The organism is Brevundimonas sp. GW821-FHT09G01, assembly GCF_059416065.1.
This window is the reverse complement of record NZ_JBWKOL010000003.1, coordinates 107,498-219,040: the sequence shown is the minus strand read 5'-3', so window position 1 is coordinate 219,040 and position 111,543 is coordinate 107,498. Positions and strand designations below refer to the sequence as shown.

The 111,543-nt window shown below is 70.1% G+C and carries 104 protein-coding genes, 1 tRNA gene and 1 riboswitch (2 of these 106 only partly in view); of the genes, 59 read left to right on the top strand and 46 right to left on the bottom strand.

The genetic code is table 11. The annotated features are described in order from the left end of the window. Nucleotides 1-457: the 3' portion of an endonuclease III gene (gene nth / locus AC07NB_RS08485; RefSeq protein ID WP_494570445.1), read on the top strand. 284 nt of this gene lie to the left of the window's left edge; the window shows 457 of its 741 coding nt (coding positions 285-741); its start codon lies beyond the left edge, outside the window; it ends in the stop codon at nt 455-457. Nucleotides 458-572: 115 nt separating this feature from the next. Here nth and AC07NB_RS08480 read toward each other — a convergent pair whose 3' ends face one another. Further along, entirely contained in the window at nt 573-1,448 is an 876-nt protein-coding gene (locus AC07NB_RS08480; RefSeq protein ID WP_494570446.1) for an ATP-grasp domain-containing protein, read from the bottom strand. A gap of 77 nt (nt 1,449-1,525) precedes the next feature. On the opposite strand from AC07NB_RS08480, the gene AC07NB_RS08475 reads away from it, so the two are divergent. After that, entirely contained in the window at nt 1,526-2,542 is a 1,017-nt protein-coding gene (locus tag AC07NB_RS08475) for an adenosine kinase (RefSeq protein WP_494570447.1), read from the top strand. A gap of 125 nt (nt 2,543-2,667) precedes the next feature. Here AC07NB_RS08475 and AC07NB_RS08470 read toward each other — a convergent pair whose 3' ends face one another. The 3 genes from AC07NB_RS08470 to AC07NB_RS08460 are packed head-to-tail and all read right to left on the bottom strand — an operon-like array spanning nt 2,668 to nt 4,010. Beyond that, a complete protein-coding gene (locus AC07NB_RS08470) occupies nt 2,668-3,234 on the bottom strand; it encodes a Smr/MutS family protein (RefSeq protein ID WP_291836942.1) in 567 nt (188 codons plus the stop codon). Then, nucleotides 3,231-3,479, bottom strand: a complete 249-nt coding sequence (locus tag AC07NB_RS08465) for a helix-turn-helix domain-containing protein (protein WP_494570448.1) — start codon at nt 3,477-3,479, stop codon at nt 3,231-3,233. Before AC07NB_RS08465 ends, AC07NB_RS08470 begins: the two co-directional genes overlap by 4 nt. Nucleotides 3,480-3,503: 24 nt before the next feature. Next, the gene (locus AC07NB_RS08460; RefSeq protein WP_291836939.1) at nt 3,504-4,010 is read right to left on the bottom strand and encodes a DUF2975 domain-containing protein; all 507 of its coding nucleotides are present in this window, start codon (nt 4,008-4,010) and stop codon (nt 3,504-3,506) included. Between the two features lie 538 nt (nt 4,011-4,548). Here AC07NB_RS08460 and rdgB point away from each other — a divergent pair. From rdgB to AC07NB_RS08410, 10 genes are all read left to right on the top strand, one after another. Then, nucleotides 4,549-5,148 (top strand): RdgB/HAM1 family non-canonical purine NTP pyrophosphatase, encoded by a 600-nt coding sequence (gene rdgB, locus AC07NB_RS08455; protein WP_494570449.1) that lies wholly within the window; start codon nt 4,549-4,551, stop codon nt 5,146-5,148. Nucleotides 5,149-5,313: 165 nt separating this feature from the next. Further along, nucleotides 5,314-6,468: a radical SAM family heme chaperone HemW gene (hemW, locus tag AC07NB_RS08450; RefSeq protein ID WP_291836935.1), complete on the top strand. Its 1,155-nt coding sequence runs from the start codon at nt 5,314-5,316 to the stop codon at nt 6,466-6,468. Nucleotides 6,469-6,715: 247 nt separating this feature from the next. Next, the gene (gene rsmI, locus AC07NB_RS08445; RefSeq protein ID WP_492311858.1) at nt 6,716-7,588 is read left to right on the top strand and encodes a 16S rRNA (cytidine(1402)-2'-O)-methyltransferase; all 873 of its coding nucleotides are present in this window, start codon (nt 6,716-6,718) and stop codon (nt 7,586-7,588) included. Further along, nucleotides 7,585-8,016 carry a YraN family protein gene (locus AC07NB_RS08440; protein ID WP_492311859.1) on the top strand — a complete coding sequence of 144 codons (432 nt, stop codon included), beginning with the start codon at nt 7,585-7,587 and terminating at the stop codon, nt 8,014-8,016. Before rsmI ends, AC07NB_RS08440 begins: the two co-directional genes overlap by 4 nt. Then, nucleotides 8,013-8,828, top strand: coding sequence for a SirB1 family protein (locus tag AC07NB_RS08435; protein WP_494570450.1), 816 nt, complete (start codon nt 8,013-8,015; stop codon nt 8,826-8,828). Before AC07NB_RS08440 ends, AC07NB_RS08435 begins: the two co-directional genes overlap by 4 nt. 217 nt (nt 8,829-9,045) lie before the next feature. Further along, nucleotides 9,046-9,990, top strand: a complete 945-nt coding sequence (gshB, locus tag AC07NB_RS08430; protein WP_494570451.1) for a glutathione synthase — start codon at nt 9,046-9,048, stop codon at nt 9,988-9,990. 26 nt (nt 9,991-10,016) lie between these two features. After that, nucleotides 10,017-10,709: a hypothetical protein gene (locus tag AC07NB_RS08425; RefSeq protein WP_494570452.1), complete on the top strand. Its 693-nt coding sequence runs from the start codon at nt 10,017-10,019 to the stop codon at nt 10,707-10,709. A 70-nt stretch (nt 10,710-10,779) separates the two neighbouring features. Beyond that, nucleotides 10,780-12,381, top strand: a complete 1,602-nt coding sequence (locus tag AC07NB_RS08420) for a YifB family Mg chelatase-like AAA ATPase (protein WP_494570453.1) — start codon at nt 10,780-10,782, stop codon at nt 12,379-12,381. Between the two features lie 44 nt (nt 12,382-12,425). After that, nucleotides 12,426-13,970 (top strand): response regulator, encoded by a 1,545-nt coding sequence (locus tag AC07NB_RS08415; protein ID WP_494570454.1) that lies wholly within the window; start codon nt 12,426-12,428, stop codon nt 13,968-13,970. A gap of 51 nt (nt 13,971-14,021) precedes the next feature. Beyond that, nucleotides 14,022-15,704, top strand: a complete 1,683-nt coding sequence (locus AC07NB_RS08410) for an AmpG family muropeptide MFS transporter (protein ID WP_494570455.1) — start codon at nt 14,022-14,024, stop codon at nt 15,702-15,704. Between the two features lie 22 nt (nt 15,705-15,726). Here AC07NB_RS08410 and AC07NB_RS08405 read toward each other — a convergent pair whose 3' ends face one another. Next, on the bottom strand, nt 15,727-18,006 hold the full coding sequence (locus tag AC07NB_RS08405) for an NADP-dependent malic enzyme (protein WP_291835136.1): 2,280 nt from the start codon (nt 18,004-18,006) through the stop codon (nt 15,727-15,729). Nucleotides 18,007-18,307: 301 nt separating this feature from the next. Between AC07NB_RS08405 and AC07NB_RS08400 the strand changes: the two genes are divergently transcribed. From AC07NB_RS08400 to AC07NB_RS08390, 3 genes are read left to right on the top strand one after another with little or no spacing between them, the layout of a single operon-like run. Beyond that, nucleotides 18,308-20,509 carry a TonB-dependent receptor gene (locus tag AC07NB_RS08400; protein WP_494570456.1) on the top strand — a complete coding sequence of 734 codons (2,202 nt, stop codon included), beginning with the start codon at nt 18,308-18,310 and terminating at the stop codon, nt 20,507-20,509. Next, entirely contained in the window at nt 20,419-21,618 is a 1,200-nt protein-coding gene (locus AC07NB_RS08395; RefSeq protein ID WP_494570457.1) for a PepSY-associated TM helix domain-containing protein, read from the top strand. The genes AC07NB_RS08400 and AC07NB_RS08395 overlap by 91 nt, the downstream gene beginning before the upstream one ends. Continuing rightward, nucleotides 21,615-21,800, top strand: coding sequence for a hypothetical protein (locus AC07NB_RS08390; RefSeq protein ID WP_291835126.1), 186 nt, complete (start codon nt 21,615-21,617; stop codon nt 21,798-21,800). Before AC07NB_RS08395 ends, AC07NB_RS08390 begins: the two co-directional genes overlap by 4 nt. Here AC07NB_RS08390 and lepB read toward each other — a convergent pair. Together lepB and dapF are read right to left on the bottom strand one after the other, a co-directional pair. Continuing rightward, nucleotides 21,797-22,408 carry a signal peptidase I gene (gene lepB, locus AC07NB_RS08385; RefSeq protein ID WP_494570458.1) on the bottom strand — a complete coding sequence of 204 codons (612 nt, stop codon included), beginning with the start codon at nt 22,406-22,408 and terminating at the stop codon, nt 21,797-21,799. The genes AC07NB_RS08390 and lepB overlap by 4 nt on opposite strands. Further along, nucleotides 22,405-23,238: a diaminopimelate epimerase gene (dapF, locus tag AC07NB_RS08380; protein WP_494570459.1), complete on the bottom strand. Its 834-nt coding sequence runs from the start codon at nt 23,236-23,238 to the stop codon at nt 22,405-22,407. Before dapF ends, lepB begins: the two co-directional genes overlap by 4 nt. 60 nt (nt 23,239-23,298) lie before the next feature. On the opposite strand from dapF, the gene AC07NB_RS08375 reads away from it, so the two are divergent. The 3 genes from AC07NB_RS08375 (at nt 23,299) to AC07NB_RS08365 (ending at nt 28,773) form a co-directional block, all read left to right on the top strand. Further along, entirely contained in the window at nt 23,299-24,138 is an 840-nt protein-coding gene (locus AC07NB_RS08375) for a potassium channel family protein (RefSeq protein ID WP_494570460.1), read from the top strand. 100 nt (nt 24,139-24,238) lie between these two features. Then, a complete protein-coding gene (locus AC07NB_RS08370) occupies nt 24,239-26,413 on the top strand; it encodes a prolyl oligopeptidase family serine peptidase (protein ID WP_494570461.1) in 2,175 nt (724 codons plus the stop codon). A gap of 149 nt (nt 26,414-26,562) precedes the next feature. Beyond that, the gene (locus tag AC07NB_RS08365) at nt 26,563-28,773 is read left to right on the top strand and encodes a prolyl oligopeptidase family serine peptidase (protein ID WP_494570462.1); all 2,211 of its coding nucleotides are present in this window, start codon (nt 26,563-26,565) and stop codon (nt 28,771-28,773) included. Nucleotides 28,774-28,971: 198 nt separating this feature from the next. Here the strand turns inward: AC07NB_RS08365 and AC07NB_RS08360 are convergent, their stop codons facing one another. The 3 genes from AC07NB_RS08360 to ftsY form a co-directional block, all read right to left on the bottom strand. Further along, nucleotides 28,972-29,577, bottom strand: coding sequence for a MarR family winged helix-turn-helix transcriptional regulator (locus AC07NB_RS08360; protein ID WP_291834685.1), 606 nt, complete (start codon nt 29,575-29,577; stop codon nt 28,972-28,974). Between the two features lie 77 nt (nt 29,578-29,654). Next, nucleotides 29,655-30,287, bottom strand: coding sequence for an inner membrane-spanning protein YciB (locus tag AC07NB_RS08355; RefSeq protein ID WP_291834682.1), 633 nt, complete (start codon nt 30,285-30,287; stop codon nt 29,655-29,657). 3 nt (nt 30,288-30,290) lie between these two features. Then, the gene (gene ftsY / locus AC07NB_RS08350) at nt 30,291-31,226 is read right to left on the bottom strand and encodes a signal recognition particle-docking protein FtsY (RefSeq protein ID WP_291834679.1); all 936 of its coding nucleotides are present in this window, start codon (nt 31,224-31,226) and stop codon (nt 30,291-30,293) included. Nucleotides 31,227-31,408: 182 nt separating this feature from the next. Here ftsY and AC07NB_RS08345 point away from each other — a divergent pair, with 182 nt between their 5' ends. Beyond that, nucleotides 31,409-33,445, top strand: coding sequence for an NAD(+) synthase (locus AC07NB_RS08345; RefSeq protein WP_494570463.1), 2,037 nt, complete (start codon nt 31,409-31,411; stop codon nt 33,443-33,445). Between the two features lie 6 nt (nt 33,446-33,451). Here the strand turns inward: AC07NB_RS08345 and AC07NB_RS08340 are convergent, their stop codons facing one another. Together AC07NB_RS08340 and AC07NB_RS08335 are read right to left on the bottom strand one after the other, a co-directional pair. Beyond that, nucleotides 33,452-34,327 (bottom strand): alpha/beta fold hydrolase, encoded by an 876-nt coding sequence (locus AC07NB_RS08340; RefSeq protein WP_494570464.1) that lies wholly within the window; start codon nt 34,325-34,327, stop codon nt 33,452-33,454. Nucleotides 34,328-34,413: 86 nt separating this feature from the next. Next, complete coding sequence (locus AC07NB_RS08335; protein ID WP_291834668.1) at nt 34,414-34,926, bottom strand: D-glycero-alpha-D-manno-heptose-1,7-bisphosphate 7-phosphatase; 513 nt, start codon at nt 34,924-34,926, stop codon at nt 34,414-34,416. A 164-nt stretch (nt 34,927-35,090) separates the two neighbouring features. On the opposite strand from AC07NB_RS08335, the gene AC07NB_RS08330 reads away from it, so the two are divergent. Then, entirely contained in the window at nt 35,091-36,251 is a 1,161-nt protein-coding gene (locus tag AC07NB_RS08330) for a DegT/DnrJ/EryC1/StrS family aminotransferase (protein ID WP_494570465.1), read from the top strand. Between the two features lie 4 nt (nt 36,252-36,255). Beyond that, complete coding sequence (locus tag AC07NB_RS08325) at nt 36,256-37,191, top strand: Gfo/Idh/MocA family protein (protein ID WP_291834662.1); 936 nt, start codon at nt 36,256-36,258, stop codon at nt 37,189-37,191. Nucleotides 37,192-37,195: 4 nt separating this feature from the next. On the opposite strand, the gene AC07NB_RS08320 is transcribed toward AC07NB_RS08325, so the two are convergent. The 3 genes from AC07NB_RS08320 to AC07NB_RS08310 form a co-directional block, all read right to left on the bottom strand. After that, the gene (locus tag AC07NB_RS08320) at nt 37,196-38,893 is read right to left on the bottom strand and encodes an MHYT domain-containing protein (RefSeq protein WP_494570466.1); all 1,698 of its coding nucleotides are present in this window, start codon (nt 38,891-38,893) and stop codon (nt 37,196-37,198) included. Nucleotides 38,894-38,962: 69 nt separating this feature from the next. Further along, nucleotides 38,963-39,418 (bottom strand): MaoC family dehydratase, encoded by a 456-nt coding sequence (locus AC07NB_RS08315; protein ID WP_291834656.1) that lies wholly within the window; start codon nt 39,416-39,418, stop codon nt 38,963-38,965. A gap of 56 nt (nt 39,419-39,474) precedes the next feature. Then, on the bottom strand, nt 39,475-40,464 hold the full coding sequence (locus AC07NB_RS08310; RefSeq protein ID WP_494570467.1) for a threonine ammonia-lyase: 990 nt from the start codon (nt 40,462-40,464) through the stop codon (nt 39,475-39,477). Between the two features lie 134 nt (nt 40,465-40,598). Here AC07NB_RS08310 and glpK point away from each other — a divergent pair, with 134 nt between their 5' ends. Together glpK and AC07NB_RS08300 are read left to right on the top strand one after the other, a co-directional pair. Further along, nucleotides 40,599-42,128, top strand: a complete 1,530-nt coding sequence (gene glpK / locus AC07NB_RS08305; RefSeq protein WP_494570468.1) for a glycerol kinase GlpK — start codon at nt 40,599-40,601, stop codon at nt 42,126-42,128. Next, the gene (locus tag AC07NB_RS08300) at nt 42,125-43,201 is read left to right on the top strand and encodes a phosphotransferase family protein (protein WP_494570469.1); all 1,077 of its coding nucleotides are present in this window, start codon (nt 42,125-42,127) and stop codon (nt 43,199-43,201) included. Before glpK ends, AC07NB_RS08300 begins: the two co-directional genes overlap by 4 nt. On the opposite strand, the gene AC07NB_RS08295 is transcribed toward AC07NB_RS08300, so the two are convergent. From AC07NB_RS08295 to ccmC, 7 genes are all read right to left on the bottom strand, one after another. Further along, entirely contained in the window at nt 43,198-44,913 is a 1,716-nt protein-coding gene (locus tag AC07NB_RS08295; RefSeq protein WP_494570470.1) for a CHAT domain-containing protein, read from the bottom strand. The two genes, AC07NB_RS08300 and AC07NB_RS08295, sit on opposite strands and share 4 nt — an antisense overlap. Continuing rightward, nucleotides 44,913-45,560 (bottom strand): hypothetical protein, encoded by a 648-nt coding sequence (locus AC07NB_RS08290; protein WP_291839982.1) that lies wholly within the window; start codon nt 45,558-45,560, stop codon nt 44,913-44,915. Before AC07NB_RS08290 ends, AC07NB_RS08295 begins: the two co-directional genes overlap by 1 nt. Nucleotides 45,561-45,695: 135 nt before the next feature. Beyond that, complete coding sequence (locus AC07NB_RS08285; protein WP_492340511.1) at nt 45,696-46,445, bottom strand: DUF1223 domain-containing protein; 750 nt, start codon at nt 46,443-46,445, stop codon at nt 45,696-45,698. Between the two features lie 83 nt (nt 46,446-46,528). Further along, nucleotides 46,529-46,786, bottom strand: a complete 258-nt coding sequence (locus AC07NB_RS08280; protein ID WP_291839988.1) for a hypothetical protein — start codon at nt 46,784-46,786, stop codon at nt 46,529-46,531. A 68-nt stretch (nt 46,787-46,854) separates the two neighbouring features. Beyond that, the gene (locus AC07NB_RS08275) at nt 46,855-47,421 is read right to left on the bottom strand and encodes a DsbE family thiol:disulfide interchange protein (RefSeq protein ID WP_291839991.1); all 567 of its coding nucleotides are present in this window, start codon (nt 47,419-47,421) and stop codon (nt 46,855-46,857) included. Beyond that, nucleotides 47,418-47,612 (bottom strand): heme exporter protein CcmD, encoded by a 195-nt coding sequence (gene ccmD / locus AC07NB_RS08270; protein WP_494570471.1) that lies wholly within the window; start codon nt 47,610-47,612, stop codon nt 47,418-47,420. Before ccmD ends, AC07NB_RS08275 begins: the two co-directional genes overlap by 4 nt. Continuing rightward, nucleotides 47,612-48,334, bottom strand: a complete 723-nt coding sequence (gene ccmC, locus AC07NB_RS08265) for a heme ABC transporter permease CcmC (RefSeq protein ID WP_494570472.1) — start codon at nt 48,332-48,334, stop codon at nt 47,612-47,614. Before ccmC ends, ccmD begins: the two co-directional genes overlap by 1 nt. 93 nt (nt 48,335-48,427) lie before the next feature. Here ccmC and AC07NB_RS08260 point away from each other — a divergent pair, with 93 nt between their 5' ends. The 3 genes from AC07NB_RS08260 to AC07NB_RS08250 all read left to right on the top strand — a co-directional run bounded on the left by AC07NB_RS08260 (nt 48,428) and on the right by AC07NB_RS08250 (nt 51,819). After that, nucleotides 48,428-48,652, top strand: coding sequence for an alkylphosphonate utilization protein (locus AC07NB_RS08260; protein WP_269220031.1), 225 nt, complete (start codon nt 48,428-48,430; stop codon nt 48,650-48,652). Between the two features lie 75 nt (nt 48,653-48,727). Further along, complete coding sequence (locus AC07NB_RS08255) at nt 48,728-50,245, top strand: S41 family peptidase (protein ID WP_494570473.1); 1,518 nt, start codon at nt 48,728-48,730, stop codon at nt 50,243-50,245. Nucleotides 50,246-50,331: 86 nt separating this feature from the next. Next, complete coding sequence (locus AC07NB_RS08250) at nt 50,332-51,819, top strand: S41 family peptidase (RefSeq protein WP_494570474.1); 1,488 nt, start codon at nt 50,332-50,334, stop codon at nt 51,817-51,819. A gap of 12 nt (nt 51,820-51,831) precedes the next feature. Here AC07NB_RS08250 and ccmB read toward each other — a convergent pair whose 3' ends face one another. Next, nucleotides 51,832-52,497, bottom strand: a complete 666-nt coding sequence (gene ccmB / locus AC07NB_RS08245) for a heme exporter protein CcmB (RefSeq protein ID WP_492340512.1) — start codon at nt 52,495-52,497, stop codon at nt 51,832-51,834. Then, nucleotides 52,494-53,102, bottom strand: a complete 609-nt coding sequence (ccmA, locus tag AC07NB_RS08240) for a heme ABC exporter ATP-binding protein CcmA (protein ID WP_494570644.1) — start codon at nt 53,100-53,102, stop codon at nt 52,494-52,496. Before ccmA ends, ccmB begins: the two co-directional genes overlap by 4 nt. 192 nt (nt 53,103-53,294) lie before the next feature. On the opposite strand from ccmA, the gene acnA reads away from it, so the two are divergent. Beyond that, entirely contained in the window at nt 53,295-56,024 is a 2,730-nt protein-coding gene (gene acnA, locus AC07NB_RS08235; protein ID WP_494570475.1) for an aconitate hydratase AcnA, read from the top strand. A gap of 78 nt (nt 56,025-56,102) precedes the next feature. Here acnA and AC07NB_RS08230 read toward each other — a convergent pair whose 3' ends face one another. After that, the gene (locus AC07NB_RS08230; protein ID WP_494570476.1) at nt 56,103-56,861 is read right to left on the bottom strand and encodes a LytTR family DNA-binding domain-containing protein; all 759 of its coding nucleotides are present in this window, start codon (nt 56,859-56,861) and stop codon (nt 56,103-56,105) included. Between the two features lie 145 nt (nt 56,862-57,006). On the opposite strand from AC07NB_RS08230, the gene AC07NB_RS08225 reads away from it, so the two are divergent. Continuing rightward, nucleotides 57,007-57,957 carry an alpha/beta hydrolase family protein gene (locus AC07NB_RS08225; protein WP_494570477.1) on the top strand — a complete coding sequence of 317 codons (951 nt, stop codon included), beginning with the start codon at nt 57,007-57,009 and terminating at the stop codon, nt 57,955-57,957. Nucleotides 57,958-58,187: 230 nt separating this feature from the next. On the opposite strand, the gene AC07NB_RS08220 is transcribed toward AC07NB_RS08225, so the two are convergent. Then, on the bottom strand, nt 58,188-59,057 hold the full coding sequence (locus AC07NB_RS08220) for an isoaspartyl peptidase/L-asparaginase family protein (RefSeq protein WP_494570478.1): 870 nt from the start codon (nt 59,055-59,057) through the stop codon (nt 58,188-58,190). Nucleotides 59,058-59,161: 104 nt separating this feature from the next. On the opposite strand from AC07NB_RS08220, the gene AC07NB_RS08215 reads away from it, so the two are divergent. Both AC07NB_RS08215 and AC07NB_RS08210 read left to right on the top strand, forming a co-directional pair. Continuing rightward, nucleotides 59,162-60,163 (top strand): NADPH:quinone oxidoreductase family protein, encoded by a 1,002-nt coding sequence (locus tag AC07NB_RS08215; RefSeq protein ID WP_494570479.1) that lies wholly within the window; start codon nt 59,162-59,164, stop codon nt 60,161-60,163. Nucleotide 60,164: 1 nt separating this feature from the next. Beyond that, nucleotides 60,165-60,887 (top strand): 2OG-Fe(II) oxygenase, encoded by a 723-nt coding sequence (locus tag AC07NB_RS08210; RefSeq protein ID WP_494570480.1) that lies wholly within the window; start codon nt 60,165-60,167, stop codon nt 60,885-60,887. Here AC07NB_RS08210 and AC07NB_RS08205 read toward each other — a convergent pair. Continuing rightward, on the bottom strand, nt 60,884-61,279 hold the full coding sequence (locus tag AC07NB_RS08205; RefSeq protein WP_494570481.1) for a YkvA family protein: 396 nt from the start codon (nt 61,277-61,279) through the stop codon (nt 60,884-60,886). The genes AC07NB_RS08210 and AC07NB_RS08205 overlap by 4 nt on opposite strands. A 57-nt stretch (nt 61,280-61,336) precedes the next feature. Between AC07NB_RS08205 and AC07NB_RS08200 the strand changes: the two genes are divergently transcribed. The 3 genes from AC07NB_RS08200 (at nt 61,337) to AC07NB_RS08190 (ending at nt 63,004) form a co-directional block, all read left to right on the top strand. Next, a complete protein-coding gene (locus tag AC07NB_RS08200; RefSeq protein WP_291832737.1) occupies nt 61,337-62,119 on the top strand; it encodes an SDR family oxidoreductase in 783 nt (260 codons plus the stop codon). Between the two features lie 87 nt (nt 62,120-62,206). Next, nucleotides 62,207-62,281: transfer RNA gene (locus AC07NB_RS08195), tRNA-Gly, on the top strand. A 285-nt stretch (nt 62,282-62,566) separates the two neighbouring features. Then, a complete protein-coding gene (locus AC07NB_RS08190) occupies nt 62,567-63,004 on the top strand; it encodes a hypothetical protein (RefSeq protein ID WP_291832739.1) in 438 nt (145 codons plus the stop codon). Between the two features lie 9 nt (nt 63,005-63,013). Here AC07NB_RS08190 and AC07NB_RS08185 read toward each other — a convergent pair whose 3' ends face one another. Further along, nucleotides 63,014-63,820, bottom strand: coding sequence for an SDR family NAD(P)-dependent oxidoreductase (locus AC07NB_RS08185; protein ID WP_291832740.1), 807 nt, complete (start codon nt 63,818-63,820; stop codon nt 63,014-63,016). 7 nt (nt 63,821-63,827) lie between these two features. Then, a complete protein-coding gene (locus tag AC07NB_RS08180) occupies nt 63,828-64,298 on the bottom strand; it encodes an Rrf2 family transcriptional regulator (RefSeq protein WP_291832742.1) in 471 nt (156 codons plus the stop codon). A 159-nt stretch (nt 64,299-64,457) separates the two neighbouring features. On the opposite strand from AC07NB_RS08180, the gene AC07NB_RS08175 reads away from it, so the two are divergent. Next, nucleotides 64,458-66,446 (top strand): potassium transporter Kup, encoded by a 1,989-nt coding sequence (locus tag AC07NB_RS08175; protein ID WP_291832744.1) that lies wholly within the window; start codon nt 64,458-64,460, stop codon nt 66,444-66,446. Nucleotides 66,447-66,490: 44 nt separating this feature from the next. Continuing rightward, nucleotides 66,491-67,828 carry an RsmB/NOP family class I SAM-dependent RNA methyltransferase gene (locus AC07NB_RS08170; protein ID WP_494572574.1) on the top strand — a complete coding sequence of 446 codons (1,338 nt, stop codon included), beginning with the start codon at nt 66,491-66,493 and terminating at the stop codon, nt 67,826-67,828. Here the strand turns inward: AC07NB_RS08170 and AC07NB_RS08165 are convergent. The 5 genes from AC07NB_RS08165 to mutS all read right to left on the bottom strand — a co-directional run bounded on the left by AC07NB_RS08165 (nt 67,825) and on the right by mutS (nt 76,775). Then, complete coding sequence (locus AC07NB_RS08165; RefSeq protein WP_494570483.1) at nt 67,825-68,502, bottom strand: GNAT family N-acetyltransferase; 678 nt, start codon at nt 68,500-68,502, stop codon at nt 67,825-67,827. The genes AC07NB_RS08170 and AC07NB_RS08165 overlap by 4 nt on opposite strands. Nucleotides 68,503-68,568: 66 nt before the next feature. After that, nucleotides 68,569-69,618, bottom strand: a complete 1,050-nt coding sequence (gene trpS, locus AC07NB_RS08160; protein ID WP_494570484.1) for a tryptophan--tRNA ligase — start codon at nt 69,616-69,618, stop codon at nt 68,569-68,571. 143 nt (nt 69,619-69,761) lie between these two features. Beyond that, nucleotides 69,762-71,357 carry a murein biosynthesis integral membrane protein MurJ gene (murJ, locus tag AC07NB_RS08155; protein ID WP_494570485.1) on the bottom strand — a complete coding sequence of 532 codons (1,596 nt, stop codon included), beginning with the start codon at nt 71,355-71,357 and terminating at the stop codon, nt 69,762-69,764. Between the two features lie 31 nt (nt 71,358-71,388). Continuing rightward, entirely contained in the window at nt 71,389-74,067 is a 2,679-nt protein-coding gene (gene glnD / locus AC07NB_RS08150) for a [protein-PII] uridylyltransferase (RefSeq protein ID WP_494570486.1), read from the bottom strand. Beyond that, nucleotides 74,064-76,775, bottom strand: coding sequence for a DNA mismatch repair protein MutS (gene mutS, locus AC07NB_RS08145; RefSeq protein ID WP_494570487.1), 2,712 nt, complete (start codon nt 76,773-76,775; stop codon nt 74,064-74,066). Before mutS ends, glnD begins: the two co-directional genes overlap by 4 nt. 99 nt (nt 76,776-76,874) lie before the next feature. After that, nucleotides 76,875-77,016: riboswitch (cobalamin riboswitch) on the top strand. A gap of 164 nt (nt 77,017-77,180) precedes the next feature. On the opposite strand from mutS, the gene AC07NB_RS08140 reads away from it, so the two are divergent. Further along, nucleotides 77,181-79,016 (top strand): TonB-dependent receptor plug domain-containing protein, encoded by a 1,836-nt coding sequence (locus AC07NB_RS08140; protein ID WP_494570488.1) that lies wholly within the window; start codon nt 77,181-77,183, stop codon nt 79,014-79,016. Here the strand turns inward: AC07NB_RS08140 and AC07NB_RS08135 are convergent. Further along, nucleotides 79,000-79,896, bottom strand: a complete 897-nt coding sequence (locus tag AC07NB_RS08135; protein WP_492311898.1) for an aldo/keto reductase — start codon at nt 79,894-79,896, stop codon at nt 79,000-79,002. The genes AC07NB_RS08140 and AC07NB_RS08135 overlap by 17 nt on opposite strands. Nucleotides 79,897-80,229: 333 nt before the next feature. On the opposite strand from AC07NB_RS08135, the gene AC07NB_RS08130 reads away from it, so the two are divergent. Then, nucleotides 80,230-81,462 carry an argininosuccinate synthase gene (locus AC07NB_RS08130; RefSeq protein ID WP_291832762.1) on the top strand — a complete coding sequence of 411 codons (1,233 nt, stop codon included), beginning with the start codon at nt 80,230-80,232 and terminating at the stop codon, nt 81,460-81,462. Here AC07NB_RS08130 and AC07NB_RS08125 read toward each other — a convergent pair. Then, nucleotides 81,459-82,739, bottom strand: coding sequence for a PQQ-dependent sugar dehydrogenase (locus AC07NB_RS08125; protein ID WP_494570489.1), 1,281 nt, complete (start codon nt 82,737-82,739; stop codon nt 81,459-81,461). The two genes, AC07NB_RS08130 and AC07NB_RS08125, sit on opposite strands and share 4 nt — an antisense overlap. A 177-nt stretch (nt 82,740-82,916) precedes the next feature. On the opposite strand from AC07NB_RS08125, the gene AC07NB_RS08120 reads away from it, so the two are divergent. The 4 genes from AC07NB_RS08120 to AC07NB_RS08105 all read left to right on the top strand — a co-directional run bounded on the left by AC07NB_RS08120 (nt 82,917) and on the right by AC07NB_RS08105 (nt 85,366). Further along, nucleotides 82,917-83,378, top strand: a complete 462-nt coding sequence (locus AC07NB_RS08120) for a translation initiation factor IF-2 (RefSeq protein WP_291832767.1) — start codon at nt 82,917-82,919, stop codon at nt 83,376-83,378. Between the two features lie 80 nt (nt 83,379-83,458). Then, a complete protein-coding gene (locus tag AC07NB_RS08115; RefSeq protein ID WP_494570490.1) occupies nt 83,459-84,055 on the top strand; it encodes a hypothetical protein in 597 nt (198 codons plus the stop codon). A gap of 44 nt (nt 84,056-84,099) precedes the next feature. Then, the gene (locus AC07NB_RS08110) at nt 84,100-84,732 is read left to right on the top strand and encodes a LysE family translocator (RefSeq protein WP_291832771.1); all 633 of its coding nucleotides are present in this window, start codon (nt 84,100-84,102) and stop codon (nt 84,730-84,732) included. Nucleotides 84,733-84,814: 82 nt separating this feature from the next. After that, complete coding sequence (locus AC07NB_RS08105) at nt 84,815-85,366, top strand: CC0125/CC1285 family lipoprotein (RefSeq protein WP_291832773.1); 552 nt, start codon at nt 84,815-84,817, stop codon at nt 85,364-85,366. 62 nt (nt 85,367-85,428) lie between these two features. On the opposite strand, the gene AC07NB_RS08100 is transcribed toward AC07NB_RS08105, so the two are convergent. Further along, the gene (locus AC07NB_RS08100) at nt 85,429-86,169 is read right to left on the bottom strand and encodes a DUF6065 family protein (RefSeq protein WP_494570491.1); all 741 of its coding nucleotides are present in this window, start codon (nt 86,167-86,169) and stop codon (nt 85,429-85,431) included. A gap of 50 nt (nt 86,170-86,219) precedes the next feature. Here AC07NB_RS08100 and AC07NB_RS08095 point away from each other — a divergent pair, with 50 nt between their 5' ends. The 5 genes from AC07NB_RS08095 to AC07NB_RS08075 all read left to right on the top strand — a co-directional run bounded on the left by AC07NB_RS08095 (nt 86,220) and on the right by AC07NB_RS08075 (nt 90,786). Beyond that, on the top strand, nt 86,220-86,750 hold the full coding sequence (locus tag AC07NB_RS08095) for a prolyl-tRNA synthetase associated domain-containing protein (RefSeq protein ID WP_494570492.1): 531 nt from the start codon (nt 86,220-86,222) through the stop codon (nt 86,748-86,750). Between the two features lie 78 nt (nt 86,751-86,828). Continuing rightward, nucleotides 86,829-88,433: a bifunctional phosphoribosylaminoimidazolecarboxamide formyltransferase/IMP cyclohydrolase gene (gene purH, locus AC07NB_RS08090; RefSeq protein ID WP_494570493.1), complete on the top strand. Its 1,605-nt coding sequence runs from the start codon at nt 86,829-86,831 to the stop codon at nt 88,431-88,433. Between the two features lie 174 nt (nt 88,434-88,607). After that, nucleotides 88,608-89,360: a dienelactone hydrolase family protein gene (locus tag AC07NB_RS08085; RefSeq protein WP_494570494.1), complete on the top strand. Its 753-nt coding sequence runs from the start codon at nt 88,608-88,610 to the stop codon at nt 89,358-89,360. 66 nt (nt 89,361-89,426) lie between these two features. Next, complete coding sequence (locus AC07NB_RS08080) at nt 89,427-89,891, top strand: Rrf2 family transcriptional regulator (RefSeq protein ID WP_494570495.1); 465 nt, start codon at nt 89,427-89,429, stop codon at nt 89,889-89,891. Next, nucleotides 89,869-90,786 carry an NAD(P)/FAD-dependent oxidoreductase gene (locus tag AC07NB_RS08075; RefSeq protein WP_494570496.1) on the top strand — a complete coding sequence of 306 codons (918 nt, stop codon included), beginning with the start codon at nt 89,869-89,871 and terminating at the stop codon, nt 90,784-90,786. The genes AC07NB_RS08080 and AC07NB_RS08075 overlap by 23 nt, the downstream gene beginning before the upstream one ends. Here the strand turns inward: AC07NB_RS08075 and AC07NB_RS08070 are convergent. Beyond that, the gene (locus AC07NB_RS08070; protein ID WP_291838307.1) at nt 90,783-91,250 is read right to left on the bottom strand and encodes an OsmC family protein; all 468 of its coding nucleotides are present in this window, start codon (nt 91,248-91,250) and stop codon (nt 90,783-90,785) included. The two genes, AC07NB_RS08075 and AC07NB_RS08070, sit on opposite strands and share 4 nt — an antisense overlap. 101 nt (nt 91,251-91,351) lie before the next feature. Here AC07NB_RS08070 and rpe point away from each other — a divergent pair, with 101 nt between their 5' ends. The 5 genes from rpe (at nt 91,352) to AC07NB_RS08045 (ending at nt 95,773) form a co-directional block, all read left to right on the top strand. Beyond that, nucleotides 91,352-92,011 (top strand): ribulose-phosphate 3-epimerase, encoded by a 660-nt coding sequence (gene rpe / locus AC07NB_RS08065; RefSeq protein ID WP_494570497.1) that lies wholly within the window; start codon nt 91,352-91,354, stop codon nt 92,009-92,011. Beyond that, the gene (locus AC07NB_RS08060) at nt 92,008-93,813 is read left to right on the top strand and encodes a heparinase II/III family protein (RefSeq protein WP_494570498.1); all 1,806 of its coding nucleotides are present in this window, start codon (nt 92,008-92,010) and stop codon (nt 93,811-93,813) included. The genes rpe and AC07NB_RS08060 overlap by 4 nt, the downstream gene beginning before the upstream one ends. A gap of 92 nt (nt 93,814-93,905) precedes the next feature. Beyond that, a complete protein-coding gene (gene trxA, locus AC07NB_RS08055) occupies nt 93,906-94,814 on the top strand; it encodes a thioredoxin (RefSeq protein ID WP_492311906.1) in 909 nt (302 codons plus the stop codon). Between the two features lie 13 nt (nt 94,815-94,827). After that, a complete protein-coding gene (locus AC07NB_RS08050) occupies nt 94,828-95,487 on the top strand; it encodes an LON peptidase substrate-binding domain-containing protein (protein ID WP_492311907.1) in 660 nt (219 codons plus the stop codon). A 91-nt stretch (nt 95,488-95,578) separates the two neighbouring features. Further along, nucleotides 95,579-95,773 (top strand): Trm112 family protein, encoded by a 195-nt coding sequence (locus AC07NB_RS08045; protein ID WP_492311908.1) that lies wholly within the window; start codon nt 95,579-95,581, stop codon nt 95,771-95,773. A 3-nt stretch (nt 95,774-95,776) separates the two neighbouring features. Here AC07NB_RS08045 and AC07NB_RS08040 read toward each other — a convergent pair whose 3' ends face one another. Further along, nucleotides 95,777-96,037, bottom strand: coding sequence for a hypothetical protein (locus AC07NB_RS08040; protein WP_494570499.1), 261 nt, complete (start codon nt 96,035-96,037; stop codon nt 95,777-95,779). Beyond that, nucleotides 96,034-97,287: a UbiH/UbiF/VisC/COQ6 family ubiquinone biosynthesis hydroxylase gene (locus AC07NB_RS08035; protein WP_494570645.1), complete on the bottom strand. Its 1,254-nt coding sequence runs from the start codon at nt 97,285-97,287 to the stop codon at nt 96,034-96,036. Before AC07NB_RS08035 ends, AC07NB_RS08040 begins: the two co-directional genes overlap by 4 nt. Nucleotides 97,288-97,444: 157 nt before the next feature. On the opposite strand from AC07NB_RS08035, the gene AC07NB_RS08030 reads away from it, so the two are divergent. Further along, entirely contained in the window at nt 97,445-99,859 is a 2,415-nt protein-coding gene (locus AC07NB_RS08030; protein ID WP_492311910.1) for an FtsK/SpoIIIE family DNA translocase, read from the top strand. Between the two features lie 6 nt (nt 99,860-99,865). Here the strand turns inward: AC07NB_RS08030 and AC07NB_RS08025 are convergent, their stop codons facing one another. After that, nucleotides 99,866-100,495, bottom strand: a complete 630-nt coding sequence (locus AC07NB_RS08025; RefSeq protein ID WP_494570500.1) for a GNAT family N-acetyltransferase — start codon at nt 100,493-100,495, stop codon at nt 99,866-99,868. Nucleotides 100,496-100,692: 197 nt separating this feature from the next. Between AC07NB_RS08025 and AC07NB_RS08020 the strand changes: the two genes are divergently transcribed. From AC07NB_RS08020 to xth, 3 genes are all read left to right on the top strand, one after another. Next, nucleotides 100,693-101,325, top strand: coding sequence for a LolA family protein (locus tag AC07NB_RS08020; RefSeq protein WP_291840245.1), 633 nt, complete (start codon nt 100,693-100,695; stop codon nt 101,323-101,325). Nucleotides 101,326-101,580: 255 nt separating this feature from the next. Then, nucleotides 101,581-102,528 (top strand): hypothetical protein, encoded by a 948-nt coding sequence (locus AC07NB_RS08015; RefSeq protein WP_494570501.1) that lies wholly within the window; start codon nt 101,581-101,583, stop codon nt 102,526-102,528. Nucleotides 102,529-102,532: 4 nt separating this feature from the next. After that, entirely contained in the window at nt 102,533-103,327 is a 795-nt protein-coding gene (xth, locus tag AC07NB_RS08010; RefSeq protein WP_492311912.1) for an exodeoxyribonuclease III, read from the top strand. Here the strand turns inward: xth and AC07NB_RS08005 are convergent. Then, nucleotides 103,324-104,229 (bottom strand): LysR family transcriptional regulator, encoded by a 906-nt coding sequence (locus AC07NB_RS08005; protein ID WP_494570502.1) that lies wholly within the window; start codon nt 104,227-104,229, stop codon nt 103,324-103,326. The two genes, xth and AC07NB_RS08005, sit on opposite strands and share 4 nt — an antisense overlap. A 75-nt stretch (nt 104,230-104,304) precedes the next feature. On the opposite strand from AC07NB_RS08005, the gene AC07NB_RS08000 reads away from it, so the two are divergent. Then, complete coding sequence (locus tag AC07NB_RS08000) at nt 104,305-105,489, top strand: MFS transporter (RefSeq protein ID WP_494570503.1); 1,185 nt, start codon at nt 104,305-104,307, stop codon at nt 105,487-105,489. 11 nt (nt 105,490-105,500) lie between these two features. Then, complete coding sequence (locus AC07NB_RS07995) at nt 105,501-106,535, top strand: aldo/keto reductase (RefSeq protein WP_291834759.1); 1,035 nt, start codon at nt 105,501-105,503, stop codon at nt 106,533-106,535. Here AC07NB_RS07995 and AC07NB_RS07990 read toward each other — a convergent pair. Next, nucleotides 106,532-108,064, bottom strand: a complete 1,533-nt coding sequence (locus AC07NB_RS07990) for an MFS transporter (RefSeq protein WP_494570504.1) — start codon at nt 108,062-108,064, stop codon at nt 106,532-106,534. The genes AC07NB_RS07995 and AC07NB_RS07990 overlap by 4 nt on opposite strands. Before the next feature lie 93 nt (nt 108,065-108,157). Here AC07NB_RS07990 and AC07NB_RS07985 point away from each other — a divergent pair, with 93 nt between their 5' ends. Next, nucleotides 108,158-109,048: a LysR family transcriptional regulator gene (locus AC07NB_RS07985; RefSeq protein WP_494570505.1), complete on the top strand. Its 891-nt coding sequence runs from the start codon at nt 108,158-108,160 to the stop codon at nt 109,046-109,048. A 63-nt stretch (nt 109,049-109,111) separates the two neighbouring features. Here the strand turns inward: AC07NB_RS07985 and AC07NB_RS07980 are convergent, their stop codons facing one another. After that, entirely contained in the window at nt 109,112-109,798 is a 687-nt protein-coding gene (locus AC07NB_RS07980) for a response regulator transcription factor (RefSeq protein ID WP_291834768.1), read from the bottom strand. A 63-nt stretch (nt 109,799-109,861) separates the two neighbouring features. Then, on the bottom strand, nt 109,862-110,563 hold the full coding sequence (locus AC07NB_RS07975; RefSeq protein WP_494570506.1) for a YggS family pyridoxal phosphate-dependent enzyme: 702 nt from the start codon (nt 110,561-110,563) through the stop codon (nt 109,862-109,864). Between AC07NB_RS07975 and AC07NB_RS07970 the strand changes: the two genes are divergently transcribed. Next, nucleotides 110,562-111,218 carry a thiamine phosphate synthase gene (locus AC07NB_RS07970; protein WP_494570507.1) on the top strand — a complete coding sequence of 219 codons (657 nt, stop codon included), beginning with the start codon at nt 110,562-110,564 and terminating at the stop codon, nt 111,216-111,218. The genes AC07NB_RS07975 and AC07NB_RS07970 overlap by 2 nt on opposite strands. Here AC07NB_RS07970 and AC07NB_RS07965 read toward each other — a convergent pair. Then, nucleotides 111,215-111,543: the 3' portion of an NtrZ family periplasmic regulatory protein gene (locus AC07NB_RS07965; protein ID WP_291834778.1), read on the bottom strand. It continues 67 nt past the right edge of the window; the window shows 329 of its 396 coding nt (coding positions 68-396); its start codon lies beyond the right edge, outside the window; the stop codon is at nt 111,215-111,217. The genes AC07NB_RS07970 and AC07NB_RS07965 overlap by 4 nt on opposite strands.

The following is a 111,543-nucleotide window of genomic DNA, read 5'->3' as shown; positions in this document are numbered from 1 at the left end:
GGCGCTCGGGGAAGAGGGTCTGATCCCCTACATCTCCTCGATCGGCCTCTATCGAGGGAAGGCGCGCAACGTCATCGCGCTCAGCCGCATCGTGCTGGAACAGCACGGCGGCGAGATCCCGCTGACCCGCGAGGCGCTGCAGGCCCTGCCCGGCGTCGGGCGCAAGACGGCCAGCGTGGTGCTGAATGAAATGGGCGTCGAACCGGCCATCGCCGTGGACACCCACGTCTTTCGCGTCTCCCATCGTCTGGGGTTGGCCAACGCCGGCACGCCCGACAAGGTCGAGGCCCAGCTGCACCGCATCGTGCCCGAAGAGTGGCTGCCCAAGGCCCACCACTGGCTGATCCTGCACGGCCGCTACACCTGCACGGCGCGCCGGCCGAAATGCAGCGCCTGCGTGATCAGCGACCTGTGCCCGAGCCGGGCGGGGCTGCAGGCGCTGGGCGAGGCGGCTTGAACAGGTGGCGAGTGGCTAGTGGCTGGTATTCGCGGATCTCGGTGGCGGCGGAAGGGCGGCGCTCACGGCGCCGTCGCACTCTGGTGGCCAGCCACTAGCCACTAGCCACTAGCCACTAGCCACTAATCACTTTCCGCACCGCCGCCGCGAAGTTCGCGCCACCGTCCGGCGCGCTGCCCAGATAGAAGTCCGGCTCGATCAGCTCGGCCTCCATCAGCAACCATTGACCGTCCGGCCCGGGAGCCATGTCGATGCGGGCGTAGAGCAGATCCTCGCCGATGGCGGCCAGCGTCGCCTCGGCCAGCGCGAGCGCGCCCTGCGGCGGCTCCGGCAGGGCGATGTACTGTCCGCCGAACTGCACCTGGATGCGGAAGTCGCCGTTCACCGGTCGCTTGTTGACCACGTGGCTCAGCTTGCCGCCGAAGAACAGCAGGCTGGTCTCGCCCTCCGTCTCGATCGACGGCAGATAGGGCTGGATCATCGCCGGCCCCTCGGGCGCGCCCCGCATCGTCTCCCCCCGCGCCAGCCGCAGCGTCTTCCACGCCCCGCCCGAGACGCGCGGCTTGACCACCACCACATCGGTCCCGAAGCGGTCGAAGGCGGCGTCCACGTCGCCTTGCGTCACGCCCTCGACCCAGACGGTGTCCGGCATGGCCACGCCCTTGTCGGCCAGGCGCCCCAGATAGCTCTTGTCCGAGTTCCAGCCGATCACCGCCGCCGGATTGCGCATCGTCACCCCCGCGGCCTCCCAGGTCCGGCAGGCCTGCATCCAGCGTGCGTGGTCGCGGTGATAGCCCCACACGATCAGCGGCAGCACCAGCGGATAACCGGTCAGGCCCGAGGCGTCCGCGATGTAGTCGGTCCACGGCGTCGGCTCGACCGCGACCTCCGCCGCCGCCAGCGCCTGGGACAGCCGTTCCAGCACGCCCGGCCACTGCCCGGCGTATGAGGGATCGGCGGGATCGGGGGTCAGGACGGCGATACGGGTCATGCCGCGCTCATAGCCGTGAAAGTCGTCGCCGTCATGGACCGCTGGCCAATCGGCGTCGTGAGCGCTATGGCGCGCCCATGACCCAGAACCCCACCTATGACGTCATCGCCGTCGGCAACGCCATCGTCGACGTCCTGGCCCCCTGCGAGCCCGCCTTCCTGGACGCCCAGGGCCTGATCGTCGGCTCGATGCAGCTGGTCGATGCGAACCAGAGCGCGGCCCTCTACGCCGCCATGGCCGCGGGGGTCGAGGCCTCGGGCGGCTCGGCGGGCAACACCGTCGCGGGCGTCGGCAGCTTCGGCGGCCGGGCGGCCTATATCGGCAAGGTCGCCGACGACCAGCTGGGCGGGGTCTTCACCCATGACATCCAGGCCGTGGGCGTCCATTTCGAGACCCCGCCGCTGCAAGACGGCGCCGCGACCGGCCACGCCACCGGCGTGTGCATGATCAACGTCACCGCCGACGGCCAGCGCACCATGTGCACCTTCCTGGGCGCCGCCAATCAGCTGACGGTCGCCGACATCGACGCGGACCTGATCGGCGCCTCGGCCATCGTCTATCTGGAAGGCTATCTGTTCGACCCGGCCCCGGCCCGCGCCGCCTTCGAGGCCGCCGCCGCCGCCGCCCACGCCGCGGGCCGCAAGGTCGCCATCACCCTGTCGGACAGCTTCGTCGTGCACCGGTGGCGCGCGGAGCTGCTGGCCTTCATCGAGGCCTCGGCCGACATCGTCCTGGCCAATGAGGCCGAGCTGGCCGCCCTGTTCGAGACCGACGACTTCGACGCCGCCGCCGAACGCCTGGCGTCAATGGTTGACGTGGCCGCCGTCACGCGCGGCGCCGAGGGCTCGGTGGTGATCTCGGGCGACCAGCGCGTCGCCGTCGCCGCCTTCCCGGTCGACAAGGTGGTCGACACCACCGGCGCCGGCGACCAGTACGCCGCCGGCCTGCTGCTGGGCCTCGCCCGCGGCCTGTCGCTGGAGGACGCCGGCAAGCTCGGCTCCCTCGCCGCCTCCGAAGTCATCGCCCACTGGGGCCCGCGTCCGATGACGTCGCTGGAGACGCTGGCTAGGGAAGCTGGGCTCGTTCTGAGCTGACGGAGCCTCGCTGGTGATTAGTGGGTCGATGCGTTCTCGCTCGGAGGCCGCCATGGAACCGCCGTTTCAACCCCCACCCACTAACCACTAACCACTAATCACTTTCCGGCACGCTGCCCGCCGCCTCATCCCCGCCGGATCGTCACATACAGCGCCCCGTCGCCGCCGTGATGGCGCGCGGCTGGCGCGAAACCGGACACCACCGTGCGCAGTCCCGGGGCCTGCAGCCATTCATGCACCGAGGCGCGGATGACGCCGGTCCCGCCGCGGCGGCCCTGCCCGGTCACCACCAGCACCGCGCGATAGCCCCGCGCCTGCGCCCCGATCAGGAAGGCGGTCAGGGCGTCCTGGGCCTGGAACCGGCCATAGCCGTGCAGGTCGATCTTGGCCTCGATCGGATCGCGCTCGCGCGACAGCCGGCGCTGGCGGCGAGGCTCCAGCTCTTCGGGCAGGCCCCGACCGCGTGAGGCGGACGGGGGCGCGACAGGCGCGGCGGCGCCGGGCTTCGGCGGCTTGACGAATTTCGGCGGCGACTTGGCGGGGGTCTTCGGATGGGGCGCGGCGGGCGGATCGGCCTCCACCGCGCCGGGCGTGACGCGCAGCGCCTTCTTGGCGACCTTCTCCTTCACCGAGCCGGAAACCCGGGCCCAGATGCGGCGGTCCTCGGGGCTCAGGTCGGCCCGGCGGCTCATGAGGTCCCGTCGGCGTCCTCGTCGGCGCCCAGGTCCTGCGGACCCGGCGACCAGGCCAGCAGGTCGCCCGGCTGGCAGTTCAGCTCGCGGCACAGGGCGTCCAGGGTCGTGAAGCGGATGGCCCGCGCCTTGCCGGTCTTCAGGATCGACAGATTGGCCAGGGTCACGCCCACGCGATCGGCGAGCTCGGTCAGCGACATGCGCCGTTCGACGAGGATGCGATCAAGCTGGACGCGGATGGCCATGGGGACTGCTCTAACTCAACAGGATCAGATCGTCAGGTCGGATTCGCGGCGCAGGCGGGCGCCTTCGCGGAACACTTCGGCCAGCACGAACACGACCAGAACGGAGAAGGCGGGGGTGACCAGGTCGAACAGGCTCGGCGGCTCCAGCGCGCCGCGCACCAGGCGCGACACCAGGGTCTGGCCCACCCAGGCGCCCCCGGTCACGGTGGCCAGGGTCAGGCCGATCTGCTTCAGGCGGCTGACGTTGGCGGGCTGGAAGGGATCCCCGATGCGCAGGGTGTGCACGATCACCTTCAGGTGGCGCAGGATCAGGGCGAAGCCGCCCAGATAGCCGACGAAGGCGCCCAGGCCGAACAGCAGATAGGCGCGCGGCACGGGCACGCGCGTGCCTTCATCGCCGGTGGTGGCGGTCAGACCCATCGGGCCCATCGGCACGAAGGCCACGAAGATGAAGGCGAGGACGGCGGCCAGGGTGGCCAGGGCCAGGGCCCAGAAGGCGGCGCGCAGCGCAACGCCCAGAAGTCTTGTCATCGATCCGGCGCGAAGGCCCGGCAGGGCGGGGGCGCGGACGGAAGGCAGGCGAAACCCGAGTGATGACGGCTTCGGGAAACGCATGGATCGGCCTTTCTCAGACCGGATGTCGGGGCGCGATCGCCGCGCGGGGTCCGGTGAACCCACGCGCGGGCTTATTATTCGCGTTTGTCATGCGGATCGTCAAAGCTCCCGACCGGGGTCGATCAGAAGAACTGGACGAGGGTCGCAACGAAGGCCGTCGGCATGGCGGCGAGCAGGAAGGCGTTCAGGACGCCGTGGCCGACCTTTTCGATGAAGTAGGAAGCGTTCATGGTGTTCATAGTCGTTCTCCGTCAGTCCTGAGTGAGGGATGTTTTCACCCCTCTTTCGTTGATCCGCTGGATCGATCTTGCCGGGGAAGGCCTTGACCGGGGAACGTTGCGGCGTCCGTTCTTGAGATAATAGATAGGCCGTGCCCCGGGGTAAGTCATGTTACATATCGTTTAACGATATTAAACTTGTGCAATGAATCATTACAGCGTCGCTTGAGGTCAAAATGTTGAAACTTGTCAAAGGGATGCGCATTCTCGCGGCGACCCACAACCCGGGCAAGGTTCCCGAGATCGAGGCGCTTCTCGGCGGACATTACGAGGTGGTCACCGCCGGCGGCCTGAATCTGCCCGAACCGGACGAGACCGAGAGCACTTTCGTCGGCAACGCCCTGCTCAAGGCGCGTCACGCGGCGGATCTGTCGGGCGAGGTCTCGCTGGCCGACGACTCCGGCCTGTCGGTCGCGGCGCTGGACGGGGCGCCGGGCATCTTTTCCGCCCGTTGGGTCGGACCGGACAAGGATTTCGCCTTCGCCATGCGCCGCGTGGAAGAAAGGCTCGAGGAAATCCGTTCCGACGACAGGCGCGCCTGGTTCACCTCGGCCCTCGCGGTCGCCTGGCCCAACGGCCCCGCCGTGGTGGTCGAGGGCCAGGTCCACGGCCTGCTGACCTTCCCCCCGCGCGGCGACCGCGGCTTCGGCTACGACCCCATCTTCATCCCCGAGGGCCAGACCCAGACCTTCGGCGAGCTGGACCCGGCGCTGAAGGACAGCCTCAGCCACCGCGCGCGGGCGTTCGAGAAGCTGAAGGCGGCTCTGATCGACTGATACGGCGTCTCCCTCCCCTTCTGGGGAGGGTGGCCGAGCGAAGCGAGGTCGGGTGGGGAGCCGTCGCACTGACGGACCACCCCGCCATCCCCACCCTGTCGTCGCTTGCGCGCCGACGTCCCTCCCCGCTTCGGGGGAGGGAGATGAATAGTGTAGACCCCGTCCATGCCCCCCCACCCCGGCAATGACGTCGCCCTCTACGTCCACTGGCCCTACTGCGCCCGGATCTGTCCCTATTGCGACTTCAACGTCGTACGTGACCGCGGCCGGACGGAGGAGCAGGCCGCCCTCGCCGACGCCATCGTCTCCGACCTTGAGGCCCAGGCGGCCCTGACCGGTCCGCGCCGCCTCGCCTCCATCTTCTTCGGCGGCGGCACGCCCTCGCTGATGGATCCCGACGACGTCGCCCGGGTCATCGCCCGGGCGCAGACCCTGTTCGAACCGCGCGGCCCCATCGAGATCACGCTGGAGGCCAATCCCACCGACGCGGAGGCCGGCCGCTTCGCCGCCCTGGCCGACGCCGGGATCAACCGCCTGTCCATGGGGGTGCAGGCCCTGGACGACGCGGCCCTGACGATGCTGGGCCGCAATCATTCCGCCGCCGAGGCCCGCCGCGCCGTGGCCCTGGCCGCCCGCGCCTTCCCGCGCCTGTCCATCGACCTGATCTACGCCCGCCCCGGCCAGACCATCGGCGGCTGGCGCGCGGAACTGACCGAGGCCCTGGACCTCGGCTTCGAGCACGTCTCGCCCTACCAGCTGACCATCGAGCCCGCGACCGCCTTCGGCCGCGCCTTCGCCCGGGGGACCCTGGTCCCGCCCGACGAGGACCTGGCCGCCGAACTCTATGAGACCACGCAAGGCCTGCTCGAGGCCGCGGGCTTCGACGCCTATGAGGTCTCCAACCACGCCCGGGGCGAGGCGGCCCGCTCGGCCCACAACCTCCATGTCTGGCGCGGCGGCGACTATGTCGGCGTCGGCCCCGGCGCCCACGGCCGCCTGACCCTGGACGGCGTCCGCACCGCCACCGTCGCCCATCGCGGCCTCGCCGACTACATCGCTGGGGTCGCCTCGGCCTCGCCCTGGAGCGAGCGCGACGGCCAGTCCCCCGTCGAGGCCGCCGAGGAGCGCATCCTGCTGGGCCTGCGCACTGTCGAGGGCGTCGCCCTGACGGACCTGGAGGCGCTGGACCTGACGCCGGAGACCGGCCGCTTCGCCGACCTGCTCGCCGACGGCTTCCTCGTTCGCCAGGGCGACCGCATCGCCGCCACCGCCACCGGCCGGCCTCTGCTGGATGCCGTGCTGAAGGCGCTGCTGACCTGATCGCTCCTGCGTCCGTTTCTGGCGTACCGCCCCGGTAGACTGGCCTCTCCGGTCCTTGAAAATCAAACAGCGACGCTCGAGTTGAACCCCGAGCGCGATACTCCGCCTCAGGCGAATTTGTGCACGATGTGCACTCCATTTTTTCCGAGTGCGCTTTTCGCTCCCGGCCGTATCGGAAGTTTCGGCATGATGGGGTTTCGGCATTTTTCCCCTGACAGGGCCAGGCCTGTCAGGCACGGTCCCGCCGATGCCTGATCCGTCCGTCTTCCCGCCGACCGCCCCGCCTCCGCGCACTGTCGCGCCCGGCCTCTATCTGGTGGCGACGCCGATCGGGAACCTGCGCGACATGACTCTGCGGGCGCTCGACGTGCTGGCCGCCGCCGATCTGGTGCTGGCCGAGGACACCCGCGTCACCGCCAAGCTGCTGTCGGCCTATGGACTGAAGGCGAAGCTGGAGCGCTGCGACGACCACGCCTCGGAGCGCGCCGCCGAACTGGCCGTCGAACGGCTCAGGGACGGCGCCGTCGTCGCCCTGGTCTCGGACGCCGGCACCCCGCTGATCTCGGACCCCGGCTTTGTCGTCGCCCGCGCCGTCCTGGCCGAGGGCCTGCCGGTGCATCCGATCCCCGGCGCCTCCAGCCTGCTGGCCGCCCTGTGCATCGCCGGCCTGCCCGCCGACCGCGTCCTGTTCGCCGGCTTCCTGCCGCCCAAGTCGGGCGCCCGCCGCACCGCGCTGGAGGAGGTCCGCACCGGCCGCCAGACGCTGGTCTTCTTCGAGAGCGGACCCCGCCTCGCCGACAGCCTGGCCGACATGGCCGCCGTGCTCGGACCCCGCCCCGCCGCCGTCGCCCGCGAGCTGACCAAGCTGTACGAAGAATGCGTGCGCGGGACCCTGGCCGACCTGGCCGTCGACCCCCGCTGCCAGTCGCCCAAGGGCGAGATCGTCATTGTCGTAGGTCCCGGCGAGGCCGAGGTCGCCTCCGAGGCCGACGCCGACGCCGCCCTGAAGGAGGCCATGACCCGGCTGCCGCCCGGCGAAGCCGCCGCCGAGGTGTCCAGGGCGCTGAACCTGCCCCGCAAGCCGCTCTACAAGCGGGCGCTGGAGCTTCAGGGCCGGTGACCGCGAAACGACCCTCGGTCCGCCTCAAGGCGCCGAAGGTCGTCAGGGCTCCGCGCGGCTGGCGCGTCAGCCTGGGCCGACTGTCCCACCGGCTGGGCCATCGCTCCGAATGGCTGGCGGCGGCCCTGCTGATGCTCAAGGGCTATCAGATCCTCGGCTTCCGGCTGAAGACCCGCGCCGGAGAGATAGACCTCCTGGCTCGCCGCGGCCGCACCCTGGCCGTGGTCGAGGTCAAGCGCCGATCAACCATGGATCAGGCGCTGGCCGCCCTCGGACCGGACCAGTACGCCCGCCTGCTCGCCGCCGGACGGGCGGTGTTGCGCCAAAGACCCAGCTTGGCCGGGCATCTGTTGCGGATCGATATTGTGGCGCTGGCCCCCCGCCGCTTTCCGCGCCATCGTCGGGACGTGAACCGGGGGCGGGCATGACACGCGACGAGGCCGAACAGGGGCTGACGGAAGCCGGCTTGGCCGATGACGACGACTTCCCCTTGCTGGAAGCGGCCATCGCCTGCGCCATCCATGACTATCCCTTCCGCGAGGCCGAGCCGGTCCGGCTGCTGGCCGCCCACGCCGCCGAACGCCTGTCCGAGCGTCTGCCCAGCGAGGGACCGGAGGACGCCCTGGCCGAGACCTTGGCCGGCGACCTTCGACTGAACGGCGACCTGATCAACTATGATCACGTCGGCAACACCGACATCATCGACGTGGCGGAGCGCCGCCGGGGCTTGTCCGCCGCGCTGGCCGTCTTCTACCTCGACGCCGCCCGCCGCGCCGGGATCAAGGCCCAGGGCGTCGACTTCCCCGGCCACTTCCTGCTGCGGATCGAGACGCCGGAAGGGCCGGTGGCGCTGGACCCCTTCAGCCAGGGCCGGCTGGTCCTGCCGTCCGAGCTGACCCGGCGCGCGCTTCGAGCCGGACTGACCCCCCATGTCGCCGACCGCCTCGACGTGCTGATGGCTCCAGTCAGCGACCGCCAGGCCCTGATCCGGCTGCAGAACCTGCTCTTCATCCGCGCCATCAAGGTTCAGGACTATGAGAGCGCCGAGCGCTCGGCCCTGCGCCGCGCCCTGCTGGATCCCGAGGACCACCGCCCGTGGCTCGACGTCGCCGCCGCCCGCGAGAAGCAGGGCGCGCTGGCCGGAGCGCTGGAGGCCCTGTCCCACGCCCGCACCCTGGACGATCCCGGCGAAGTCCGCCGCCGCATGTCGGTGGACCGGGTGCGGCTGCAGCTGAACTGACGAGCTCGCCGGGTGGGGAGCAGAGCCCAGCTAGTGATTGGTGGTTAGTGATGAGTGGTTCGATGCGTCCTCGGTCCGGGGATCGTCCTGGAACCGGCGGTTCAGCCGCCACCCCCTAATCACTAACCACCAATCACTTCCCCGCTCCGGCCCCAAAGGGTTGCGCCCAGCCTCGCGGCCACCCATTAGCCAAGCTGCCCAACCGGAAGGACAGCTCATGCTGAAGGTCGCGATCCAGATGGACCCCATCGAAGGGGTCAACATTGAGTCGGACACCACCTGGCTGCAGGCCATGGAGGCCCAGGACCGGGGCTATCCGGTCTGGGTCTATGACTTCCGCACCCTGGCGCTGGAGGACGGCGTCCTGTTCTGCCGCGCCCGCCCGGTGACCCTGAAGCAGGTGGTCGGCGATCATGTGGCGTTCGGCGACGAGGTGAAGCTGGACCTGTCCAAGGACGTCGACGTCATCCTGATGCGCCAGGATCCGCCGTTCGACATGGCCTATGTCACCGCCACCTATCTTCTGGAGACGGTGCACCCCAAGACCCTGGTCGTGAACGATCCGGCCGAGGTGCGCTCCGCGCCCGAGAAGCTGCTGGTCACCCACTTCCCCGGCCTGACCCCGCCGACCCTGATCAGCTCGGATCCCGTCGCCCTCGTCGATTTCCACGAGCGGCACGGCGACGTGGTGCTGAAGCCGCTGCACGGCGCGGCGGGTTCGGGCGTGGTCAAGCTGAAGGCCGGCGACCCCAACCTCGAGGCCCTGATCGAGATCCACGCCACCGGCAGCCGCGATCCGCTGGTGATCCAGAAATTCATCCCCGCCGTCTCCAAGGGCGACAAGCGCATCATCCTGATCGACGGCGAGCCCGTCGGCGCCATCAACCGCATCCCGGCCAAGGATCAGGTCCGCTCCAACCTGCGCGTCGGCGGCACGGCGGCCCCGGTCGAGCTGACCCCGCGCGACCTGGAGATCTGCAAGGCCATCGGCCCCACGCTGAAGGCGCGCGGCCTGATCTTCGTCGGCATCGACGTGATCGGCGACTATCTGACCGAGATCAACGTCACCTCCCCCACCGGCGCCCAGCAGCTGCTGCGCTTCACCGGGATCAATGCGGCGGCCCTGATGTGGGACGCCATCGAGAAGAAGCGCGGGGCCTGAGCCTTGCCGTTGGGAAGCTCCAGTTCATGAAGTCCGTCGCCGTCGCCGCCCTGCTGTTCGCCGTCCTTCCCGTCGTTCCGGCCGAGGCGCAGGACACAGCGCCCCAGGGCCCGCGCCGCCCCTCGGTGGAGGCCCTGCGCTCGATCATCGTCACGCAGGAGCCCGAGGTCCGGGTCGCGGCCGTGGATCAAGACCGCATCACCGCCCGCCGCATCGACATCGTCGGCGAGGACGGCGTGATACGCATGACCCTCGCCGCCGACACCCCGGCCCCGATCATCGACGGCATCCAGTATCGGCGCGCCTTCGGGGTCGCGGGCCTGATACTCTATGACGAGAACGGCAGCGAACGCGGCGGTTTCGGCGTCGCCGACGTGGACGGCGGATTGGCCGTTCTGGCTCTCGACCATCCGGCCATGGACGCCATCGGCTGGCGGGTGTCGCCCGACGGCTCCGTCAACTTCACCATCAATCAGGCCCCGCCCCTGATCCGCGAACCGGCGCTGGACAACCGTCTCGTCCCGGGCGTCCAGACCTCGACACGGATTCGACTGAGCGTGGCCGCGGACGGCGCTCCCTCCGTCGCCCTCGCCGACAAGGACGACCGCACCCGGGTCCGCATGACGGTCACGCCGGAAGGCTATGGAGCCATCGAATTCCTGAACGCGGAAGGCGAGGTCATTCACACGCTCGCCCCTGAGGCGGATCTGCGCCGCTGACGGCATAACGCCGCTCTTGCAAAGGTTGTCAGTTCGTGTTTCGTTCTTTCCCGGATAGCGGGAGGAAACGATGCACGCCAGCGTCGTCACGGTGGCTTTCGAAGGCGTCGACGCCCGGCGGGTCGATGTGCAGGTGTCGCAGCTGCATTCGGGGAACGAGGGCAGCTTCACCCTCGTCGGCCTCGCCGACAAGGCGGTGGCCGAGAGCCGGGAAAGGGTGCGGGGCGCCTTCGCGGGCATCGGGCTGGCCCTGCCGTCCATGCGGATCATCGCCAATCTCGCGCCGGCGGACCTGCGCAAGGAAGGCAATCATTTCGACCTGCCCATAGCCCTGGCCCTGCTGGCCTCGATGGGGGTCGTCCCGCCCGACGCCCTGTCCGGCTGGGCCGCCATCGGCGAGCTGGGGCTGGACGGGCGGATCGCGCCGGTGGGCGGGACCCTGCCCGCCGCGGTCGCCGCCGACGCCCTGGGGCTGGGCCTGATCTGTCCGGAGGCCAACGGGCCGGAAGCCGCCTGGGCGGGCGATGTGGCGGTGCTGGCCCCGCGCTCGCTGATCGCCCTGGTCAACCACTTCAAGGGAACCCAGGTGCTGCGCCGGCCCGAGCCGGGGGCGATGCGGTCAGGCGACCGCATCCCCGACCTGCGCGAGGTCAAGGGGCAGGAAAGCGCCAAGCGGGCGTTGGAGATCGCCGCGGCGGGAGGCCACAACCTGCTCTTCGTCGGCCCGCCGGGCTCGGGCAAGTCGATGATGGCGGCGCGCCTGCCCGGCCTGTTGCCGCCGCTGACGCCCAAGGAACTGCTGGAGACCTCGATGGTCTGGTCGGTGGCCGGGCTTATCGAGCGCGGCGCCCTGACCCGCGACCGGCCGTTCCGGGCTCCGCACCATTCGGCCTCCATGGCCGCCCTGACCGGCGGCGGCCTGCGGGCCAAGCCGGGCGAGGCGTCTCTGGCCCACAACGGGGTCCTCTTCCTGGATGAACTGCCGGAATACAGCGCCCAGGCGCTCGACTCCCTGCGGCAACCGCTGGAGACGGGCGAGATCGTGGTCGCCCGCGCCAACGCCCACGTCCGCTACCCGGCGCGGTTCCAGCTGATCGCGGCCATGAACCCCTGCCGTTGCGGGATGGGCGGGGCCGGGCGCGGGGCCTGCGGCAAGGCCCCGCGCTGCCAGCGCGACTACCGCAACCGCATCTCCGGCCCGATGTTCGACCGCATCGACCTGACGGTGGAGACGCCGCCGGTGACCGCATCGGACATGGCCCTGCCGCCGCCCGCCGAAGGCACGGCCGAGGCCGCGGCCCGGGTGCTGACCGCCCGTCTGATGCAGGCGGACAGGCTGCGCGCCGCCGGGATCGATCCCGAGACGGCGCAGGATCAGGCCGTCAACGCCCGCGCCTCGGGCGAGACGCTGGACCGCTTCGCCACCCCCGATGAGCCAGGCCGGGCCCTGCTGATGAAGGCGGGGGAAGTCGGCGGTCTGACAGCGCGCGGCTGGACCCGGACGCTCCGGCTGGCCCGCACCATCGCCGACCTGGACGGCTGCGACGGCGTGTTGCGCCGCCATGTGGCCGAAGCCCTGATCTATCGCCGCAACACCACCGAGGCCGAAGGCGCCTTCGAGGCCCGCCGCGCCGAGACCCCGACCCCGTTCGCGCCGACCGCCGCGTGGTGATGTCTTAACGTCTTCAGGGCAGGCTGTGCTTGAGGGAGACAGGCATGGCGCGGCGACGGACGGACAAGGCGACGACGGCGACAGCTCCGCAGGCGGCGGGCGGGGCGTCGGCGGAACAGCAGTTCCTGCGCCTCATGAGCCACGAGATGCGCACGCCCCTGAACGGCGTGATCGGCATGCTGGGCCTGCTGTCCCGCACCCGGCTGGACGGCGCCCAGCGCGCCTACGCCGAGGCCGCGCGGTCGTCCGCCGAACACCTGCTGGGCCTGGTCAACGACCTGCTGGACTACGCCCGGCTGGAGGCCGGCAAGCTGGAGTTCGACGCCGCCCCGGTCGATCTGGAATCCCTGGTGCGCGGCGTCGCCGAACTGCTGAGCCCCCGCGCCCACGAGCGCGGCCTCGAGATCGCCTGGTCGGTCGCCGCCGACGCCCCCGACGTCCTGGCCGACGAGGGCCGGCTGCGTCAGGTGCTGTTCAACCTGGCCGGCAACGCCGTCAAATTCACTGCCCAGGGCGGGGTCCGCATCGCCGTGGAGCGCGCCGGCGGGACCGCCGGCAAGCCGCGCCTGGCCTTCATCATCGACGACACCGGCCCGGGCGTCCCGGCCGAGGCGCGCGAGCGCATCTTCGAGGAATTCGGCCACGTCGACGCCACCGACGCCAGCCGCTTCGGCGGCGCCGGCCTCGGCCTGGCCGTGGTGCGCAAACTGGCGGCCGCCATGGACGGCTCGGTCTCGGTCAGCGACCGGCCCGACGGCCCCGGCGCCCGCTTCCACTTCGAGGCCGCCTTCGACGCCGCGCCCGACGCCGAGCGCGGTCGCCCGCTGGCCGGACAGGTGGTCAGCGTCATCAGCCCCGATCCTTTCGTGCGGCGCACCGCCGTGGCCCAGATCGAGGCCTCGGGCGGGGCGGTCGTGGACGGCGCGTCCGTCGTCCTCATCGACCACGCGGCGCGCGAAAGCGCCCACGGCCTGGCCGTCCGCCCCGCCGACAGCCGCGCCGTGGTCCTGCTCAAGCCGTCCGAGCGCGACCTCATCGCCCGTTACCGGTCCGCCGGCTTCCACGGCTATCTGATCAAGCCGCTGCGCCGCGCCTCGCTGGCCGAGCGGGTGCTGGCCGCCGCCGGCAGCCAGACCGCCCGCCTGCCCGGCCCTCCGCCCGCCCCTCTTGCCGACGACGACCGCGTCCTGCCCGGCCGTTTCTCGGGCACGCGGGTCCTGCTGGTCGAGGACAATCCCGTCGGCGCCCTGCTGGCCTCGACCCTGCTCAAGCGCGAGGGCTGCGCCGTCGAGACCGCCGCCAGCGGCGACGAGGCGCTGGAGGCCATGAAGCGGGCCCGCTACGACCTGGTCTTCATGGACATGCGCATGCCCGGCATGGACGGTCCGACCGCCGCCCGCGAGCTGCGCGCCCGCGGCGACCGGACCCCCATCGTCGCCCTGACCGCCAACGCCTTCGCCGAGGACCGCAAGGCCTGCCTCGAGGCGGGGATGAACGACCATCTGGTCAAGCCGCTGGAGCTGGAGTCGCTGCGCTCCGCCCTCAGCCGCTGGACGAACCGCGAAGTCCGCGCCAAGGTCGCCGTCTGATTTGACGACGCCGTAATTCGCAAGAGTTGGGGGGCGTCCGGAGACGCGCCCATGACCGACAGCACCACGCCCGCCAGCGAGGTCGCCGCCCTTCAGCCCGCCCCGAAAGGGCTGGGCGTCCTGAAGGCCGCCTTCCGCGAACGCCGGACGCTGGCCATGCTGTTGCTGGGCTTCTCCGCCGGCCTGCCCTTCGCCATGCTGATCGGCACCCTGAACGCCTGGCTGACCGAGGAGAAGATTCCGGTCGCGACCATCGGCATCCTGAGCTGGATCGGCCTGTTCGGCGCCTTCCGCTTCCTCTGGTCCCCCGCCGTCAGCTGGACCCCGCCCGTCCTCGGCAAACGGCTCGGCCGCCGGCGCAGCTGGCTGATCGTCCTGCAGATCGTCATCGCCGCGGCGCTGGGGCTGGTCGCCCTGTCCCATCCGGGCACCGGCGTGCTGGGCCCGCTGGCCCTGGGCGCGGCCCTGGGCGCCTTCGCCTTCGCCACCCAGGACATCGTCATCGACGCCTGGCGGATCGAGGTCGCGGACGAGAAGACGCCGATCGACCTGCTTTCGACCATCTATCAGCTGGGTTATCGCACCGCCGCCCTGGTCGGCGGCGCCGGCGCCCTGCTGCTGGCGACCATCCTCGGCTGGCCCGGCGTCTTCGCCGTCGGCGCTCTGCTGATGGGGGTGGGAATCATCGGCACCCTGATCGCTCCGGAGCCGGAAGCGACCTCCCGGGCGGCCGTGGCGCGCGAGCGGATCGGGTCGCCGCGCCTGCGACTGGCCGTCCTTGTCGCCACGCTGGCGGCCTGGGCGTGGGCCGCCTTCATGCTGGTCAACTTCATGATCACCGCCCTGACCACCTCGCCGGCGCCCAGCGCGGGCGAGTTCACCGCCGATTGGGGCCCGTGGATCGTCGCGGCCACCGTCATCCTGCCCGCCGGCCTGGCCGGCCTGATCGTCTGGAAAGGTCGGGCGGCGACCGAAGCGGAGGCGGTCGCCCTGCCGCGTCTGGCCGATACGCTTTACGACGCCATCCTGGCCCCGCTGGTCGAGCTGATGGGGCGGCTGGGCTGGGGCGCGGTGATCGTGTTGGGGCTGATCCTGACCTACCGGATCACCGACGGGGTCTGGGGTCCGTTCGCCTTTCCCTTCTACATGGGCGACACCGGCGGGGCGCTGGGCCACACCAAGGCCGAGGTGGCGCTGGCGTCCAAGACCTTCGGCGTCGTCATGACCATCGTCGGCATCGCCTTGGGGGGATGGGCGCTGCTGGTCATCGGCCGGATGTGGAGCCTGTTGATCGGCGCGATCCTCAGCGCCGCGACCAATCTCCTGATGATGGATCTGGCGCTGGGCGCGCCGGTGATCGACTCCTTCATGCGAACGACGGGCCTCTACGGCCTGTTCGGCGCCTTCCATATCGGCGAGCCCCTGTCGCGGCTGATGCTGGCCATCTCCGGCGAGAACATCGCCGGCGGTTTCGCGGGCGCGGCCTTCGTGGCCTATCTGTCCGCCCTGTCGAACAAGATGTTCGGCGCGGTCCAGTTCGCGGTCTTCATCTCGCTGGCCCTGCTGATCGGCACCCTGGGCCGCGGCGCCCTGGGCGAGCTGATCGACGCCGAGGGCTATGCGCCGATGTTCGCCATCGCCGCCTGGCTGGGCCTGCTGGCGGTGGTGTTCTGCATCGCCGAGTGGGTGCGCGGCGCCCTTGAACGCCGCAAGCTGGCCGCCGCCCAGGTCTGAAAGCCCGGGCGGCCGTCAGGCCCTACTCCTCGCCTTCGGCGCCTTCTTCGTAGGCGGCGAAGGTCGCGGCGGTGATGATCTCGCTGACCGAGGCCCCCAGCGACACGATCTGCACCGACTTCTCCAGACCGACCAGCAGCGGGCCGATCACGGTCGCGCCGCCCAGGGACTGGACCAGCCGCGTCGAGATGGCGGCTGAATGAATGGCCGGCATGACCAGGACGTTGGCGTGGCCGGTCAGGCGCATGAACGGGTAGCGCCCGCGCAGTTCCGGATCCAGCGCCAGCTCCGGCGGCATCTCGCCTTCGTATTCGAAGTCCACGCCCTTGCTGTCGAGGATGCGGATCGCCTCGCGCACCTTCTCGCCGCGATCGCCGGGAGGGTTGCCGAAGGTCGAGTAGCTGAGGAAGGCCACGCGCGGAGTCTTGCCCAGCTTGCGCACGGTGGCGGCCGCCTGGATGGCGATCTCGGCCAGTTCCTCGGCGTTGGGCAGTTCGTGGATCGAGGTGTCGGCGACGAACAGGGTGCGGCCCTTGGCCAGCAGGATCGACAGGCCGATCATCCGCTCCTTCACGTCCAGGACGCGGCGGACCTCCTTGAGCACCATGTTGAAGTTGCGGGTCACGCCGGTGACCATGGCGTCGGCCTGACCGCGCGCGATCATGGTCGCGCCGAAGTAGTTGCGGTCCTGGTTGATCATCCGCTGCACGTCGCGGCGCAGATAACCCCGGCGCTGCAGCTTGGCGTACAGCCAGTCGGTGTACTCCTCGTTCTGGTGGCTGATCCGGGCGTTGATGATCTCGATGCCCATCTCGTCGAAGTTCAGACCGGCCTCGGCGGCGTTCTTGCGGATCAGCTCCTCGCGGCCCAGCAGGATCGGCGTGCCCAGCTCGGCCTGCTTGAAGCCCCAGGCGGCGCGGATCACGGCGGTTTCCTCGCCCTCGGCGAACACGACCCGCTTGTTCGGGGCCGCGCGCACCGCGCCCGAGATGTTCTGCATCAGGGCGGCCGACGGATCGAGGCGCTGGCGCAGGGAGACGCGGTAGGCGTCCATGTCCTCGATCGGCTGGCGGGCCACGCCGGTGTCCATGGCGGCCTGGGCCACGAACGGCGGGATGAACCAAATCAGGCGCGGGTCGAACGGCGACGGGATGATGTAGTCCGGGCCGAACTTCAGCTTGCGCCCGCGATAGGCGGCGGCGACCTCGTCCGGCACGTCCTCGCGGGCCAGGGCGGCCAGGGCCTCGGCGCAGGCGACCTTCATCTCGTGGTTCACGCGGCGGGCGCGCACGTCCAGCGCCCCGCGGAAGATGTAGGGGAAGCCCAGCACGTTGTTGACCTGGTTCGGATAGTCCGACCGGCCGGTGGCGATGATGGCGTCCGAGCGCACCGAGCGCACGTCTTCCGGCGTGATCTCTGGGTCCGGATTGGCCATGGCGAAGATGATCGGATTGGGCGCCATCGAGGCCACCATCTCCTTGGTGATGGCGCCCTTGGCGGCCAGGCCCAGCACCACGTCGGCGCCGACCATGGCCTCTTCCAGCGTACGGTGCGGCGTGTCGGTGGCGTGCGCCGCCTTCCACTGGTCGATGTTGGGGCGGCCCCGGTAGACGACGCCGTCGCGGTCCAGGATCACGGTGTTCTCGGCCCGGACGCCCGCCGCCTTCATCAGGCCGATGGACGACAGGCCCGCGGCGCCGGCGCCGACCAGAACGACCTTCAGGTCTTCCAGCTTCTTGCCGGCGATGTGGGCCGCGTTGATCAGGCCGGCGGTCGAGATGATGGCCGTGCCGTGCTGGTCGTCATGGAAGACCGGGATATCCAGCAGGTCCTGCAGCTGGCTTTCGATCTCGAAGCATTCAGGGGACTTGATGTCCTCCAGATTGATGCCGCCCCAGGTGTCGCCGATGTTCTTGACGACGGTGATGAACTCGTCCGGATCGGTGGTCTTCACCTCGATGTCGAAGCTGTCGACGTCGGCGAAGCGTTTGAACAGGACGGCCTTGCCCTCCATCACCGGCTTGGACGCCATATGGCCGAGGTTGCCGAGGCCCAGGATGGCCGTGCCGTTCGAGATGACGGCGACCAGATTGCCCTTGGAGGTGTAGTCGTAGGCCTTGTCGACATCGGCGGCGATGGCCAGGACCGGCACCGCCACGCCCGGCGAGTAGGCCAGCGACAGGTCGCGCTGGGTCGCCATGGGCTTGATCGGGGCCATCGAGATCTTGCCCGGAGCGGGGAAGCGGTGGAAGTCCAGCGCGTCCTGGTCGGAGAAGGTCTGCTTGTCTGTCAGGTCGGGCATGGCTCTCGGCGTTTCCGGTCGCGCCTTCGCGCGTGTTCAGTTCGACCCTGTTCCTAGTGCGCGGGGCCGGAAGGGACAACCGCTGACGCGAGGGAAGCCGCGTCCCGGCGGCGCGGGGTTTGAACGCCGGGATAAGCCGAGACTGTCCGGAAAATGTGACAGCGGGCGGCGCGTTTTGAGCGGATTTCCGCCGACCTGGCCCCCTGCGGCGAAAGGCCCGCCCGCCAGATCGGTTGTCAGGGCGGAGGGCGGCTGTTACTGCGAGCCGTTCTCAATATCAGCCCTCCCCCAAGGCGATCCCGTGACTCTCCGCTCCATCCTGCTGCTCTCCACCACCGTCGCCGGACTGGCCGCGGCCCCCGTCTTCGCGCAGGAGGCCCAGACCACCGAGCTGGGTGAGGTCGTCGTGACCGGCTCGCAGGTCCGGCAGGCCCCGCCCTATGCCGGCGGCCAGGTCGCCACCGGCGGGCGCGTGGGCATGTTCGGCTCGCAGGACGTGATGGACACGCCCTTCGCCGTGACCAGCTACACCGAGCGACTGGCCCGCGACCAGCAGGCCCGCAGCGTCGGCGACGTGCTGCAGAACGACCCGGCGGTGCGCGTCACCAAGGGCTTCGGCAATTTCCAGGAGCTGTACGTCATCCGCGGCTTCCCCGTGTACTCGGACGACATGACCTGGAACGGCCTGTACGGCATCCTGCCGCGCCAGTTCGTGGCCTCCGAGTTCATTGAGCGGGTCGAGGTCTTCCATGGCGCCACGGCCTTCCTGAACGGCGCCGCACCCGGCGGCAGCGGCGTCGGCGGCGCCTTCAACCTGACGCCCAAGCGCGCCGGCGACACGCCGCTGAACCGCCTGACCCTGGGCTGGGACGGCGGCGACGCCCTCTACGCCGCCGGCGACTTCTCGCGCCGCTTCGGCGCCGACAAGGCGTGGGGCGCCCGCCTGAACGTCGCGGCCCGCGACGGCGAGAGCACGGTCGATGGCGAGAACCGCGAGCTTCAGGTGCTGGGCCTCGGCCTCGACCGCCGCGGCGACCGCGCCCGCTTCTCGGCCGACCTCGGCTGGCAGAACCACCACATCGACGCTCCGCGCCCGACGGTCACCCCGCTCGGCGCCATCCCGACGCCGCCCTCGGCGGACGGCAATTTCGCCCAGCCCTGGACCTACACCGACGAGGAACAGCTGTTCGGCGTCGCCCGCGGCGAGTTCGACCTGACCGACGACGTCACCGTCTGGGCGGCCTTCGGCGGCCGCAGCGGCAAGGAGGACAACGTCCTGGCCAATCCGAGCGCGGCCCCCGACGGCGCGCTGAGCGCCTACCGCTTCGACAATGTGCGCGAGGATGCCGTCTGGTCCGGCGACATCGGCGTCCGCGCCGACCTGACCACCGGACCGGTCGGACACCGCCTGGTGGCTTCGGCCTCGCAGGTGCAGCTGAAGTCGGCGAACGCCTACGCCTTCTCCAGCTTCGCCGGCTTCCCGAGCAACCTCTACAACCCCGTAGACGTCGCCCCGCCGGTCCCGAACTTCTTCGTCGGGGGCGACCTGTCCGACCCGCTGACGACCGAGCGGTCGATTACCTCCAGCATCGCGATCGCCGACCAGCTGTCCTTCCTCGACGGCCGCCTGCTGGCCACGGTCGGCGCCCGCTATCAGGAGGTCGAGACCCGGTCGTACGACTACAACACCGGCGCGCCGCTCTCGTCCTATGAAGGCGACGCGGTCACGCCGGCCTTCGCCGTGGTCTACAAGCCTTCGGACCGGATCTCGATCTACGCCAACTACGCCGAGGCCCTGATCCCCGGGAAGATCGCGCCCGCCACCGTCAACGCCGACATCCCCGGCGACACCCCGGACCTCGGCGTCGTGCCCGTTCCCGTCTTCAACCAGGGCGAGGCGCTCGATCCCTTCCGCGGCGAACAGATCGAGGCGGGCGTCAAATATGACGGCGGCGGCTTCGGCGCCTCGCTGAACGCCTTCCGCATCACCCTGCCGAACGAGTCGTTCGATCCCGTCACGCGGGTCTACAGCGCCGGCGGCGAGCAGCGGAACCAGGGCGTCGAGTTCGCCGTCTATGGCGAGCCGATCGAGGGACTTCGTCTGCTGGGCGGCCTGACGCTGATGGACGCCGAGGTCACCCGGTCCATCACCCCCGCGCTGGCGGGCAAGGCGGCCATCGGCGTGCCGGAGGCCCAGGCCAATCTGAACGTCGAATGGGACGTGGCGGCGGTTTCGGGCCTGACCCTCGAGGGCCGCGCCATCTACACCGGATCGCAGCCGGTCAGCGCCGACAACACCGTCGAGCTGGACTCGTGGACCCGCTTCGACGCCGGCGTGCGCTATGAGTTCGAGGCCGGCGAGCGTCCGCTGACCCTCCGCGCACGGGTCGAGAACCTGGCCGACGAGGACCAATGGGTCGCCGCCGGCGGCTATCCGGGCGCCAACTACCTGACGCTCGGCGCCCCGCGCACCTTCCGGGTGTCGATCTCGACGGACTTCTGAGCCGGATGAAGCCGGGCGCGATCAGGGCCTGGAGCTGGGTCCACAAGTGGTCGAGCCTGGTCTCGACCGCCTTCCTGCTGATGCTGTGCGTCACGGGGCTTCCGCTCGTCTTCACGCACGAGCTGGATCACGTCCTGCTGGGCCACGAGGTCGCCGCGCCCGCCCACCCGGGCACGGAGAAGCTGAACCTCGACCAGGTCCTGGACGTCGCCCTCGCCCGCAAGCCCGGCGAGGTTCCGGCCTTCATGAGCTTTGACGTGGAACGGCCGGTGGTGAACGTCACCAGCATCGATCCGAACGGTCCCGACGGAAAATACAGCTTCCAGCCGATCGACCAGTTCACCGGCGAGGCGGCTCCGCTGGTGGCGGGCCACCCGGTGATGGAGTTCATTCTGCAACTGCACACCGACATGTTCCTGGGGCTTGCGGGGATGCTGTTCCTCGGCGCCATGGGCCTGCTGCTGGTGGCGGCGCTGGTGTCCGGCGTGGTGCTCTACGCCCCCTTCATGCGCCGCCTGCCGTTCGGCACGGTGCGGGCGGGCAAGGCCGCGCGGACGCGCTGGCTCGACTATCACAACCTGCTGGGGGTGGTGACCGTGGCGTGGGTGCTGGTCGTCGGCGTCACGGGCGTGGTCAACACCTTGGCCGTGCCGATCATCGCCTACTGGAAGGATGACGCCCTGAAGACGCTGACCGCCGCCTATGACGCGCCCGTCAGCCTGACGGAGCGCAGCTCGCTGGACGCCGCCGTCGAGCGGGCCAGGCAGGCGTTGCCGGGCATGACCCTGCAGTTCGTGGCCTTCCCCGGCTCCACCTATTCGACCGAGAACCACTATGCGGTCTTCTTCCACGGCGACACGCCGCTGACCGAGCATCTGACGACGCCCGCCCTGATCGACGCGCGGACCGGCGAGCTGGCCGCGGTCGCGCCCGCGCCCTGGTATGTGAAGACCCTGTCCCTGTCGCAGCCGCTGCATTTCGGCGACTACGGCGGCCTGCCGCTGAAGATCCTGTGGGCCCTGCTCGACCTGGCGACCATCGTCATTCTGGGCAGCGGGCTTTACCTCTGGTGGGTCAAGCATCGGTCGGCGAGGCGGGACGCGAAATGAAGACCGGTCCGCTAGACCTGAAGGCCATCTTCGCCGTTCCGCTGGTCGTGGCCGTTCTGTCCCTGATCGGACTGGTCGGCGCGCTGCTGGGCGACGGCGTCTGGGACGGGATCGGCTGGATCGGTCTCGGCGCCGGCGTCGCCGTGACCGTCTGGGCGCTGATCGCCCGGCGGCATCGCTAGGGTCGGGTTCCGACCCGCGACGGCTCCTGCGAGCGCGCGACACGAACCACAACACCGCACAGGCGCGACGCGGCGGTCGGCCCCCCCACTCGGTCGTCCACGGCATTGTCGCGATTATCGCCCATCCCGAACCAGTGGCCTTCCGGGATCCGGATCTCCGGCATGTCGTCCAGGGGTTGATCGGGGCCGAGATCGAGGGTCAGCCAGCTTCGTCCCGAAGGCAGGGTCTCGCGCCACACGCTGAACGGCATGCCGTGCACGCTCGAATGCTCCCCGAATGGCTGGGCTGTTCCGGACTGCGCGGCCTCCCGCGGGACGGGATGACCGTCGATGTACAGCACGCCCCCGTGCATCCGCACCGTCTGACCCGGCCCGGCGACGATCCTGCGAACCCACGGCGCGCCGTCATGATCGACGATCACGACATCGCCTGGCGTCGGCGTGGTCGCGCCACATTCACCACGCGGCCGGTCGGCGACGACCACATCGCCTTCTTGCAAGCCGGGCTGCATCGAGCTTGAGGACACAGTGTACGGATGCTGGCCCGGCTGGACCCAGACGGGGCCCGACTGCTGCACCGTCAACGCCAGAAGCAGGGCGCCGATCACAGGCTGAGCAGCCCCGTCCGCTCGACCTCGATCGGCCCCGTCATGAAGACGTGGTCCGAGGCCTCGTCCCAGTCGATCATCAGGCGGCCGCCGTCGACGTCCACCGTGGCGTGACGCCCGGTGACGCCGCGACGGGCCGAGGCGACCAGGGCCGCGCAGGCGCCGGTGCCGCAGGCCTTGGTCAGGCCCGCGCCGCGCTCCCATACCCGCAGGCGGATGTGATCGGGCGACAGGGCGTGGACGAAGCCGACATTGACCCCCTCCGGGAACAACGGGTGATGCTCCACCAGCGAGCCGGAGCCGCGCACGAAGCCGTCGTTCGGCGCGTGGTCCATGAAGAAGACCACGTGCGGATTGCCCATCGAGACCGCGCCCGGCGTGTGCAGGACCGGGTCATCGATCGGCCCGACCTGAAGCTCGATGCCGCGGGTGTCCATCTCTTCGGCCAGCGGCACCTGGGTCCAGTCCAGACGCGGCGCGCCCATGTCGACGGTCACCTGGCCGCCCGCCGCGCGGGTGGCGACGGTCAGCCCGCCGGCGGTGTCGATCACCACCCGGTCCTTGCCGGTGGACTCCATCAGCACCCAGCCCACGCAGCGCAGGGCGTTGCCGCAGGTCTCGACCATGCTCCCGTCGGCGTTCCACACGCGCATGAAGGCGTCGGCGTCGATCGAGGGTTCGATGGAGATCAGCTGGTCGCAGCCCTCGCCCGTCTCGCGGTCGGCGATGGCGCGCACCTGCTCGACCGTCGGCGTGAACGGCGTTTCCAGCGCATTGACGACGACGAAGTCGTTGCCGGCGCCGTTCATCTTGACGAAGGGACGGGTCATTTCAGCCTCCATATAGGGCCAGACTGGACCTGAGACGAGAGAACGGCGTTAAGCTGGGCCATGAGTCGCCAGTCGCCCGCCCGAAAGGCCGCCCGCAAGTCCGCCACAGCGGTCGAGCCGCCGCACGCGGAAGGCCTGCGCCTGCGGGCCCGGCTGCGCTACCTCTACCATGGGTCGTCGCCGCTGGCGGTGCGGTTCCGGCTGGCGGTCATCGTCATCGACTTCGCCATTATCGCCTTCTTCCTGGCCGCGCCGATCCTCCATGAAGCCGGGCTGGTCTTCTATGTGATCGACTATCTGATCGCCGCCATCCTGATCGTGGACCTCGCGGCCCGAGCGCTGGCCCATACGGACATCAAGGACTGGCTGAAGAAGCCGGCGACCTGGGTGGATCTGTTCGTGCTGGCGACCCTGCTGTTCCCCGCCTGGCTGTTCAACCTCGGCTTCCTGCGGCTGCTGCGGCTGTGGACCCTGCTGCATTCGGAATTCTTCTGGCGCACCATCGGGCACAAGTACGACGACACCCGGGTGGAGGAGATCACCAAGGCGGTCGCCTCGCTGCTGACCTTCATCTTCGTGGTCACGGGCTTCGTCTACGCGACCTTCCGGGGCACGCATCCGGGCATCACCGGTTATCTGGACGCCCTGTATTTCACCGTCGCCACCCTGACGACGACCGGCTTCGGCGACATCACCCTGCCGGGCAACTGGGGCCGGGTGCTGTCGATCGTGGTCATGCTGACCGGCATCACCCTGTTCCTGCGGCTGGCCCAGACCATCTTCCGCCCGCACAAGATCAGCCACGACTGCCCCACCTGCGGCCTGAAGAAGCACGACCCCGACGCCGTCCACTGCAAGGCCTGCGGCAAGGTCCTGTGCATTCCGGACGAAGGCGCGTGAGCTGCGCCTCATGACAAACCTGTAACGTTTGCGGCTTCGCCTTGTCGGAGGGGCGACGGCGGATAAGGTGCCGCCCGACATTTCCCGGGGGAGTACCCATATGATCCGTTCCGCCGCGCTCGCCGCGCTTCTCGCCACCTCCGCCCTTTCGAGCGCCGCCATGGCCCAGACCGCCGCCCCCGCCTCCGCCAACGCCCCGACCGGAGGGTTCGCCGCCTCGGATGCGACCGATCCCTATCTGTGGCTGGAAGAGGTCGAGGGCGAGCGGGCGATGGAATGGGTCCGCGCCCACAACGAACGGTCGCTCGGCGTCCTGCAGGGCGACCCCCGCTACGCCCAGCTTCACGACCAGGCGCTGGAGATCGTCCAGTCGCGCGACCGCATCCCGGGCGTCGGCTTCAACCACGACGGCACGCTGGACAATTTCTGGCAGGACGCATCGCACGTGCGCGGCGTCTGGCGCACCACGACCCTGGACAGCTACCGCACGGCCGAGCCGCGCTGGGAAACCATCCTGGACATCGACGCCCTGGCCGCGTCGGAGGGCAAGAACTGGGTCTACAAGGGCGTGACCTGCCTGCCGCCGCAAGAGACCCACTGCCTGGTCAGCCTGTCGGACGGCGGCAAGGACGCCGTCACGGTCCGTGAGTTCGACCGCCAGACGAAACAGTTCGTCGACGGCGGCTTCGTCCTGCCGGAGTCCAAGGGCGGCGCGACCTGGATCGACGCCGACACCCTGCTGATCTCGCGCGATTTCGGCGAAGGAACCCTGACCGATTCCGGCTATCCGCGCACCCTGCGCCTGCTGCGCCGCGGCCAGTCGCTCGATCAGGCCACGGTCGTGTTCGAGGGTCAGCAGACCGACGTCTCGGTCAGCGGCTACACCCTGCGCGACGCCGACGGCGTGGTGAAGGCGACCCTGATCAATCGGGGGATCAACTTCTATGAGGGCGAGACCTGGCGTCTGAACGCCGACGGCACCACGACCCAGCTGCAGCTGCCGGCCAAGTCCAGCATCAACGCCCTGGTCAAGGGTCAGCTGGTGGTCACCACCGATCAGGACTGGACCGCTCCGTCCGGCCAGCAGTTCCGCACCGGCGACGTCATCGCCTGGAACCTGGAGCAATGGCTGGCCAATCCGGCGACGCCCGCCCAGCTGGTCATCCGTCCGACCGACCGCGAAGCCATCGAGGGCATCTCCAGCACCCGCAACAAGCTGGTCGTGGCCCTGTACGAGAACGTGCGCGGCTCGGTCTATGTCTATGAGCCCAATCCGTCGGGCGAATGGGCGCGCACCCGCCTGGACCTGCCGCAGAACGTCACCGTCGGCGTCGGCTCGGCCTCGGACAGCGACGACAAGGTCTTCGTCAGCGTCGCCGGCTATCTGAACCCGTCCAGCCTGTACCTCGCCGACGCGGCCACGACCCAGGCCGCCGTGGTGAAGTCCCTGCCGGCCAAGTTCGACGCCACCGGCATGGTGGTCGAACAGTTCGAGGCCCGCAGCGCCGACGGGACCATGATCCCCTACTTCGTCGTCCATAAGGGCGACATGCCGATGGACGGCTCCAACCCGACGCTGCTGTACGGCTACGGCGGCTACCAGAACTCCTTGCTGCCCGGCTATTCGGCCACGGTCGGCAAGCTGTGGCTGGAGCGCGGCGGCGTCTATGTGGTCGCCAACACCCGCGGCGGCGGCGAGTTCGGTCCGCGCTGGCACCAGGCGGCCCTGCAGCAAAACCGCCAGCGCGCCCACGAGGACTTCCAGGCCGTGGCCCTGGACCTGGAGGCCCGCAACATCACCAGCCAGCCCCGCCTCGGCATCATGGGCGGCTCGCAGGGCGGCCTGTTCATGGGCGCCATGCTGACCCAGCGTCCGGACCTGATCAACGGCGCCGTCATCCAGGTGCCGCTGTTCGACATGCTGCGCTTCCACAAGCTGCTGGCCGGCGCCTCGTGGATCGCCGAATACGGCAATCCGGACATTCCGGAGCAGCGCGCCTGGATCGAGCAGTATTCGCCCTACCAGAACCTGCGGGCCGGCCAGCCCTATCCGGAGGTCTTCATCCACACCTCGACCAAGGACGACCGCGTCCACCCGGGTCACGCCCGCAAGGCGGCGGCGCGCCTGGAAGAGCTGGGCTATCCGGTGCTGTTCTATGAAAACACCGACGGCGGCCACGCGGCCGGCGCCAACCTGCGCGAGACGGCCCGCCGTCTGGCGCTGGAGTACACCTATCTGACTCGCCGCCTGATGGATTCGCCGGCGCAGGAATAGGACCTTTCACCCGCTCATCCCCGCCAAGGCGGGGACCCAGTGCTTTCGTCAAGACGCTGATGGGCGGGATTGCTGTTAGGGGCGGTCGGCCGGCGCCGGCCGCCCACGGATCTGGGTCCCCGCCTTCGCGGGGATGAGCGGAGTTGAAAATGCGCCACCTGCTTCTGTCCGCCGCCATCCCGGTGCTCATGCTCGCGATCACCCTTCCAGCCAACGCCCAGCAGGCCGCTGGCGAGGATGCGATCACGGTCCCCGCCAACCGGATCATCCCGCCCCACTACCCGGCCGACCTGACCCCCGCCGGAGTCCGCGCCGCCGACGACCATCTGGCGCTGGAGGAGGTCAACGGGACCCAGGCCATGGCCTTCGTCCGCGCCGAGAACGAACGGTCGCTGGCCGCCCTGACCGGCGACCCGCGCTATGAGACCTTCCGCCGGGAGGCCGAAGCCATCCTGACCGCCACCGACCGCATCCCCGCGCCCAGCTTCCTCGGCGACGGGATCGGCAATTTCTGGCAGGACGCCGCCAATCCCAAGGGCGTGTGGCGCCGCACCACCCTGGACAGCTACCGCGCGGCGGACACCCGCTGGGAGACCCTGATCGACCTGGACGCCCTGTCCCGCGCCGAGGGCAAGGACTGGGTCTGGAAGGGCGCCAGCTGCCTGGCCCCGGACGAGACCCGCTGCCTGATCAGCCTGTCGGACGGCGGCAAGGACGCCGTGGTCGTGCGCGAGTTCGACACCACGACCCGCCGCTTCGTGGACGGAGGGTTCGTCCTTCCCGAAGGCAAGCACCGGATCAGCTGGCTGGATCGCGACACGCTTCTGGTCGCCACCGACTTCGGGGCGGGGACGCTGACGGAGTCAGGCTATCCCTACATCATCAAGTCCCTGAAGCGCGGCCAGCCGCTGGACCAGGCGACCGAGGTCTACCGCGGCGACCCGTCGGACGGCGGCTATGGCGTCTCGGCTTCGGTCTACCGCGATAGTCGAGGCGCGGTGGAGGCCGTGATCATCTCGCGTCCGCTGGACACCTACAGGTCGGAGACGTGGCGGCTGATTGACGGTCGACCCGTGAAGCTGGCCCTGCCCGAACAGGTCTCGATCTATGGAACCCTGGGGCAGCGGCTGGTGCTGTCGAATGACGAGGCGTGGCGCTGGGGCGCCCGGACCATCACCCCCGGAACCCTGCTGGCGATTTCCATGGAGGAACTGGCGCGTGGCGCCGGCGGGCTCTATCCCGATACGGACCCGGAAACGATCTTCACGCCCACACCGCGCCAGTCGCTTCAGGACGTGGCGGTGATGGACGACCACGTCGTCGCCGTCATTTCCGACAACGTCGTCAGCCGGGTCAGGCGCTATCGGTTCGGCCAGAACAATCAGGCCGCCTGGTCGGGGAGCGATATCGCCGGACCGGAAAACAGCGCCATCGGATTGGGCGACAGTTCGAAGGCGTCGGGACGGGTCTTCGTCTCCGCTCAGGGGTTCCTGACGCCGCCCACGCTGGGCCTTCTGGCGGCCGACGCTGCGGCGCCGACCGAGCTGAAATCAGCCCCGGCCAAGTTCGACGCCTCGACCCACGTCACTGAACAGTTCGAGGCCACCTCGTCCGACGGGACCAAGATTCCCTATTTCGTCACCCGCCCGCGCAACCAGAACGGCCCGGCCCCGACCATCCTGTTCGGCTACGGTGGTTTCCAGGTCTCCTTCCCGCCCGCCTACAAGCCCGAGATGGGCAAGCTGTGGCTCGAGAACGGCGGCGTCTTCGTCCAGGCCAACATCCGCGGCGGCGGCGAGTTCGGACCGCAGTGGCACCAGGCCGTGCTGAACGAGAACCGCCAGCTGGCCTTCGACGACTTCGCCGCCGTGGCCCGCGATCTGGAGCAGCGGGGCATCACCTCACCGCGACGCCTGGGCATCTACGGCCGGTCGAACGGCGGGGTCCTCACCTCGGTGTCGATCACCCAGCACCCGGAACTGTTCAACGCGGCGGTGATCGAGAGCCCGCTGATCGACATGCTGCGCTATCACGAGCTGCCCGCCGGGGCCTCATGGATCGGCGAGTACGGCGACCCGCGCATTCCCGAGGAAGCCGCCTGGATCGCCCGCTATTCCGCCTATCAGCAGCTTCGTCCGGGCGCGCACTATCCGCGCGTCTACATCACGACCAACACCCGCGACGACCGCGTCCACCCGGGTCACGCGCGCAAGTTCGCGGCTCGTTTGGGCGATATGGGATACGACCATCTGTACTATGAGGAGACGGCGGGCGGTCACTCGAACGACGCCGACCCGGTCGCCAACGCCCGCCGCTGGGCCCGCCACTACGTCTACCTGTCGCAGCAGCTGATGGACTGAGGAGGCGGCCGCTCCATAGGCGATGGAGCCCACCGTCGTCCGTCTGCGCGGGGGAAGTGGTTAGTGATTAGTGGTTCGACGTTGCTGGCACGGTGCGTGAATTACGGGCGCCGGCGCTGACGCCGCCACCCACTAATCACTAACCACTAATCACTAGATAGGCTCTCTGCCCACCGCCCCAAGCACGGAGCCTGCCGCCTATGCCGGCTCCAGCACCTTGGTCTTCTTCGCCTTGGCCGGCTTTTCCGCCTTGGCGGGCTTGTCGGCCTTCTTGGCGGCCTTCTCGGCCTTCTTCATCTCGCGGGCGGCCTTCTTGGCGGCCTTGGCTTCAGCCTTGGCCTTCACCGGCGCGGCGTCGGCCTCGCCGGCCAGTTCGCCCAGCAGCTCCAGGAAGCCGTCGCGCTTGCCCTTGGGCAGCAGGGCCATGATCCGCTTGTCGGCGGCCTCGACCCGCGGACGGGCGGCCTCCAGCGCGGTCTCGCCGGCGGCCGACAGGCGCACGGCCTTGGCGCGGGCGTCGATGGCCGACTTCTCCCGATCCAGCAGGCCCTTGGTGGTCATGCGGGCGACCAGGTCGGCCAGGGTCGAGCGGTCGATGCCGGTGGCGCGGACCAGATCGGTCTGGGTCAGGCCGGCCTTGTGGCTGACCGCCTCCAGCACGGCGAACTGGCGCTGGGTCAGACCGTCCGGACCCGTCTCTTCGGCATAGATGTCGAGCGCCAGCTGCAGGGCGCGGTGAATCAGATGGCTCGGAGAGGCCGCGAGGGCTCCGCCGCGCTTGGGCTTGTTACCGGACTTGACCATGAACCGTATCCCCTCGGCTGCAGCGCTACAGGTAGCAGGCGCGTTTTACGGTTTGACGACGGACGATCCCGCGACGCCTACAGACCGGTATCGGGCGAGACCGGATCGGGTTCCGCATCGTCCTTGATCAGATGCTTCATGATGAAGAACACCTGCCAGATGCCGAAGGCGGCGGAGGCGATCCAGAGCCCGCCCCGGAAGGCCACCCAGGTATCGTCGCCCTGGGTGCGCCAGACGATCTCGTTCACGATGGCCACCGCCGCAAAATACAGGCCGTAGCGCAGGGTCAGCCCGCGCCAGCCGAGGTCCGTGATTTTGATCGCGTCGCCGAGCAGATATTTGAACGGATATTTCTTCAGTGGTAGCGACCCCAGCAGCACCACCGCCAGAAGGCCGTTCTGGATGGTCAGCTTGATCTTCAGCAGCGTCGGATCGTGGAAGACCAGGGTCAGTACGCCGAAGATCAGGGCGAAGCCGCCGGTGATGAGCGGCAGGGGAGCCAGACGCTTCTCGACCACATAGCCGACAATCAGGGCGAGGGCGGAGGCGCCCACCAGCACCCAGGTCGCCTGGACCAAGGCTTCCTGCCCGTCGAGGCCGCGTACGAAGCGATTGACAGCATAGGCGGCCATGAAGGCCAGCAGGGCGCCGAAATCGACGGCCTGACGGATGTTGGAGTTGCGGGCCGCGGCGGGGCTGCTCTCGGTCATGGTCTAGTCCTCGAGTCCCACCAGAGACCTTGAAAAGGCTCGCGCGTCAAAGGGTTGCAGATCATCGACGCCCTCGCCGACGCCGATCAGCTTGATCGGGGCGTCCGAGGCCTGCGCGACGGGCACCAGGACCCCGCCGCGCGCCGTGCCGTCCAGCTTGGTCATCACCACGCCGGAGACATAGGCCGTCCGCCCGAAGATCTTTTCCTGTTCCAGCGCATTGCGGCCGACCGTGGCGTCCAGCACCAGCAGGGTCTCATGCGGGGCGTCCGGATCGATCTTCTTCAGCACGCGAACGATCTTCAGCAGCTCGTCCATCAGGGCGGACTTGTTCTGCAGCCGCCCGGCCGTGTCGATCAGGACGACGTCAAAGCCTTCGGCCCGGGCGCGGGTATAGGCGTCGAAGGCCAGGCCGGCGGGATCGGCCCCGTCGCGGCGGCTTTCGAACGTGGCGCCGGCGCGGTCGGCCCAGACCTTCAGCTGCTCGCGGGCGGCGGCGCGGAAGGTGTCGCAGGCCACGATCATGACCTTGGCGCCCTGCCCGGTCAGGTCCGAGGCGATCTTGCCCAGCGTCGTGGTCTTGCCCGAACCGTTGACGCCGACGAACAGGGTGACGAAGGGCTTCTCGCCGCCCAACGGCTCATAGCGGGCCTGGTGGTTGATCAGTTCGGCGGCCACGGCCTCGGCCAGCGCCTCCTTGACCTCGCGCTCGTCGGCGCCCGCGCCGAAGCGCAGGTCGCGGAAGCGCTCGACGATCCGGTCGGTCGCCGCCGGGCCCAGATCGCTCTCCAGCAAATGTTCTTCCAGCTGCTCCAGCGCCTTGTCGCTGAGCGGCTCCTTCACGAAGGTGGCGACGACCTGTTCGGTCATCTGCTTCGAGGAACGGCTCAGGCCTTCGGTGAGCCGGGAGAACCAGCCTTTTTTCGGCGCGTCAGTCATGACTTGGCTTTAGCCGGACGGGGCTCGCACGTCACCACATACTCCGCTCATCCCGGCGAAAGCCGGGACCCAGTTCTTTGGCTACGCCGTTATACCCTGTATGAGCATAAGTGGCGGTCCAAGCCGTCGGTGGCATGGCTCTTACTGGGTCCCGGCTTTCGCCGGGATGAGCGGATAGATTGATGGCCCAAACTGACCCGTTCCACTCGCCCGCCACGCACGGCTTCGTCCGCGTCGCCGCCGCGACCCCGGTCGTGCATACCGCCGACCCTTCCGCCAACGCCGACGAACACATCGCCCTGATCAGGCAGGCGGGCGAACAGGGCGTCGACCTGATCGTCTTCCCGGAGCTGTCGCTGAGCGGCTACGCCATCGACGACCTGTTGATGCAGGCGGCGCTGCTGGATGAGGTGGAGCGGCAGATCGGACGGGTCGCCGAAGCGACGACGGGGACCGGCGTGGCCGCCGTCGTCGGCGCGCCGATCCGGCACGGCGACCGCCTCTACAACTGCGCCGTCGCCCTCGCGGACGGCGAGGTCCTCGGCGTCGTTCCGAAGACCTATCTGCCCAACTATCGGGAATATTACGAGAAGCGCTGGTTCTCGCCGGCCGACGACGCCCTGCCTGAACTGGGCGGGCGCTGGGGCGCCTTCGGGACACGGCTTCTGTTCGAGGCGGAGAACCGGCCGGGCTTCGTCTTCGGGATCGAGATCTGCGAGGACTACTGGGCGCCGCTTCCGCCCTCGACGCGGCAGGCCCTGGCCGGAGCCCGCATCCTGCTGAACCTGTCCGCCTCCAATGTCGTCATCGGCAAGTCCGACGACCGCGCCCTGCTGTGCGCCAGCCAGTCGGCCCGCGCCATGGCGGCCTATGTCTTCACCGCTTCAGGCTGGGGCGAGAGCACCACCGACCTGGCCTGGGACGGACAGGCGACGATCCATGAGCTGGGCGCGCGGCTGGCGGACGGTGAGCGGTTCGCCCTGGAAAGCCATCTGACAGTCGCCGATATCGATATCGACCGGATAGGGCTGGAGCGGCTGCGGACCGGCACCTTCGCCGACACCGCTCGCCGGGAGCTGGGCGACCACGACTTCGACCGCATCCTGTTCACCGCGCGTGAGGCGCCCCAGGTCGCCGACCTGATCCGCCCCCTCGACCGCTTCCCCTTCGTGCCGGACGATCCCGCCCGGCTGGATCAGGACTGCTACGAGGCGTTCAACATCCAGGTGCAGGGCCTGATGCGGCGGCTGAAGGCGACGGGATCCAGGACGCTGGTGATCGGCGTCTCGGGCGGGCTGGATTCGACCCAGGCGCTGCTGGTCGCCTGCCGGGCCTTCGACCGGCTGGGCCTGCCTCGCACCGGCATTCTCGCCTACACCATGCCGGGGTTCGCGACCTCGGAGGGGACGAAGTCCAACGCCTTGGCCCTAATGACCGCGCTGGGCGTGACGGCCGGGGAGATCGACATCCGCCCCGCCGCCGAGCGGATGCTGGCCGACATCGGCCATCCCTATGCGAAGGGCGAGGCGGTCTACGACATCACCTTCGAGAATGTGCAGGCCGGCCTACGGACCGACTATCTGTTCCGTCTCGCCAACCAGAACGGCGGACTGGTGCTGGGCACCGGCGACCTGTCGGAGCTGGCGCTGGGCTGGGCCACCTACGGCGTCGGCGACCACATGAGCCACTACAACGTCAACGGCGGCGTGGCGAAGACCCTGATCCGGCACCTGATCCGCTGGGTGGCGGCCAAGGAGCACGAGGGCGAGACCGCCCGCGTCCTGCACGCCATCCTGGACACCGAGATTTCGCCCGAACTGGTCCCGGCCAAGGACGGGAAGATTCAGTCCACGGAAGGGACCGTCGGCCCCTACGCCCTGAACGACTTCTTCCTGTTCTACATCACCCGCTTCGGCCTGAGCCCGTCGAAGGTCGCGTTCCTGGCCCATCAGGCCTGGAAGGACGCGTCCACCGGCCACTGGCCCGAAGGGACGCCCGAGGACGAGAAGGTCGAATACGACCTGCCGACCATCAAGGCCTGGCTGCGCAAATTCCTGCACCGCTTCTTCCAGACCAGCCAATTCAAGCGCTCGGCCGTGCCGAACGGACCGAAGGTCGTCACCGGCGGCTCGCTCAGCCCTCGCGGCGACTGGCGCGCGCCGTCTGACGCGACGGCGAAGGTGTGGATCGACGAGCTGGAAGCGAACGTGCCCGACTGAGGCCGCCTAGGGCACTTCGTTCAGGAACGGGAAGATCGCCGCCTTGGCCTCCGGCTCGTCCAGCATCGGCGCATGGCCGACCCCCGGGACTTCGACGAAATCCATCTTGGGGGCGCGCTTGCGCATCTTGGCGGCGATGCTCTCGCTGAGCAGGTCGGAGGTCTGCCCGCGCACCAGCAGCACCTGACGGCCCCGGGTCAGGCGGCCGAACATGGGCCACAGGTTGGGAACCAGCGCCTTGGCCCCCGCCGCCTTGATCGGGACGGAGATGTCCGGGTCGTAGTTCAGCACCGGCGCGCCCTCCGTCCCCTCGCGGAAGATGCGGCGGGCGAAGGCGTCCCAGTCGGCGTCCGTATAGTGCGGGAAGGCGACGGCGTTGATCCGCTTGGCGTATGCGGCGGCGTCGGCCCAGGTCGGGGTGTCGACCGGCTGGCCGGAATAGGCGGCGATGCGCATCAGCCCTTCCTTCGCCACCTCGGGGCCGATGTCGTTGATAATGGCCGCGGCGATGACCTTGGACCGGATGGCCGCCAGGGCCATGGTGATCAGCCCGCCCATGGAGGTGCCCAGGAAGACCGCGCGCTCGATGCCGGCCTGCCGCATCAGGGCCAGCACGTCCTGCGCATAGGTCGCCGGCTGATAGGTCATCGGATCGCGCGCCTCGTCCGACAGGCCGCGGCCGCGCACGTCGATGGCCAGCACCCGGCGGCCGCTCTGGGCGATCAGCGGGGCGATGACCTCGAAATCCTTCGAATTGCGGGTCAGCCCGTGGATGGCGATGACCGGCAGCTTGGCCTGCCCGCCCGAGGGGGCGTAGTCGCGGGCGTAGAGGCTGAGGTCATCGGCGCTGTTCCAGCGACGGTCGACATAGGGCTGGCTCATGCGGTCTCCGGGGTAGAGGCCTGATCGTATTTCATCGCCGCGCGAAATCCCACCGGTCGAACCCTGACGATCCCGTCACCGGCGCGTCAGTGGCCCAGGAGCTCGCGCACGAAGTCATCCAGATTGCCGCCCTCGAAGCGGAAGCCGGGGATGCCGGCGCGTCTGGCCGCCTCCATGTCGGTCGGCTGGTCGCCGATCATGAAGCTGCGCGCGGGATCGATGTGATGCTCGGCGATGGCGCGCAGGATCATCCCGGGGTTGGGCTTCCGGTCCGGATGGTCCGGGTGGATGTAGGCCTCGACCCGGCCCTCGGAATGATAGGGGCAGGCGTAGACCGCGCCGATGCGCCCGCCGCCCAGCGCCAGCCGCCGCACGATCAGGTCGTTGAAGGCGTGCATCTGCTGTTCGGTGAACAGGCCCCGCGCCACGCCCGACTGGTTGGTCACGATGACGCAGAGATAGCCCAGGCGATTGAGCCGCCGCACCGCTTCGGCCGCGCCGGGCATGATGCGCAGCTGGGATTCGAGATGGGGGTAGCCTGTGTCCTCGATCAGCACGCCGTCGCGGTCGAGAAACACAGCAGGATGGCCGGTCGACATGGCGACGGGGATAGGCGCCCGCGCGGTTCGTTGCAATCCCTCACCCGAAGTGACTCCATGCCGTTTGGCGCAAACTCGTCAGATTTGTTAGGGAGCGCCCACCCTGAACGGCGCGTTGAATCCGCGCCGCCCCGCCCGCGCGTCCGCGACCGGAGAATTCCCGCATGACCATCCCCTTCATCGACCTCCAGGCCCAGCGCCTGCGTCTGGCCGGAAAGATCGAGGCCGCCGTCCAGGAGGCCGTCGTCGGCGGCGCCTGGGTCATGGGCCCGCAGGTGCGCCAGTTCGAGGCCGACCTGGCCGCCTTCGGCCGGGCGAAGCATGCGCTGGGCTGCGCCAACGGCACCGACGCCCTGGCCCTGCCGCTGATGGCCTGGGGGATCGGGCGTGGGGACGCGGTCTTCGTGCCGTCGTTCACCTTCGCCGCCACCGCCGAGATCGTGCCGTGGTTCGACGCCGAGCCGGTCTTCATCGACGTGGACGCGACGACCTACAACATGGATCCCGGCCACCTCGAGGCGGCCATCGAGGCGACCCTCAAGGAAGGCCGGCTGACCCCGCGCGTGGTCATCGCCGTCGACCTGTTCGGCCAGCCCGCCGACTATCCGGCCATCAAGGCCATCTGCGACAAGCATGGCCTGAAGCTGATCTGCGACTCGGCCCAGGGCTTCGGCTGCACTCTCTCTGGCGAGCATCCGCTGAAGTGGGCCGACATCACCACCACCAGCTTCTTCCCGGCCAAGCCGCTGGGCTGCTACGGCGACGGCGGGGCGGTGCTGACCAATGACGACGAGCTGGCCCAGTTGATCGATTCGATCCGCGTGCACGGCAAGGCTGTGGCCATCGACCTGAAGGACCGCACCTTCGAGCACGATCCGAAATACCTGAACATGCGCATCGGCCTGAACAGCCGTCTGGACACCATCCAGGCCGCCGTCCTGATCGAGAAGCTGAAGGTGTTCGGCGAAGAGATCGAATGGCGCAACCGCATCGCCGCCCGCTACAACGAGGGCCTGCGCGCCCACGTCGCCGCCGTGCCGGACGTGCCCGCCGGCAACGTCTCCAACTGGGCCCAGTACACGATCGAGCACGACGACCGCGACGCCCTGGCCGCCCACCTGAAGGAACAGGGCGTGCCGACGGCGGTCTACTATCCGATCCCGCTGCACCTGCAGCCCGCCTATGACATGTACCCGCGGGGGCCGCAGGGCCTGCCGGTGACCGAACGCCTGAAGGACCGCGTCATAAGCCTGCCGATGCACGCCGACCTCGACGAGGCGACGCAGGATCGCATCATCGCCGCCGTAGCCGGCTTCAAGGGATAAGCGGATGACCGTTCAGACCACTCCGCTCAAGGCCGGCGTCGCCGGCGTCGGCGTCATGGGGCGCAACCATGCCCGCGTGCTGTCGGACATCCGCGACTTCAACCTGACGGCGGTGTTCGACCCGGATGAAGCCACCGCCTCGGGCGTCGCGGGCCTGTATGACGCCAGGGCCTTCACCTCGGCCGACGATTTCGTCGCCGCCGGTCTGGACGCCGCCGTGGTCGCCACGCCCAACCGGCACCATGCGGACCTTTCGGTCGCCCTGCTGGAGAAGGGCGTCCATGTGCTGGTCGAAAAGCCCATCGCCGCCACGGTCGCCGACGCCCAGCGCATGATTGACGCCGCCAAGGCCAACAGCCGGGTGCTGATGGTCGGCCAGGTCGAGCGCTTCAATCCGGCGGTCGACGCGGTCAAGCGCGCCATCGCCGATGAGGACGTCATTTCCATCCAGATCACCCGCGTCGGCCCGTTCCCGCCGCGCATGGGCGAGGTCGGCGTGGTCATCGACCTGGCGGTGCACGACATCGACATCATCCGCCACCTGACGGACTCCGAGATCGTCGAGGTCCAGCCGCAGCTGGCCCGCACCCGCGCCGAGCGTGAAGACACCGCCCTGCTGCAGTTCCGGCTGGAGAACGGGGTCATCGCCCACATCACCACCAACTGGGTCACGCCCTACAAGACCCGCACCCTGCAGGTGGCGACCAAGACCAAATTCGTCGTCGCCGACCTGATGACGCGCCAGGTGACCGAGTATTTCGGCCAGCAGCCGGACGGCAGCTATTCGACGCGCGGCGTCATGAGCTGGCCGAACGAGCCGCTGAAGAAGGAGCTGGAAGCCTTCGCCCACGCCATCCGCACCGGCGAGACGCCCGCGGTCACCGGCGAGGACGGCCTGCGCAATCTGGAAGTCGCCCTGCGCTGCCTCGGCGAGGGCTGACCGCTCAGGCCTCCAGCGGCGCGGACTCCCGAAGCAGGAGGTCGCGCCGTCCGGGAGTCGGGCGGAAGGTCAGGCGGGCCGTCAGACCGCTCGCCGCATAGTCCAGCTCGGCCGAGCCGCTCAGATCGCCCTTCAGGCTGGTGGCGATCAGGCGCGAGCCGAAGCCGACCCGCTCCGGCGAGGCGGCGATCCGGGGCCCATCTACTTCGGTCCAGTCCAGAACCACGATCCCGGCCTCGTCCGGCGCGGTCCAGGACACCGTCACGCAGCCGCCGGCGACGCTCAGCGCCCCGTGCTTGGTGGCGTTGGTGACCAGTTCGTGGATCACCATGCCCATGGCCAGCGCCTGCGGCGGCTCGAACAGCACCACGGGCCCCTGCAGCCGGAACTGTTCCGCCGAATAGGGCCGCAGCTCCTTGGCCAGCAGGTCCTGTAGCGTCGTCTGCTCCCACCCCGTCGCGGTCAGCAGGTTGTGCGTCTCGGACAGCGCCATCAGCCGCGCCTCGAACAGGGCGGAGAACTCCGCCACCGAGGTCGCCCGGCGCGCGGTCAGGGCCGCGATCGCCTGGATGGTCGCCAGGGTGTTCTTCACCCGGTGGTTCAGCTCGTTGATCAGCAGTTTCTGGCGGCGCTCGCTGGTCTCCAGCGCCTCGAAGGCGCGGCGGCGGTCGGTGCTGTCGTTGACCACTCCGGCCAGCTTCAGCGCCCGTCCCGAACGGGAGCGGATCAGGCTGCCCCTCGAGTGGACCCAGCGTCCGCTGCCGGCGATCGGATATTCCACGTCATAGTCCGCCTCGCCCGCCAGTGCGGCCTCCAGCGCCAGGTTACGGGCGGGACGCTGCTCCGCGTCCAGCCAGACCGGCTGGCCCACGTCGCCGGTCGCCTGGTCCGCGCCGAGCCCGACCAGTTCCCGCGCCCGGGGCGACAGGGCGAAGGTCCTGTCCCAGGGATTGACCTCCCAATAGCCGACCCCCGCCGCCGCCAGCACGGACAGCAGCCGGGCGCGCTCATCGGCCATGGAGGCGGCCAGGCCGATGAACAGGATCACCGCCGTGACCGCCGCCACGCTGACCGCGATGGCCAGCGGCGGCGCCCCGTCATGGTCGAGGCCGCCGCTCACCGGCTGGAGATGGAGCGCGGCCATGCCCGTGTAGTGCATGCCGACCACGGCCACGCCGAGGATGGCCGCCGCCGCCGCGCGCCAGCCCACCGAGGTCTCGCGCCGGCTGGCCCACAGGGCGGCCATCGAGGCGCCGATGGCGATGACGATGGAAATGATGACCAGCTCGATGCGCCAGCCGACCGTCGCGGTGGTCCGCATCGCCGCCATGCCGACGTAGTGCATCAGGGCGATGGCGCCGCCCATGACCGCGCCGGCGACCGGAATGCGGCCGACGCCCAGCCGGTCCTGCGAGGCCGCGAAGAAGGCCGCCGCCGTGCCCGCCACGGCCAGCAGGAAGGACAGGACCGTCAGGCCGGGATCGTACCGGACCGGCGCGCCCGGATCGAACCCCAGCATCGCGATGAAATGCATGGCCCAGATGCCGCCGCCCATGGCGACGGCGGCGGTCGCCAGCCACGGCGTCTGGTCCCGGCCTTCACGCCCCCGGATGCGCTGGAACAGGTCGAGCGCGGTCCAGGCCGCCAGAACCGCGACCGCATAGGACAGAAGCAGGAAGACGGCGCCGTGATCGTGGTGCAAGGGCGAAGTCCCGTAGAAAGGTCTCGAATCGCTGTTATCGACCGAGCAAGGCGGCGGCGTCCACTACACTCAACCTGCAAGCATCTGCATGCTCAACCATTCAGCGATCAGGGCGGGCTTCTCGCTCCCTTCGATCTCGACGGTCAGCTCATGCTTGATCAGCCACCGGCCGCCGCCCTTGTCCTCGGCGGACAACAGCTTGAACCGGCCGCGGATCTTCGAACCGGCGGGCACGGGAGCCAGGAAGCGCAGCTTGTCGAAGCCGTAGTTGACGCCCATGGCCACCCCGTCCAGCGGCTTGACGCAGTCATAGGACATGGCCGAGGCGAGGCTCAGGGTCAGGAAACCGTGAGCGATCGTGCCGCCGAAGGGCGTCTGTTTCGCCAGCTCCGGGTTCACATGGATGAACTGCCAGTCCTCGGTGGTGTCCGCGAAGGCGTCGATTTTCGCCTGATCGACCAGGAACCAGCGGGACAGCCCGACCTCGGTCCCGATGAGCGATTGCAGTTCTGACGGCTTGGGCATGCGATCCTCCGGTTTTCCGGCCACGCTACCGGCGTCCGTCTTCTCTCGAAACCCCCTTATTGGCCTTTGAAGCGGCCCTCGATGATCTCCGCGAACAGGGTCGGATCGACGTTGCCGCCGGACAGAACGACGGCGGTCGTCCGGTCCTTCGCCTCGGCCTTTCCGGCCAGCAGGGCGGCCAGGGACACCGCGCCGCCCGGTTCCACCACCAGTTTCAGGGCATGGAAGGCGTAGCGCACGGCCTCGGCCACCTCGGCGTCGGACACCGTCTCGACGCGGGCCAGCCGGCGGTTGATCGGGAAGGTCAGCTCGCCCGGCCGATCGGTCATCAGGGCGTCGCAGATCGTGCCCTTGGCCGGAGCATGGGTCAGGCGCTCGCCCGCCGCCATCGACAGCTGGGTGTCGTTGTAATCGCGCGGTTCGATCCCGATCACCGGAACCTGCGGCAGCAGGGCCGCCATCGACAGGTTGACGCCGGCGATCAGCCCGCCGCCCGAGGCGCCGCACAACAGCTGGTCGATCGTTGCGCCGAGGCCTTCCGCCTGCTCGACGATCTCCAGCCCGACGGTGCCCTGGCCCTCGATCACGAAGGGGTCGTCGAAGGGACGGACCAGAACGCTGCCGCGCGTCCGGGCGATCTCCTCGCCGATGTCCTCCCGGCTCTCGGTGTAGCGGTCGTAGAGGCGAACCTCGCCGCCGAAGCCGATGACGCCCGCCACCTTCACCTTGGGACTGTCGGCCGGCATGACGATGATGGCCGAGGTCCCCATCATCTTCGCCGCGCAGGCCACGGCCTGGGCGTGGTTGCCCGACGAATAGGCGACGACGCCGCGCTTCAGCTCGTCCGGCGTCAGGCGGCTGATGCGGTTCCAGGCGCCGCGGAATTTGAAGGCCCCCGCCTGCTGCAGGTTCTCGGCCTTCATCAGCACCCGGCCGCCCAGCCGTTCGTTCAGGGCGGGGCTTTCGATCAGCGGGGTGCGGACGGCGTGGCCGAGGAGCTGGCGGGCGGCGTCGCGGACGCCTTCGAAGGACGCGGTGTGGGTCATGGCTGGGGTTTAGCGCAGCTTGGTGACGAGTGACGAGTGGCGAGCGAAGCGGCGGACCGGAGCGCCCAGTCGTCCGCTGATCATGAGCAGGGCTCGTCCTTGCCTCGCCACTCGCCACTCGCCACTAATCACGCATGAAGAGCCTCATCCTCGCCATCGACCAGGGCACGACCTCCACCCGGGCCATCGCTTTCGAGCGCGCCTCGCCTCAAGCAGCGCAAGGCGCGGTAGGCGACAAACATGTCGGCGGCCTCAGGCCCGTGGCGGTCAGCCAGATCGAGCTGGAGCAGCATTTCCCCCGTCCGGGCTGGGTCGAGCATGACGCCGCCGAGATCTGGGCCGCGACCCTGCAGACCTGCCGCGAGGTGGTGCGCAAGGCGGGCGGCGTCGGGCGGTTCGCCGCCATCGGCATCACCAACCAGCGCGAGACCTCGGTGCTCTGGGACGCGGCCACCGGCGAGCCCCTGCACCGGGCCATCGTCTGGCAGGACCGGCGCACGGCGGCGGCCACCGGCGAACTGGCGGCCGCGGGCCACGAACCCGAGGTGCAGGCGGCCACCGGCCTGATCCTCGACCCCTATTTCTCCGCTTCGAAATTCGCCTGGCTGCTGGACGCCGTCCCGGGCGCGCGGGCGCGGGCCGAGGCGGGCGAGGTCAGGCTGGGCACGATCGAGACCTGGCTGATCTGGAAGCTGACGAACGGAGCCAGCCACGTCACCGACGCCACCAACGCCAGCCGCACCTCGCTGATGGACCTGCGCACGCGGGCCTGGCGGCCCGATCTGGCCGAACTGTTCAATGTGCCGATGGCGGCCCTGCCCGAGATTCGCGGCTGCGCCGATCACCTGGGCGACTCCGAGCCGTCCCTGCTGGGCGCGCCCCTGCCGATCCACGGCGCGGCGGGCGATCAGCAGGCCGCGCTTGTGGGACATGGCGCGCTGAAGGCTGGGGACGCCAAGATCACCTACGGCACCGGGGCTTTCCTGGTGGCCAACGTCGGCGCGGCGCCCATGACCTCGACCAGCCGACTGCTGGGGACCCTGGGCTATGAGGCGCAGGGCGTGGCGGCCTATGCGCTGGAGGGCTCCATCTTCTCGGCCGGATCGGCGATCCAGTGGCTGCGCGACGGGCTGAAGGTGATTTCGGAATCGCGCCAGTCCGAGGCCATGGCCCAAGGGCTGAAGGACAACGGCGGCGTCTATCTGGTTCCCGGCTTCACCGGTCTGGGCGCGCCGTGGTGGGAGCCCGAGGCGCGCGGAACCATCGTCGGCCTGACCCGCGACAGCGGCCCCGCCCACATGGTCCGGGCCGCGCTGGAATCGCTGGCCTACCAGACCCACGACCTGCTGGAGGCGCTGGAGAAGGACGGGGCCCCGAAGCTGTCGGTGCTGAAGGTCGACGGCGGGGTCACCGCCAACGCCTTCGCCATGCAGTTCGTGGCCGATATCTGCGATGTCACGGTGGAGAGACCCGCTTTTCAGGAGATGACGGCGCTGGGGGCGGCCAAGCTGGCGGCGCTGGGGTGTGGGCTGATCGACACGCTTGACGCAGCGCCCGCCGAGGCTCCGGCCGTCTGGCGTCCCCGCATGGCCGCCGATGAGCGCGAGCGGCTGCTGAAAGGCTGGCGCGGCGCCGTCAAGGCCGCCATCATCGCCGCGCAATGACCGACACCCAGACCGATCCCCAGTCGACCTTCTCCGGCACCCGTGAGGTGGACGCCCGATCCGCCCTGGACGAGGCCGCGCTGGACGCCTGGCTGACGGCCCATGTCGAGGGCTACGCCGGGCCGCTGACGGTGCGCCAGTTCAACGGCGGCCAGTCGAACCCGACCTATGAGCTGTCCACGCCGGGCCGGACCTACGTCCTGCGCCGCAAGCCGCCGGGCACGCTTCTGCCCAGCGCCCACGCCGTGGACCGCGAGTTCACCGTCATCTCGGGCCTGCACGCCCAGGGCTATCCGGTCGCGCGACCCTGGGCCCTGTGCACCGACGACGCCGTCATCGGCTCGATGTTCTACGTCATGGACAAGGTCGAGGGCCGGGTCCTGTGGGACCTCAAGCTTCCGGGCCTGGAGCCCGCCGAGCGCCGCGCCATCTATGACGCCCAGGTCGACGCCCTGGCCGCCCTGCACCGCTTCGACCCCGTGGCCATCGGCCTGGGCGACTACGGCAAGCCGGGCAATTATTTCGAGCGTCAGGTCGGGCGCTGGACCAAGCAGTACCGCGCCTCCGAGATCGATCCGATCCCGGCGATGGACCGGCTGATCGACTTCCTGCCCGCCACCCTGCCGCCGGAAGGGCCGGCGCGGATCGTCCACGGCGATTTCCGCCTCGACAACCTGATCCTCGCTCCGGACCGGGCGGAGGTGCGCGCCGTGCTGGACTGGGAGCTGTCGACCCTGGGCGATCCGATGGCCGACTTCTCCTACCTGCTGATCGCCTGGGCCATTCCGCAGTCGGTGCGCAACGGACTGGCCGGCGCCGATCTGGAGGCGCTGGGCATTCCGTCCGTCGATGAGGTGGTCGAGCGCTATGCGGCGCAGACGGGGGGCGAGCGGCCCCGGAACCTCGACTGGCTGTTCGCCTACAATCTGTTCCGGCTGGCGGCCATCTGCCAGGGCATCGCCGGGCGGGTCCGCGACGGCACCGCCGCCTCGCCGCAGGCGAAGAGCATGGCCGCCCAGGTGCCCTTCCTCGCGGAAGCGGCCTGGAGCTACGCGAAGAAGGCCGGCGCCTAGCCCGGCTCTCCCACCAGGGTGAAGGCCGCCCAATAGGCCGGATGCGACCAGCGGCGTTCGGCGCGGACAGCGCGCTGGCCCGCCTGCAGGGCCCGGGCGCGGACGCCGGGATCGCCCGCCGCATGGCTGTCCAGATCGGCGAAGGTGGCGGTGATCAGGGTGGTGGTGGCCGCGTCCGACACCTCCCAGTGCGAGACCATCACTGATCGCGCCCCCGCGTAGAAGAAGGCCCGCGCCAGGCCCGACAGCCCCTCCCCGCCCGGCCGCCCGTCGGAGGCGGCGGTGTTGCAGGCGGACAGGACCACGAACTCGGCGTTCAATCTCAACTGGGCGGCCTCGGAGGCGCTGAGATAGCCGTCGTCGGCCTCGGTCGCCTCTTCCGGCGGGGTCATGACCAGTCCCGGCTCGGCGGCGGCCGAGCCCGCCATCAGGCCGTGGGTCGAAAAGACCACGAAGCGCGCCCGCGACAGGGCGGCGAAATCGACCGCCCGCACCGCGTGCTCGGTCGCTTCCGCTCCGATGCGGACGATGGAGTCGGGATAGCGGGCCTTGAGCGTCTCCAGCTCCAGCCGCGAGCCGCGCAGATAGGGCAGGGCCTTCAGCCGGGCCACATCGGCCAGGCGGCCGTCCATCACCGTATCGGCGGCGGGCGCGCCGCGCGTCGGATCGACGGGGGCGCCGGTCAGCAGGGGCGCGCCGAAGGCGGCCAGCCGCAGGGGTGTGGCCGAGGCCGTCCGGCGCGGCGCGGCGGCGGTCGGCATGGCCGGGCAACCCGGGCTGCGCGCCGCCGGATCGGCGACCAGATAGCAGCGCAGGGCCCGCAGGCTCGACACCGCCGGCAGGCTGGCCAGGGCGTAGCGGTCGGCCAGCCAGGGCGTCGCCGCCAGCGCGTCCAGATCGGCGTCCTCGCCCCGGGGCGGCGCCGTGGTCAGCACCGACAGCGGCAGGGTCGACAGGGCGCCCGTGGTGACGGTGATCAGGGTGGTCTTGTCCTTGAACGTCTCCTCCACCGGCAGGATCAGCTCGGAATAGAGGCGATAGCTCTCGGACCGGTCGAAGGGCGCCGGCTGCCGGCCCGCGAACAGGGTCGGGTCCACGTCGTCGCCGCGCGGCGCGGCGGTGGCGCTGAGCGAGAGGCGCAACGTGTCGACCGCCGCCTTGAGCCGGGCCTCGTCCAGCGGCTCGGACCGGGTCCACGCCACCCGCTCGCGGGTCACGGCCCAGACATAGGTCGCCTCCGGATTGGCCAGCACCAGCAGCAGGCCCTCGTCGGGGCGCAGCAGCTGCTGGGTCTCGGCGATCGACAGGGCGCGCGGACTGGTCAATTCGGAATAGGCGGGGAAGCGCGCCTCGATATCGGCGTCGATGACCCCCAGCCGGCCGGTGGCCGCCTCCCAGTCCGACTGGGTGCGGGTGCGGACCGCGAGGTCGGCCGGGTCGGTGGAGGCGTAATGGCGCTCCAGCTCGCGCTCCAGCCGGTCGCGGCGGACGATCAGGTCCTCCCGCTCCTCGGCCAGCCGGCCCAGCGCGTCGTCGCCCTGGGCGAAGCGGGCGGACACGCGGGCCAGGGCGTCGGCGGCGTCCGAGGCGATGGCCCACTGGGCGGCCTCGAAGGCCTCGGCGCGCAGGGTCTCCGGCGTATCCGGATCGGCCGGCGCCGCGCCTGCCACGAGCAGCAGGCCGATCGCCGCCAGGGCCCCCGCCCAACGCATCAGTTGCTCAGCACCTGGATGCTGGTCCAGACATCGCCCCGGTTGGAGATGGCGACGCGCATCTTGCCCCCGGTGCGCGAGGAGACGGTGCAGACCGGATAGTGGTCGCCGAAGCCGTCGCGGCAGACCGTGGCTCCGCGCTGATCACGGATGGTCAGGTCGATGTCGGTGTCGCCGTCGCCGATGGCGGCGACCCGCAGCACCTCGCCCGCGCGGGCGTCGACCTCGAAGCCCCAGCTTTCCCGGGCCTGCAGCTGTTTGACGGTGAACACCGGCCCCGCGCCGAAGGGCGAGGAGCGAACACCACGCGTCATGGGCTCGCGCAGGCGGTCGATGGCGTCGATGATCGGCTGGTTGCCCGCCGACAGGGCCGCCGCCTCGTCCAGCAGGCGGCCGGGGGTCAGGATGGGCTCAGGCCCCTCGCCCTGACGGACGGGCACCTCGGACAGCAGCCGGGCGGCCATGATCAGGGCTCCGGCGTCGCCGCGTTCGCGGCCCCAGGCGGCCAGTTCGGCGGCGGTGACGGCCTGGGCGACCCCGCGGGCCTCGGGCGAAACGGCGGACTCGGGGTCAGGCGAAAACGCGGCCGCCCCCGCGGCCGCGGCCAGGACGGCGGCGACCGCCAGCCCCTTCAAGACAGGCTTCATGCCGACCATGCGCGGATCCCCCAATGCCGTCGCCCCAATCGCCAGGAACGACGTCTCGGGGCCGATCATGCACTGTGCGGGCGCACGAGAGAACAGGGTACTGATTGAAGCTGACGACGGGACCGGCGCCGGAGATCAGCGGCTCTCCAGAACGGCCCCGTTCAGGATGCGTCGGTCCGCGCGCGACTGGACCAGGACGGCCACGGCCTGGTCCGCCGACGGCGCGTCCGGCAGGGCGTAGAGGACCGGGCGGCCGGCCCAGGGGCCCAGCACCCGCACGGACCGGACCACGTTCACGTGCCGGACCTTCTGGCCGCGGTTGTCGCCCGAGGCGATCTCCACCGTCTGCGCACCCGGCGTGTAGAAGACGGCCACCACCTCGGCTCCACCTGACGGCGGACGGCCCGAGCCGACGCCGACACGGTCCCCGGTCTCGCGGAACTCGATCTGGGGCGGGAAGGTGCGGCGAAGCCCCTCCTCGTCGATGGCGGCCTGCAGCGCCTCGGCGGTGGCGGGGGCCTGGCGGCGGCCGTCGATCACCACCTGCGGCGTCGAGACGTTGCGCAGGCGCAGGGCGTGGCGATAGTCGCGCTGGCGCTGGGCGAACTCGGGGCGGGCGAAGGTGTCGGCCCAGCCCAGATAGTCCCAGTAGTCGACGGCGTAGGTCAGGACGATCACGCCCGGTTCGGCGGCCACGGCCTCGACATGGGTGTTGGCCTCGGGACAGCCGGCGCAGCCCTGGGCGGTGAACAGTTCGACCACGACCGGCTCGACCGGCGTCGCGCGATGGCGCACGCGCGTCGCCGACGGCTGGGCCGAAGAGGCCGCCGCAAGCAGCGCGGTCAGGGCGACCGCGACAGGAAGTGTCCACCCCCGAGTACGCATGCGGACACCTTAATCACGCCGGACCGGCCAGTGGCGGTCATTTTCGCGTGAGGGGCGCGTCAGATCCGTCCGCCGACCGGCCTTCAGACCCGGATATCGAGCAGGCTGCCGGGTCGGGTCGACCGCAGAGCGGCGTCGCCTTCGGCGGGCCGGGCCGCGACCGAGCGGACCGGGGTGTCGCGCACCGGGGCCGGTGCGACGGGCGCGGCGGCCTGGACGGCGGGAGCCGAGGCGTTCGACAGGGCCGCGTGGAAAAAGGCCGACCGCGAGGTCTGGACCGGAGACGGCGGCGTCTGCGACGGGAACAACGGCGACGGAACGGGCGGGCGAATCGCGCTCATGCCGACAGGGTTAATGAAATCCGTCGGAAATGGGTTAACGCCCGCCCCGCAAGGGTTCTAGCGGCCCCTCAGCGGCGGGTGGCGGTCGGCAGGGGGCGCGGCGGGGCCTGGATGGCGGCGACCAGACGCTCGATCTCGGCGTCCTCCAGCATCGGTCCGGAGAATTTCGCCACCACATTGCCCATGGCGTCGACCGCGAAGGTTTCGGGCGCGCCGGTGATGCCCAGATCCAGCCCGGCCCGGCCGTCCTGATCCATCAGGACCATCGAATAGGGATTGCCCAGTTCGTCGAGGAAGGCGCGGGTCTTGGCCGGATCATCCTTCCACGCCACCCCGACGACGGCGACGCCGCGCGCCTGCAGGGCCATCAGCTTGGGGTGCTCCGCGCGGCAGGGCGTGCACCAGCTGGCGAAGACGTTGATCAGCATCGGCTTGCCGACGCCGGCGGTCTTCAAATCCACATGGCCGGGTCCGGCCTGGGCGCCGGTCAGCATGGGCAGGACCGTCTCGGGCACAGGCTGGCCGACCAGAGCCTCGGGCTTGACCGAGGGATCGCGCTTCAGAGACCAGCCGATGAACAGGGCGGCCAGGGCGACCAGCACCACCAGCGGAACGACGGCGAACCAGCGGCTCATTTCGTTTGCCCTACCGCGCCTTGCGCGGCTTGAGGGCGGTCCGGATCGTTCTCCAGCCGCTTCAGCTGCGCCGACCAGCGGCGGGCCGCCAGCAGGGCGCGAGCGGCGAGCGCGGCCAGAACCACGGCGCTGATCCCCCAGGCGGGCCAGACGTAGGCGGCGTATTTGCCCATGTCGAAGTCGAGCATCATCAGGCCTCCAGAGCCTTGCGGGCGCGGATGGACAGCACCCGGCGGCGCACGATCTCGGTGCGGATGGCGGTGATCCAGACGGCGAGGAAGAAGACCAGATAGGCCCCCATCATGACCAGCAGCGGAGCCAGCATCCCCTCCGCCAGCGACGGCCCGTCGGAGCGGATCAGGGAGGCGGGCTGATGCAGGGTGTTCCACCAGTCGACCGAGAATTTCACGATCGGCAGGTTGATCAGGCCGACCAGGCCCAGCACGGCGGCGGCGCGCGCCGCCTTCACCTCGTCGTCGATCGAGGCCCGCAGCGCCATGTAGCCGATGTAGAACAGCAGCAGGATCAGTTCGCTCATCAGCCGCGCATCGCCCCAGACCCACCAGGCGCCCCACATCGGCTTGCCCCACAGGCTGCCCGTGACCAGCGCCAGAAGCGTATAGGCGGCTCCCGGCAGGGCGGCCGCGCGCGCCGCGGCGTCGGCCAGCGGGTGGCGGAACACCAGGGCGAAGAAGCTGGAGACGCCCAGCGCGCCGTAGATCATCAGTCCGACCGAAGCGGCGGGGACGTGTACGAACATGATCCGGACGGTGTCGCCCTGCTGGTAGTCCTCGGGGGCCGTGAAGGCGAGCCATGTCCCGACAATCAGCAGCACGACGGCGGCGCCCCACAGCACCGGGACGAGCGGGCGCGTGAAGCGGGCGAAGCGGTCGGGATTGGCGAGGCCGAACATGATCGGGGTCTTTAGTCGCCTATCGCGCGTCGCGCTACTTGAGGCGTTGCGGGAGCCGTGTGCTAGAGCGTCGCGCTCAGAAGAGGACCGATCATGACCGACGACGTGACCAAGGATTCCAACGGCAATATCCTCGCCGACGGCGACAGCGTGACCCTGATCAAGGACCTCAAGGTCAAGGGTTCGGGCGGGGTGACGCTGAAGCGCGGAACCCTGGTCAAGAACATCCGCCTGACCGGCGACGCCGACGAGATCGAGGCCAATGTCGAGAAGGTGCGCGGCCTCGTCCTGCGCACCGAGTTCGTCAAAAAGGCCTGAGCAACCTTACGAAGGCTTAAGTGGCGGCGCCCTGACGGCATGGCTACCCCTGGGAGCGAACCGAGGGGATGCTTCATGACCGCCACCGCCCGAACCCTGCTGACCGCCGCGGCGCTGGGCCTGATCGCCGTCGCGCCCGCCCACGCTCAGGAAGCGGCGGCCGCACCGTCCATGACCGCCGACCGCGACTGGTCCGCCGCCTTGGTGCAGGACGCCACGGCCCTGCACGACATCATCGCCGACAGCCATCCTGGGATGCACGATCCTCTCAACCCGGGCTTCCGCGCCAAGGTGGACGAGGGGCTGGCCCTGGCCTTGCGCCGTGCGCGGACGACGACCGACGCCGGCGGCTGGTGGTGGGCGTTGCGGGCCTATGTGGCCAGCTTCGACGACGGCCATGTGCAGATCGGCATGAAGGACGGCTCCTATGGCTTTCCGGCCCGCTGGCCGGGCTTCCTGACCGCCTATCGCGGCGCGAACCAGGTGGTGGCGGATCGTCTGGCGGACGACCCCGCCGCCCCGCCGCTGGACGCGCGCCTGATCGACTGCGACGGCGTGGGCGCAGACCGCCTGGCCGAGACGCGGGTCGGCGGCTTCCGCGGCCGCTGGTTCCTGCAGTCCCAGCACGCCCTGCTCGGCGACTGGGTGTTCCTGAACGCCTCCAACCCCTGGATCACCGAGATGCGCGAATGCCGCTTCGAAAGCGGCGGCCAGACCCGGTCCTATGCGCTGAACTGGCGGGCGATCGAGGCCGCCGACCTGTCCGCGCGCCGCAACCGGCTGAACCAGCGCTTTTCCCCCGAGTTCGGTTTGAAGACGATGGATGACGGCGGCCTGTGGCTGTCGATGCCCTCGTTCAACAGCGCGCCGGGCAGCAAGGCCTATGTCGCCCTGACCGCCCTGCTGGCCGAGGCGCAGGCGAAGCAGGAGGCGCTCAGGACGGCGCCCTGGGTCGTGCTGGACCTGCGCGGCAACGGCGGCGGCTCCTCGCACTGGAGCGACAACCTGGCGACGCTGATGTGGGGCGACGACTGGCGGCGCACCCATAGCCCGCCTTCCAGCGACGCCGTCGACTGGCGCGCCTCGGACGACAACATCGCCGAAATCGTCACGTTCATCGATCAGTTGAAGGCGGCCGGCGGCGACGCCGACGTGATCGCCTGGGGCGACAAGGCGATCACGGGCATGCGCGCCGCCCGGGCCGCCGGGCAGGTCTACTGGCGGGAAGCGGACGACGCGCCGGCAGAGGCTTCCGCGACCCCCGCCCAGGCGGGTGCGGCCCCGGTCAATCCGATGCGCGGCCGCGTCTTCGTCCTGACCGATTCCGGCTGCGGCTCGGCCTGTCTGGACGCGGTCGACATCTGGAAGGCGGCGGGCGCGGTCCAGATCGGCCGCGAGACCTCGGCGGACACCGTCTACATGGAGGTCCGCGACGCCGACCTGCCCAGCGGCCTGGCCGGCATCGGCGTGCCGATGAAGGTCTATCGTGGCCGGGCCCGCGGCAACAACGAACCGCAGCGCCCGACCTACGTCTACGACGGCGACATGAGCGACGACGCCGCCCTCGCCGCCTGGGTCAGATCGCTCGGCTAGGCGCGCTTGTGGCGCGCGCCGAACTCGGAAAGAACACGGGCGCCGGATTTCCGGCGCGCCTTCCGCGAGGAAGAGGGGGACATCCAATGAAGACCACGGCCGCCATCGTCACCGGCCTTTGGGCTGTCCTCGCCGCCCCCGCCCTGGCCCAGGAGACCGACCCCCAGGCGTGGATGGCGGAACCCCGCGACTGGTCCGCCACCCTGGTCCAGGATGCGACGGCGCTCCACGACATCGTCATCGACAGCCATCCGGGCGTCCACGACCATCTGAACCCCGCGTTCAGGGGCCGGGTCGACGCCGGCCTGGCGCTGGCGCTCGAACGCGCCAGGACCACGACCACGCCGGGCGGATGGTGGTGGGCGATGCGGTCCTACGTCGCCGGCTTCGATGACGGCCACGTGCAGATCGGCCTGAAGGCCGGCTCCCTGCCCATGCGCTGGCCGGGCTTCCTGACCACCTATCGCGGCGCGGATCAGATCGTGGCCGACCGGGACGAAAGCGATCCGGACGCCCCGCCCCTCGGCGCCCGCCTGATCGACTGCGACGGCGTGTCCGCCGACCGTCTGGCCGAAGAGCGCATCGGCGCCTTCCGCGGCCGCTGGTTCCTGCAGTCGCAGCGGGTCACCTTCGGCGACTGGCAGTTCCTGAGCGCCGCCAATCCGTGGGTCTCCGAGATGCGGAGCTGCCGCTTCGAGAGCGACGGCCAGACGCGCGCCTACGCCCTGAACTGGCGGTCCGCCGACGGCGTGGACCTGCCCGCCCGCCGGGCCCGGTTGTCGCAACGCGCCCACACCGCGATCGAAATGAAGACGCTGGCGGACGGCGGCTACTGGCTGTCCACGCCCAATTTCGACGGCGCACCGGACAGCGAGACGTTCCGCAACCTGACGGCCCTCATCGCCGAAGCCCAGGCGAAACAGGCCGACCTGCGTCAGGCCCCCTATGTCGTGCTGGATCTGCGCGGCAATGGCGGCGGCTCGTCCCGTTGGGGAAGCCGGCTCGCCGTGGCCCTGTGGGGCATCGACTGGGCGCGCGCCCACAACCTGGCGCCGATCGAGGCGATCGACTGGCGCGCTTCCGAGGCCAACCAGGCCCGGATGCAGGCCTATGCCGACGAAGCCCGGGCCGCCGGCCAGGACGCCAATGCGATCGCCGACTTCGAGTCCACCGCCACCGCGCTCGGAGCCGCCCGCGCCGCGGGTGAAGTCTACTGGCGCGAGGTCGGCAGTCCTCAACCGGCCCGGCCCACGGCCGAGCAGTTGGTCCGGGGCCCGGTCTTCCTGCTGACCGACCCGGGTTGCGCCTCGGCCTGTCTGGACACCGTGGACCTGTGGAAGGCCCTGGGCGCGATCCAGGTCGGCGCCGAGACCTCGGCCGACACCGTCTACATGGAGGTACGCGCCGCCGCCCTGCCGAGCGACCGGGCCGACGTCGCCATTCCGATGAAGGTCTGGCGCGGCCGGGCGCGGGGCAACAACGAGCCGCAGCGCCCGGTCCACGTCTATGCCGGCGACCTCAGCGACGACGCCGCCGTCCAGGCCTGGATCGCGGGTCTGGCGGCCCGAAACTAGCCCCGTCCAAAACTAGCCCTGGGCGTTGCGGATCGCCGCCGCGCCCGCGAAGGGCGTGATGAGCCCCGCGAACAGGACATAGGCGACCAGGAAGGCCAGCGCCGGGGCGGGCGACTGGCCGTTGGCGGCCCGTTCCAGCGCGCCCGCGCCGAACACCACCGGCGGGATGAACAGGGGCAGGACGACCACCGCGATCAGCAGGCCGCCGCGCCTGGATCCCAGGGCTAGGGCCGCGCCCAGCGCCCCGGTCAAAGCGAAGCCAAGGCCGCCGATCAGGGCCGCCAGCGCCGCCAGCGGCGCCAGTGACGGCGGCAGGCCCAGGGTGATGGCCGCCACCGGCGCGGTGACCGCCAGGGGCCAGCCGACCGCCAGCCATTGCGCCTTCGCCTTGGCGATGACCGCCAGTTCCAGAGGGACGGGACCGAGGGCGATCAGGTCCAGCGTCCCGTCCTCGAAATCGCGCTCGAACAGCCGCTCCAGCGACAGGATCGACGAGACCGCCAGCGCCACCCAGGCGACGCCGCCGGCCACGGGCTTCAGCCCCGCCGGATCGCCTCCGGCCGCCAACGGGACCAGCACGGTCAGGCACAGGAAGAAGCCGCAGGCCAGCAAGGGTCCGCCCCCGCCCGCCCAGGCCAGCGACAGCTCGCGCCGCCACAGGATCATCAGCGCCCTCATCGGCCCGCTCCGATGTCGAGCGTGCGATGGACGACCGGCAGCGGGTCGTGGACAGCGGCGATGATGGTCCCGCCCCGCTCCACATGGGCCTGCATCAGCAGACCCAGAGCCGCGCGCCAGCGGGCGTCCAGCGGGCTCAGCGGTTCGTCCAGCAGCCAGATCGGGCGCTGCACGGCGATCAGCCGCGCGAAGGCCAGGCGGCGGCGCTGGCCGGCCGACAGCTTGCGCACCTCCAGGTCCAGCAGGGGCTCCAGCGCCAGCACGTCGACCGCGGCCGCGACGCCGTCGGCCCCGGCGCCCAGCCATTGCGCCTGAAAGGCCAGCTCCTCTCGGGCCCGGCGCGCGCCCTTCAGCCCATCCAGATGGCCGAGCCAGTGCAGGTGCTTCGTCCGCGCCTCGGCCGGATCGACATCGGCGAAGGCGACGGTCCCGGCGTCCGGGCGCAGGAAGCCGGCCAGGGCGCGCAGCAGGCTGGTCTTGCCCGCGCCGTTGGCGCCGGTCAGGGCCAGGACCTCTCCGGACACGGCTGAAAACGACAGATCGCGGAACAGGACGCGCTCGCCGCGGGACAGGGTCAGGCCGTCGACGGCGATCATCAGGCACACCCCCAGTTGCGAACGTCTCTCAATACCCATGTCGCCGACATGGATTCATGGACGGACAACGGAACCCTCGCTATATGCGCGGTCGCCGCAGCAGGCGTTCGCCGCGCGCGTCGGGGACCTGTGCGCCCCGCCGTCAGCCGCGCGAGCGTGCAACCGGATTGTCGGGCGGCGTTGACCAGAGGAAGCCTCTCCATGCCGTCGAACGACAGCCTCAAGACCCGTCAGGACCTTTCCGTCGGGCGCAAGAAATACGCCTATTACAGCCTTCCCGCCGCCGAGGAAGCCGGTCTGGCCGGGATTTCCCGCCTGCCGCGCTCGATGAAGGTCCTTCTCGAGAACCTGCTGCGCAACGAGGACGGCGTCTCGGTCACCGAGGCCGACCTGCGCGCCGTCGCCGCCTGGATCGAGAACAAGGGCTCGGTCGAGCACGAGATCGCCTTCCGTCCGGCCCGCGTCCTGATGCAGGACTTCACCGGCGTTCCGGCCGTCGTCGACCTGGCCGCCATGCGCGACGCCATGAGCGCCCTCGGCGCCGACGCCACCAAGATCAACCCGTTGAACCCCGTCGACCTGGTCATCGACCACTCGGTGATGGTCGACCATTTCGGCACCGCCGGCGCCTTCAACCAGAACGTCGAGCGCGAGTATGAGCGCAACATCGAGCGCTACAACTTCCTGCGCTGGGGCTCGTCGGCCTTCAACAATTTCCGCGTCGTCCCCCCCGGCACCGGCATTTGCCACCAGGTAAACCTGGAGAACCTGGCCCAGACCGTCTGGACCCTGGAAGAGGGCAAGAAGACCGTCGCCTATCCCGACACCGTCGTCGGCACCGACAGCCACACCACCATGATCAACGGCCTGGCCGTCCTGGGCTGGGGCGTCGGCGGCATCGAGGCCGAGGCGGCCATGCTCGGCCAGCCGATCCCGATGCTGATCCCGGAAGTCATCGGCTTCCGCCTGACCGGCGCCATGACCGAGGGCACGACGGCCACCGACCTGGTGCTGACCGTCACCCAGATGCTGCGCAAGAAGGGCGTCGTCGGCAAGTTCGTCGAGTTCTTCGGTCCCGCCATCGCCGGCATGACCATCGAGGACCAGGCCACCATCGCCAACATGGCCCCGGAATACGGCGCCACCTGCGGCTTCTTCCCGGTGTCGCGCGCGACCATCGACTATCTGACCGCCACGGGCCGCGACAAGGCGCGCGTCGCCCTGGTCGAAGCCTACGCCAAGGCCCAGGGCCTGTGGATCGACGAAACCTCGGAAGACCCGGTCTTCACCGATGTGCTGGAACTGGACATTTCGACGGTCGTCCCGTCGCTGGCCGGCCCCAAGCGTCCGCAGGACAAGGTCGAGCTGACCACCGCCGCGCCCCAGTTCGAAACCGCCCTGGGTGAAGTCTTCAGCCGCCCGGCCGACGCCCCGCGCGTCAAGGTCGAGGGCGAGAAGTTCGACCTGGGCGACGGCGACGTCGTCATCGCCGCCATCACCAGCTGCACCAACACCTCCAACCCGTCGGTCCTGATCGCCGCCGGCCTGGTCGCCCAGAAGGCCAACAAGCTGGGCCTGAAGGTCAAGCCGTGGGTCAAGACCTCGCTGGCCCCCGGATCGCAGGTGGTCACCGACTATCTGACGGCCGCCGGCCTGCAGAAGGAGCTGGACGCCCTGGGCTTCAACCTGGTCGGCTACGGCTGCACCACCTGCATCGGCAACTCGGGTCCGCTGGCGGAGACCGTCTCCAAGGCGATCAACGACAACGGCCTGGTCGGCGTGTCGGTGCTCTCGGGCAACCGCAATTTCGAAGGCCGCGTGAACCCGGACGTCCAGGCCAACTACCTGGCCTCGCCGCCGCTGGTCGTCGCCTACGCCCTGGCCGGCTCGATGCGCATCGACATCACCAAGGATCCGATCGGCCAGGACAAGAAGGGCAAGGACGTCTTCCTGAAGGACGTCTGGCCGACCACCGCCGAGATCGCCGCGATCCAGAAGAAGTCGGTCACCCCGGCCATGTTCGCCAAGCGCTACGCCGACGTGTTCAAGGGCGACAAGCACTGGCAGGCCATCAAGGTCACCGGCGGCCAGACCTACGCCTGGGACGACAACTCGACCTACGTCGCCAACCCGCCGTATTTCGAAGGCCTGTCGATGGAGCCGACCCCGGTCACCGACATCGTCGAGGCCCGCGTGCTGGCCATCTTCGGCGACTCGATCACCACCGACCACATCAGCCCGGCCGGTTCGATCAAGAAGACCTCGCCCGCCGGCGCCTATCTGACCGGCCGCGGCGTCGACGCCCTGGACTTCAACAGCTACGGCGCCCGCCGCGGCCACCACGAAGTCATGATGCGCGGCACCTTCGCCAACATCCGTATCCGCAACAAGATCACGCCGGATATCGAAGGCGGCGTGACCAAGCATTTCCCGTCACAGGACACGATGTCTATCTATGACGCGGCCATGCGCTACCAGTCGGAAGGCCGTCCGCTGGTCGTCTTCGCCGGCAAGGAATACGGCACCGGCTCATCGCGTGACTGGGCCGCCAAGGGCACCCGCCTGCTGGGCGTCCGCGCCGTCATCGCCGAAAGCTACGAGCGCATCCACCGCTCCAACCTGGTCGGAATGGGCGTCGTGCCGCTGCAGTTCAAGCAGGACGGCTGGCAGAAGCTGAACCTGACCGGCGAGGAGATCGTCACGATCCGCGGCCTGTCGGACGTCAACATCGGCAAGCTGCGTCCGCGTCAGGACCTGTGGGTCGAGCTGTTCCGTCCGTCGGACGGCAAGATGGCCCGCTTCCCGGTCCGCTGCCGCATCGATAACCAGACCGAGCTGGACTACTTCAAGGCCGGCGGCGTCATGCCCTACGTGCTGCGCAACCTCGCCGGCGGCGCGACCCCGGCGCCGGAAGCCGTCGCGGCGGAATAGGCCTCGGCGACAGCTTGAAAAGACAACGGCCGCTGGAGCGATCCAGCGGCCGTTTTCTTGTCCGTCTTCAAGAACCGCTCAGTCGTCGAGCCAGCCCTGGGCGCGCAGTTCGCCCACCCTCGCCCGCGACACCGGTGCCTCCAGCCCGCCCGTCAGCCGTAGCCGCAGGTTCCGGCCGTCCTCGAGCACGCCCTTCACGGCGGAACGGGCGACCCACCACGAGCGATGGGTGCGCGCGCCCTCCACGCCCTGCAAACCGGCCATCGCCTGCGACAGCGACATCAGGACCAGGGTCGAGCCGCGCGGGGTGTGAACCCGGACGTAGTGGTCCTCCATCTGCAGGCACAGGACCTCCCGCCCCAGCGCGGGCGGCAGGCGGTCACGCGGGTCCGCCGATCCCGCGTTCGCCTCGCCGCCCCCGGGACGACGCTTCACCCACCACAGCAGCGCGGCCGTGGCGATCAGGCTGACCACCACGGACTGGGCGTACCACTCCAGTCGCGGCACCCGTCCGACCTCCGGCCACATGGCGCCGGCCAGCAGGCGGCTGAGGATCGCGGCGGGCAGCGCCAGAACCGCGATCACCGGCGGGACCCAGATCCAGGCGGAGATGCGCCGTCGCGCGGCGACGCCCGCGATCCACGGCACGGTCAGACCGAAGAAGGCCCAGCCGCCCCACAGGCTCAGCACCCAATAGGCCACCCGCCCCGGAAGCGGACCGTTGGAATAGCTGCCGAACGGCCCGATCACGCCCAGCAGCAGGCCGAGCGCCGTCGACACGGCGAACCCCGCCGCTGTCGAACCTGTCCCCCATCGTTTCAGCAGTCCCGAATCCATCGGCCGATCCTGACACAGCCTGATGGGATGCGCATTCGCGCCCGGTGGCCGGATCACGCGCCCGTTGGCCCGTTCACGCAATCGGCGTGGCGGGGCGGGTCCGCAGGCGAAAGAAGACGGCTCCCGCTTTTTCCGGAACCGCCTCATGTCCCTGACCGCCGTCCTCGCCGCCATCGCCCTCGCCGCCGCGCCGTCCGTGTCGCCGCCTCCGTCCGCGTCCGCGACACAGGCCGCCGCGCACGCTGACGCCGTCACCTTCACCCGCCGCACGATCCCCGACGGCGATGTCGTGGTCGAGGTCGGCGTCTGGCGCCCCGCCGAAGCTTCCGGGAACGCCCGCCTCCCGCTGGTGGTCATCTCGCACGGCAACGGCGGCGACTATCGCGGACATGACGACACCGCCCGCGCCCTGGCGGCCGCCGGCTTCATCGTCGCCTCCCTGACCCATACGGGCGACAACTGGCGCGACCAGAGCCGGGCCACCGACGTGGCCCTGCGGCCGCGCCAACTGTCCCTGCTGATCGAGGCCATGGTGCGGGAGCCGGATGTGGATCCGGACCGCATAGGCGCCTTCGGCTTTTCGGCGGGCGCCCTGACCGTCCTCACGGCGGCGGGCGCGGAGCCTGATCTGGCGCGCGTGGCGGCGCACTGTCAGAGCCATCCGGCCTTCTACGACTGCGCACTGATCGCCGCCCGGGGCATCCCGGCTTCGGGCTCGGACGCGGTCTGGACCCACAACCCCCGCATCAGGGCGGTCGTTGCCGCCGCGCCCGCGCTGGGCTTCACCCTGACGCCCGAGCGCCTGGCCGCCGTCACCCAGCCGGTGCAGCTGTGGCGGGGTGACAACGACCGCGTCCTGCCGTCGCCCTTCTATGTCGAGCCGGTGCGCGACGGCCTGCCCCGTCCGCCGGAGTTCCACACCGTTCCGGGCGCCGGTCATTTCGACTTCCTGCCGCCCTGCTCGGCGCAACTGGCGGCCAACGCCCCGATGATCTGCGCGCCCACCCCGGGCTTCGACCGGGCGGCCTTCCACGAGACCTTCAATCGCGAAATCGTCCGCTTCTTCCGCCAGGCGCTGGTCAGCGGAAACCCCTGACGTCCGACCAGCGCGCGCGGCCTCGCCGGGCACAGCTGAAGACGACAACGTCCCAGCGTGTCGCCCGTAGGGAAATTCCACGCATGCGACCGTATCTGACGGATCGCGACGCCATAATGCCGGCTATGACCCGGCCACACACAGCATCCGCACTGTGCGATTCTTCCACGTCATGGAAATCAGTGACTTACGCGGAAGTTTCGCACTGTTCGCACCCGCTTTTTCTGCGATCAGCGCCCGAACACCTCGACCCCGACCTCGCCCGCGGTCGTCAGCCAGGCCCGTTTCATGCCCTGGCTGTTGAACGGGGCGGCGATGGCGCCGTCGCGGTCCAGGGCGATCAGGCCCCCGTCCCCGCCCAGCGATCCGATGTCGTCGATCACGGCGCGCGCGGCCTCGCTCAACGATTGACCGGCGGCCACCCGCCACGCCGTCTGGGCGCAGGCGGCGACGCGGATGAAGTATTCGCCCTGGCCGGTGCCCGAGACGGCGACGTTTCCATCGGCCCAGGTCCCCGCCGCCGGGATCGGCGTGTCGCCGACCCGTCCGGGCATCTTGCCGAACACGCCCGCGGTCGAGGTCGCGGCGGCCAGCCGGCCCTCGGCGTCCAGCACGCAGCAGCCGACCGTGCCATGGCTCAAGGTTCCCGGCGGATGATTGTCCTCGCCCTGACCGGCGCGGGTGAACCAGGCCTCCTCGTCGGCGATGGGCTCCAGTCCCTGGTCCAAAGCGAACAGGGCCGCGCCCTCCCCGGCCAGCATGACGTGAGGCGTGCGGTCCATGACGGCGCGCGCGGCGATCACCGGATTGCGGAAGCCCTGCAGGGCGGCGACCGCGCCCGCCCGGCGGGTCGCGCCGTCCATGAGGCTGGCGTCCAGCTCATAGGCGCCGGCCAGGTTGGGCGAGGCGCCCCGCCCGGCGACGTACAGGCCGGAGTCCTCCAGCATCGTCACCGCCTCGACGGCGACGTCCAGCGCCGACGCCCCGGCGTCCAGGCGCGCCTTCATGGCCTCCACCACCTCGCGCATGTGCACGACCTCGCGGTCATAGTTGCGCTCGCGCCGGGCGCCCGCGCCGCCGTGGAGGATGAGGGCCGTCATTCGCTCTGTCTCCTGATCGCCTCTTTTCAACGGGCGTGGCGCTGCTTAGCGTCCCAATGACGCGAGCGCCACGGGCGAGCGCTCCCTCCTCCCAAGGATCAACAATGCGCGCAGTTCTCTCCAAGGCCCCCGGCGGCCCCGAAACCCTGGTGGTCGAGGAGGTCCTGGACCCCCGTCCGATGAAGGGCGAGGTCGTCATCGAGGTGAAGGCCATCGGCGTGAACTTCCCCGACACCCTGATCATCGAGGACAAATACCAGTTCAAGCCGCAGCGGCCCTTCTCGCCGGGCGGCGAGGTGGCCGGGATCGTCGAGGCCGTCGGCGAGGGCGTGAAGGGGATCTTCAAGGGCGATCGGGTCATCGCTGTGCCCGGCTGGGGCGGCATGGTCGAGCGGCTGGCCGTGCCCGCCGCCTCGGTGATCAAGATCCCCGACGGGATGGACTTCCAGACCGCCGCCGCCCTGGTGATGACCTACGGCACCTCCTACTACGCCCTGAAGGACCGGGCGCAGCTGAAGGCGGGCGAAAGCCTGCTGGTGCTGGGCGCTGCGGGCGGCGTCGGCGTCGCCGCGGTCGAACTGGGCAAGGCCATGGGCGCGCACGTCATCGCCGCCGCCTCGACCAACGACAAGGTCCAGTTCGCCCTGGAGGCCGGCGCCGACAACGGCCTGATCTATCCGTCGGGCAAGATGGACAAGGCGGCCCAGAAGCAGCTGTCGGGCGAGCTGAAGCTGGCCTCGGGCCGCGACGGTCCGGACGTGGTCTATGACGGCGTAGGCGGCGACTATTGCGAGCCGGCCCTGCGCGCCATGGACTGGAACGGCCGCTATCTGGTGGTCGGCTTCCCGGCGGGCATCCCGTCCCTGCCGCTGAACCTGACCCTGCTGAAGTCGGTGTCGGTGATCGGGGTGTTCTGGGGCGCGGCCGTGGCGCGCGATCCGGGCATCCACGCCGCCAACATGGCCGACCTGTTCCAGTTCTGGAGCGAGGGCAAGATCCGCCCGCGCATCAGCCGCACCTTCCCGCTGGAGCGCGCCCACGAGGCGATCCAGGCCCTGGGCGACCGCTCGGTCATGGGCAAGGTCGTCGTCACGATCGAGGACTGAGGTGGCCGATTTCGAGATCGGTCCGCATCTCGATCCGGCGCGGATCGGGCCGGTGTTCCAGCGCGCCGGGCGCCTGCACATGCCCGACTTCCTGGACGGCGCCGGCGCCGCGCGGCTGCATACGGCGCTGACGTCGTCCACCGCCTGGTCCCGGTCGCTCATGCTGGGCCGCAGGGCGTTCACCCTGCCGACGGCGGACTGGGACGCCCTGCCCGCGGACAACCGGGCGGAGCTGGAGGCGGGCATCCTCAGCGAGGCCCGCGCCGGATTCCAGTACGCCTTCGACACCTGGCCGGTGTCGGACGAGATCGAGGCCGGCCGGCGCAGCGGGCATCCGGCCGAGGCCTTCCATGACTTCCTCAACAGCCCGGTCTTCCTGGACTGGATCCGGGCGCTGACCGGCGACAGCCGCGCCGCCTATTGCGACGCCCAGTGCACCCGCTACCGGCCCGGCGACTATCTGAACCGGCACACCGATGCGGCCGAAGGGAAGCACCGGCTGTTCGCCTATGTGATGAACCTCACCCCCGGCTGGAGCGTCGACTGGGGCGGCCTGCTCCAGTTCATCGACCAAGACGGCCATGTCGCCGAGGCCTACACCCCGGCCTTCAACGCCCTGAACATCTTCAAGGTGCCGCAGCCGCACTCGGTCTCCCTGGTCACGCCCTTCGCCGGCGGCGACCGGCTGGCCGTCACCGGCTGGATCCGATCACAGCGCCCCTAGTCCTTGAGGCGCTCCAGCGCCTTCTCGGCCTGTTCGCGGTGGCGGCTCCTGACGTTGGCGCCGAGGGTGGCGATCAGGGCCGCGATCACCGCCGCGTCGTCGGTGAAGCCGATGCCCGCGAAGATGTCGGGAATGGCGTCGATGGGCAGGACGAAATAGGCCAGGGCTCCCATCATGATCCCCTTGGCGGCCAGCGGCGTCTCGGGATCGCGGGCGGCGTAGTAGACGCTGACCAGCTGGGCCGCGAACGGGATCCGGGCCGCCGTGCGCCGCAGCTTCGGCCAGAAGCCCTTCTGGACCCTGACCTCGTTGACCTCCAGCACCGAGGGCACGAGCGCCTTGGACGGGTCCAGCGCATCTTCAGGCGTCACAGGTTTGGCTTTGGCGGTCATGGCGGCTAAATCCCCCGCGACAGTACTCGGTTCACACAAGACATAGGGGCTCCGGCCATGAAACTCGACAGCAGCATCGCCGCAGTGGTCACCGGCGGGGCCTCGGGCCTGGGTGAGGGCACGGCCCGCGCCATCGCCGCCACGGGCGCCCGGGTCGCCCTGTTCGACCTGAACGAGGAGAAGGGCGAGGCCATCGCCGCCGAGATCGGCGGCGTCTTCTGCAAGGTCGACGTCACGGACGACGAGAGCGTCGCCGCCGCCTTCGCCAAGGCCCGCGCCGCCCACGGCCAGGAACGCCTGACCGTCAACTGCGCCGGCATCGCCACGGGCCAGAAGACCGTCAGCCGCAAGAAGGACACCGGCGAGATCCGCGCCCACGACATGGCCGGCTTCGAACGCACCGTCCGGGTCAACCTGTTCGGCACCTTCCGCGTCCTCAGCCAGTCTGCGGCGGGCATGGTGACGCTGGAGCCCATGGCCGACGGCGAGCGCGGCCTGATCGTCAACACCGCCTCGGTGGCGGCCCAGGATGGTCAGATCGGTCAGGCGGCCTATTCGGCGTCCAAGGGCGGCGTCTACGCCATGACGCTGCCGGTGGCCCGCGACCTGGCCCAGGAAGGCATCCGCTGCAACACCATCCTGCCCGGCATCATGTGGACGCCGATGATGGCCGGCATGGACCAGAAGATCCAGGACGCCCTGGCCGCCGCCATCCCCTTCCCCAGCCGCCTCGGCACGCCCGCCGACTACGCCTCCCTGGTGCTGGAGCTGGCCCGCAACGTCTACATCAACGGCGAGTGCATCCGCCTCGACGGCGCGATTCGTCTGGCTCCGCGCTAAATTCGCGAAAGGGGGCTTGCGAGGGTCCGCGAGGGTCCGCTATACGCCCCCTCCTCGACACGGGACGGCCTCGCCGTTCCACGGAGTGCGGGCGTAGCTCAGTGGTAGAGCACAACCTTGCCAAGGTTGGGGTCGAGAGTTCGAATCTCTTCGCCCGCTCCAGTCGTAGTTGGAAAAGGGCCGTCCTTCGGGGCGGCCCTTTCTGCGTCGGGGACTGAGGGTCGAACCCGAGCACCGCGCAGGTGCGCTCGCCGTCTCCGGACAGGCGTCCCGGCCTCTGGAGACACAGTCTCTTGTAGGGATTGGGCGAAGGCGGCCCTTGACCCGCTACCTGGCCCTTGGGACCATCGGAAAGACGCAGAGGCTCGGCAAACGCGAGAATTCCGCGCCGCCTGAGCGTGCAACCCAGGCCGAGAGTCCGGCGCCGGCTCAAGGCAGGAGGTCAGGATGTTCGGTTGGAACAAGAAGCTCAACGATGTGATGGAGCAGCTCAGGCCCGACCTGAGCCGGGACTCGCTCGGCGTCGGCCCCGACTTCCCTGGCGTCGCCCCGAACCCTCTGATGAGCAGTGAGGCGCGCAAGCGCAATGCGGAGCTGCGTACGGGCGTGCTCGCGCTCGGCGTTCTCGTCGACTGGCGGGAGGTCAACAGCAATCCGCGCGTCGTCCTGATGTTCGACGTGGATACCGCCGATGGCCTCTCGTTCCGCGGTATCGCGGACGAAGCGCTTACGATCACCGAACTCACCCGGCTCGCCCCAGGACAGACGCTGCCCGTGCGCTACCGGCCGGCCGTCATGGACCACTACGTCGCCCTTGCCCGGGATGCGGACCCCGCCGACGTGCAGCGGCTTTCCGACGAGATCGCGAGCCGCAGGCGGACCTGACCCGAAGCTTCAGATCCGTTTCAACCGCTTCGCGTGGCCGCCGACCATGTTCAGGGCGATGCGGTCGGGCAGGTGCTTGGCCAGGCTGGCCAGCACATTGTTCATGACGCCCGGGGTCACCTTGGGCCGGTTGGCCTCGACGGCGTCATAGCCGACGCGGGCGACGTGCTCGGCCGTCTGCCACATCCAGGCGGGATAGGCGGTCGAGACCTCGTCGCGGGTGCCGTTGACGTCGTGGAACTCGGTCAGGGTGTAGCCGGGGCACAGGGCGGTGACGTGCACGCCGGTATCGCGCAGTTCCAGATGCAGGCCCTGCGAGGCCTTGATCAGGAAGCTCTTGATCGGTCCGTACAGGGTGTCGCCGCCGGTGGCGGGCATCTGGCCCGCCAGCGAGGCCACATTGAGGATGCGGCCGTGGCTGCGGGCGACCATGTCGGGCGCGAACAGCCGGGCCAGCTCGATCGGCGCCGTCAGCATGACCCGGATCATCGCCGCATGGGCCGCCGGATCGGTATTGAGGAAACCGGCGGTGCGGCTGAAGCCCGCGTTGTTGACCAGCCCGTCAACCTCGATCCCGCGCAGGGCCAGGGCGTCGAACAGGCGGCGCGGCGCTTCGGGATCGGCGAGGTCTTCAGGAATCACCGTGACGGCCGAGCCGACGCGCCGCAGGTCCTCGGCGAGCGCCTGGAGGGGACCCTCGCGGCGCGCGGTCAGGACCAGGTCCCAGCCCTCGGCGGCGTAGACACGGGCCAGGGCCGCGCCGATACCGGCGGAGGCTCCGGTGATCAGGACGGTGCGGCGCCGGCCGGGGTTCACGCGCGGATCAGGCCGCGACGGGGCAGGACTTGTGCGGCGTGAAGGCCGCCAGCGAGGACGGGTTCTCGGCCAGCAGGTCGGCGATGGTGACCTTGGACAGGGCGTCGGCCGCGGCCAGTTCGGCGGCGGTCAGGGCCTTGGCCACCTGACGCGGAATATGCTCGCTGACCGGGCAGCCCTTGGCCCCCGCGGGCGGCGAGCCGATGTGGGCGCAGCCGTTCACGGCGGCGAGCACCTCGTTCAGCCGGATGTCCTCCGGACGGCGCAGCAGCCAGGCGCCGCCGGACGCGCCGGGGCGGGTGGCGATCAGGCCGGCCTTGGCCAGCAGGGCGGTCACCCGGCGTACGACGACGGGATTGGTCGGCACCGAAGCGGCCAGAACCGCGCTGGGCGCGGCGTCGGCGGCGGAATACGCGCCCTTGTGGGCCAGATAGGCCAGAGAGTGGGCGGCGACGGGAAAGCGTTGGCTGTCGGACATGGGTCCTCGTTTCAGACGTCAAGATAAGCGCTCGAAGGGCGTTTCACAAACCGGCGCCACCTTCGCAGATGCAGCACGATTGAATCGCTCTATGAAAGGGCCTAAAGGCTCGCGGCTCTTTTGATGGGGCCGCGTCTCGCGGAGCCCCGGAGGAACTTCATGGCCGGGGCCCCTCCCCAAGCTGAAGATGGCGAGAACCCCGCCAGCCAGCCGTCCGACACCGATACCGCCGCGTCCCAGACCCCGCCCTCGCCGGCGGAGGCGCACGGACTTGGCCACACGGTCGGCAAGGCGGGCAAGTTCGGCCTGATTATCGGCGCCATCGGCGTGGTCTTCGGCGATATCGGCACCAGCCCGCTCTACGCCCTGCGCGAGGCGATCGCCCATGCCCGCGACGGCGTCGGCGGCGACCTGGCCGTGATCGGCGTGGTCTCCCTGGCCTTCTGGGCGCTGATGGTGGTGGTGACGTTCAAATACGTCTTCTTCCTGATGCGCGCGGACAACAAGGGCGAGGGCGGCACCCTGGCCCTGATGGCCCTGGCCCAGCACGCCATCGGCCGACGCAGCGCCCTGATCTTCCTGCTCGGCGTTTGCGGCGCCGCCCTGTTCTACGGCGACGGCATCATCACCCCCGCCATCTCGGTGCTTTCCGCCATCGAAGGGGTCAAGGAGGCCCCCGGCATCGGCGGAGCCCTGGATCCCTTCATCGTGCCGGTCGCCGCCGGCATCCTGGTCGCCCTGTTCCTGCTGCAGGCCCGGGGCACGGCCGGCCTGGCCAAGTATTTCGGCCCGATCACCGCCGTCTGGTTCCTGAGCCTGGGCGTGCTGGGCCTGATCCACATCTTCGACGACGTCTCGATCCTGCGCGCCCTGTCGCCCCACTACGGGGTTCAGCTGCTGCTCAATGACGGCTTCCTGGGCTTCGTCATCCTGGGCAGCGTCTTCCTGGCGGTGACCGGCGCCGAGGCGCTGTATGCGGACATGGGCCATTTCGGCAAGGCGCCGATCCGCGCCGGCTGGCTGTATTTCGTCCTGCCCTGCCTGACGCTGAACTACCTCGGCCAGGGGGCGCTTATCCTCGCCCACCCCGGCGCCGCCGAAAACCCGTTCTGGAGCATGGTGCCGCAGGTCATCTACTGGCCGATGCTGGCGCTCGCCACGGCGGCCACGGTGATCGCCTCGCAGGCCGTCATCACCGGCGCCTTCTCGGTGACCCAACAGGCGGTCCAGCTGGGCCTGCTGCCCCGCATCCAGATCCTGAACACCTCGGAAAGCCAGGCGGGCCAGATCTTCGTGCCCGCGGTCAACAGCCTGCTGATGATCGGGGTCCTGGTGCTGCTGTTCGTGTTCCAGAGCTCGCACAACCTGACCGCCGCCTATGGCGTGGCGGTGACCGGAGTGATGCTGATCAACACCCTGATGGCGTGGTTCGTCATCACCAAGAAGTGGAACTGGCCGATCTGGGCCGTGCTGGGCTGCCTGATCCCGTTCGGCTTCATCGACAGCGTCTTCCTGACCTCCAACCTGCTGAAGATCCCGCAGGGGGCCTGGATGCCCCTGGTGCTGGGCGCGGCGCTGGTGCTGCTGATGTGGACCTGGGTGCGCGGCACCCAGATCCTGTCGGCCAAGACCCGCAAGGACAGCCTGCCGCTGCTCGACCTGATCGAGATGCTGCGCGCCCGTCCGCCGCACCGCGCCCCGGGCACGGCCATCTTCCTGACCAGCGATCCGGACATCGCCCCGGTCGCGCTGATGCACAATCTCAAGCACAACAAGGTGCTGCACGAGAAGAACGTCATCCTGACCGTGCGGACCACGGACCGGCCCCGCGTCGATCCGGCCAATCGGGTGTCGATCGAGCCGATCTCGGACGACTTCAAGAAGCTGGTCATCTCCTACGGCTTCATGGAGCAGCCCAATGTGCCCAAGGCGCTGGGCGTCTGCCGCAAACAGGGTCTGAAGTTCGACATCATGTCGACCAGCTTCTTCCTGGGCCGCCGCTCGGTCATCGCCTCGGCCACCGAGGGCATGCCCATGTGGCAGGACCGGCTGTTCATCTTCCTGATGCGCAACGCCGCAAACCCGACCGACTTCTTCCACATCCCGCCCGGCCGCGTGGTCGAGCTGGGCACACAGGTTTCCGTATGACCGGACGTGACACCGGCCGGAACTCGGCCTCCCGCGGGCGCCGCATGGCCGACAAGGCGCGCGGTCCGCGTCCGCCGCGGGTGGAAGCCCCGCGCGACGAGGCCGCCGATATCGGCGTCGAGGCCCGCCTGGCCGCCGGCGTGCTGCTGAACGCGGCGCTGGAAGGCCGGGGCGGTCTCGACTCCGCCCTGAACTTCCGTGAGGTCGCCTCGCTGGAAGGCCCCGACCGCGCCTTCGCCCGCGCCGTGGCCATGGCCGCCCTGCGCCGCCTGGGCGAGATCGACCAGATCCTCGACCGTCGCCTGCAGAAAGCGCCGCCGCTGGCGATCCGGACCATCCTGCGCGTCGCCCTGGCCCAGACCCTGGTGCTGGAGACCCCGGCCTTCGCCGCGGTGTCGACGGCGGTGAAGCTGGCCGAGCGCGATCCCAAGACCCGGCCCTACAAGAACCTGGTCAACGCCGTGCTGCGCGGCGTGGGCCGCGACGGCCCCGGCCTGACCACGGCCGAGAGCAATCTGCCCGAATGGCTGGCCGCCCGCTGGAAGGCGACCTGGGGCGAGGCCGGTCTGAACGCCCTGGCGCTGGCCGCGCGCGAGGAGCCGGCGACGGATCTCAGCGTCAAGCCGGACGCCGATCCCGCCGAGGTGGCCGCCCTCGTCGAAGGCGAAGCCCTGCCGGGCGGAACCGTCCGCACCGGCCGCCGCGGCGACGTGGCGAGCTGGCCGGGCTTCGAGGACGGGAGCTGGTGGGTGCAGGACGCCGCCGCCGCCGTCCCCGTCCGCTTGCTGGCCCCCAAGGCCCGGGAATCCATCATTGACCTGTGCGCCGCGCCGGGCGGCAAGACCCTGCAGCTGGCCGCCTCGGGCGCCTCGGTCGTAGCGCTGGACCGGTCGGAGACACGCCTGAAGCGCCTGCGCGCCAATCTGGAGCGCACCAAGCTGGAGGCCGAGATCGTGGTCACCCCGGCCGAGGACTGGGAGGACGACCGCGCCTTCGACGCCGTCCTGCTGGACGCGCCCTGCACGGCCACCGGCACCTTCCGCCGCAATCCCGAGGTCCTGCGCGCCACCAAGCCCGCCGAGGTCGCCAAGCTGGCCGACGTGCAGCACCGCCTGCTGGACGCCGCCGCTGAGCGGGTGAAGCCGGGCGGCCGCATGGTCTATTGCGTCTGCTCGCTGGAGCGCGAAGAGGGCGAGACCCAGATCATCGCCTTCCTGCGCCGCAACCCGGCCTTCCGGACCGTCCCCGCCGTCCCCGCCGAGGTAGGCGCGCCGGACGAGGCGCTGACGCCCGAGGGCTGGCTGCGCATCCTGCCGTCCATGTGGGCGGAAAAGGGCGGTCTGGACGGCTTCTTCGTCGCCCGGCTGGACCGCGTCGCCTAGGCCGAGGCCTCCATCACCACATAGCTGGGTTTGATCCGGGGCGTGAAACCCAGGGTCTCATAGAAGGCGATGGTCGCCGCGTGCCCGATCCGGGCGTGCAGGAAGACCGTGTCGCCCCGATCCAGGATACGTTGGCCCACCGCCCGCATCAGCGCTCCGGCGTAGCCGTGGCCGCGATGGTCGGGATGGGTGCAGACCCCGCTGACCTCGCTGAAGCCGTCCAGGCTCAGCCGCTCGCCGGCCATGGCCACCAGCGCCCCCTCGTGCCGGATGCCGATGAAGGGACCGAGCAGATGGGTCTTGGAGAAGAACGGCCCCGGCTGGGTCAGGGAGGCCAGGGCCAGCATCTCGGGTCCGTCCGCGTCGGTCAGGGCCTCGAAAGCGACCTCCCGGCCGCCGGCGCTGATGGCCGTCGCCGTCATCTGCAGACAGTCGATCCGGTCCACTTCCACGAGGCCTGGCGGCACGACCGGATCGGCCTCGAACAGGGCGACCCGGCCGGTTTCACGGGCCAGGGCGACCCAGTCGTCGGCCGTCGCGTCCGGCCCGGCGGCGGCGAACAGGGCGTAGGCCGGATCGAACCGCATCACCCCGCTCTCACGGATCGAGAGCGGCGCCTGACGGGTGGACAGGGCGTTCCAGACGGCGCGGTCGAGCGGATGGTTCGAGGACATGCCCCTACCTAGTCGCCCCGGCGACGTTCGCCAGACCCCACGGGACGCGGGGTCCGGAAATCGCCGTCACGCGCGCCAGAAACCGACGATCTTCTTGACCTCGTCCACCACCGGATCGGCGATGGCCGAAGCGCGTTCGGCGCCGTCCTTGAGGACCCGGTCGATCTCGGCCGTATCGGCCATCAGGCGACGCATCTCGGCGGTGACCGGGGCCATGGAGGCCACGGCCAGCTCGGCCAGGGCCGGCTTGAAGGCGCCGAAGCCCTTGCCACCCCATTCGCGCAGAACCTGCTCCCGGGTCTCGTCGGCCAGGGCGGCGTAGATGGTCACCAGGTTCTTGGCCTCGGCGCGGCCCTCCAGCCCCTCGACCGTTTCCGGCAGGGCGTCGGGGTCGGTCTTGGCCCGGCGGATCTTGGCCACGATGGTGTCGGCGTCATCGGTCAGGTTGATGCGCGAGGCGTCCGACGGGTCGGACTTCGACATCTTGGCCGCCCCGTCGCGCAGGCTCATCACCCGCGGCGCCGGACCCTGGGTCAGGGGCTCGGGCAGCGGGAAATAGCCCGGGACGCCGAAGTCGTTGTTGAACTTGGCGGCGATGTCGCGGGTCAGTTCCAGGTGCTGCTTCTGGTCCTCGCCGGTCGGCACCTCGGTGGCCTTGTAAAGCAGGATGTCGGCCGCCTGCAGCACCGGATAGGTGTACAGGCCGACGCTTGAGCGCTCCTTGTGCTTGCCCGACTTCTCCTTGAACTGGGTCATGCGGTCCAGCCAGCCGAGGCGGGCGACGCAGTTGAAAATCCAGGCCAGTTCGGAATGGGCGCGCACGGCCGACTGCGGGAAGATCACGGACTTCGACGGATCGAGGCCCGAGGCCAGATAGGCGGCGGCGATCTCGCGCGTCTGGGCGGTCAGCAGGGCCGGGTCCTGCCACACGGTGATGGCGTGCAGATCGGCCACGAACAGGAAGCAGGGCGCGCCCGTGTCCTGCAATTGTGTGAAGCGCTTCAGGGCGCCGAGGTAGTTGCCCAGGTGCAGGGCGCCGGAGGCCTGGATGCCGGACAGGATGCGGCGCGGGCCGTCATAGGCCGGAACGGTCTGGGCCTGAGTGGAATCGGTCATGGTCGGTACTCGGGAGGAAATCTGGATCAGGCGCGCGGCAGCGCGCGCGGGAAGGCGCCGGAGAAGATCAGCCGCGCCATCGGCGGACGGTGAAGGTCTGTCCTGAAATCGTCATTTCATCGCGCTTATCGTCTCGCTGGCGGTCAGTCCAGACCGGACGAGATGGAGGCTCCCGGCTCGCGGCGCAGCACCGCCTTCAGTTCGGACAGGCTGACAGCCCGGAAGGCGATCAGACAGACCCCGTAGACCACCGCGCCGAGGGCGCAGACGACCACCACGGCGACCTCCTTGGCGAGGAAGACGCGGCTCAGGATCTCATAGCCGATCCCCGCCGCCAGCAGGCCCGCCGCCATGACGGCGCTGGCCAGCAGCACCCGCGACAGGCGCGACAGGAAGGGAGTCGTCGCGCGCCACGCCTTCTCCCGGATCAGGGTCCCGCCCAGCAGGGCGACGTTGACCCAGGCCGACAGGCTGGTGGCGATCGCAAGCCCCAGCACGCCGTCGGCGCCCATGGACTGAAGCAGGAAGAACAGACCCGTGCCGACCACCACGGTGATCCCCACCGAGGTGACGGCGAAGATCATCGGCCGACGCGTGTCCTGGCGGGCGAAGAAGGGCGGGGTCAGGACCTTGGCCAGCACGAAGGCCGGCACGCCCCAGGCGAACTGGCGCAGCACATCGGCGGTGCGGGCCGCGTCGGCGCTGGTGAAGGCGCCGCGCGTCACGGTGGCGTCGATGATGAAGAAGGGGATGACGAACAGGGCCACGGCGGCCGGCAGGGTGAAGGCCATCGACAGGGTGATGCCGTCATCCAGGGTGCGGCGGCCGCCCTCGTGGTCTCCGGTGACGAAGGCCCGGGTCAGCCGGGGCACCAGCGCCAGGCCGATGGCCACGCCGACCAGGCCCAGCGGCAGCTGGTACAGACGGTCCGCGTTGTAGAGCACCGACCGGGCGCCCTCGTTCGAGCCGGTCAGGAACTGGCTGACGACCGAATTGATCTGCAGGGCGCCGCCCGCGAGGACGCCGGGAATGGCCAGGGCCAGGGTCTTCTTTACCCCGGCGGTCAGGCGCGGCCACGACAGCTTCAGCCGCACGCCGAGCCGGCGCACGCCCCACCACAGCAAACTCGCCTGAAGCACGCCCGAGACCGTGACCGCCGCGCTGACCGCCAGCAGGATGTTCGGCTGGCTCATCGGGATCAGGCTGGGCGCCAGAAGCGGCACGAGGGTGCACAGGTTCAGGAACACCGGCACCCCGGCGGACAGGGCGAACCGGCCGCTGGTGTTGAGCACGCCCGACAGCAGCGAGGCGATGGTCATGCAGGCCAGATAGGGCATGGTCAGCTGGGCGGCGGTGACGGCGGCCCACATGACCCCGGAATCGTCCTTCCAGGCCGACAGCAGCACCGGCATGATCCACGGCATCAGCACCTGCAGCAGGATGCAGAAGCCGGCGACGACGGCGAACATGAAGCTGAGCGCCTCGGAGGCCGTGACGGCGGCCGCCTCCTCGCCCTCGCGCTCGCGCACCCCGCCGTAGATCGGCACGAAGGCCTGGGCGAAGGCGCCCTCGGCGAACAGGCGCCGGAACATGTTGGGCAGCATCAACGCCGTGGTGAAGGCGTCCATCATCGGCCCCTGGCCGAAGCGGGCCGACAGGACCAGATCGCGGGCGAAGCCCAGAAGGCGGCTGCCCAGGGTCAGGGTCGCTTGCACCAGGGTGTTGCGGGCGAGGCTCATCGGGAACTCAAGGGCGGCGGGAGCTGCTGGATTAGCCTGCTTCAGGACGGGGCGATACGGGCCGTTTCCGGTCGAATTCGGAGACGTCGCGCAGGCTGGCGCGGACCGGCGCGGAAACCGAGCGGCCGTTGGCGTCGCGGCGGTCCAGCACGGCCTCGAGCTCGGCCCGCAGCTGCTCCAGCTTGGCGCCCGGCCTGGGACGTCCGCCCTTCGCGTCGGTGACGTAGAAGCTGTCTACCGCCCGCTCGCCGAAGCCGGCGATATGGGCCGAGCGGATCGACAGGCCGTGGTCGGTCAGCATGCGCGACAGTTCGGCCAGCAGGCCGGGACGGTCGGCGCCCGACAATTCGATCACCGCCGCGTCGGGGCTTTCGTCCAGATCGATCAGCACCACCGGCCGCACGTCGAAGGCGGCGCGGCGCGGATTGGGCTGCGGCTCGGGCGGAGGGGCGGACCGGTCGCCCCGGGCCGCGCTTTCCAGCGCCGCCACCAGCCGGGTCAGCCGGCGCGGCTCGGCCTGGCCATAGGGGGCGCCCGATCCGTCCTGCAGTTCGAACACATCCAGCGCCGTGCCGTCCTCGGCGGTGGCCACCCGGGCCCCGACCACGTCCGCCCCGCCCGCCGCCAGCGCCGCCGCCAGGTCGGCGAACAGACCCGGCCGGTCCTTGGCCGCCACGGCGACGCGCGCTGCGGCCAGGGGCTCGCTGCCCTCGTCGTTCTTGCGCTCGGCGACGATGCTCGCTGCCGCGCCCGAGGCTCCGGCGCGGGCGACCAGATCGGGGAAGTCGGCCAGCGGGTCGGCGCGGGTCACGTCCTCGCCCCGGAACACGCCCTCGGTGCGCTGATACAGGTCGCGCATCAGCTGGCCTTTCCAGCCGTTCCACACCCCCGGCCCCACGGCGCGGATGTCGGCCACGGTCAGCACCAGCAGGGTCCGCAGCCGTTCGGGATCGCCGACCAGCCCGGCGAAGGCTCGCACTGTCGCGGGATCGGACACGTCGCGCTTCTGGGCGTAGTCGCTGAGGGCCAGGTGATGGCGCACCAGCCAGACCACGAACTCGGTCCGGCGCGGGTCGATGCCCAGCCGGTCGCAGGCGCGCCGCGCGGCGATGGCGCCGTCCTCCAGCTGCCCCCGGTCCCCGCCCTTGCCGACGTCATGCAGCAGCATGGCCAGCATCAGGGCCTCGAAGTCGTCGATACGGTGGACGATCTCGGTGGCCGTCGGATGTTCGGCGCTCAGCTTGCCGCGCCAGATGTCGTTGATGATGCCGATGGCCTGCAGCGTGTGCTCGTCGACCGTATAGGCGTGGTACATGTTGAACTGGGTCTGGCCGACGATCCGCCCCCATTCGGGCAGGAAACGGCCCAGCAGGCCTGTCTCGTTCATCAGCGTCAGCACGCGATAGGGCCGCTGCCCCGTCAGGATGTCGAGGAAGGCGCGGGTCGCCTCGGCGTCGCGGCGCAGCGACGGCGTGACTAGCGACAGCGACCGCGTCACCGCCGAAAAGGCGTCGGGGTGCAGGTCCAGGTCATGCTCGTCGGCAGTGCGGAACAGGGTCAGCAGCTTGGTCGGGTCCTCAGCGAAGACCTCGGGCCCCGTCACCGACAGGCGGCCCGAGACTTCGACGAAGCCCTCGACGCCCAGATTGCGTTTCCGGCCCGGGATCAGCCGCGACAGGCTCATCGTCGGCTTCTGGTGGCGCGCCTCCAGCTTGGCCGACATGGCCCGGGTCAGGGCGCCCACGTCCCGCGCCACGATGAAGTAGCGGCGCATGAACCGTTCCACCGCCGGCTCGTCGCCCCGTCCTTGCCAGCCCATGCGGCGGGCCACCTCGGGCTGCAGGTCGAAGGTCAGCTTCTCCTCGGCCCGACCCGCCAGCAGGTGCAGATGCGCCCGGGTGCGCCACAGGAAGTCGAAGGACTCCTCGAACGTCCGGCGTTCCCGCGAGGTCAGCAGATCGTCCATGACCCGCGCACCCAGCGGGCTGTCCGGCGCCAGCGAACGGGCGATCCAGAACAGGGTGTTGAGGTCGCGCAGGCCGCCCTTGCCGTCCTTGACGTTGGGCTCGACCCGATAGCGCACCGCGCCGGTCTTCTGGTGGCGGACGTTCCGCTCCTCCAGCTTGGCGGCGATGAAGGGGCGGGGATCGGCCTTGGCCACGAAGGCCTGGAAGCGGGCGATGAAGTCGTCCGCCAGCTTCTCGTCCCCGGCCAGGGGGCGGGCCTCCAGCAGGGTGGTGCGGACCATCATGTCGGTTCGGGCCAGCGCCAGCGAGTCATCGACCGACCGCGCCGCCTGCCCGACCTTCACGCCCAGGTCCCACAGGACGTAGAGCATGAATTCGATCACCTGTTCGGTGCGCGGGATCGACTTCCACGGGCGCAGGAACAGCAGGTCTAGGTCCGAGAAGGGCGCCATCACGCCGCGTCCGTAGCCGCCCACGGCGATCAGGCTCAGCCGCTCAGCCTCGGTGGGATTGGGGGCCGGATAGAAGACATCGGTGGTGAAGCGCCACAGGGCGGTCAGCATGTCGTCGGCGGCGGCGGCGTAGAGCCGCGCCACCTCGACGCCCTCGCCCCCCGCCTCCAGCCGCCGGGCCGCCTTCGCCCGGCCCGCGTCCCAGCTCTCGCGCAGGATCGCCGCCACGGCCCGACGCACATCGGACGCCCCGGCCGTCTCCGCCAGCCGCGCGTCGAGGGTCTGGTTCACCGGCCTGCCGGCCCTTTGGCCAAACCCTTGAGGCGATACAGGGCCTCCAGCGCCTCGCGCGGGCTCAGCTCGTCGGGCTCGATGCCCTTCAGCGCGTCCTCGACCATCGAAGGCCGGGCCGGTTCGGGCGCGGCCGGCTCGGCCATGGCGAACAGGGGCAGGTCGGTGAGATTGGCGCCGGCGGTCTTCTCGCCTTCCAGCCGGTCCAGCACCTCGCGGGCGCGGGCGACGACCGGTCCCGGCACGCCGGCCAGCCTGGCCACCTGCACGCCGTAGGAGCGGTCGGCGGCGCCCGGCGCGGCCTCGTGCAGGAAGACCAGCTCGCCGTTCCACTCCTTGGCCCGCATGGACAGGTTGCAGACGTGGGCCAGCCGCGTCTCCAGCACCGCCAGCTCGTGATAGTGGGTGGCGAACAGGGTGCGGGCGCGGTTGCGGTCGTGCAGCGCCTCGGTCGTGGCCCAGGCGATGGCCAGGCCGTCGTAGGTGGCGGTGCCGCGGCCGATCTCGTCCAGCACCACGAAGCTGCGCTCGGTGGCCTGGGTCAGGATGGCGGCGGTCTCGACCATCTCCATCATGAAGGTGGACCGGCCGCGCGCCAGATCGTCGCCCGCTCCGACCCGGCTGAACAACCTGTCGACCACGCCCAGCCGCATCGATTTCGCGGGCACGAACGCCCCGGCCTGGGCCAGCACCACCAGGAGGGCGTTCTGGCGCAGGAAGGTCGATTTACCGGCCATGTTCGGCCCGGTGACGATCGACAGTCGGGCGCCGGCCGCGCCCGAACCGTCAAGCCGGCAGTCGTTTGGCGTATAGGGATCACCCGCCGCCTTGACCGCCGCCTCGACCACCGGGTGACGCCCGGCGGCGACCTCGAAGCAGAGGGTATCATCGACGTGCGGCCGCACCGCCCCGACCTCCTGCGCCCATTCCGCCAGGGCGGCGTGGGCGTCGAGCTCGGCGAGCGCTTCGGCCACGGCCTGGAGCGGCTGGGCCAGGGACTGGACCGTGCGCCGCCAGATCTCGAAAGTCTCGCCCTCGATGGCCAGCGACCGGTGGCCGGCCTGGCTGATCTTGGCGTCCAGCTCGGACAGTTCGACGGTGGTGAAGCGGACCTGGGTGGCCAGGGTCTGGCGATGGATGAAGGGGCTTTCGCCAGTGGGGCGCAGCAGGGGCTCGGCGGCCTTGGCGCTGGTCTCCAGGAAATAGCCCAGAACGGCGTTGTGCTTGATCTTGAAGGCCACGCCGGACTCCGCGACCGCGCGGGCCTCCAGATCGGCCACGACCCGGCGGCTGTCGTCGCGCAGGCGGCGCGCCTCGTCCAGCTCGGGGCGGAAGTCGGGGTTCACGAAGCCGCCGTCGCGCGCCAGATGCGGCGGCTCGGCGACCAGCCCCTCGGCCAGATCGACCAGCAGGCGGCCCAGGTCGGGCGTCAGGGTCAGGCGGTCGACGCAGGATGCGATGCGCGGCGGCGGCCCGGTCAGCGGATCGGCCACCGGCGGGAACAGGCCGGCGATGCCCTCGGCGATCGACAGGCCGTTGCGGATGCCGGCCAGATCGCGCGGCCCGCCCCGGCCCAGCACCAGCCGCGACACCGCGCGGGCCACGTCCGAAGAGGCCTTCAGCCCGTCGCGCAGATCGCGGCGCAGATCGCGGCGCTCCAGCAGCCATTCGACCGCATCGAGTCCATGGTTGATGGCGACGGGATCGCGCAGCGGACGCGCCACCCGCTCGGCCAGAGCCCGGGCGCCGCCCGAGGTCACGGTGCGGTCGATCGAGGCCAGCAGTGAACCGTCGCGCTCGCCGCGCTGGGTCCGGTCGATTTCAAGGCTGAGACGCGTCGCCGGATCGATGGCGAGGAAGCCGGTGTCGCCGGTGCGGCGCGGCGGGGTCAGGGCCGGGATCTTGCCGGCCTGGGTCGTCTCCAGATAGGCGGCGATCAGGCCCAGGGCCGAGACCTCCGCCTCCTCGAAGGCGCCGAAACTGTCCAGCGAGGCCACGCCGTACAGGCGCTCGACCCTGGCCTTGGCGCCGACCGGCTCGGCCAGCGCCTGCGGCAGGGCCTGGACCACGCCGCCGGACCCGTTCAGCGCATCCTTGGTCGCCTCGTCCGAGAACAGGCGATCGGGGACCAGCACTTCGGACGGCCGGAAGGACGACAGGGTCGCGCCCAGATCCTCCAGCGAGCAGGCCACCACATCCACCGCCCCGGCCGACAGCTCGACCACGGCCACGGCCGCCCGGCCCTTGCGCACCGCCACGGCGGCCAGCCGGTTGGCGCCGCGCGCGTCCAGCAGGCTGTCCTCGGTCAGGGTGCCCGGTGTGACCACCCGCACGACGCCGCGGTGCACCACCGCCTTGCCGCCGCGCTTCTTGGCCTCGGCCGGGTCTTCCAGCTGTTCGCAGATGGCCGCCTTGAAGCCCTGCCGGATCAGCCGCGCCAGATAGCCGTCCAGCGCATGCACCGGCACCCCGGCCATGGGGATGTCGTCGCCGTTGTGCTTGCCCCGCTTGGTCAGGGTGATGCCCAGCGCCGCGGCGGCGATCTCGGCGTCCTTGAAGAACAGCTCGTAGAAGTCGCCCATGCGGAAGAACAGGATGGCGTCCGGCTGTCCGGCCTTGGCCGTTAGATACTGCGCCATGAACGGCGTCGCGCCCTCCAGGGACGGGACGGCGTCGGCGTGCGGCGGGTGAGCGAGGGGAGCGTTCATGCGTGTCGTCAGGGTGACGGATCGGAGCAGCCGTCTCAAGCGCGATCCGCATTCCTTGCACAAGCGTCGCTGCACTGCGACAAGCCGCGTCGGCGGTTAAGGGAACACGGTGCGAAACCGTGGCTGTGCCCGCAACTGTAGGCGGCGAGATCGCTGTCCGCCCGGAGCTCGCTCCGGCGCCACTGGCCTTCGGGCCGGGAAGGCGAGGGCTTCGATTGTCGACCCGCAAGCCAGGAGACCTGGCCGCCACCGTCGCTCGCCGCTGTCCGGGACCAGGCAGAGGCGCGGGGACTTCCGTCGCAGCGACCCGATCTTGCGCCGTCCGGACCTTCGGGTTCGGCGGATCGGTTCGCTCACATGAGGCCTCTCGCGCGCATTCGCGGGGCCTGTACGGGGTTTTCGCTCATGAAGCGCTCCATTCTGCTTTCCACCGCGGCCATGGCCGCGGCCTTCGCCGGTCCCGCCTTCGCCCAGGAGGCGCAGGACGATTCCCTGCCCGAGATCGTGGTCACCGCCACCCGCATTCCCTCCATCGTCGCCGACACGCCCGGCGCCCGCGTGATCGACAGCCGGACCATCGAACAGCGGGGCGCCGTCTTCGCCGCCGACATCCTGTCCGACGTTCCCGGCCTGTCGGTGACCCGCTCAGGCGCCTTAGGCGGCGTCGCCCAGGTCCGCATGCGGGGCGCCACCCCCGGCAAGACCCTGGTCCTCGTGGACGGCGCGCCGGTCAACGACGCGGCCGAGCCCAACGGCGCCTATGATTTCTCGGGCTTCGACCTGGGCGACATCGAGCGCATCGAGGTCCTGTCCGGCCCGCAGTCCTCGCTGTGGGGTTCCGACGCCATCGGCGGCGTGATCGCCTTCACCACCAAGGAAATCGACGATGTTCGCGCCGAGGCCGAGGCCGGCAGCTTCGGCACTGTGCGCGGCCGCCTCGCCGGCGGCGTGGCCAATGAGACCTGGGCGCTGGGCGGCTATGTCTCGCGCTTCACCACCGACGGCGTCTCCGTCGCCGATGAGGCCAACGGCAATCCTGAGGCCGACGGCTTCGAAAACACCACCGTGGGCGTTCGCGGCCGCTACGCCGTCTCCCCGACGGTGAAGCTGGAGGGCTCGGCCCGCTGGTCGCGCAGCGAGGCCGACCTCGATAACGGCTTCCCGGTTTCAGACAACGCCGACCGTTCGGAATCCGAGCAATGGTCGGGCTTCACCCGCGCCGGCGTCGAAGCCTTCGGCCTGGACCATCAGTTCAGCGTCTCGGCCTCGAACATCGAGCGCGAGACCTTCAGCGCCTTCGGTTCGGTCTTTGAAGCCGACCGCCAGGCCTACCGCTGGCAGGCCAACGGCGAGACCGGCGCCGCCACCTACGCCTTCGGCGCCGAGCGCGAAGAGAGCGAAGGCAGCATCTCGACGGGCGCCAAGGTCGATCTGGGAACCACCTCGGTCTTCGGCACGGGCCGCTATCAGGTCACCGACGCCCTCAGCGTCACCGGCGGCCTGCGCTTCGACGACACTGACGACTTCGGCTCCAGGACCACCGGGCGCGTCTCGGCGGCGTGGGACTTCGGTTACGGCTTCACCCTGTCGGGCGCCTACGGCACGGGCTTCAAGGCTCCGTCGGTCAGCCAGGCGGTTTGCGACTTCTGCTTCTCGTCGATCCCCTTCCCGACCCTGCGTCCGGAAAAGGCCGAAGGCTATGAAGCGGCGATCGGCTGGCGATCGGCTGACGGCCGCATCGAAGGCCGGGCGACCGCCTACCACCTCTCGGTGGAGGACCAGATCACCTACTTCTTCGATCCGGCCACCTTCGACAGCTACTACATCAACCTGGCCGAGACGGCGACGGACGGGGTCGAGCTGGAAGGCCGGGCCCTGCTGGGCGGCGGCTTCGACCTGAGCCTGGCCTACGCCTGGACCGACGCAAAGGACGAGAGCAACGGCCGTGCGTTGGCGCGGGTGCCGGAACATGCGGGCTCGGCGACCCTGGGCTGGACCGGCGATCGCCTGTCGGGCGCCCTGACCGTGCGTGCCGAAGGCGACGAGCCTGACACCAACTCGGCCACGGCCGCGACGCGCGAAGGTTTCGTCACGGCGAACCTGAACGCGGCCTACGTTCTGACCGACAACGTCACCCTGACGGCCCGGGTCGAGAACCTGGCCGACAAGCACTACCAACAGGTGCTGGGATACGGCGAGCCGGGTCGCTCCGGCTACGTCGGGATCAGGCTGCGCTACTGATCCGCGCGCGAGGCCCGGCCGCTGCGGCGGCCGGGTGCTCGAGCTGAAGGCTCTGCCAGTCCAGCGCCGGCGCCGGCGCATGGGCGGCGGCCACCACGGCGCGCAGTTCGGCGGCCGAGGCGGCGCTGGCCACCACGGCGGCGACCTGCGGCAGACCCAGGGTGTAGGCCAGCGTCGCCTGCATCGGATCGACGCGGGCCTCGGCGAGACGGCGGCGGATGCGCGACAGCTGCGGCGCGTGATGCGCCATATCGGCCGGCAGGGCGTCGCCGCTCATGAACAGCAGTCCACCGGCGAACACCGACGACAGGTGGATGTCGGCGCCCAGCTCGGCGATCTCGTCCAGGGCGCCTGAGCGGTGGACCCGCTGATCCAGGAGGCTGCACGGCAGCTGGACCACGTCCGGCTGGAAGCGTCGGGCCAGCAGCGCCGGGCCGTCCTCGACGGTGGCGCAGAAGCCGATGCGGCGGAACAGGCCCCGATCCTTGAGCGACTGCATGCGGTCCCACAGGGCGCGGCCCTCGGCCCCGACCAGATCGGTGGCGTTCGACGCCAGCAGGGTGTCGCCGCGCGGCAGGCCCATCCGCTCCAGGGAGCGGCGGGCGCGGGCCTCGACCCGATCGACGCCCTCCTCGATGGAGACGGTGCGCACGGTGACCTTGAAGGGCGACGGGAAGGGCCAGGCCTGACCCAGCCAGCGCTCGCCATCGCCGTCCGGCTTGGACGCCACCACGGTGACGCCGGCGTCGGCGGCGGTCTGGAGCAGGAACCGCAGGGCCTCCTCGCGCGCGCCGGCGGGCGCGGGCATGGCGCGTTCAGGCTGGTGCACGACGGCGAGAGCCAGCTTTTCGACCGGAGACGGGGCGCGGTTCGGGATCACTGCCGGACCTTGCAGCGCGAAAGCTTAAGACCGCCCTTCCAGGACCTTGACCGAATCTTACCGAACGAACGCCGGTAGGGCCGCAAACCGGCCTTAATTCAAACCCTTGATCCCTATCGGTATGGCTTGCCCGCGCGCCGGGGCAGGCCGGAAATCCACAGGAAATTTCGCGAAAACCTCATTCAGGCGTGGCCTTTGAAAACCGCGCCGGAGCCGCCTCAACGTGAAAGCGGGGCCGCCGCCCCAATCCCGCCCTTGCATCGCGCGGCGTCTGGTCCTTTAAGCGCGCGCAAAGAGGAACGCCTCCCCGCGTTCGCCGAAGGATTCTGCCCCATGTCGTCGTCCTCCGCTCCCAAGAAAGTCGTGCTGGCCTATTCGGGCGGCCTGGATACCTCGATCATTCTGAAGTGGCTGCAGACCGAGTATAACGCCGAGGTCATCACCTTCACGGCGGACCTGGGCCAGGGCGAGGAACTGGGCCCGGCGCGCGAGAAGGCGCTGAAGCTGGGCATCAAGCCCGAGAACATCTTCATCGACGACCTGCGCGAGGAGTTCGTGCGCGACTTCGTCTTCCCGATGTTCCGCGCCAACACCGTCTATGAGGGCCAGTACCTGCTGGGCACCTCGATCGCGCGCCCGCTGATCGCCAAGCGCCAGATCGAGATCGCCAAGATGGTCGGCGCCGACGCCGTCTGTCACGGCGCCACCGGCAAGGGCAACGACCAGGTCCGCTTCGAGCTGGGCTACTACGCCCTGGATCCGGACATCCACGTCATCGCCCCCTGGCGCGAGTGGGAGTTCCGCAGCCGCGAGGCCCTGCTCGACTTCGCCGAGAAACACCAGATCCCGATCTCCAAGGACAAGCGCGGCGAAGCCCCGTTCTCGGTCGACGCCAACCTGCTGCACTCCTCGTCCGAGGGTAAGGTCCTGGAAGACCCGGCCGTCGAGGCGCCCGAGTTCGTGCACCAGCGCACCATCGCCCCGGAAGACGCGCCCGATAAGGCGACGATCTTCACCCTCGGCTTCGAGAAGGGCGACGCCGTCTCCATCGACGGCGTGGCCATGTCCCCGGCCACGATCCTGACCAAGCTGAACGAACTGGGTCACGACAACGGCGTCGGCCGCCTCGACCTGGTCGAGAACCGCTTCGTCGGCATGAAGTCGCGCGGTGTCTATGAGACCCCCGGCGGCACCATCCTGCTGGCCGCCCACCGCGGCATCGAGTCCATCACCCTGGATCGCGGCGCGATGCACCTGAAGGACGAGCTGGCGGTCAAATACGCCCACCTGATCTACAACGGGTTCTGGTTCTCGCCCGAGCGCGAGATGCTTCAGGCCGCGATCGACCACTCGCAGGCCAAGGTCACCGGCACGGTCCGGGTCAAGCTCTACAAGGGCAATGTCTCGATCATCGGCCGCGAAAGCCCCCTGAGCCTGTACGACCAGGACCTTGTGACCTTCGAGGAAGGCGTCCAGGCCTATGACCACCACGACGCCGAGGGCTTCATCAAGCTGAACGCCCTGCGCCTGCGCGTGCTGGGCAAGCGCGACAAGCGCCAGGGCTAGGGTCGAGCGATCCGGAGGATGGCCGCGTTGCGGTCGTCCGCGATCCAGATCGAGCCGTCGCGCGCCACCGCCAGACCGACCGGCGCCCCCATGGGATGACGGCCGGCCTGCGCGTTCCAGGCCGGCGTCAGCACCCGGCCCCGGGGCGCCGGCGCATCGGCCGGATAGGGCAGTGAGCCGCGCGGATAGATGGCGTAGCGGGCGCGCGCGTCTGTCAGGGGCGCGCCTTCCGCGTCGGTTTCGATCGCCACGATCCGCCCCGCCGCCCGCCGGTATCCGTGCCAGCTCATCAGCATCCGGCCCCGCAGCTCGGGGAACATCTCCCCGTCGTAATAGAGCATCGCCAAGGGCGCGGCGTGGGGCGGCAGCAGCGAGACGGGCGCGGTTCGCGACCCGCAGCGCGCCTGCCGCGCGGTCCAGCCCGGCATCGCCGTCGCCATGTCTGTGCAATAGGGCCAGCCGTGGTCGCCGCCCCGCCTCAGCCGGTTGATCTCGTCGAACGGCCGGTCCGGCGTCAGCAGGTCGACGGAGTTCTCGGCTTGGTAGATCGCGCCCGAGGCGTGCCTCGCCATCGCAACGGAGTTTCTCAGCCCGGTCGCCCAAGGCGTCCAGTCCGCGCTCCAGCGGCCGTCGCCGAGGTAGGCGTAGCGCCGCACCATGGCCTGGTCGTCGTCTTCGGCGCACAGGCCGCCGGCGTTCCGCCGCGGCGCGCCCCGGGCGTCCAGGCACCGATCGGACGGCGCGCCGACATTGACCAGAAGCGCGCCGTCGGCGTCGAAGATGAAACTCGACAGGGGGTGGCGGTTCTCGTGCAGCCGGTTGTCGGGCAGGCCCTCGACCACGGCGGTCGTACGATCGGGACGGGCGGGATCGAATGCGAATATCCGGCTCATCTCGGCGACGTAGAGACGTCCGTCCGGACCGCGCGCGATCGTGTGCGGCATGGACAGCTCCGCCAGAAGACGCGTCCATCGCGGTTGGCCCGAAGCCGTCGACAGCCGCCACAGCGCGCCACGCCCGGCGTCCCAGGTGCCGAGGTCTGCGACCAGCCAGTCACCGTCGTCGAGCTCGAACAGGGTCCGGGGCATGCGCGGTCCCACGGCGGCGCGCTGCCAGACGAGACCGAGACAATAGCCCTGCGCCATGCCGACGAGGGTCGCCGGCCGGCCTGCGCAGTCGCCCTGAACCGCATAGGCGCGCGTGGCTGACTGGCCGGCCACGGGCGGGGCCGCGACCACGGCGAACAGGGCGGACAGGATCAGGGCCGAACGGCGCATGGCCGACCCTAGACCATTTTTGCTTCAGGTCGGATCGACCTGAATCCAAAAAATGGTCCAGCATCAAACCGGAGCGGCTGAAGCTGAGCCGCGAAAGCCGTCTCGTCAGCGACACGGAAATGCGCCACGGTGGCTCGGACGGGCCGCCGCGGCCCCTTTAGTTTCGATGGAAGACCCATGTCCCTGCGCCTGATCCTGGCCGTCTCGACCGCCCTCATCACCACCCCCGTGCTGGCCCAGACCGCGCCGCCGGCCCCGCCCGCCGCCGCCGCGCCCGCCCCCTCGCCCGAGGAAGCGGCCATGGAGGCCAAGGGCCAGGCCTTCCAGGCCTCCATGGAGGGGATCGGCGAAGAACTGGAAGCGGTGATGTCGGACACCACCAAGGACAACGCGACCAAGGCGACCGAGACCAACGCCATCATCGACCGTCACGCCCCCGAAATTAACGCCTTCGCCGCCGACCTGGAGACCTTCCTGCGCGCCATGGCCGACAAGCCCGAGAACGCGGCCCGGCGCGATGAAATCGTGAACGCCGCCAACGCCGCTCCGGCCGCGATCCGCAGCATTCCCGAGCAGATGCGCGCGGGCATCGCCCAGGCGCTGACCGCGGCGCCGGCGGCCCCGGCCGCAGCTCAGTAAGCACGCGTTACGGCGATTTCACTTGAGATCGAACGGGGTTGGGCGGACCTTCGGGTCCTGCCCTTCCCCGGAGCCGTTCGATGATCAAGGCCCTCTCCCTCGCCGCCGCCCTCGCCGTCCTGCCGTTGTCGGCGGCGCTCGCGGCCGATCCGCAGACCGCGACCGGATCCTCATCGGACGCCGCCGAGGCGGCCATCGAGGCCGCCGCCGACCGCTTCGAGGCCCGCATGGAAGCCTACGGCGAACGCGCCGAGGCCGTTTCCGATGATGACAGCCTGACCGACGCGCAGAAGAAGATCCGCATCGCCCAGATCTGGGCCGAGTATGAGCCGGACGTCTCCGCCTTCACCGCCACCATCTCGGAACACGTCGGCGCCATCGCCGGCGCGGCCCTGGCCGAGATCGACGTCGAGGGCATCGTCGCCGAAGCCATGAACGCCGTCGAGGAATCCGGCGCCCTGCGGGTCGCGAGCGGCGTAGCGAGCAACGGCGCCTGGGCCTCGAACGATCCCGAACACATGGCCACCTACGGCCTGATGGCCGAGTACGCCGTCGGCGAGGCGCTGGACGCCATCGACGAAGCGAGCGCCGGCGAGATCAGCGTCCATCTCGATACCCCCGTCGAAGCGGTCCCGGCCGCGCCGCCCGCGCCGCCCGCCAAAAACGACGCCCGCTGATCCTCACGGCTTGACCGCAACCGGTCGCGGCCCGACATCGGGCCATGGCCAGCCTGCCCGTCGATCCGCACCTGTATGCGACCTTCCTGGGCGTGATGGCCGTGATGGCGATCACCCCGGGCCCAGCCAATATCTTCTCGGTCGCCAACGGCGTGCAGAGGGGCAAGGCCGGCGCGCTTCTGGGCGTCGTCGGCATGAACGCCGCCACCCTGGTCTGGTTCGGCGCCGCGGCGCTGGGCCTCGGCGCCCTGGTGGTCGCCTTCCCGCAGGTCTTCCGCATCATCTCGGTGGCCGGAGCCCTCTATGTCGCCTGGCTGGGCTATCGCGCCTGGCGCGGCGCGTTCTCCACCGCCGCCCAGCCGGACGCGCCGGCCGTGAAGATGGGCCGCAGCGCCATCGTCGACGGCTTCATGGTGCAGATCGCCAATCCCAAGGCGGTGCTGTTCTTCACCGCCGTCCTGCCGCCCTTCCTGGACGTGAACCGGCCCGCCGCGCCGCAGCTGGCTCTGTTCGCCGCGGCCACCATCGGAATGGACGTGCTCAGCATGTCCGCCTACGGTCTAGGTGGGGCTGCGCTGGCCCGGCGCATGTCCGAACCCCGCTTCCGCAAGGGGTTCGCCTTCCTGACGGGCGCCTTGCTGCTCGCCGCCGCCGTGCTTATTCTTTCACGTTTATAACGGCTTGCCGGGTGCGGGAACCGGCGCCGTTCATGTCCCGTTCAGCCGTCAGGGCGCGTAGTGACGCGTCAAGGAGCATCCCATGAACATCCGTTTCCTGAAGCCCGTGCTGTTGGCGACGGCGGCGGCGCTCGCCTTGTCCGCCTGCGCCACGGCCACGCCCTATGGTCCGGCCGGCCCGCAAAGCCGCTACGGCTATTCCGAGCAGCGCGTCGACGCCGACCGCTACCGCGTCAGCTTCGCCGGCAATTCGGTGACCTCGCGCGAGCAGGTCGAGATGTCCCTGCTGCTGCGCGCGGCCGAACTGACGCTGGAAAGCGGCCACGACTGGTTCGCCACCGTCAACCGCGCCACCGACCGCGACGTGCGCCTGACGGGCACGCCGGATCCCTTCTATTATGACCGGTACAGCCCCTTCTGGGGTCCGTCGTGGCGCTACTACCGCCGCGGCCTGTGGAGCCCGTGGGGTTACCGCGATCCGTTCGGTCCGGACTTTGACGTTCGCGAGATCGACCGGTTCGAGGCCACCGCCGAGATCGTCTTCGGTCGCGGCGCCAAGCCGGCCGGCGATCCGAACGCCTTCGACGCCCGCGAGGTGATCAACAACCTCGGTCCCCGCGTTCCGCGCGGCTGAGGTCTCCGAGCCTGAACTGACGAAGGCCCCGCCGGTCGATCCGGCGGGGCCTTTTGTTTGCTCTATCCCACCCGCGGGTTGTTCAGCCGCCGCTTGTTGGTGTGGGTGGAGGGGGCCGAGCCCAGTTCCTCGGGGATCTCGCCCTTGAAGTAGAAGCGCTGCCACGCCTCCTTGGCCGCGTCGGGATCGCCCGAGGCGAGGCGGTGGTTGAAGTCGCTGCGCGCCTTCAGCCAGGCGTCATACTGGCCCTTCATGGTCGGATTGGACTCCAGCGTCCGGATCACCGGCTGGAAGGCCTCGACCTTGCGGTGCTCGACCGGGGTGATGAAGCAGAAGGGCTCGCCCTTCTCGAACCTGATCTTGCCCGGGCGGGTGAAGGCCCAGTTCATGGTGAAGGGGAAGGGCAGCCAGTCGGTCTCGATCAGACCGACCAGCGGCTGGATGCCGTCCTTCACATGGTTGGGCGCGCCCCCCGCCAGCATCCCCCAGCCCGGCGGCGTGCGGAACAGATACTGCGGGTGCAGGGTGAGGATGCCGCGCGTGAAGTGGGAGGTGACGAAATGGGCCACGTTCGGCGTCGTCCGCTCGGGCGTGATGACGATGTCGGCCTGGGTCGGCCCGCCGTTCCACTCGGCCGTGAAGCCGAACGGGCACAGAATCTCCCAGCCCGTCGTGTTGGCCATGTTCAGCGGCAGGCAGCGGTAGGGATGCCGGCTGGCGAAGGCGTCCATCCAGTCCCGCGACACCCGGCCGGGCACCAGGTCCGGCGGCTGCGGCGCCATCGGGTAGCATTCCAGTTCCACAGGCGGTCTCCGGCGGGTAAGCGAAAGCGTCCCTCTCCTAACGACCCCGCATGACCGAAGACAACCCGAACCCGCCCGAACCGCTTTTCAACCGTGACCGCCTGCTGGCGTGGATGGCCGAGCACGGGATCGAACAGGTCACCCATGACCATCCGGCCGTCTTCCGCGTCGAGGAGGGGCTGGAGCTCAAGGCGGCCATGCCCGGAGCCCACACCAAGAACCTGTTCCTCAAGGACAAGAAGGGGAAGCTGTGGCTGATCTCGGCCCGGCAGGACACGGTCATCGACCTGAAGCGCGCGCCGAAGACCATAGGCTCTGACCGGCTGTCCTTCGGCAATGAGGGCCTGCTCTACGAGACCCTGGGCCTGCGCCCCGGCTCGGTCACGGCGCTGGGACTTATCAACGACCCCGACCACCGCGTGACCTTCGTCCTCGACAAGGCCCTGTGGGACGCGGACATCGTCAACTTCCACCCTCTGACGAACACGGCGACGACGGCGATGGCGCAGGATCAGTTCCGCAAGGCGCTGGCGGCGATGGGGCGGGAGCCGATCGTGGTCGATTTCTCCGAGTTGATCTGACCTCCCCGGTTCTATCCGCCGCCGGACAGTGCTAGAGCCCCGCGCGTCTCCCCGACCCCTCAGCATACGGACGCCGCCATGCCCGCCGCTCCCGACTTTCCCCCCGCGCCGGACCGCGTGGCGCCGAAGCGCGCCCTGATCTCGCTCAGCGACAAGACCGGACTGGAGGACGCCGCGCGCGCCCTGCACGATCTCGGCGTCGAACTGGTCTCGACCGGCGGCACCCGCGCCGCCATCGCCGGGTTCGGTCTGCCGGTGAAGGACGTGGCCGATCTGACCGGCTTCCCCGAGATGATGGACGGCCGGGTCAAGACCCTGCACCCCGTGGTCCACGGCGGCCTGCTGGGCGTCCGCGACGAGCCCAGCCACGCGGCGGCCATGGCCGAGCACGGCATCGGCGGCATCGATATCGCCTGGATCGACCTCTATCCCTTCGAGACCACGGTCGCCTCGGGCGGCGGTTTCGAGGCGGCGGTCGAGAATATCGACATCGGCGGCCCGGCCATGATCCGCTCGGCGTCCAAGAACCACGGCTACGTCGCCGTCTGCGTCGACAAGGACGCGGTGGACCATGTCCTGGCCGCGCTGAAGGCCGACGGCGTCACGACCCTGGAGCTGCGCAAGCGCCTGGCCGCCCGCGCCTTCGCCCGCACCGCCGCCTATGACGCCGCCGTCTCGGGCTGGTTCGCCGGCCAGGTCGGCGACGAAGCCCCGGCCCGCAAATCGATCTCGGGCTCCCTCGCCCAGACCCTGCGCTACGGCGAGAACCCGCACCAGACGGGCGCCTTCTACCGCACCGGCGAGGCCCGCCCCGGCGTCGCCCACGCCACCCAGATCCAGGGCAAGGAACTGGGCTACAACAACATCGCCGACGCCGACGCCGCCTATGAGCTGGTGGCCGAGTTCGAGGCCCCGGCCTGCGTCATCGTCAAGCACGCCAACCCCTGCGGCGTCGCCGTCGGCAAGGATCTGTCGGAAGCCTACGCCCGCGCGCTGGAATGCGACGCCGTCTCGGCCTTCGGCGGCGTGATCGCGGTCAACCGCCCGCTGAACGGCGACGACGCGCGCGCCATCACCGGCATCTTCACCGAGGTCGTGATCGCCCCCGGCGCTGATGACGAAGCCCGCGAGGTCTTCGCCGCCAAGAAGAACCTGCGCCTGCTGATCACCGACGGTCTTCCGGATCCGCACGGCCCGGGCGAGGTGTTCCGTTCGGTCGCTGGCGGCTTCCTGGTGCAGGGCCGCGACCGCAGCCTGATCCGGCCCTCGGACCTGAAGATCGTCACGCGCCGCCAGCCGACGCCGACCGAGATCCAGGACATGCTGTTCGCCTTCACCGTCGCCAAGCACGTCAAGTCCAACGCCATCGTCTACGCCAAGGACGGCCAGACCGCCGGCATCGGGGCCGGCCAGATGAACCGCCGGGACTCGGCCCGCATCGCCGCCATCCGGGCGCGCGAAGCCGGCGAGGCCAAGGGTCTGGCTCATTCGCTGGCGGAGGGTTCGGCCTGTGCGTCGGAAGCCTTCTTCCCCTTCGCCGACGGCCTGCTGGAAGCGGTCGCGGCGGGCGCCACGGCCGTGATCCAGCCAGGCGGCTCGATGCGCGACGCCGAGGTCATCGCCGCCGCTGACGAGAAGGGCATCGCCATGGCCTTCACGGGCGTGCGGGTGTTCAGGCACTAGCGCCATCTGCGGCAGGCAGGGCGCCCAGCTAGGGATTAGTGGTTAGTGATTAGTGGTTCGATGTCGCGAGCGCCGGCGGTTCCGAACCTCGGGCCGGAGGCTGATCCAGCCACCCACTAATCACTAACCACTAATCACTTCGACGCACCGGCGCTTCCCGCTAAGCTCCTGTCCATGGACACCCTCGCCGCCCGCTGGACGATGCTCGAACCCGGCGTGGCCGTGGTCGGACCCGAGGATGACCGGCCGCGCCCGGCGGTGATCCTGTTCCACGGCTGCGGCGGCCTGCGCGACCACCTTCCGCGCTACGCCGAGGCCGCCAGGGCCGCGGGCTGGCGCGCCTTCATCGTCGACTCCTACGGCCCGCGCGGCTGGAGTCGCGAACGGGCCCTGATGACGGTCTGCACCGGACTGGTCCTGCGCGGCGACAAGCGCGCCGGTGACGTCCTGGCCGCACTGGACGGCGTGTCCCGCAGGCGGGACGTGGATGCCTCACGCGTCGCCCTGGCCGGCTGGAGCCACGGCGGCTGGGGCATCATGGAGGCGATGAGCTCGGAGCGGCATGACCGCATGCTGGGCCTGGCCGACCCCGGCGCGGTCAGTCTGGACGGGGTCCGCGCCGTCTACCTGGCCTACCCCTACATCGGCGTCGCCGCCCTGAACCGCATGCGGCCGTGGAAGCACTGCCCCAAGACCCTCGCCGTCATCTCCCGCGGCGACCACCTGACCACGGTACGCAACGCCGAGACCGTCCACGCCATGGTTCGTAACTGCGGCGCGGACGTGGAGACCTGGATCGCCGAGGGCACCCACGCCTTCGACGAGCCCGGCGCGGCCAAGCCGATGCGCTACCACCCCGAGCTGGCCGATGAGGCCGTGCGACGCTTCGTCGCCCTGCTGGAAGATGTGGCGGTCGCCCCGGCCTGATCCCGTTTCCGGAATTATCGCGCGCCGCCCTTGACGATCAGCCCATCACGTAACAATTGAAGTTACATGAAACGGGATTCACGACTCTCCGGCGTCCTGCACGCCCTGTTGCACATGGGAGACGCCGACGCGCCGATGACCTCGGATGCGCTCGCTGTCTGTCTGCAGACCAACCCCGTCGTCGTCCGACGCACCATGGCCGGGCTGCGCGAAGGCGGTCTTGTCACCTCGGAGCGTGGGCATGGCGGCGGCTGGCGGCTGGCGCGGCCCCTGTCGGGCATCACCCTGCGCGACGTGCACGCGGCGTTGGGAGAACCGGCGCTGACCCCGGAAGCGCCGCCGGTCGAAAGCCACGGCTGTCTGGTCGAGGCGGCGGTCAATCGCTCGCTGGAGGCCGCCTACGCCGAGGCCCGGGCCCTCATCGAGGCCCGGCTGGCGCACATCACCCTCGCCGACCTGGCCGCGGATTTCGCCGACCGGAAGGCCCAGCTCAACACCGGAGGCTCCCGTGGATCCGACCATGCCGCATGACGCCATCATCATCGGCGGCTCGTACGCCGGGCTGAATGCGGCGATGCAGCTGGCCCGAGCCCGGCGGCGCGTGCTGGTCATCGACGACAATCGCCCGCGCAACCGCTTCGCCGCCCGCGCTCACGGCGTCATGGGCCGCGACGGCGTGCCGGGCTCCGAGATCGCCGCCGAGGCCCGCGCCCAGGTCTCCGCCTACCCCACCGCCGCCTTCCGGCGCGGCGAAGTCGTGAACGCGCGTCAGGGCCGTTGCGGCTTCGAGGTCGATCTGGCCGACGGCGCACGGGTCACGGGCCGACGGCTGATGCTGGCCTATGGCGTCCAGGACATCCTGCCCGATCTTCCCGGGGTGAAGGAGCGCTGGGGGCGGACCGTCCTGCATTGCCCCTACTGCCACGGCTATGAGATCGGCGGCGGTCCGATCGGCGTGCTCGGCGCCGGTCCGATGTCGGTCCACCAGGCCGTCATGGTCGCCGAATGGGGGCAGGTGGTCCTGTTCCTGGACGGAAAGCTGGAGCCCGACGCCGATCAGTCGCGGATGCTGGCGCGGCGCGGCGTCACCGTCGAAGCCACGCCGGTGGCCGCGCTGGAGGGCGAAGGCCCGGCGCTGGACGGCGCGAGGCTGGCGGACGGACGGCTGGTTCCGCTGAAGGCGCTCTTCGTCGGCCCGCGCCTGCGCCTGAACGGCGACCTCGCCCAGGCCCTGGGCTGCGAGATCGAGGACACGCCCGTCGGCCAGATGATCCGCACCGACGAGATGAAACAGACCACCGTCCCGGGCGTTTTCGCCGCCGGGGATGCGGCGCGCGTCATGTCGAATGTCACCCTGGCCGCCGCCGACGGCGTTATGGCCGGCATCGCCCTGCACCGATCCCTGATCGAGGAAGATGCTGCTTAGGCCGGTTGCGGCTCCACCGTCACCGGCGCCCGGATCGAGTTGGCGACGTAGCAGTGCTCATGCGAGCGATGGTGCAGGTCGGCGATCGCCGCCGCATCCGGCCGCTTGTCGCCCGAGAAGGCCACCGCGGGCCTCAGGGTCACCGCGGTGATCGAGACCTTGCCGCGCTCGTCCCGCCCCATCACGCCCACGGCCTGATCCAGATAGCGGTCGACCACGAAGCCGTCCTTCGCCGCATAGGCGAGGAAGAACAGCATGTGACAACTGGACACGGCGGCCACCAGCGCCTCCTCCGGATCCACGGCGGCGGGATCGGACAGGGGGACCGGCACGCTGCCCGGGGCCGACGAGCCCCGCACCACCGCCCCGCCGTCGAAGCGCCAGTCGTGGGCCCGGGCGTATTTGTTGTCGAGGAAGGGCTGGTCTCCCCGGACCCATTCGACGGTGGCGACGTATTCACTCATGGCGGGCTCCCCGGCTGTGATGACCAAACCGTGTAGCACGGTTGCGCGCGTGAACCCGGCGCCCGGCTTGCCCGCGCCCGCGACCCGCCTTATCCGGGGGCATGGCCGCCCCCCTTATCTGCCCCTCCATCCTCGCCAGCGACTTCTCGAAGCTGGGCGAGGAGGTCCGCGCGCTGGACGCCGCGGGCGCCGACTGGATCCATATCGATGTGATGGACGGGCATTTCGTGCCCAACATCACCCTGGGCCCCGACATCGTGAAGGCCATCCGGCCGCACACGAAGAAGACCTTCGATGTGCACCTGATGGTCGCCCCCGTGGATCCCTGGCTGGAAGCCTATCGGGATGCGGGCGCCGACATTCTGACCGTCCACCCGGAAAGCGGACCGCACCTGCACCGCACCCTTGGCCGCATCCGCCAGCTGGGCGCCAAGGCCGGCGTCGTTCTGAACCCCGGCACCCCCCTGACGATCCTGGAAGAGGTGGTAGAGCTGGTCGATCTGGTCCTGCTGATGTCGGTCAATCCGGGGTTCGGCGGCCAGTCATTCATCCCGACCACCCTGCGCAAGATCGAGAAGGCCCGCGCCCTGCTGGACGCCGCCGGATCGCAGGCGCACCTGCAGGTCGACGGCGGAGTGACCAGCGCCAACGCCGCCGCCTGCGTCGCCGCCGGGGCCGACACCCTCGTGGCCGGCTCGTTCGTGTTCAAGGGCGGCCCCGACGCCTACGCCGCCAACATCCAGGCCCTGAAGTCCGCGTGAGCCCCCTGGGACCCTTCGCCCCGCCGGAAGGCGACGGACCCGCGCCCGGCGAGATCCCGGGCCTGCGCGGCGCGCCCGTCCGCACACCGGTGCGCGCGACCGGCGCCAGCACCGGCCCGGCCCTGTGGCCCGCCATCGCCGGACGCCTGCTGAGCCGCCAGCTGTGGATCGAGGCTTACGGCCTGCCCGGCTACGCCCTGACGCTGAGGGGCCGCACCGCCCAGAGCTTCGCCTCCACCCCCCGCGACTTCCGCCCGGTCGATCCGGCCGTCGGCAAGGGCGTCCTGGGCGGTCGTTTCGTCCTCGCCGGCTCAAGCCTCGAAGCCCCGGCGCCCGAGGATCCGTTCAACCGCCCCAGCCCGACCCGCGCCTTCGCCGTCGATCTGCACGCCTTCGCCTGGCTGCCGTCGCTGATGACCCAGGGTGAGCGCGGCGCGCGCGAGGCCCTGCGGCTGACCCTGATCTGGGCCGAGGTCTTCGTCCGCTGGTCGCCCTTCGCCTGGGATCCCGACATCCTGGCCCGCCGTGCGGTCAACCTGGCCTGCGCCGCCCGGCGCATGGGACAGGTCGCCACCGAGGCCGAGCGGCTGAAGCTGGCCGATGTGCTGGGCCGTCAGGGCCGCCAGCTGCTGCGCCCGCCCGGCGGGGTCGCCACCCGCGCCGAACGCCTGACCGCCGCCGCCGTGATCGGCTGCGTCCTGGCCGGCGCGCCGGGCGCCTCGATCCGCCGCAAGGCGCTGGGCCGCCTGTCGCGCGCCCTGCCCCGCGCCGTCGGTCCCGACGGCGGCCACGCCAGCCGCAGCCCAGAGGCCGGACTCGAGCTGCTGCTTGACCTGCTGGCGCTTGAGGACGGGCTGGGCCAGCTGTCCGAACCCCTGCCCGACGCCGCCGCGGCCGCCATCGCCCGCCTCGGCGCCGCCCTGCGGATCCAGACCCTTCCCGACGGCCGCCTGGCCACGCTGCAGGGTGGAGGCCCGTCGACCGCGGCCCGCGTCGCCGCCGCGCGGGGCACGGACGCCGAGCCCGCCGACGGGGCCGGAACCGTCGCCGGCGCCACGCGCATCCGCAGCCCGCTGCTGACCGTCTTCGCCGACACCGCCCCGCCCGCCCGCGGCCCGTGGTCCTCGGCCGCCTGCGCCCAGCCCCTGTCGCTGGAGATCGTCTGCGGCAAGGACCGGCTGGTCACCGGCTGCGGCTGGACGCCCCGCGCCGCCGACCGGCAGGGCCTCCGCCTGACGCCCGGCCATTCCACCCTGACCCTGGGCGAGACCTCGACGGGCGAGCCGCTGGGGGGCTGGAAGAGCGAGCTGCTGGGCCCCCGCCTCGTCGGCCGTCCGCTCCATGTGGAGGCCAACCAGAGAGATGGCGAAGGCGCCGTCTGGCTGGAGATCGAGCATGACGGCTGGGTTCATGAGTTCGGCCTGCTGCACCAGCGCCGCCTCTATCTGGACCAGCGCCTCGACGAGCTGCGCGCCGAGGAGCGGCTGCACCCCGCCCCGGGCCAGAAGGAGGTCGTCCGCGCCATCGCCGCCCCCTACGCCGTGCGGTTCCAGCTTGAACCGGGCGTCCAGGCCTCCCTGGCCCGTGACCGCCGCTCCATCCTGCTGCGCGGCCATTCGGGCCGAGGCTGGTGGTTCCGCACCGACGGGCCGGATGTCGCGATTGAACCGTCCGTCCATGTGGACGAGGGCCTGACCCGCCGCTCGCTGCAGATCGTCGTGCGCGGCTCGGCCCGGACGGATTCGGAGACCAAGATCCGCTGGAAGCTCAGCCCCGCGGGCGCCGGCAACGATCCTTCCTAATGCGCCCGCCGCGCTTCGACCCTTGAGCGCGGCGCCCGACGCGACCATCTGACGACCTGACGCGTTACGACTGATCCGAGACCAGGACCGACATGACCCTCGCCGACCCGACCGACCTGCCGCCCAACGCCAATGGGGACCTGATCAAGGAAGGCTCCGACGCCGGCTTCATGGCCGATGTGATTGAGGCCTCCAAGACGCAGCCCGTGCTGGTCGATTTCTGGGCCACCTGGTGCGGGCCCTGCCGCACCCTGACGCCGCTGCTGGAGAAATCCGTGCGCGCCGCCGGCGGAGCGGTGAAGCTGGTCAAGATCGACGTCGACAAGAACCCCGCCTATGCGGGCCAACTGCGGGTGCAGTCGATTCCCACCGTCTACGCCTTCGTCAACGGCCAGCCGGTCGACGGCTTCCAGGGCGCGGTGCCCGAGAGCCAGATCAAGGCCTTCATCGACAAGCTGACCGGCGGAACGAGCGCCAACTCCGATGTCGAGCAACTGCTGTCGCTGGGCGAGGAGTCCCTGTCGCTCAACGATCTGGGCGGCGCCGCCCAGGCCTTCGCCCATGTGCTGACGCTGGAGCCGGGCCACGAGAAGGCCATCGCCGGCATGGCCCGGGTCTATCTGGCCGACGGCGATGTCGATCAGGCGCGCCAGACCATCGCCATGGCCCCGCAGGATTCGCGCGACGCCACGGTCCAGTCGGTCCGCGCCCAGCTGTCCCTGGCCTCAGCCGCTCCGAGCGGCGCCGCCGCCGAGCTGGAAGCGAAGCTGGCCGCCGATCCGAACGACCACCAGACCCGCTTCGACCTGGCCCAGGCCCTGGCCGCCTCGGGCGACTTCAAGGGCGCGGTCGACCAGTTGCTGAAGATCGTCGCCGCTGATCGCGAGTGGAACGAGCAGGCCGCCCGCAAACAGCTGCTGACGGTGTTCGACGCCGCCGGCGCGACCTCGGAAGTGGCCCGCGACGGCCGCCGCCGTCTGTCCTCGCTGCTGTTCGCTTAAGGAGGAGGTCGCGGTGGCTCAAGGGTATATCAGGGCCGCCGACCTGCCGCAGGTGATCCCCGTCTTTCCGCTGTCCGGGGTGCTGCTGCTGCCGCGCGGCCAACTGCCGCTGAACATCTTCGAGCCGCGCTATCTGAACATGGTCGACGACGCCATGGCCGGGGACCGCATCATCGGCATGATCCAGCCGACCGGGGGGCTTGGCCCCCTGCCCAGCCTGTCGCCCATTGGCTGCGCGGGACGGATCACCAGCTTCAACGAGACTTCGGACGGCCGGTATCTGATCACCCTGACCGGGGTGGCGCGTTATCGCATCATCACCGAGCTACCGACCCAGGCGCCCTACCGGCAGGTGCGCGCGGCCTTCGAAGCCTGGGAAGGCGACCTGACCGCCCCGCCCGCCGGCGAGGGCGGACTGGACCGCGAGGGGTTCCTGGACGCGCTGAAGGCCTATCTGGAGACCCGCGGCCTCGATATCGACTGGGACACGGCCGAGACCGCCCCGCCCGAGGCCCTGGTCAACAGCCTGGCCATGGCCCTGCCCTTCGAGCCTTCCGAGAAACAGGCCCTGCTGGAAGCCGCCAACCTCGACGCTCGCGCCGAGGTCCTGACCGCCCTGATGCGCATCGGCGCCGCCGGCGACGGCGAGGGCGAAATCCCGTCGATGCAGTGACGAGGGTCGAGGCCTGAGAGTCCAGGGATGAGGGCTTTGAGTCGCGCCTGCCGCCCTCGACCCTCGGCCCCCGACCCTATACCCTTCCAGAATGTCCGACGCCTTCCACACTCCCAATACCGTCGATCCGCGTCTTCTCGAGGTGCTGGTCTGCCCGGTCACGCGCGGCAAGCTGACCTATGACCGCGAGGCCCAGGAACTCGTGTCGGCGGGCGCCAAGCTGGCCTTCCCTATCCGCGACGGCGTGCCGATCATGCTGCCGGAAGAGGCGCGTCAGCTGGACTAGGCTTCAGCCGTCGATCAGGACCCAGCGGCCCCCGTCGCGGGCCACAATGGCTTCGCGCGGCTCCCAACGCCCTTCGGCCGTCCACCGCTGGTAGCGGCAGGTCCACTCCGACCCTTCCTCGGCGATAAAGACGCAATCGACCTGGCGAACGACATGGTCGGGCACGAGAGCCGAGAACTCCCGCGTGTTCGGCCCCGTGGGCGCGACGGTGGCGCAGCCGGCCAGGAAGGCCGCGATCCCGATGAGGGCCAGGACGCGGCTCACACCAATTCACCCCGCAGCAGCCGCGGCAGGTCGCCCGTCGCGCCGCCGGCCTCATGCATGAAGGCGCGGCGCAGCGCCGGGATGCGGTTGACCACGGCGATGCCGAGATTGCGCGCCAGCCGCACGGGCGGCAGGTCGTTGGAGAACAGGCGGACGAAGCCGTCGAAGCCGGCGGCGAGGGCGGCGTTGTCGAACCGCCGCCAGCGGGCGTAGCGGTCCAACACGATCTCCGAACCGATGTCCTCGCCCGTGCGCATCGCCTCGATCAGCACTTCGGCCAGGGCGGCGGCGTCCTTCAGCCCCATGTTCAGCCCTTGCCCGGCCACCGGATGGACCGCGTGGGCGGCGTCGCCGATCAGGGCGGTGCGGGCTGCCGTCAGCTGCTCGGCCAACTGCAGGGACAACGGATAGACGAAGCGTGGTCCCACCACAGAGACTTCGTCCAGATAGTCGCCGAAGCGCCGCATCAGATGAGCGTGGAAGGCCTCGTCCGACGCCGCCTTCAGCGCATCGGCTCGGCGTGTCGTCTCGGTCCATACCAGGCTGGCGCGCTGGTCCGTCAGGGGCAGGATGGCGAAGGGCCCGGCAGGCAGGAAATACTCATGGGCGACATTGCCGTGGTCCCGGCCCAGGGACACGGTCGCCACCACCCCGCTCTGGCCATAACCCCAGCCGACGGTGTCGATCTTCGCCGCCTTGCGCACCGGCGAGGCGCGGCCCTCGGCCCCGACAACCAGCGACGCCTCCAGCACCACGCCGTCCGCCAACGTCACCCGTGTCCGCGCCGGGCCGGTCTCGACCGAGGCGACGGCGGCGGGGGCCCGGACCTCGATCCCGGCGGCGGTGATCGCCTCGGCCAGGGCCGAGCGGATGCGGCGGTTCTCGACCATATAGCCCAGCGGCTCGCCGTCTGTCCGATCACCGATCTCGTCGGCGTCGAAGCGCAGGAAGGCCGATGAGGCGCTCCGGCTCGCCGCGCCCGGCCGCCGTCCATCAGTCACCAGGATCCGGTCCATGCGGCAGGCGTGGGGGCGCAAGGCCGCCCCGACGCCCAGGGCGTCCAGCATGCGGAAGGTGGAAAAGGCGATCGCCGTCGAGCGCCCGTCAAAGGTCGGAGCCAGCTGGGCCGAGAAGGGCTGCGGATCGACCAGCACGACCTTCAGGCCGCCCTGGGCGGCGGCGAGGCCGAAGGTCGCCCCGGCCATGCCGGCGCCGGCGATGATGACGTCATAGCGATCAGGCGTGCTCATGGAGCGGTTGTCGCTCTGCGGGGCGCCGGCGTCCAGTGCGCGAAGGTCGCGCATCAGCCACTAATCACGTCCCCGCACCGCCTCTGGTAAACAGCCCCTTAACCCTCTGCGCGCGACAAAGGCGGCTCCGAAGCCTTGTCCGGAGTCCGCTCTTCGCATGTCCGCCGCCCTCGCCCTCGGTCAACGCGCCTGGGTCAGCGCCCGCATCCTGTGGGACGCGCCCTTCGTGGTGCGCTTCCGCGGCGTGCTGCAGGCCCTGCTGGCGACCCTGCTGGTGGTGGCCCTGATCTCGTGGAATCCGGCCGACCCCAGCCTGAACGCCGCGTCGAGCGCCGCGCCGACCAACTGGCTGGGGGCCAACGGCGCCCTGTTCGCCGACCTGTTCATGCAGTCCCTGGGCCTGGCGGCCTGGCCCTGCGCCCTGCTGCTGATCGCCTTTGGACTCGCCGGCGCCATCGGCGACGCCATCCAGCAGCGCCTGAAGCCGACGCCCTTCAAGGCCCTGGCGGCCACCGGCGGGGTCCTGGCCCTGTCCGCCGGCCTGTCGGCCCTGACCCATCCGGCGGCCTGGCCGCTGGCCGCCGGTCTGGGGGGTCTGTGGGGGGATGCGGTCTTCGGCCTGCTGAAGATGGCCTGCGACGCCCTGCGCATCGGCGCCGCGCCGATCATCGGGGCGCTCCTCTTCCTGCCGCTGGGCCTGTGGGGCGTCGGCTACGCCATCGGCCTGAGGCTCGCCGACCTGGGCGAGGCCTTCGCCTGGACCCGCGGCCGAGGCGGCTCCGACGCGCCCCGTCCCGCCCGCGCCCGCCGCGAGGCCGCGCCCAAGCCCGCGCCGCGTCCCCGCCCGGCTCCGGAGCCGGACCTGGAGCCCGAGGCGAGCTACGCCCCCGTCAGCCTTGATGACGCCGACGACGGCGCCCCGCCGTGGGAAGAGCCGCTCCCCGCGCCGACACCCGCCCGCAGCGCGCCCGAGCCCAAGGTCGCCGCCACCAAGGCCCCCAAGGCTTCACGCCGCGAGATCGACGACAGCCAGGGCGCCTTCGACTTCGCCAAATCCTCGACTTCCGACGGCTTCGACCTGCCGCCGCTGGGCATGCTGTCCAAGCCGGTCAAGCGCGTCGCCTCGGTCGACGAGGAGGCGCTGAAGCAGAACGCCAAGATGCTGGAAGGCGTGTTGCAGGAGTTCGGCGTCCGCGGCGTGATCGACCAGATCCGCCCCGGCCCGGTCGTCACCCTGTACGAACTGGTCCCCGCTCCCGGTGTGAAGCACGGCCGCGTCGTGGCCCTGTCGGACGACATCGCCCGCTCCATGTCGGCCCGCGCCTGCCGCATCTCTGTGGTTCAGGGCCGCAACGCCATCGGTATCGAGCTGCCCAACGCCAAGCGCGAGACCGTCTATCTGCGCGACCTGTTGGCCTCGACCGAATACGACAAGCCGACCCATCTGCTGCCGCTGGCGCTGGGCGAGACCATCGGCGGGGAGCCCTATGTCGCCGACCTGGCGCGCATGCCCCACCTGCTGATCGCGGGCACCACCGGCTCGGGCAAGTCGGTCGGGGTCAACGCCATGATCCTGTCGATCCTCTACAAGCTGACGCCGGCCCAGTGCCGCTTCATCATGATCGACCCCAAGATGCTGGAGCTGTCGGTCTACGACGGCATTCCGCACCTGCTGGCCCCGGTCGTCACCGATCCGAAGAAGGCCGTGGTCGCCCTGAAGTGGACCGTGCGGGAGATGGAGGACCGCTATCGCCGGATGTCCAAGCTCGGCGTGCGCAACATCGCCAGCTACAACGACCGCGCCCGCGCCGCGATCGAGAAGGGCGAGCATTTCGAACGCACCGTCCAGACCGGCTTCGACGAACAGGGCCGCCCGGTCTACGAATCCGAGAAGATCCGCCCCGAGCCCATGCCCTATCTGGTCGTGGTCATGGACGAGATGGCCGACCTGATGCTGGTCGCCGGCAAGGACGTGGAAGGCGCCGTGCAGCGCCTGGCCCAGATGGCCCGCGCCGCCGGCATCCACCTGATCATGGCGACGCAACGCCCGTCGGTCGATGTCATCACCGGCACCATCAAGGCCAACTTCCCGACCCGGATTTCCTTCCAGGTCACGTCCAAGATCGACAGCCGCACCATCCTGGGCGAGCAGGGCGGCGAGCAGCTGCTGGGTCAGGGCGACATGCTCTATATGGCCGGCGGCGGCCGTATCACCCGCCTGCACGGCCCGTTCGTGGACGACAAGGAAGTCGAAGCCGTCTGCAATCACCTGAAGTCGCAGGCCGAGCCGGACTACCTGGACCTGATCACTGACGATCCGGACGGCGACGGCGACAACGCCTTTGATGACGGCGGCGGAAACGGCGGCTCGGGCGACGACCTCTATGATCGCGCCGTGGCGGTGGTGACCCGCGACCGCAAGGCCTCGACCAGCTATGTCCAGCGCCGCCTGCAGGTCGGCTACAACCGCGCCGCCTCCCTGATCGAGCGCATGGAGCAGGAGGGCGTCGTCAGCCCCGCCAACCACGCCGGCAAGCGCGATGTCCTGGCCGGCCCGCCGCCGATGGGGTGACCGGGCTCAGCCTGGGATGACGGCGGTGGTGTACGGGGAATGCAGCCGCCAGCCGAGGCGCTCGTACAGAGCGCGACCGGCTTCCGTGGCCACCAGCACGCCGTCGCGCCCGCCCCGTTCACGCCCGATCGCCTCCAGCGCCCGCATCACCCGGCTGCCCAGTCCCCGGCGCTGGTGCTCCGGCGCCGTGATGATCCGGTCGAAGATGATGCGGCCGTCGACCACCACCGCCAGCCCCCGCGCCGCTTCCTCGCCGTCCGGCGCGACCAGGCGGACGAAGACGGTCGGGCCCGACTCGATCTCCAGCCGATAGCCGTCCGGCGCCACGTCGGCGGGCCCCATGCTTCCGGCCAGGATCATCACGAAGCCCGGCGGCTGCACCACCCATCGCGCGTCCAGCAACGGCCGAACCGTCTCGGCGTCGGCGCAGACCTTCAGGAAGATGTGGGGCTCGCGGATTCGCATGGCCCGGTCGCGGACCGCCTCGACAGCCTCCGCATAGACGTAGCGTGCGATCTGCTCGGGCTGGCCGACGTCCACGCGCCACGCGCCGGCGTCCAGGACCGGCGCCGGCGCCCCGCGGGTCAGGGCCCAGCCGCGGGTCCAGGTCGCCAGAAGATGGGGATCAGCGCTCATGCCGCCATCCTGGCGATCCCGTCGATTTCGGGCAACGACCCGTCGCCGGGAGCGTTTCGCCTCCCGCTGTCTATCGGATGAAGCTGAACAGGGCTTCATCGCAGCGCCGGAATATGGTCTGGCTTGGGTCACGCCCCTGACAGACAAGACCTGCAAGACGGCATGATCGACAACCATCCCGAACGGGAGAAGACCTGATGACCGTCTCGCGTAGAGCCTTCGCGCTTGGATCCGCCGCCGTCGCCGCCATCGCGGCCCTGCCCGCCCACGCCCAGGCCGGTCTGTCCGCCGAGGACCAGGCGACCCTGCGACGCGCCCAGACCTATCTGCAGGGGCTGACCTCGGCCCAGGGCGGGTTCACCGAGGTGTCGGGACCCCAGTCGCGCGAGGGCCGCTTCTACCTGCAGCGCCCGGGCAAGATGCGCTTCGAGTACACCAACCCGGCCGGCCTGCTGGTCGTCTCGGACGGCCACAACGTGAAGCGCTACGATCCGCGCCTGAACAATTTCCAGCAGGTGCCGCTGGGCCAGACGCCGCTCTCGACCTTCCTGGCGCGCAATGTCCGCCTCGACCAGGGGGTCCGCATCGATCGCGTCACCCGCATGCAGTCGGGCGCCTTCGCCATCACGGCGCGAGACGCGCGTCGCCCGAACGACGGCCAGATCATTCTGTCGTTCGCCGGAGAGCCTTTCCGCCTGCGCGAATGGACCATCATCGACGCCCAGGGCGGGCGCACCACCACGCGCCTCACCACGCTGGAGCCGGCCTCCAACCTGGCCGCCAGCCTGTTCCAGCTGCGTGATCCCACTCGCAGACCGGGCCGAAACTAGATCATTCGCCTTCCGCGAGAAGCGTGGCCGTATCGACACGCCGGAACCGGGACAGGAATCGGCTTGACATTTTCCGTCATGCGTGGCACTTTCGCAACAGATCGGCGGGAGCCGATCTGAACCGCTACGGATTTCATCCCCTTCCCGGCGGCGAGAGAGACGAACTTCCCCGCGCCCGGTCCACTGCGACCGGGCGCTTTTTTTCGCTCGCCGCCGAGGACTGTTCGGGGCGGCGCCGGCATTGTACGGACAGGCATGTCCGCATCGTCTCGCTACCTCGACTGGCTCAGCAGCAAGCTCGCCCTGCCCGGCGAAGACGCGCGGACGGAGGACGGCCATCCCCGCGCCGTGCTGGGCTATGCGACCGGCTACGCCGCCGCTGACCTGATGCCGTTCGTCCGGTCGCTGCGGGCCCATTTCGACGGCCAGATCGTCCTGACCGCCGACGACCGGCCCGACATTCGCGCGCTGTTCGCCGAATACGGCGTCACCGCCGCCGAGCACCTGCCCGCCGGATCATGGTCGCCCCATCCCGTGATGGAGCGTTTCGCCGCCTATGACGCCTGGCTGACCGCGCGACCGTGGGTGAAGGAGGTCCTGCTGACGGACGTTCGCGACGTGGTGTTCCAGGGCGATCCGTTCGGGGAGCCCGCGCGCGGCCTGGAAGTCTTCATCGAAAGCGAAGGCTCGACCCTCGCCGATCACAGCTTCGACCAGAAATACCTCAAGGCGCTGGTCGGTCCCGCCGTCACGGCCCGGATCGCGGACAAGCCCTGCCTGTGCGTCGGCACCGTCTTCGGCCCCGCCGTCGAGGCCAGCCGCCTGTGCAAGGCCATCCTTCTGCTGGCCGCCATCCCCCGGTCCGAGATCGGCGGAATCTTCGGCGCGGACCAGGCCGCCTGCAACCTGGCGGTCCACCTCGGACTGATCGAAGCCGACGTGCGGCCGAACTACGGACGCGTGGCCACCATCGGCGATCGCAACCAACCGGCGCTGCGCCCGGACGGACTGATCGCCAATCCGGATGGAAGCGTCAGCCCCGTCATGCACCAGTACGACCGCCACAAGGTCCTGGCCGACGCCGTACGCAAGCGCTGGGGCGCGCCAGAGCATGTCGCCGTCAAGGGCCGGACCAAGTCCCTCTCCGAGCGCCTGCAACGCCTGTCCGTCTCGGTCGCCCGCCGCCTGCCGGAACTGCGCTGATCCCATGCTTCGTATCGCCACCTGGAACATCAATTCGGTCCGCCTGCGCGCCGATCAGGTCTCCCGCTTCGTCGCCGAGAGCGGGACCGACGTCCTGTGCCTGCAGGAGATCAAATGCCTGGAGGACCAGTTTCCCCGGGCCGCCTTCGAGGCCATGGGCCTGCCGCACCTGAAAATCGGCGGCCAGAAGGGCTGGCACGGCGTGGCCATCGCCAGCCGCAAGCCGATCACCGAGGCCCCCAGGCTGGACGTCTGCCGCGAGGGGCACGCCCGCTGCGTCGGCGTCGTGGTCGACGGCGTCGAAATCCAGAATTTCTACATTCCCGCTGGCGGAGACATCCCCGACCGGGCCGTGAACCCGAAGTTCGACCACAAGCTGGACTTCTACGAGCGGCTGACCGCCGACATGGCGACGCGCGACCGGCAGCGCCCGCTGGTCCTGGCCGGAGACTTCAACATCGCGCCAGGCGAGAACGACGTCTGGAACCACCGCTACATGTCCAAGGTGGTCAGCCACACGCCGATCGAGGTCGAGACCCTGCGCCGCCTGCAGGAGGCCGGCGACTTCTGCGACGTGCTGCGCGACCAGATCCCGGAGCCGCAAAAGCTGGCCAGCTGGTGGAGCTACCGCGCCGCCGACTTCCGCAAGTCCAACCGCGGCCTGCGGCTGGACCACCTGTGGACCTCGCCGGGGCTGACCGCCGCGGTGAAGCCGGGCAGCGCCCGCATCCACGACGATGTCCGGGCCTGGGAGCAGCCCTCGGACCACGCCCCGGTCACCATGGACCTCGACGTCTAGAAACGGACCTCTTCCGCCAGGAGGTCGAGGAAAACCCGCACCCGCGAAGGCAGTCGCCCGCCGTGGCCGACATAGACGGCCCGCGTCTCCTCGATGTCGCCGGGATTGAACGCCTCCAGCACGGGGACGAGCCGCCCCGCCGTGATGTCGGGGCCGATGTGGAACCGGGACAGCCGCGCCAGACCGGCGCCCGCCAGCGCCAGCGCCCGGGCGCTTTCTCCGTCCCCGGCGGTGGTCGGTCCCGTGACTGGCCGCAGGATGCGCTGTCCGTCCGCCGTCACGAAGGGCCAGCCGTCCAGGCTGCGGGTGAAGTTGAAGCCGATCAGGTCGTGGGCCCCCAGATCGTCCAGCGCTTCCGGCGTCCCGCGCCGCGCCAAATAGTCGGGGCTGGCCACCACCACCATCCGGGTCTCGATCAGCTTGCGCGCCATCAGCTGCGACGCGGGCATGGGGCCGACGCGGATGGCGACGTCAGCCCGCTCGTCCATCAGGTTCACCACCTGGTCGGTCAGCACCAGATCCAGCGCCACTTCCGGATAGCGGGCGCGGAACAGGGGGGTGAGCGGGATCAGGCAATGCAGGCCGAACGGCACGCTGGAATTGACCCGCACCCGCCCGCGCGGCGTCGCCGAGACCGTCACCGACCGCTCGGCCTCGTCGATATCGGCCAGCACCCGGACCGCCTGATCGTGAAACATCTGCCCCTCGGGCGTCAGGGTCAGGCTGCGCGTCGAGCGGTTGATCAGCCGCGCGCCCAGCCGCGCCTCCAGCCGCGACAGCAGCTTGCTGACCGCCGAGGGCGTCATCTTCAGGGACCGCGCCGCCGCCGACAGGCCGCCGGACGCCACCACGCGAACGAAGACCTCCATTTCGCCGGAGCGGTTCAGGTCGAGCCGGGCCATCGTTGATTTGATCTCACAGATGCAGGTCTTTGATGACATCTAGTGTGGAAACCGGCGCTCCGCCATCTGCGCTCCATGACCAGCGCACCCTCCCGCACCCCTCTCGCCCTCTATGCCCTGACCGTCGGCGCCTTCGGCATCGGCGTCACCGAGTTCGTCATCATGGGCCTGCTGCTGCAGGTCTCGGGCGATCTGGGCGTCTCCGTCCCCGCCGCCGGCCTGCTGATGACCGGCTATGCGCTGGGCGTCTTCGTCGGCGCGCCCCTGCTGACCATCGCCACGCGGACCCTGCCGAAGAAGACCACCCTGCTGGTGCTGATGGTCCTCTTCACCCTGGGCAATCTCGCCTGCGCCGTGGCACCGACCTATGAGCTGCTGATGGCCGCGCGCATCCTGACGGCCCTGGCCCACGGCACCTTCTTCGGCGTCGGCGCCGTCGTGGCGACCCAGCTCGTCGCACCGGAAAAGAAGGCCTCGGCCATCGCCATCATGTTCACCGGCCTGACGCTGGCCACCCTGCTGGGCGTGCCGTTCGGCGCCTGGCTGGGCCTGCAGTTCGGCTGGCGCTCGACCTTCTTGGCCGTCACCGGCATCGGCATTCTGGCCCTGGCCGTCCTCGCCGCCTTCGTCCCCGCGACGAAGACCACCGAGCCGCTGGGCCGCCTGCGCGACGAGTTCGCCGTGCTCAAGCGCCCGCAGGTCCTGCTCGGCCTGGCCATGACGGTGCTGGGTTTCGGCGGGGTGTTCGCCATCTTCACCTATATCCAGCCGATCCTGACCGAGATCTCCGGCTGGTCCGAGGCCGCCGTCTCGCCGATCCTGCTGGTCTTCGGCGCGGGTCTGGTCGGCGGCAACCTGCTGGGCGGCAAGCTGGCCGACAGGCGCCTGGCCCCGGCCCTGCTGGGCACGCTGGCGGCCCTGACGCTGGTGATGTTCGTCTCCGGCTGGGCCTTCCATGACCGGATCGGCGCCATCGTTGCGACCTTCTTCCTCGGCGCCGCCGCCTTCTCGACCGTCGCCCCGCTGCAGTTGCGCGTGCTGCAGCAGGCCGGCGGCGCGGGTCAGGGGCTGGCGTCCAGCCTGAACATCGCCGCCTTCAACCTCGGCAACGCCTTCGGCGCCTGGCTGGGCGGGGCGGTGATCGCGAGCATCGGCATCGCCGCCGTGCCGATGATCTCAGCCGCCGTGCCCCTGGCCGCCCTGGGGCTGGCCGTTCTCAGCCTTTCCATCGAACGCCGCGCCCGCGTCGTTCCCGCCTGAAGGAGTTCTCCATGGAAACCCGCCGTCTCGGAGCGTCCACGCTCGAAGTCCCCGTCCTCAGCTTCGGCGCCGGCACCTTCGGGGGTCAGGGGCCGCTGTTCAGCGCCTGGGGCGACACCGATGTCGCCGGCGCCCGGCGTCTGATCGACATCTGCCTGGAAGCCGGGGTCAATCTGTTCGACACCGCCGATGTCTATTCCAACGGCGCGTCGGAAAGCATTCTCGGCGAGGCGCTGAAGGGCCGCCGCGACGCCGCCCTGATCTCCACCAAGGTCGGCCTGCCGTTCGGCGACGACCCCGCCGACAAGGGGACCGGCGGCGCGCGCCTGCTCCGCGCCGTCGATGACGCCCTGGCCCGCCTGCAGACCGACCGCATCGATCTGCTGCAACTGCACGCCTTCGACGCCCACACCCCGATCGAGGAGACGCTGGCCGCCCTGGACGCCCTGGTGAAGGCCGGCAAGGTCCTGCACGTCGGCGCCTCGAACTTCTCCGGCTGGCAACTGATGAAGTCGCTCGCGCTCGCCGACGCCAACGGCTGGCCGCGATACGTCGCCAACCAGACCTACTACTCCCTCGTCGGCCGCGACTACGAATGGGAGCTGATGCCGCTGGGGCTGGACCAGGGCGTCGGCGCCATGGTCTGGAGCCCGCTGGGCTGGGGCCGCCTGACCGGCAAGATCCGCCGCGGACAGCCCCTGCCCGCCGGCAGCCGCCTGCACGACACCGCCGCCTTCGGTCCTCCCGTCGACGACGAGCGCCTGTACCGCATCGTCGACGCCCTGGACGAGATCGCGGCCGAGACCGGCAAGACCGTACCCCAGATCGCCATCAACTGGCTCCTGCGTCGCCCGACGGTGTCCAGCGTGATCCTGGGCGCGCGCAACGAAGACCAGCTGCGCCAGAACCTGGGCGCCGTGGGCTGGACGCTGACGCCTGAACAGGTCGCACGCCTGGACGCCGCCAGCGCGGTGACGCCGGCCTATCCCCACTACCCGTACTGGGGCGAAGGCGGGTTCCGGGCGGTCAATCCGCCGCCGGTCTAGGGACGGTGGGAGCCTGGGGCCGCCTCCGATCGGAAGGCGAGCCAGCTGGCCAGGGCGAAGACCCAGACGCTGACGCCGCCGAAGAGCAGCACCCCGCCCATGCCGTCGGCCAGGGCCTGATGGACGACCGCCGCCGGCACGCCTGCCTCGATCGGCGGCGTGGTTCCGGCGGCGACCTGTTCGGCGATCGCCTTCAGGCTGGCGGCGTCGGCGCCCGCGGGTGAGGCGGCGGCCAGAGAGGCGCGAACGCCTTCCAACAGGATGAAGCCCATCAAGGCGATGTTCACCGCCAGGGAGATCATGCGCGCGCTCATGTCGACGCCTGACGCCATACCGGCGCGCTCGGGCGGCGCGGCGCCCGTCGTGGTGTTGGTGACGGGCGTGTTCGTCAGTCCCAGTCCCATGCCGGCGATGACGCAGCCCGGCAGGATGGTCAGGGCGCTGGCGTCCGCCGTCTCGCTCCCCAGCCGCATCAGGAAGAAGCCGAGCCCGATGGTGAACAGTCCGGCCGGAATGACGACGCGTGGCTGAAGGCGCAGGGACAGGCGTTCCGCGATCGGCGGCATGACCAGCGTCGGCAGCGTATAGGCCAGCAGCCCGATCCCGGCGGCGACGCTGTCCAGGTGCAGGCCGGCGCTGAACCAGATCGGCAGGTAGATCATGAAGGGCCAGTAGCTGACGTTCATCGCCGCCGACCCCAGGATCGCGCCCGAGAAGGCGCGGATGCGGAAGATCGAGAAATCGATCATCGGCCGCCGGGTCGCCCGTTCGACCAGCACGAAGGCGACCGCGCTGGCCACGCAGACGCCCAGCACGGCGAGCGCCACCGGGTTGGCGAAGCCGAGCGCCGGACCCTGGGTAATGTACCAGGCGAGGCAGAACACCGTCAGGGAAAGGGTCGCCATGCCGGCCAGGTCCAGGCGCGCCGCGTCCGGGTCGCGGGATTCCTCGATGGCGAGCGCCGCCAGTACGATCACGGCCACCGCCAGGACGCCGTGGATCAGGAACACCCATTCCCAGCCCCAGACCGAGACGATCCCGCCGCCGATCAGCGGGCCGAATCCCAGGCCGACGCCGGCGACGACCCCCCACCAGGCGAAGGCCCTGCTTCGCTCGCTCGCAGTGCGGAACTGGTTGGACAGGACCGCGATCCCGCAAACCAGCATGGCCCCGCCGCCCAGGCCCTGAAGGGCGCGGGCCGCGATCAGGACCGGCGTGTTCGGGGCCAGGCCGCACATCAGGGACGCCAGGCCGAAGGCGACGACGCTGGCCATGAAAACCCGCTTGCGCCCGAAACGGTCGGCCAGGGTCCCCGTCCCCATCAGCACCACCGTCACGGCGATGGTGTAGGCGTTCATGATCCACTGCAGCTCGGCGAAGTCCGCGCCCAGAACCGCCGGGTCCCTGAGCGTCGGCAGGATCGCCGGGATGCTGGAAATCTCCAGGCCGAACATCAGGGCGGACAGGCAGACCGCCAGCAGGGCGATCACGCCGCGTCGGGACGCGGATGCAGTGGGAGCGGTCGTCATGGAAAGCCTCTCGTGATGGCGAGCGGCGAACCTAGGGAGGTTCCAGTCACAACAGAACTGGATGTCTGACCATTTCAGAGATAACGATTTCGAATGACATCACCCACCATTCTCGACGTCGCCGCCGTACGCGTCTTCGTCGCCATCGCCGACCTGAGCAGCTTCACGCGCGCGGCCGAGGCGCTCGGGTCCACGCAGGGGGCGATCAGCGTCAAGCTCCGGCGGCTGGAGGACCAGTTGGGCCAGCGGCTGGTCGAACGCACGCCCCGGCTGGTCCGGCTCTCGCCCCAGGGCGCCCTGTTCATCGACGCCGCCCGCGAATTCCTGGCCGCGCACGAAAAAGCGGTCGCCACACTGTCAGCGACGCGTCGGCGCTTCGCCCTGGGCGTCGCCGCCCATGTGGCTGGACCCGAGGTGACCACCCTGCTGGCGCATCTCAACGCCTACGACCCCTGCCTCACCATCGAGGTGCGGATCGAGACGCCTCGCGCGCTGCTGGACGCCTTCGACCGTGGGGAGCTGGACGCCGCCATCGTCCGGCGTGAGGACGTCCGGCGCGACGGCGAAGTGCTGGGCCCCGAACATTTCGGCTGGTTCGCGTCGCCCAATCTTCGCTGCAGGCCGGACGAGCCGTTGCGGTTCGCCGCCCTGTCGGCCGAATGCGGCGTCAGGAACATCGCGACCCAGGCGCTCGACGCCGCCGGCATCGCCTGGTCGGAGGTGTTCGTGGGCGGCAGTTCCTCGGCCGTCGCCGCGGCCGTGTCGGCGGGGGTCGCGATCGCGGTCTTTCCCCTGCGGCTCGCGCCGCCCGGGACGGTCGAGGTGAGCGAGCGCTATGCGCTGCCGCCCCTGCCCGACTCGGAGATCCTGCTGTTCTCCACCCTCGTCGACACCAAGTCCCGCGAGGCCCTGCGGACGATCGCGGCCGGGTTCCGGTCGCACCGCTCCCGAGAGGCGGACGCGCCGGTCGCCGCCCTGGCCTAGAGCGAAATCTGATGCTGGACCGTTTTTTGGAGTCTGGTCGAAACGACCTGAAGCCAAAATGATCTAGGGCTGGAGCCGGTAGCCGCCCGCGTCGGTCAGCAGCAGCCGCGCCTGACCGGGCTCGGGCTCGATCTTCTGGCGCAGGCGGTAGATGTGGGTTTCCAGCGTATGGGTCGTGACCCCGGCGTTGTAGCCCCAGACCTCGGTCAGCAGCTCCTCGCGCGACACGGCCTTGGCCCCGGCGCGGTAGAGGTACTTCAGGATATTGGTTTCCTTCTCGGTCAGCCGGACCTTCTTGCCCTTGTCGTCGACAAGGACCTTGGCCGCCGGACGGAATTCATAAGGCCCGATACGGAAGACGGCGTCTTCCGACTGTTCATGGCTGCGCAGATGGGCGCGGATGCGCGCCAGCAGGACCGCGAAGCGGAAGGGCTTGGTGACGTAGTCGTTGGCCCCCGACTCCAGCCCCAGCACCGTGTCGGAATCCGACGACTGGGCGGTCAGCATGATGATCGGGGTCGAGACGCCGTCCTTGCGCAGCAGGCGGCAAGCCTCTCGGCCGTCCATGTCCGGCAGGTCGACGTCGAGCAGGATCAGGTCGGCGCGGACCTCACGGCCCATCTTCACGCCCTCGGTGGCCGTCGAGGCCTGGACCGGGCGGAAGGCCTCGTGGAGCGCCAGCTGCTCGGCAAGCGCCTCGCGCAGGTCGTCGTCGTCGTCGATGATCAGGATCGTCTTGGGCGTCGGCATGGGTCCAACAATGGAGAGAGCCGGTCCAAACGCCAAGGGCGCCGGTCCGTTAGGGCGTGATTTTCAGTCCACAGAGGGCGTTTCGCCGCGATTTCGTTCCCCGAACAGGGCCGAACCGATGCGAACATGGGTCGCGCCGAAGCGGATCGCGACCTCATAGTCGCCGCTCATCCCCATCGACAGGACGTCCAGTCCGTTGCGGCGCGCGATCTTGCGCAGCAGGGCGAAATGGATGCCGGGGGCCTCGTCCGCCGGCGGAATGCACATCAGGCCCTCGACGGTCAGCCCCGCGGCCCGCGCCTGCGCGACCAGGGCGTCGGCCTCTTCCGGCGGAACCCCGGCCTTCTGCGGCTCGGCGCCCGTATTGACCTGCACCAGCACCCGCGGCGTCCGGCCCGCCTTCGCCCCCTCCGTCGCCAGCGCCTCGACCAGTTTCGGCCGGTCCAGGGTCTCGATGACCTCAAACAGGGCGACGGCGTCGGCGACCTTGTTGGTCTGTAGCGGCCCGATCAGGCGCAGTTCGAGGCCCGGCGCGTCCCGGCGACCGGACCAGTGTCCTTGCGCCTCCTGAACCCGGTTCTCGCCGAACACCCGCTGTCCCGCGGCCAGCGCCGCCTCCAGGGCGACGTCAGGCTGGGTCTTGGTCACCGCGGTCAGGATCACGGTCGCCGGATCGCGCCCGGCGATGCGGCAGGCGCGGGCGATCTTGCGACGGACGGCGTCGAAGCTGGACGCGATGGAGGGATCGGGGGAAGAGGAGGTCATGAACCGGTCGGACGCGGATACCCTGTGGCGGATCGCCAGCGGTCTAGCCCGTGAAGCGGCCAAAGTCAGCCGGGCGCAAGGCCGCCCGCGTCCCAACCTGCCGCCTCTGCTGTTCTTCACCGATCCCGAACGCACGCCGCGTCCGTGGGAGGTCGCCGAACGCCTGCCCGTCGGCGCCGGCGTGGTCTGGCGCCATTTCGGCGCGCCGGACGCCCTCGAGACGGCGCTGCGGCTGCGCGAGGCGACGCGGCGGCGCGACGGCCTGCTGCTGATCGGCCTGGACGCCGCCCTGGCCGAGACGGTCCAGGCTGACGGCGTCCACCTGCCCGAAGCGGCGACGGACCAGGCCCCCGCCCTGGCGGCCCGCCATCCGGGCTGGACGATCACCGCCGCCTTCCACGGCCTGTCCGCCGTTCCTGATATCGTCGGGATCGATGCCCTGATCGTATCCCCGATCTTCCCCGCGGGCGGAGCCTCCGCATCCAAGGTCCCGCTCGGCGTGGATCGATTGAAGGCGCTAGCCCAGGCCGCCGCCCCGGCGCCCATCTACGCCCTGGGCGGCGTCGACGCGTCGAACGCGCACACGCTCATCGGCTCGGGCGTCTATGGAATAGCGGGAGTGGGGTCGGTCCGCGCGGCCTTCGAAGCCGATTAGAAGCGGAAGATCGATTCCAGACGGAAGCGGGCCGTCGGACGCTCGGTCTGCGGCGCGCGGGCCGGATCGCGTTCAGTCTCGGCCAGGCCGGCGGCGGCCCCGACGCGCAGGCGCGGGTTGACGCGGTAGTAGGCCCCGGCCTCGACGTCGCCGAGGGAGTCTTCGCGGCCGACGGGCTGGTTCAGGTTCAGGTCCAGGCCCCAGCGGCCGCGCTCGGTGAAGCGCAGACGGCTCTGGTTCTGGCTCGGCGTGGCGGTGCGGGCGGCGCTGGCTTCACTCAGGGACACCGCAGGCGCACGCCCGCGCGTCGCGGTTTGGGCCGCGG

Bases quoted from the DNA above. Each gene is read 5' to 3' on its own strand.
- AC07NB_RS08410 (WP_494570455.1), top strand. From the start codon at position 14,022: ATGACCGACAGCACCACGCCCGCCAGCGAGGTCGCCGCCCTTCAGCCC.
- AC07NB_RS08375 (WP_494570460.1), top strand. From the start codon at position 23,299: ATGAGTCGCCAGTCGCCCGCCCGAAAGGCCGCCCGCAAGTCCGCCACA.
- AC07NB_RS08355 (WP_291834682.1), bottom strand. From the start codon at position 30,287: ATGACCGAGAGCAGCCCCGCCGCGGCCCGCAACTCCAACATCCGTCAG.
- ftsY (WP_291834679.1), bottom strand. From the start codon at position 31,226: ATGACTGACGCGCCGAAAAAAGGCTGGTTCTCCCGGCTCACCGAAGGC.
- AC07NB_RS08280 (WP_291839988.1), bottom strand. From the start codon at position 46,786: ATGAGCGCGATTCGCCCGCCCGTTCCGTCGCCGTTGTTCCCGTCGCAG.
- ccmD (WP_494570471.1), bottom strand. From the start codon at position 47,612: ATGATGCTCGACTTCGACATGGGCAAATACGCCGCCTACGTCTGGCCC.
- trpS (WP_494570484.1), bottom strand. From the start codon at position 69,618: ATGACCGATTCCACTCAGGCCCAGACCGTTCCGGCCTATGACGGCCCG.
- AC07NB_RS08165 (WP_494570483.1), bottom strand. From the start codon at position 68,502: ATGTCCTCGAACCATCCGCTCGACCGCGCCGTCTGGAACGCCCTGTCC.
- AC07NB_RS08220 (WP_494570478.1), bottom strand. From the start codon at position 59,057: ATGACGGCCCTCATCCTCCACGGCGGCGCGGGCGCCCGGCGCGAGCGC.
- AC07NB_RS08460 (WP_291836939.1), bottom strand. From the start codon at position 4,010: ATGACAAGACTTCTGGGCGTTGCGCTGCGCGCCGCCTTCTGGGCCCTG.
- AC07NB_RS08020 (WP_291840245.1), top strand. From the start codon at position 100,693: ATGACCGTCTCGCGTAGAGCCTTCGCGCTTGGATCCGCCGCCGTCGCC.
- AC07NB_RS08295 (WP_494570470.1), bottom strand. From the start codon at position 44,913: ATGCGTTGGGCGGGGGCCCTGGCGGCGATCGGCCTGCTGCTCGTGGCA.
- AC07NB_RS08300 (WP_494570469.1), top strand. From the start codon at position 42,125: ATGACCGACACCCAGACCGATCCCCAGTCGACCTTCTCCGGCACCCGT.
- AC07NB_RS08025 (WP_494570500.1), bottom strand. From the start codon at position 100,495: ATGAGCGCTGATCCCCATCTTCTGGCGACCTGGACCCGCGGCTGGGCC.
- AC07NB_RS08420 (WP_494570453.1), top strand. From the start codon at position 10,780: ATGCACGCCAGCGTCGTCACGGTGGCTTTCGAAGGCGTCGACGCCCGG.
- AC07NB_RS08365 (WP_494570462.1), top strand. From the start codon at position 26,563: ATGCGCCACCTGCTTCTGTCCGCCGCCATCCCGGTGCTCATGCTCGCG.
- AC07NB_RS08290 (WP_291839982.1), bottom strand. From the start codon at position 45,560: ATGAAGCCTGTCTTGAAGGGGCTGGCGGTCGCCGCCGTCCTGGCCGCG.
- AC07NB_RS08255 (WP_494570473.1), top strand. From the start codon at position 48,728: ATGACCGCCACCGCCCGAACCCTGCTGACCGCCGCGGCGCTGGGCCTG.
- AC07NB_RS08070 (WP_291838307.1), bottom strand. From the start codon at position 91,250: ATGAGTGAATACGTCGCCACCGTCGAATGGGTCCGGGGAGACCAGCCC.
- AC07NB_RS08205 (WP_494570481.1), bottom strand. From the start codon at position 61,279: ATGACCGCCAAAGCCAAACCTGTGACGCCTGAAGATGCGCTGGACCCG.
- gshB (WP_494570451.1), top strand. From the start codon at position 9,046: ATGCTGAAGGTCGCGATCCAGATGGACCCCATCGAAGGGGTCAACATT.
- murJ (WP_494570485.1), bottom strand. From the start codon at position 71,357: ATGAGCCTCGCCCGCAACACCCTGGTGCAAGCGACCCTGACCCTGGGC.
- mutS (WP_494570487.1), bottom strand. From the start codon at position 76,775: ATGAACGCTCCCCTCGCTCACCCGCCGCACGCCGACGCCGTCCCGTCC.
- AC07NB_RS08360 (WP_291834685.1), bottom strand. From the start codon at position 29,577: ATGGTCAAGTCCGGTAACAAGCCCAAGCGCGGCGGAGCCCTCGCGGCC.
- AC07NB_RS08285 (WP_492340511.1), bottom strand. From the start codon at position 46,445: ATGCGTACTCGGGGGTGGACACTTCCTGTCGCGGTCGCCCTGACCGCG.
- AC07NB_RS08470 (WP_291836942.1), bottom strand. From the start codon at position 3,234: ATGAGCCGCCGGGCCGACCTGAGCCCCGAGGACCGCCGCATCTGGGCC.
- AC07NB_RS08415 (WP_494570454.1), top strand. From the start codon at position 12,426: ATGGCGCGGCGACGGACGGACAAGGCGACGACGGCGACAGCTCCGCAG.
- AC07NB_RS08230 (WP_494570476.1), bottom strand. From the start codon at position 56,861: ATGGATTCGGGACTGCTGAAACGATGGGGGACAGGTTCGACAGCGGCG.
- AC07NB_RS08180 (WP_291832742.1), bottom strand. From the start codon at position 64,298: ATGTCCGACAGCCAACGCTTTCCCGTCGCCGCCCACTCTCTGGCCTAT.
- AC07NB_RS08120 (WP_291832767.1), top strand. From the start codon at position 82,917: ATGTCCCTGCGCCTGATCCTGGCCGTCTCGACCGCCCTCATCACCACC.
- AC07NB_RS08005 (WP_494570502.1), bottom strand. From the start codon at position 104,229: ATGGCCCGGCTCGACCTGAACCGCTCCGGCGAAATGGAGGTCTTCGTT.
- AC07NB_RS08015 (WP_494570501.1), top strand. From the start codon at position 101,581: ATGTCCGCATCGTCTCGCTACCTCGACTGGCTCAGCAGCAAGCTCGCC.
- AC07NB_RS08030 (WP_492311910.1), top strand. From the start codon at position 97,445: ATGTCCGCCGCCCTCGCCCTCGGTCAACGCGCCTGGGTCAGCGCCCGC.
- AC07NB_RS08425 (WP_494570452.1), top strand. From the start codon at position 10,017: ATGAAGTCCGTCGCCGTCGCCGCCCTGCTGTTCGCCGTCCTTCCCGTC.
- AC07NB_RS08390 (WP_291835126.1), top strand. From the start codon at position 21,615: ATGAAGACCGGTCCGCTAGACCTGAAGGCCATCTTCGCCGTTCCGCTG.
- AC07NB_RS08435 (WP_494570450.1), top strand. From the start codon at position 8,013: ATGACACGCGACGAGGCCGAACAGGGGCTGACGGAAGCCGGCTTGGCC.
- AC07NB_RS08465 (WP_494570448.1), bottom strand. From the start codon at position 3,479: ATGGCCATCCGCGTCCAGCTTGATCGCATCCTCGTCGAACGGCGCATG.
- AC07NB_RS08480 (WP_494570446.1), bottom strand. From the start codon at position 1,448: ATGACCCGTATCGCCGTCCTGACCCCCGATCCCGCCGATCCCTCATAC.
- AC07NB_RS08370 (WP_494570461.1), top strand. From the start codon at position 24,239: ATGATCCGTTCCGCCGCGCTCGCCGCGCTTCTCGCCACCTCCGCCCTT.
- dapF (WP_494570459.1), bottom strand. From the start codon at position 23,238: ATGACCCGTCCCTTCGTCAAGATGAACGGCGCCGGCAACGACTTCGTC.
- AC07NB_RS08330 (WP_494570465.1), top strand. From the start codon at position 35,091: ATGACCATCCCCTTCATCGACCTCCAGGCCCAGCGCCTGCGTCTGGCC.
- ccmB (WP_492340512.1), bottom strand. From the start codon at position 52,497: ATGAGGGCGCTGATGATCCTGTGGCGGCGCGAGCTGTCGCTGGCCTGG.
- AC07NB_RS08115 (WP_494570490.1), top strand. From the start codon at position 83,459: ATGATCAAGGCCCTCTCCCTCGCCGCCGCCCTCGCCGTCCTGCCGTTG.
- AC07NB_RS08175 (WP_291832744.1), top strand. From the start codon at position 64,458: ATGGCCGGGGCCCCTCCCCAAGCTGAAGATGGCGAGAACCCCGCCAGC.
- xth (WP_492311912.1), top strand. From the start codon at position 102,533: ATGCTTCGTATCGCCACCTGGAACATCAATTCGGTCCGCCTGCGCGCC.
- AC07NB_RS08310 (WP_494570467.1), bottom strand. From the start codon at position 40,464: ATGACCCACACCGCGTCCTTCGAAGGCGTCCGCGACGCCGCCCGCCAG.
- AC07NB_RS08325 (WP_291834662.1), top strand. From the start codon at position 36,256: ATGACCGTTCAGACCACTCCGCTCAAGGCCGGCGTCGCCGGCGTCGGC.
- AC07NB_RS08105 (WP_291832773.1), top strand. From the start codon at position 84,815: ATGAACATCCGTTTCCTGAAGCCCGTGCTGTTGGCGACGGCGGCGGCG.
- AC07NB_RS08095 (WP_494570492.1), top strand. From the start codon at position 86,220: ATGACCGAAGACAACCCGAACCCGCCCGAACCGCTTTTCAACCGTGAC.
- glpK (WP_494570468.1), top strand. From the start codon at position 40,599: ATGAAGAGCCTCATCCTCGCCATCGACCAGGGCACGACCTCCACCCGG.
- AC07NB_RS08405 (WP_291835136.1), bottom strand. From the start codon at position 18,006: ATGCCCGACCTGACAGACAAGCAGACCTTCTCCGACCAGGACGCGCTG.
- AC07NB_RS07975 (WP_494570506.1), bottom strand. From the start codon at position 110,563: ATGACCTCCTCTTCCCCCGATCCCTCCATCGCGTCCAGCTTCGACGCC.
- AC07NB_RS08085 (WP_494570494.1), top strand. From the start codon at position 88,608: ATGGACACCCTCGCCGCCCGCTGGACGATGCTCGAACCCGGCGTGGCC.
- AC07NB_RS08215 (WP_494570479.1), top strand. From the start codon at position 59,162: ATGCGCGCAGTTCTCTCCAAGGCCCCCGGCGGCCCCGAAACCCTGGTG.
- AC07NB_RS08130 (WP_291832762.1), top strand. From the start codon at position 80,230: ATGTCGTCGTCCTCCGCTCCCAAGAAAGTCGTGCTGGCCTATTCGGGC.
- AC07NB_RS08340 (WP_494570464.1), bottom strand. From the start codon at position 34,327: ATGAGCCAGCCCTATGTCGACCGTCGCTGGAACAGCGCCGATGACCTC.
- rpe (WP_494570497.1), top strand. From the start codon at position 91,352: ATGGCCGCCCCCCTTATCTGCCCCTCCATCCTCGCCAGCGACTTCTCG.
- AC07NB_RS08200 (WP_291832737.1), top strand. From the start codon at position 61,337: ATGAAACTCGACAGCAGCATCGCCGCAGTGGTCACCGGCGGGGCCTCG.
- acnA (WP_494570475.1), top strand. From the start codon at position 53,295: ATGCCGTCGAACGACAGCCTCAAGACCCGTCAGGACCTTTCCGTCGGG.
- AC07NB_RS07980 (WP_291834768.1), bottom strand. From the start codon at position 109,798: ATGCCGACGCCCAAGACGATCCTGATCATCGACGACGACGACGACCTG.
- rsmI (WP_492311858.1), top strand. From the start codon at position 6,716: ATGCCTGATCCGTCCGTCTTCCCGCCGACCGCCCCGCCTCCGCGCACT.
- AC07NB_RS07970 (WP_494570507.1), top strand. From the start codon at position 110,562: ATGAACCGGTCGGACGCGGATACCCTGTGGCGGATCGCCAGCGGTCTA.
- AC07NB_RS08080 (WP_494570495.1), top strand. From the start codon at position 89,427: ATGAAACGGGATTCACGACTCTCCGGCGTCCTGCACGCCCTGTTGCAC.
- purH (WP_494570493.1), top strand. From the start codon at position 86,829: ATGCCCGCCGCTCCCGACTTTCCCCCCGCGCCGGACCGCGTGGCGCCG.
- AC07NB_RS08035 (WP_494570645.1), bottom strand. From the start codon at position 97,287: ATGAGCACGCCTGATCGCTATGACGTCATCATCGCCGGCGCCGGCATG.
- AC07NB_RS08395 (WP_494570457.1), top strand. From the start codon at position 20,419: ATGGGTCGCCGCCGGCGGCTATCCGGGCGCCAACTACCTGACGCTCGG.
- AC07NB_RS07995 (WP_291834759.1), top strand. From the start codon at position 105,501: ATGGAAACCCGCCGTCTCGGAGCGTCCACGCTCGAAGTCCCCGTCCTC.
- trxA (WP_492311906.1), top strand. From the start codon at position 93,906: ATGACCCTCGCCGACCCGACCGACCTGCCGCCCAACGCCAATGGGGAC.
- rdgB (WP_494570449.1), top strand. From the start codon at position 4,549: ATGTTGAAACTTGTCAAAGGGATGCGCATTCTCGCGGCGACCCACAAC.
- hemW (WP_291836935.1), top strand. From the start codon at position 5,314: ATGCCCCCCCACCCCGGCAATGACGTCGCCCTCTACGTCCACTGGCCC.
- AC07NB_RS08315 (WP_291834656.1), bottom strand. From the start codon at position 39,418: ATGCCCAAGCCGTCAGAACTGCAATCGCTCATCGGGACCGAGGTCGGG.
- AC07NB_RS08110 (WP_291832771.1), top strand. From the start codon at position 84,100: ATGGCCAGCCTGCCCGTCGATCCGCACCTGTATGCGACCTTCCTGGGC.
- AC07NB_RS07985 (WP_494570505.1), top strand. From the start codon at position 108,158: ATGACATCACCCACCATTCTCGACGTCGCCGCCGTACGCGTCTTCGTC.
- AC07NB_RS08170 (WP_494572574.1), top strand. From the start codon at position 66,491: ATGGCCGACAAGGCGCGCGGTCCGCGTCCGCCGCGGGTGGAAGCCCCG.
- AC07NB_RS08250 (WP_494570474.1), top strand. From the start codon at position 50,332: ATGAAGACCACGGCCGCCATCGTCACCGGCCTTTGGGCTGTCCTCGCC.
- AC07NB_RS08225 (WP_494570477.1), top strand. From the start codon at position 57,007: ATGTCCCTGACCGCCGTCCTCGCCGCCATCGCCCTCGCCGCCGCGCCG.
- AC07NB_RS08140 (WP_494570488.1), top strand. From the start codon at position 77,181: ATGAAGCGCTCCATTCTGCTTTCCACCGCGGCCATGGCCGCGGCCTTC.
- AC07NB_RS08275 (WP_291839991.1), bottom strand. From the start codon at position 47,421: ATGAGCCGCTGGTTCGCCGTCGTTCCGCTGGTGGTGCTGGTCGCCCTG.
- AC07NB_RS08345 (WP_494570463.1), top strand. From the start codon at position 31,409: ATGGCCCAAACTGACCCGTTCCACTCGCCCGCCACGCACGGCTTCGTC.
- AC07NB_RS08190 (WP_291832739.1), top strand. From the start codon at position 62,567: ATGTTCGGTTGGAACAAGAAGCTCAACGATGTGATGGAGCAGCTCAGG.
- AC07NB_RS08125 (WP_494570489.1), bottom strand. From the start codon at position 82,739: ATGCGCCGTTCGGCCCTGATCCTGTCCGCCCTGTTCGCCGTGGTCGCG.
- AC07NB_RS08475 (WP_494570447.1), top strand. From the start codon at position 1,526: ATGACCCAGAACCCCACCTATGACGTCATCGCCGTCGGCAACGCCATC.
- ccmC (WP_494570472.1), bottom strand. From the start codon at position 48,334: ATGTTCGGCCTCGCCAATCCCGACCGCTTCGCCCGCTTCACGCGCCCG.
- AC07NB_RS08045 (WP_492311908.1), top strand. From the start codon at position 95,579: ATGTCCGACGCCTTCCACACTCCCAATACCGTCGATCCGCGTCTTCTC.
- AC07NB_RS07990 (WP_494570504.1), bottom strand. From the start codon at position 108,064: ATGACGACCGCTCCCACTGCATCCGCGTCCCGACGCGGCGTGATCGCC.
- AC07NB_RS08335 (WP_291834668.1), bottom strand. From the start codon at position 34,926: ATGTCGACCGGCCATCCTGCTGTGTTTCTCGACCGCGACGGCGTGCTG.
- AC07NB_RS08260 (WP_269220031.1), top strand. From the start codon at position 48,428: ATGACCGACGACGTGACCAAGGATTCCAACGGCAATATCCTCGCCGAC.
- AC07NB_RS08000 (WP_494570503.1), top strand. From the start codon at position 104,305: ATGACCAGCGCACCCTCCCGCACCCCTCTCGCCCTCTATGCCCTGACC.